A 115,343-nucleotide genomic window follows, 5' to 3' on the forward strand; every position below is an offset into this window, starting at 1 on the left:
ATGCGACCCTGGGCTTTCCATTCGCGCAAAGTCGGCAGATGGGTTTGCCAGTCCAGCAGATTGTGGATCTGCATCAGATCGATGCAGTCGGTGCGCAGCAGCCTGAAGGATTGCTCCATCTGTGCGATGCCTTCCTCGCGACCACGCGTCCACACCTTGGTCGCCAGAAACGCTGGCGAACGCGGCTCGTGAATCGACAACAATTCACCGAGACTTTCTTCGGCTCGACCGTACATCGGTGAGCTGTCGACCACTTTGCCGCCCTTTTTGAACAACTCGTCGAGCACATCCGACAGCTGTTTGTAGGCCGGTTCGCCCGGAGCGACGTCGAAGCCGCGATAGGTGCCGAGGCCCACCAAGGGCAATGCCTCGGCGCTGGAAGGAATGGCGCGGGTCTGCATGGTCTGGCCTCCTGAGATGCCCGGCGACGTGGCAATGGCCAACGCCCGATTAAAGGTAAACAGCGCCGAAGCCCCGGCCGCCAGCGTCAGTAATCTGCGACGCGAGTAACCCTCAGTGTGGTCCATGCTGGCTCCTCTGCTGCGCGGTTCTGTTGCTCGGTGTGTGCCGCGGCCACCGCAGGAAATCGCTGAACTACACTGCGACGACGCACCTTCGCGTCTCGTTAAAGTTAGCCGAATGTCCCGAAAGCTGATGTCACTCGTCGCATTGATCGTCATCGTGTATCTGCTGCTGTGCGCGGCACTGTTCGTATTTCAGCGCTCGTTGATCTACTTTCCGCAGCCGGGCACGGTCAATGCCGCCGATACGCTCGTGAAAATGCCGGATGCCGATATCCGCGTGAGCACCCGCGAGCACTCCGGGCCAAAGGCGTTGATTTACTTCGGTGGCAATGCCGAGGACGTGTCGCGAAATCTGCCGGGGTTTGCCGAGGCGTTTCCCGATTACGCGTTGTATCTGATGAATTACCGAGGGTTTGGCGGCAGCGGTGGCTCGCCGTCGGAAGAAGCGATTGCCGAAGATGCGCTGGCGCTGTTCGATCAGGTGTACGCCAGCCATCCGCAAATCACCGTGATCGGCCGCAGTTTGGGTTCCGGGGTCGCGGTGCGGCTGGCCAGTCAACGGCCGGCGACGCAGTTGATTCTGGTGACGCCGTTCAACAGCCTGGTGGAAATCGCCACACGGCAATATCCATGGGTGCCGGTGCAGTGGCTGCTCAAGGATCGTTTCGAATCGGGTAAATACGCAGCGCATATCAGCGTGCCGACGTTATTGCTGGCGGCGAGTGATGATCAGGTGGTGCCACGGGCCAGTAGCCAGCGCTTGCTGGGGAATTTCGGTAAAGGCGTGGCGACGCTCAGGGTGGTGCCGGATTCGGGGCATAACTCGATTTCCGAGCGTCGGGAGTATTTGCAGTGGATGGGGGATGTGTTGAATCGCTGATTAGAGTTTTACAGATATTTTTGTTGTGCATTCACTGGCCTCATCGCGGGCAAGCCCGCTCCCACAGGGATTTGTGTTGAACATAGCAATTGCACACAACACCGAACCTGTGGGAGCGGGCTTGCCCGCGATGAGGCCGGCAAATCCGGTATCAACATTGCTGAAGAAACGGCCCTTCGTCGCCCCGCCACAAAAGCCGCCCACCACCCCTGAACCAAGTCCAAAAAGCCCAGTCCTACTCGCGCCGCTTGCTGCGGTTAACCTAATTTTAGCGCTGTCCTCCAGAGCTGTCCGCCCCATGCGCCACACCGTTCGTTCGCCTCGTTTGGTTTCGCTGTGCCTGCTGATTCTTTCGCCGCTGTTCGCCGAGACCGCCCATGCCGGCGCCGAGCGGCAACTGGTGGCCGCCATCAACGACTACCGCGCGCATCCGCAGCGTTGTGATCGGCGCCCCGCGCAACGCCTGTCACCGCTGGCCTTGAAGTCCAATCTGGCCCTGCCGATCGGCTATGGCTACGGCGGCGGAATGCGCGAGGCATTGAAGTCTTCCGGGTACTCCGCAGTGACGGTACGCAGCATCCGGATCGTTGGTGCGCAGGATGCCGACGAGGCTTTCGAACAGTTGCAAGGCCGTTATTGCGGTGCGTTGCTGGATGCGCAGTACGCCGATATCGGCATCAGCCGCGCGCGTAACGAATGGCAAGTGGTGTTGGCCCAACCGGTGCTCGACAGCCGCGTCGGCGATAACCGCAGTGTCGGCAAGGCCTTGCTGGCCGAGGTCAACGCCGCCCGTGCGCGACCACGGATGTGCGGGCGTCAGCGCTTCGCTGCGGCGCGGGCATTGAGCTGGAACCCGGCCCTCGGCGCTGCCGCTCAAGGGCACAGTAAGGCCATGGCTTACGGCAACTACTTCGCGCACCAGGACCCGGACGGCGACCTGCCGGCGGATCGCGCCCGTGCGGCGGGCTATCGGGGGCGGCAGATCGGCGAGAATATTGCTGCCGGGCAGAGTTCGCCGGGCAAGGCAATGGCCGGTTGGCTGGCGAGCCCGGGGCATTGCGCCAATCTGATGAACCCGATGTTCACCCAGGTTGGCGCGGGGTTTGCCAGTGAGGCGCGCAGTGATGAAGGGGTTTATTGGACGATGGTGTTTGGGGCGCCTTGACCAATAGTCTTTTGGATTAAGTGACAGGGCCGGCCCCATCGCGGGCAAGCCCGGCTCCCACAGTGTTTTGTGTGGAATTCAACATATGTGAATGACATCAAACCTGTGGGAGCTGGCTTGCCAGCGATAGGGCCAGGACAGACAACATCTACATCACTTCGGCCGCCGCACCGCCCGCACGCAACTGCTATCCCCGCCACCGCAATAAAACCGATCCCCAGCATCCGCCTCCAGCCCTGAAACGCCCATGCCATCCGGCATCTTCAGGCTTTCCAGCACCTCGCCGTTCGCCGCATCGATGCGCCGCAGCTCACTCTCATCCGCCTCCCAGGTGCCATGCCACAGCGCTCCATCGACCCACGTCACACCGGTGACAAAGCGGTTCGACTCCAGCGTGCGCAGAATCTTGCCGGTCTGCGGATCAATCTGATAAATCTTCCGGGCACGATACTGCCCGACCCACAACGAACCTTCAGCCCAGGCCATGCCGGAATCGCCACCCTCACCCGGCGCCGGAATTGTGTGAAGTATCTGCCCGGTGGCCGGATCGATTTTGTGGATGCGCCGATCCGCGATTTGAAACAGATGCTTGCCATCGAATGCGGTGCCACCGTCAGCATTGACCTTGATCGTGCGCACGGTTTCACCGCTGGCCGGGTCGAGCGCATTGAGCTGGCCGTCACTGGCGAACCAGACTTGTTGACCATCGAACGTCACACCGTGGATACCGCTGATGCCTTCAAACGGGCCGTACTCGCGAAGGACTTCTGCGTTTAGCTGTTTCATGCTGGCTTCCTCGTTGGTTGGTGAGTCCAGCCTAACCATTGCCCAGCGACGCCGGGAGTAACAAGATCGTCGCGAAACCCGGAACCGGTGGCGTCATCCAGCGTCGCGCACGGCCCAGACCGAACGCCTGCACTTTGCCCTCTGACGCCAAGGCCTCCAGCGCACGCTGCACCTGCCGTTGACTGCTGTCCAGCGCCAGCGCAAGCGCCGAACTCGACCAAGCTTCGCCATCAGCGAGCAAGGCCAACAACGGCGCGTGTTTATCCTCGACCGGCAAGGTCAACAGCGCCACATCCGCAGCGCCCAGAGCAAACCCTCGGGTTGTTGCAGTAATGCTGGCGAACGGTGCCAGCACCGAGCGCAGTCGCCCGATCTCGACCCGCAGCCGTGCGCGATGGGATTCATCACTGAGTTTTAAACGGAAGGCCTTGGCAATCAGCTCCTCCCTCGACACATCACCCGGCCAGGCTTCGGCGAGGCTCCGCGCAAGATTGAACAGCAGCGGGCGCGTGGCCAGTGACAGGGTCATTCCGGCGCCGCGCACGCTGTAGCGACAGGCATCAATCACCAGTGCCTGGGAGGCAAACAGGCTTTCCACTTCATCGAGTCTCACCGTGCGCGACTGCCCCGCGATCGTTAAACGTGCGGCTGGCGAATCCAGCATCTGCATGGCGTGTTCGACCTCCGCCGTCAGGCTGGCAATCCCGGCTTGCTGCGCCACGCGTGCCGCGCGAAGCAACGCCGCCCTTGCGCTGTGCGCCTGAACCCGGCGCAACGCGATCCCCGCCGCAATCAGTTGATGCGCGGTATGCAAGGCCGGAGGCAGCGGTGCGGGGTCGAGTTCGTCGAGCAGTCGCTGTGCCTCATCCAGCTCACCGATCAATAGCAATCGGCGGATCTGCAGATAGCGCGCATGGGCGGCGTTCAACCGGTCACCGTGATCCAGCAGAAACTGGCGCGCTTCTTCCAAAGACTTCACCGGCCAGCCCAAGTCACGCGTAGCCAGAGCGACTTCCGCCTCGGCCACCACACAACGGGCGCGAGACAGCGGTTCATTGGCACCAAAGGCTTTGACTGCCCGTTGTAACAGCGTCTTGGCCCGTGGCAGGTCGCCGAGCTGGGCCATGGCGATCCCGCGCAGCGCCAGCGCCTGCGGGTCTTCACGTCGGGCGACGAAGTTCAATGCGCTCAACGGATCGCCGGCAGCCAGCGCCCGGCCTGCGGCGGTGATCAACGAATCCATGCTGAATTCATCTGGGTGGTACTCCCGGAGCACAAGCGTGAAAACGGGTTTAACCTTGGCGTTTAGTCGCGTTTAATTCTCTTGATAGCACATTAGTATTGCTGCACCATCGGCGAAGCTTTTCCACGGAAGGAGTCAGGCATGCTGGACGCAAACGCTATCCACATTACCGTCGCGCTCGAAGGCGTTTCCACCGACCTGCAAGTATTGAGCTTCGTCGGTCGCGAAGCGCTCAATCAGCCCTTCCGTTTCGACCTCGAACTGGTCAGCACCCGCCCCGACCTGAAACTCGAAGAGTTGCTGCACAAGCCCGGTGTTTTGACCTTTGGCGCCACCGGCGAAGGCAAAATCCATGGTCTGGTATATCGCATCGAGCAAGGCGATTCCGGCAAGACCCTGACCCGCTACAGCATCAGTCTGGTGCCGCAACTGGCCTATCTGCGGCATAACCATGATCAGCAGATCTTCCAACAGTTAAGTGTCCCGAAGATCATCGCGCGAGTGCTCGAAGATCGCGGGATTCTCGCAGACGCCTACAAATTCCAGCTTGGCGCCGAGTATCCGCAACGCGATTACTGCGTGCAGTACGACGAGTCCGACCTGCATTTCATCCAGCGTCTGTGCGAGGAGGAAGGCATTCACTTCCACTTCCAGCACAGCAGCAGCGGCCACACACTGGTGTTTGGCGATGACCAGACGGTGTTTCGCAAACTCAAGCCTGTGATCTACCAGCAAGACTCGGGGATGGCTGCGGACAAACCGGTGATCAAGCGTTTCAATCTGCGCCTGGAAACCCGTACGTCCCGTACCAGTCGCCGCGATTACGACTTCGAAAAATCGCGCATCCTGCCCGAGGGCGCTGCGAAAAGTGCATTCGCCCCGGATCTGGAGGATTACGACTATCCGGGCCTGTTTACCACCCGCGAACGTGGCAAGCAGCTGTCGACCCGCGCCCTCGAACGCCATCGCAGCGACTACAAACTGGTTGAAGGCAAAGGTGACGAACCGACCCTCACCAGCGGCCACTTCATGACCCTGGCCGAGCATCCACGCGCAGAATGGAATGAAATGTGGTTGCTGCTGGAAGTCCTCCACGAAGGCAAACAGCCGCAAGTGCTCGGTGAAAACGTCACCAGCGACGTCACCGATAACAAAAGCGATTTCCACCAGGGCTACCGCAACAGTTTTCTCGCGACCCCGTGGGACGCGCACTTCCGCCCTGCCCTCGAACACCCGAAACCGAAAGTCCTCGGCAGCCAGACCGCCATCGTCACTGGCCCGCCCGGTGAAGAAATCCACTGCGACCAGTACGGCCGGATCAAGGTGCAATTCCACTGGGACCGCGACGGTCAGTCCAACGACCAGACCACCTGCTGGATGCGCGTCGCCAGCGGCTGGGCCGGCGCAGCCTACGGTGGCATTGCCATCCCGCGCGTAGGCATGGAAGTCTTGGTGACTTTCCTTGAGGGCGATCCCGATCAACCGCTGGTGACTGGCTGCCTGTACCACAAGGAAAACGTCGTCCCCTACGACCTGCCGGCAAACAAAACCCGCAGCACCTTCAAGACCCTCAGTTCCCCGGGCGGCAAGGGCTACAACGAATTCCGCATCGAAGACAAAAAGGGTGTGGAGCAGATCTATGTCCATGCCCAGCGCGACTGGGACGAGAACATCGAGCACGACCAGAAAATCCGCGTCGGCAACGAACGGCATGACACCGTCGAAGCCAACACGCTGAGTGAATTCAAGGTTGAGGAGCATCGGCTGACGTATCTCGACCGAAAAACCGAAGCGCGGGCGGATGATCACTTGAGCGTTGGCGTGACTCGACATCTGAAGGTCGGCACCGCGCAGTTTGTTGAAGCCGGGACGGAGATCCACTACTACGCCGGAAACAAGGTAATGATCGAGGGCGGCATGGAATTGACGGCCAAGGCTGGCGGCAGTTTTGTGAAAGTGGATGCGGGTGGCGTGACCATCAGCGGCGCTGAGGTGAAAACCAATTCCGGTGGCGCGGCGGGAACCGGAACCGGCATCGCTATCAAGTTGCCGACGCCGTTGACTCCGGCCGACACCGATGCTGCCGGGAAAACCCTCGGCACAGCGGTGGCCAATGCGCCCATGCCGACAGCGACTCCCACAGCAAAAGCAGCGGCCACGCAGTCCGCTCCGACCGCTGCTGAGACCCGGTTGATCCAGCAAAACATGCAGGCACAAACCTTGGTAGCGGCGGCGAAAAGTGGCGTGCCTTTCTGCGAGATCTGTAACAAATGACCCAATTTCGCCCCAGCCAGAACGAATGGCTAACCACCGAGTTTTGGCCACAAGGCTTCAATAACGCCGCTCCAAAGGTCTATGCCTTGCTCGATGGCGCCCGCGATCCAGGCATTGAACGGCTGGTTCGCAACAGTGGTGCCGAATTCACCTGTCTGTATGCCGGCGAACTCTCACCCGACCTGTCGGCCGCAGCGCCTTATCTGCTGCATCTCGATCCGCAACAGCCCTACACCTGGCAACTGCTCGAACAGAGTTGGGGGCAAAGTTGGGGATGTTTCGCCGTCGCTCCTGCGCAAGTTGCGCTGGAGGAATTACGTAGCCACTTCCGCACGTTGCTGCGGGTGACTGACCCGGATGGCAACCTGTTGGTTTTTCGCTTCTACGACCCGCGAGTGCTGCGTGTCTATCTGCCGACGTGCACCCCGCAGGAACGCGCCGCGATATTCGGCCCGACCATTAAGCTGATTGCTGAAACCGGCACCGGGCATTCATTGATTGTCTACGCGGCAGACCCCGCTGGTGGGCCGAGTGCGAGAGTAAGTGGTTGGCCTTCGGCAGAGGAACTTGCCTGAGGCCTGTTCAATCAAGCAAACCGCAATTTTTCAGCAATGCCTGCAACCCCTTTGGCACCAGCGGCGATTGCTCGCTGAAACTTGAGCTGTCATGCCAGCGCACGGTGAAAGGCGCGCCATTGCTTTCGTGTCCTAGCATCTGTGAGCGCTGGTAAACACTCGAATCAACAAATCGAGCGTCGTACACCTGGACGATTTCGTGCCCCGGTTTACCGTTATAGATAAACAGGCTTTCAAGCGTACCGAGTAACTGCAAGTCCGTTATCGCCAGGCCCAACTCTTCCTGCACTTCCCGTACAACGGCTTCGGCACTGGTCTCACCAAATTCGATGCCGCCACCAATGGGACGGAAGAAAGTTTGCTGATTGATCAGGTCGGGAAACTCGTTAACCAGAATCTTGCCTTTGTGATGAAAGACACAAAGTGCGAGCGCGCGGATACGTTGTTCGGCCATGGTTGAAGTCCATTTACAGATGAAAGGCGCGGCATTAGATCATGGATTGCCTGCGCCTCAGAGCTTCAACTTCAAGTCTTGAAATGCCTCCTTAAACCGGAGAAATCGTTGCCAGAATGCCCAGCAAAATGGTCAATACCAGAAAGCCACCGAGGAAATAACCCATCTTCGCCATACAAGTCTCCAGAAGCGTTTGCGGTACACCGGACGCTTCGGAATGAAGACTCGTCGCAGATGCCCGAAAGGCAGGCGCATTCTGAGCCGATGGCTGCTGCCGTTACAGACGCAGATGAGATCAAAAAATACGGATCAGATGGGAACTGTGTCGTTTTGCGTACGCCTCGCCTTGTATATCCGCCTATTCAGAACGACGCAGGATGATTCCACAATCGGCCGATTGATCTACAGTCAGTGCCGACCGTTGAAGAACAACAAAAATCCAGGAGTGGACCAATGTCCGAGCTCAATCTGCACCCGAATGCCGCCGAGTCCCTGAACCGCTGGCACGACATGATCCGCACCGGCAACCTCAAAGCCCTGCCCGACTTGCTCGACCCTCAAGCGGTATTCCGCTCGCCGATGGCGCACACGCCTTACCCGGGCGCGCCGGTGGTATCGATGATCCTCAACACCGTGTTCGACGTATTTCAGGATTTTGAATATCACCGTGAACTGGCGACGGCGGATGGCCTGAACGTCATTCTCGAGTTCAGCGCCAAAGTCGGTGAGAAACAGCTGAAAGGCATCGACATGATCCGCTTCAACGAACAGGGAAAGATCGTCGAATTCGAAGTCATGGTCCGCCCGTTGAGCGGCCTGCAAGCCCTCGGCGAAGAAATGGGCCGCCGCCTGGGCGCCTACCTCGCCACCGCCAAAGCCTGACACCACACCAAACATGTAGATACTCTGTTCACGGTCAAGCTTTTGCGAGGTGTTTGTCGCTAAAAAGCTTGGCCGTATCAAAATCTTCACCCGCTTGCATGCAGGCCCACAGTCCGGTCAGGTACTTGCGCATGACCGCGACGATGGCCTGCATCTTTCTTTTTCCTCGCCCGATCAGCGCCTCGTAAAACGCCTTCACGTTACTGTCGCAACGTATGGCGCTCAGTGCAGGCATGTACATCGCCGAGCGTAGGTAGGCGTTTCCTCCCTTACTTATCCGTCCAGGTTTATCGATGCTGGTACCTGATTGCGTCAGTCGAACATCGAGTCCCGCATGTCGGCTGACTTGTGCGGACTTAAGCGTCACAGGCAAGGTCGTCAATTCCGCCAGTGCCGAAAATACTGAAATTTCGCCCATGCCCGGCGCGGCGATCATGTGTCCGAACTGAGCGCTTAGTGTCGGGCAGTTGTCGATCAGCGCCCGACCTGCGAGCCTGAAACGCTCAATTCGTTTGTCAAACGCGGCGATCGCTTCTTCTTCGTCTTCAATCAACATTGTGAGCGTTGTTTGAGTAGCCTTCAGCGCATGCAACTCGTTCTTGGCGCGGGTGCGGTGACACGTCAAACGATTGATATGCCTTCCGATAGCCCGCAACTCCAACTGTATGGCAGTGGGTGGCGTCCACAATCTTGGGCTCATGCGTTCGCCGTATTCGGCCAGTAACTGGGCATCGATTGCATCGGTTTTACTGTTTTTAAGCATCAGTTTGGCAAAGTTATGAAAGCTCTTGGGGTTGATCACCGAAACGGGCAAACCCGCAGCAGCGAGCTCCATGGCCAAATCCAGGTAATAGATGCCGGTGGCTTCCATCACCACGGATAAAGGCTTGAGCTGGAGCAACTTGTTGACCGCTGCCTTGCGCCCGGCGGGCGTTTGGTCGATGTTGCATGCACCTGCAAAACGACCGTCGTTGCGCCAGCCCATGGCCGTTGTGCGAGATCCCACATCCAAACCGACATGCATGCTCATGCTTTCAACTCCGAGTGAACTGGGTTAAAAATGCTTCCTGGTTCCCCTGACCTCGAACTTCATGCCACTGCAACCTTGTAATGCGAAGTCCGACTTGTCGGCTTCTCGATACTCTTCGTGGTGGGCAATGAGGCGGGGGGACCTCTCTACAGACAAGGTCAGGAGCAAGTCCTGCCTTCAGGAGCGATCGGTCTCCCCCAGAAACACATCTTCGTATGTCCGCACCAGCGAGCTTAGACTCACTCGACTGGTGTGGGAGCAACATACAAGGAGCTGCGGCACGCTGCGATCTTTTGACTTTGTTTTTCAAAAGCCAGATCAAAAGATCCCAGCGTGCCGCAGCTCCTACAGGATTTCCGCTCGTAAAAAAGCCCACTGACCGTTGCCGATTCAGTGGGCTTTTGTGTGTCAGGCTTCTACTTAGAGAGCCATATCACGTGCAGCATTGTCCTTCGGTGCTTTAGCTTTATCAGCGGCAGCATCGACTGCCGGAGCAGCAACCTGACCGATCACCGGAGGTGTCGGCAGTTCGAGGATATTGGCCCTTATTACAATAAAAAATCAAAACAAAAAAAACGATATAAAAAACTGTCATATATGACAGGTGTAAAAATCAATCACCACGCCTAGCATTGGATTAAGACCAGGAAATCATACAATCAGTTTGTTTTCTGACTGACAACTATTTTCGAAACCCGAGGGTTAACGAAATGGCAACTGAAGAGAAAAAATCTGCAGAAGAGTTAGAATTAGAAAGCGTTTTAGGCCCACTGTTAAGCGACGACGGCGGGGGATTTATTTCTCCGACAAATCAAGACGCTATTTGGGATTATTTAAATTCAAGAAGACCTGCACCTGCACCTGTACCTGTACCTGCACCTGCACCTGTACCTGCATCTGCATCTGCATCCATACCACCATCAACAGCGCCGCAAATACACTACAGCAACTGCATATGTGAGCCCTGCAAAAAGAACAGAGGAAACGCGACTGGAAAAGACGCCCTATATAACCAATACCACATTACTGCACCTATATACCCACCATAACTACAACCCATACACAACAATTACACTCAGAGGGCGACGTAACATTAGCCAATCAATGATTCTTTTGAAAATAAAAACTGTCTTCCATACAACCACAAAAAAGCCCACTGACCGTTGCCAGTTCAGTGGGCTTTCTGATTAGGCTTCTACTTACAGAGCCATATCACGTGCAGCATTTTCCTTCGGTGCTTTAGCTTTATCAGCGGCAGCATCGACTGCCGGAGCAGCAACCTGACCGATCACCGGAGGTGTCGGCAGTTCGAGGATATTGGCCCTTATTACAGTAAAAAATCAAAACAAAAAAAACGATATAAAAAACTGTCATATATGACAGGTGTAAAAATCAATCACCGCGCCTAGCATTGGATTAAGACCAGGAAATCATACAATCAGTTTGTTTTCTGACTGACAACTATTTTCGAAACCCGAGGGTTAACAAAATGGCAACTGAAGAGAAAAAATCTGCAGCAGAGTTAAAAGCAATCGACGACACGCCACGTAATATTCAGGTGATTTGGGATGCAATAGATATTGAAAATGGCCAAGAACCTCCTTCGAAAAGCCCCGTACCCGTATCCCTACCCGTACCTGCACCTGCACCTGCACCTGCACCTGCACCCATACCACCATCAACAGCGCCGCAAATACACTACAGCAACTGCATATGTGAGCCCTGCAAAAAGAACAGAGGAAACGCGACTGGAAAAGACGCCCTATATAACCAATACCACATTACTGCACCTATATACCCACCATAACTACAACCCATACACAACAATTACACTCAGAGGGCGACGTAACATTAGCCAATCAATGATTCTTTTGAAAATGAAAACTGTCTTCCATACAACCACAAAAAAGCCCACTGACCGTTGCCGGTTCAGTGGGCTTTCTGATTAGGCTACTACTTACAGAGCCATATCACGTGCAGCATTGTCCTTCGGTGCTTTAGCTTTATCAGCGGCAGCATCGACTGCCGGAGCAGCAACCTGACCGATCACCGGAGGTGTCGGCAGTTCGAGGATATTGGCGGTGTAGGCCCACTCTGCAGCCACTTTGGCTGGATCGCTGTTCAGCTGAGTGCCGTAGCTTGGAACGATCTGGTGCAGTTTGGATTGCCATTCTGGCGTGGCGACTTTGTCTTTGAAGACTTTCTGCAGCACGGTCAGCATGATCGGTGCAGCGGTCGACGCGCCTGGCGATGCGCCCAGCAGGCCGGCGATGGAGCCGTCTTGTGCAGCAACGATTTCGGTGCCCAGTTTCAGCACGCCGCCAGCGGCTTCATCACGCTTGATGATTTGCACGCGTTGGCCGGCTTGCCACAGGCGCCAGTCTTCAGCTTTGGCGTTCGGGAAGTATTCCTTCAGCGCGTTCAGGCGATCTTCATCCGACAGCATCAGTTGACCGGCAAGGTACTCGACCAGCGGGTATTCCTTGATGCCGACCTTGGTCATAGGCCAGATGTTGTGGGTGGTGGTGCTGGTCAGCAGGTCCAGGTACGAGCCTTCTTTCAGGAACTTGGTGCTGAAGGTCGCGAATGGGCCAAACAGAATGACGCGCTTGCCGTCCAGAACACGGGTGTCCAGGTGCGGAACGGACATCGGTGGTGCGCCAACCGAAGCTTTACCGTAAGCCTTGGCCAGGTGCTGCTCGGCGATGGCCGGGTTATCGGTCACCAGGAACGAGCCGCCTACCGGGAAGCCAGCGTATTCCTTGGCTTCTGGAATGCCCGACTTCTGCAGCAGGTGCAGAGCGCCGCCGCCAGCGCCGATGAACACGAACTTGGCGTCGGTTTCGGTTTTGGTGCCGTCTTTCAGGTTTTTGTAGCTGACACGCCAAGTGCCGTCGGCATTCTTGGTGATGTCTTGCACTTCGCTCGACAGTTTCAAGTCGAAGTTAGGCTTGGTCTGCAGGTAACCGGCGAACTGGCGGGTGATCTCGCCGAAGTTCATGTCGGTGCCCAACGGGCTCCAGGTGGCCGCGATTTTCTGGTTCGGGTCACGCCCTTCCATCATCAGCGGAACCCACTTCTTGATCACAGCCGGGTCTTCGGAGTACTGCATGCCGGCGAACAGCGGGCTCGCTTGCAGGGCTTCGTAGCGCTTTTTCAGGAACTTGATGTTGTCATCACCCCACACAAAGCTCATGTGCGGCGTGGTGTTGATGAACGAGCGAGGGTTCTTCAGAACGCCTTGCTGAACTTGCCATGCCCAGAACTGACGGGAGACCTGGAACGCTTCGTTGATCTCGACGGCTTTCGGGATCGACACTTTGCCGTTCTCGTCTTCCGGGGTGTAGTTCAGCTCGGCGAGTGCGGAGTGACCGGTACCGGCGTTGTTCCAGCCGTTGGAGCTTTCGAGGGCGACGCCATCGAGGCGCTCGACCATTTCCATCGACCAGCTCGGTTCCAGCTCATTGATCCACACACCCAGGGTGGCGCTCATGATGCCGCCGCCGATCAGCAGTACATCAACTTTCTTTGCTTCTGCAGCATTGGCGCAAGACATCCCCATCGCCAAAGCCAGCCCCAACAAGGCCGTGTTCACTTTCTTAAACATCCGTTGCACCTATGATAAAACGCCTTCCGCCCGCCGCTGTTATCTGCATGCGATCCGCTTTGATGACGCTCAGGCTGGCGTCGCGGATTCCGGCACACTTCAATTTTGACGGGTGGGCACACAAGGCCGACGTACCGCATCGACCTCAGTTAATGTCCCTTCTGAACTGACTTTTTATCATTATTGGCTTCAGCTACTTGAGCGACAGGGATTCCGTCAGCCCGCCCGAGGGCCAGCAAACCGAATTAGGTCAAACCAAGTTGGCGCGCAGAATATCACGTCAGGCAAACCAGCGCGTCCGTTCGCGACCTGTTAGTTCCGCTTTGGTTCACGACAGGCTTTCTTCATCGGAACTGAACCTGTTAAGTTGTACGACGACTGACAAATTATGCAGTCGACTCGATAACCTACAACAACAAGGAACACCCATGAAAAACGCCAAATTGCTGATCGGATTTCTCTGCGCCTTCAGCGGCTACGTTGCTGCCGCCCCTGCCCCGGCGGAACAGGACGTGGCGCAAGCGGTCGACCATTTGACCCAGGCCATGCTGCACAAGAACATCACCGAGCTGAACGCTCTGACTGCCGATAACCTGACTTACGGGCATTCGAACGGGAAGATTCAGGACAAGCAGGCTTTCATTTCGGATATCGAAACCGGCAAGAGTGCGTTCAAGACGCTGGAGATGCAGAACCAGACCATCACCTTGTCTGGCGATACCGCGCTGGTGCGTCACCATTTTTCCGCGCAGGCGTTGAAGGGAACCGAAGTGGTGCCGACCGAGATCGAGAACTTTCAGGTCTGGCAGAAGCAGCATGGGCAATGGCTGTTGGTGGGGCGTCAGGCGTACAAGTTTTGATGTCTGACTAATCCTGGATTTGTGTTGCTTGCACTGGCCCCTTCGCTGGCAGGCCAGCTCCCACAGGTTTTTGTGTTGGAACACCATTTGTGTTCCAACATTAATCCCTGTGAGAAGGGCTGACTTTGATGCCTGGCTGATCCTGAATGTGGGCCAAGGCAAAAAAATGTGCCCTACTCGATACCTGTGGGAGCGGGCTTGCCCGCGAAGAGGCCCGTCCCGACACCAACAAACCCATCGTAAGGGAACTCCCGGGACACGGCACCGCTCTCACATTATGTGGTACTTCCTTTTCGCTTTACGCTGCTGGAGGAACTCCGTCATGCGCCGTTTAGTACTCGTTTCGTCTCTTTTGTTGTGCCTGCCCTTCGGTTCGGCTTTTGCCCGCGTAGATGCGGGGGATGTCGCCACCTCGGCAGGTGTTTCCGCGTCGCTGTATTCGACTTTCAAGGATCACAAAATGGTGATTCCGGCCCGTGACGACCTGACTGCATTCGTCGCCAGCGGCGGAGCCATTCGTGGCGTGTATCTGGAATCGGTGCTGCAACAGGTTCGTCAGGACAATCCCGGCCTCAACGCCAGCGATGAAGACCTGGCCAACGCGATTCTCGCGCACTACGAAGGTCAGGCTCAGTAACTGATGGGAACGAAGCTGCCGATGGATGGCAACTGAGCGGCCATGGGCAAAACCGTCGAACGGCCTCTATGATGGAGGCCATGACGACGACTGCGCCGCTTCGCTCCCCCTGCCCTCCCGGTGCCTGCATTTGCGGGCGCGATCCGTTGCTGGAAACGCCCGGCGCGGATCTGCGCATTCTGCGTCTGACCCGCGAAGAAGAAAAACACCTGCTCGCACGCCTGGAAAAACTCAAAGACCTTGCTGATCTTGAGCATTTGCAAAAGCGTATGTACGAACAGCTGGGCGTCCGGGTCGACGTTGCACCGGGGTTCAACGAAGTGCGCACCATGCTCGGCATCGAAATTCACATTGACGATCTGCCAGGCCTTTGCCGCAAGACCCGCCAGGCCATCCCTGCGGCCATCCGCCGTGGCTTGAAGAACCATCCCGAAATCGCTTACGAACTCCTCAACTCCCACGACTTGCTGCACGGCACTTGATCATTTTTTCATGCCCAGGCGCTTGCGCATGGCGGCAGTGATGGTCTGGCGAGTCTTCTTCAGATCGGCCCACGGCTCATCGCCGACTTCCGCCAGTCGCTCATGGACGTTGTGCACAGTCCATTGATTGCCGCCCTTGATCTCTGCAACCTCTTCTCTAAACAGTGGCACTGAAACTGGCAACCCTTCGCGAGTGCGCGCTGCATATGCACAGATTGTGGTGGCGCCCAAACCGTTGCGCAGATAGTCGATGAAGATCCGCCCGACACGGTTCTTCGGCCCGGACACCGCGGAAAAACGCTCCGGCAACAGCTTGGCCATGTGACTGACGATGGCGTGACTGAAATCCTTCACTTCATCCCAACCGTGCTTGCGGGTCAGCGGCACGACAAGGTGAATGCCCTTGCCGCCACTGGTCTTAAGGAATGCCTTGAGGCCGAGTTCATCGAGCACTGTCAGGGTCAGCGCAGTGGCTTCGACCATGCTTTTCCACGGCAGCGCCGGATCAGGGTCGAGGTCGAGAACGAAGCGGTCAGGCTTGTCCAGATCCACCGTCGTCGCGTTCCAGGTGTGCAGTTCGACAGTGCTCATCTGCACCGCGCCAATCAATGCCTCGGCGTTGTTTATGAGCATCACTGGTTGGCCGGTGAGTTCTTTATCCAGCGTGGTGATGCCTGGAATCGCCAGGCGCTCGGCGTTCTTCTGAAAGAACAGTTCGCCGGCAATTCCGTCCGGTGCCCGTACCAGCGCCACCGGGCGATCCTTGAGCTGCGGCAAAATCCACTCGGCAACGCTGGCGTAGTATTCGGCCAGTTGCATTTTGGTGGTGCCGCTGACCGCATCGATGACTCGATCCGGGTGGGTGATGCGCACCTTGCCATGGGCCAGATCGAGTTGCGACGGTGCCGTTTCGGTTTTTTTCTCCGGAGCTTTTTTCGATGTGGTTTTTTTGGCTGGCGTCTTCACGGTTTTGGCTCGCTCTTCAGTGATGTCCTTGGCCGGTTTGTCGTCGCGCAAACCATGAAACACCGCGTGGCGCACCGAGCCGTCCTTGGTCATTTCAGCAAATGCCACCTCCGCCAGCAGGCTCGGTTTGAGCCAGTGCACGCCTTTGGCTTCAAAACCGCTCGGCGGATTGACCACCGCCGCTTTCTTCACTTGCAGCGGTTTCAATTGCGCAAGGATGCTTTTCAGCGTTGCCTCGTTGAACCCGGTGCCGACCTTGCCGGCGTAGTGCAACTCACCGCTGTCGCGATCATGCAAACCCAGCAGCAACGCACCGAAACCACTGCGCGAACCCTTTGGGTCGGTGTAGCCGACAATCACGAATTCCTGACGGTGTTTGCACTTGAGCTTGATCCAGTCACTGCTGCGCCGCGACACGTAAGGCGAGCCGATGCGCTTGCCGATCAGCCCTTCCATCTGCATCTGACAGGCGCTGTTGAGTAACGCATCCGGCGTTTCATCGAACGCGTCGGAGAAGCGCAGCAACGGATGTTCTTGCGCGTGCATGACCGTGGACAAAGCCGCGCGGCGTTCCTGCACCGGCACTTCGCGCAGATCGACGCCGTTGAGATATGGCAGGTCGAAAACGTAGTAAACGATGTTGCTGCTTTTTCCCGAATCGAACGCGTTTTGCAGCGCCTGAAAATCCGGTACCCCTTGATCGTTGGCGACCACCATTTCCCCGTCGAGCCAACCGGACTCCAATCCCAGCGCTGCAAGCGCCTCGGCCTGATTCGGCAATTTGTGGGTCCAGTCGTGGCCGTTGCGAGTAAAGAGCTGGACTTGGTCATGATCGATACGCGCCATGATCCGGTAGCCGTCGAACTTGATCTCGTAGCTCCACTGGCCCTCGGGTGCGCTGTCGACCAGCGTTGCCAGTTGCGGTTTGAGCTGCGCCGGCAGTTTGGCCTTGCGTGCGCCGGTCAATGTGCCGGAGGCTTGTTTGCGTGGCTTCGCTGGAGCCTTTTTAACCGGTTTGGCCTGCTCGGCAGCGAGCCTGGGTTTGTCGACGATGGTGCGTTCACTGAGCACGCTGTCCGGCTCGGCGACCAACACATCGTAATCGTCCTGGGGCCGTGCCGAGTTGTCCTGATGCTTGATCAGGAACCACTGCTGCTTTTTCCCCGGCATGTGGGTGCGCACCAGATTCCACACGCCGCCGAGTTTCTCGCCCTGAAGCTCGAATTTGAGTTTGCCACTGGCATAAGCCTTGGCCGGATCTTCCAGCGGAATCCACACGCCACGATCCCAGACGATCACATCACCGGCACCGTAATGCCCTTCGGGGATGCTGCCCTCGAAAGTTGCGTAATCCAGCGGATGGTCTTCGACGTGGATCGCCAGGCGCTTGACTTTCGGGTCGAGCGACGGCCCCTTCGGCACCGCCCAACTCTTGAGCGCCCCGTCGAGCTCAAGCCGAAAGTCGTAATGCAGGTGCGAAGCGTCGTGCTTCTGGATGCAGAACTGCAACGCATGATCCTTGGCGGTTTTACGCCCCGAGCGCTTGTTGGCCGAAGGCTCGGACGTCGCCGAAAAATCGCGCATGCGGTTGTAGTCGTCGAGATTCCTGTTCATGACGCCCCCGGTGCATATTGGCTCTGTTATGCAGAAGAGCTTTGCGCGGGGGGGAAAATTCAATCGATGTAAAAAAGCCCCGGACGGATGGAGCGTCCAGGGCTTATACGCGTTAGGAGTTCAGCCTGCTTATGAGGTTTGTCCTTTGGCCTGTTGCTCCAGATGCACCTGCAATTGCGGGTCAATCCTTAACGCCGCCGCCAGCTCATCCAGATAATTACGCTCGGCGGCTCCCTGATCGTTCACCAGCATCACACTGGCCAGATACATCTCGGCAGCCACTGCCGGATCGTTGTTCGAGGCGCCCGCCACTTCAGTTGCGTTCAGCGGCTTGGCGACTTCGGCATCCAGCCATTGCTGCAACTGCGGATCATCGGTGTGTTTGCCGATTTCGGCACTGATCATCTGCTTTTCATTGTCGTCGATCTGGCCGTCTGCCTTGGCCGCTCCAATCAGCGCACGCAGCACCGCGTGGCTGTGTTCTTCGATGTCGGGACCGGCCAGCAAATTCGCGGTTTGCGGAATCTGCTGAGGTGCCGCGCTGGCCTGGCTGCGCTGCCAGGCCTGGTACGCCTGATAGGCCATCATGCCCAACGAGGCGAGCGCTGCGTAATTGGTACCGCCGCCGGAACGGCTCTGCGTGCTGCCGCCAAGTGCGCCACCCAGTCCACCACCGCCTCCGCCCAACAATCCACCGAGCAAACCGCCCAACCCGCCGAGGCCACCACCCGCCCCGCCACTCGTAGCGCCAGTCGAACCGCCACCGCCCAGCAGACCGCCGAGCAAACCTCCCAATCCACCCAATCCGCCACCGGCCGAGGCACCACTTTGCTGTCCTCCCGAAACCTGGCTACGAAGCAGTTGTTCGAGCAAATCGCTGGTGTTCATGATGTTGTCCTCAGGCATAGGCAATAACTGCGTCAAACAACGATAGACCGCCGCAACCATCACGCCAGCACCGTCCGGCTGAAGCCCAGCATTATCGGCGGATTTCGCCGAAGTATTTTTCCTGCGGCAGGCTAAGATTCAAGGATGGTGAACCTTATCCCGGCGAAACCGGTCGATAGCTGCACCCCGACCCGGTTTGCCGACGCCCTTACTGCCTCAGGGCTGTCTCAGGGTAACAACCGGCTGGCTTCATTTTCTGGAGAATGCCCCCGTGATATCGACCGTACACATCGCCAGACTCAAAGCATGGGGCGCCCATGGTTTTACCGCGACCGGCGTGGTCACCGCGTTCCTCGCCACCCTTGCGCTGCTGGAAAACCAGCCGACCCATTGTCTGATGTGGCTGGGCGTGGCGCTGATCGTCGACGGCCTCGACGGTGCACTTGCGCGCAAGGTCAATGTGCAATCGGTGCTGCCGAGTTTCGACGGCTCGATCCTCGATCTGGTGATCGATTACCTGACTTATGTATTCATCCCGGCGCTGTTCATCTATCGCTACATTCCGCTGCCGGACTACACGCTGCTGCTGACGGTGTCACTGATTCTGGTGTCCTCGCTGTTCTGCTTCTGCAACGTCAACATGAAGAGCAAGGACAACTACTTTGTCGGTTTCCCTGCTGCGTGGAACGTGGTCGCGCTGTGCCTGTACATCATCGGGCCGGGACCGTGGATCACCTTTCTGACCGTGATCGGCCTGGCGCTGCTAACGGTGACGCAGATGAAATTCCTGCATCCATTCCGCGTACGCCGGTTCATGCCGATCAACATCGCGGTGACGGCGATCTGGTTGCTGTGCAGCCTGTCGCTGGTACTCAATCACCCGGTGATCAATCCTCTGGTGATGGGGCTTTGGCTGCTGATGTCGGCGTACTTCCTCGGCATCTGCATCTGGCGCACGGCGCTGGAGTGGTTTGATAAATCGCCATCGAAATAACCCTCCAGGCCACACACGAAACCTTGTGGGAGCTGGCTTGCCAGCGATAGCGATCTTTCTGTATAAAAGATGTCGACAGACACTCCGCCATCGCTGGCAAGCCAGCTCCCACAGAGATCTCCACTGATTTGAAGTCCAGTGGAGGTCAGCGCTTGGTAATCACCACCTCCAGATACTCACTCGGCACCACCAGCGAGCCCTCGCCTGCACGATTCATCTTGTTCAACAGTTCCGCCAGATCGCTCTCCAGCGCCAGCCCGCTTTCCGGCGGCAATGCCGCGAAAGCTTTGTGCACCGGTCCGTACCAGTGACGGAAGATGTCGATGAAGTGTGCCGCCGAGCGGTAGCGAAAGTTGAAGGTACGGCGAGTGACTTGCAGCAGAAAATCGCGCTCATCGAAGTGCGTGTGCAACCAGGCTTCCGTGCCCCAGTTCGAGGGTGGCTGGGCAGTGGCGGGAGGCGGCAGATGTCGGCCGAGGATCTTGAACATCTGGCCGACAAATCCTTCAGGCGTCCAGTTAGCCAAACCAATGCGTCCACCACGCCGACAGACCCGCGCCAGCTCGGCCGCCGCCTGCGCCTGATCCGGGGCGAACATCACACCGAAAGTCGAAAGCACCGCGTCGAAACTGTCGTCGTCAAACGGCAGGGCCTCGGCATCGGCGACATGGAACGTCACGTCCAGATGCTCGGCCCGCGCCCGATCCTGCCCGCGCTCCAACAACGCCGCGACATAGTCGGTGGACGTCACCAGACAGCCACGTCGCGCCGCCGCCAGCGTCGCATTGCCGTTGCCGGCGGCGACGTCCAGCACCGCTTCATCGCAGCGCAGATCGCAGCCTTCGGCGAGGTTTTCGCCGACGATTTGCAGCGTGGTGCCGATCACCGCATAGTCGCCGCTAGCCCAGGCGACTTTCTGGCGTTCTTTGAGGGCCGTCAGATCAATCGGGGTACTCATGGCTTCGAGCTCCGCTTCATATCGGTAACAGGTCGACAGCGCCCTGCTCGCCCACTATCGCGCCGAGCCTGACCGGCGTCTTTGCCGATCGTCCGGCAGGCACGCAAAACCGTGTGTTGGCCGATGAGTGGCGGGAATTTGTAAAGCCGCCGCAACACCCTCGGGATTGCCAGTCGCCCGGGAATGATTTTTCATGTCGGCCACGCCTTCCGAACGGACTCTCCCAATGACTTTGCACCTCGACTGGCTCGCGCAGCACATGCAGCACAGCGACACTTACGCCGAATGGATTCATCGGCAGTTTCACTACGAATACGCGCACCAGCCACTGACCGAGTGGCAAGCGGAATTCGCCCAAGGCCAAAGCAACGGCAATTGGCCCTGCCTGATCGCTCTGGACGACGGACGCCTGCTCGGCGGGGCGGCGCTGGCCCGCGAGGATCTGGCGCATCGACCCGATCTCGGCCCATGGCTGGCCTGTGTATTTGTCAGCCCCGAGGCTCGTGGCCAGGGTCTGGCGGAGCGGTTGATCGACGGGGTTTGCCAACAAGCGAAAAGCCGTGGTCTGGCGCACCTGTATCTGCACACGCAGAACAAACAGGACTACTACGCCAAACGCGGCTGGAGGGTCGTGGAGCGCTTTCACGCCTGGGACAACGAACACACGCTGATGGTGCGTGACTTGTGAGGCATCGATTTCAAAGCACTGCTCAGCGGGTGCAAAGGCATAAGAAACCATCTCTTCATACCTGTCATATCTGACAGTATCGAACACCCTCGTAGCTTCGTAGACTGATGGGCCCCCAGAGGTGCAATGCCTGGGATCAGCAAGACCTCTGGATCGTGATCCAGTACAGGAGCAGCATCATGGACGAACTCAAACTCAACCAATTCATGGACAAACTCGTCAACGACATGGGTGGCGCAGCGATGCTCGCCAACGTGATCGTCGGCGAAGAACTCGGGCTGTACCGGGCGATGGCCGACAGCCAACTGATCAGCCCCGAAAGCCTCGCCGAAAAAACCACCTGCAACCCGCGACTGGTACGTGAATGGCTCAGCGCTCATGCGGCGTCCGGCTACATGGAACATTCAGAGGGCCAGTTCCGTCTGCCGGAAGAACAGGCTTTAGCATTGGCCATCGAGGACTCACCGGTTTACGTCGCGGGCGGCCTAGGGGTGGTGGCGTCTTTTTTCCATGACAAGGACAAACTGGTCAAAGCCATGCGCGGCAATGGTGCCCTGCCCTGGGGCGATCATCATCCGTGCATGTTCAGCGGCACCGAACGGTTCTTCCGGCCCGGCTACAAGGGGCATTTGATTGCCGAATGGCTGCCGGCCCTCGACGGTGTGGTGGCCAAACTTGAATCCGGAGCCAAAGTCGCTGACATCGGATGTGGCCACGGTGCGTCGACGGTGATCATGGCTCAGGCTTTTCCCAACTCGCGGTTTGTCGGATTCGATTACCACGCACCGTCAATCACCGTCGCCAACCAACGTGCTGAAGAAGGAAAAGTCAGCAACCGCGTGCGGTTCTTCCAGGGCACGGCGAAAAGCTATCCCGGCGATGATTATGACCTGATCTGCTATTTCGACTGTCTGCACGATATGGGCGATCCGGTCGGTGCGGCCCGCCATGCGTTCGAGTCGCTGAAGGATGACGGGACGGTGTTGCTGGTCGAGCCGTTTGCCAATGATTCACTCGACGACAACATCACACCGGTCGGACGGTTGTTTTACGCGGCCTCGACGTTTATCTGCACGCCGAATTCGCTATCCCAGGAAGTCGGCCTTGGACTGGGTGCTCAGGCGGGCGAGGCGCGGCTGCGCAAGGTTTTCACTGATGCAGGTTTTAGCCAGTTTCGGCGGGCGACGCAGACACCGTTCAACCTGATTCTGGAGGCACGCAAGTAACCACTGATGTGTGAAAGCCATTGGGTGAAAAAGTTTTTTGTGGCGAGGGAGCTTGCTCCCGCTGGGGCGCGAAGCGACCCTTCTTGATAATCAAGCATGGGACTGCTGCGCAGTCCAGCGGGAGCAAGCTCCCTCGCCACAGAGGTAGTGCTAATCTGCGAAGCATCCATGTCCTCTTCGGAGCACTGCCATGCTCGACAGCGCGATCCACCACCACCTCGACATGCTGTTGCAAGCGATGGCCAATGACGATTTTCTGGTGCTGACCGGCGCCGGCATCAGCACGCCCTCCGGCATTCCTGATTACCGCGACAGCGAAGGCGTGCGCCGTGGCCGGCAGCCGATGATGTATCAGGAGTTCCTCGCCGCTCCCGAATCTCGCCGCCGCTATTGGGCACGGGCCATGCTCGGTTGGCCACGGGTGCGCCAGGCACGGCCGAATGCGGCGCATGAGGCATTGGCGAGTCTGCAAAGTCACGGGCGGATCAGCGGCTTGATCACGCAGAACGTCGACACGCTGCACGATCAGGCCGGTAGTCAGGATGTGATCGAATTGCATGGCAGTCTGCATCGGGTGTTGTGCCTGGATTGCGGTCAGCGCAGCGAGCGGGATGCGATTCAGCGGTTGATGGAGTCGCAGAATCCGTATCTGGCCGGAGTCGATGCGGTGCAGGCGCCGGATGGCGACACGCTGCTTGATCCGGCATTCGAAGCTCGGTTTCAAACGCCGCGCTGCCCGCATTGCGATGGCGAGCGGATGAAACCGGACGTGGTATTTTTCGGTGAAAACGTGGCTCAGCCCACAGCGGCGCGAGCCATGGCCGCGGCCGAGAATGCCGGCGGGTTACTGGTGGTCGGATCATCGTTGATGGCGTACTCGGCGTTTCGTTTGTGCCGGGTGATTGCGGATCGGGGCAAGCCATTGATGGCGATCAACCTGGGCAAGACCCGGGCGGATGATTTACTGAGCCTGAAAATCGAAGCCTCCTGCGAACACTTGTTGCCCCTACTGACCCAACACCTCACCCCCTGACCACACAAACCCCTTTAGGAGCTGCCGCAGGCTGCGATCTTTTGACCTTCAGCATTCAGTGTCCGGCCTTGAGGATGTCGAACAACGCCTGCGCCGCTGCCGACAGTTCATTGCCGGGATCGGTCAACACGCCAATCGCCCGCTCTACTACCGGTTCATGCAACGTCAGACAGCGTGCGCCTAACTCGCGCATCTGCTCCGCACACAACGCCGGTACCGCGCTGACCCCGAGCCCATTGGCGACCATGCGCCCGACCGTCGCCAGTTGATGGCTCTCGAACTCCACCGGCAACTGCATACCCCGCGCCTGTAAATGTTCCTCCAGCATCACCCGCACCGTGGACGGTCGCTGCAAGGTGATGAACGGCTCCTGCAACAAATCCTGCCAGTCGATATCGCTACGATTGGCCAGCGGCGAATCCTGCGGCACCACCGCCACAAAGCGATCCATATACAACGGGGTAAACGTCAGCGAGGTGTTCTGCATTGGCTCGAACGCTACGCCCAGTTCGACCTGGCGATCACGGACCATTTCCAGCACTTGCTCGTTGATCACGTCGTTGACCGTGACGCTGACGTTCGGATAACGCGCCCGAAACGTCTTGAGGATCGGCGGCAGCAAGTTGCCGGCGAACGACGGCATCGCCGCCAGCGTCACGCGGCCACGTTGCAGGCTGAAGCGTTGACGCATTTCGTCTTCGGCGTTGTCCCAGTCGGCAATCAGACGGCGGGCCAGTGGCAGCAGCGATTCGCCTTCGGGAGTCAGTGCCACGTTGCGCGTATTACGACTGAACAGGCGCCCGCCCAAACCCTCTTCCAGCGCCTTGATGGTCAGACTGAGCGCCGATTGCGACAGGTGCAGACGCTCGCAAGCCACGGCAAAACTCAGGCTCTGGGCCACGGCGAGAAAAGCGCGGATCTGTTTAATAGTCATGATCGCTACACTTGTTAAGGTAGGAGCTGCGGCACGCTGCGATCTTTTGATCTTGTTTTTAAAAATCGAAAGTCAAAAGATCGCAGCGTGCCGCAGCTCCTACAGGATTGTGGTGATTGTTGAGTTTTATCTATCAATCAACCTTAAAAATCAACTTAACAAATATATTCAGCAGCGAGACACTCAAACCATTCGGCTAGCCAGCCGCCCGCAAATAATAAAAGAGGTGCATATGGCAGGTTTCGACAAGCGCGTGAGTTCTTACGAGGAAGCCCTGGCCGGGCTTGAAGACGGCATGACCGTGATTGCCGGCGGCTTCGGTCTGTGTGGCATCCCGGAGAACCTGATCGCCGAGATCAAGCGCAAAGGCACCCGTGACCTCACCGTGGTTTCCAACAACTGCGGCGTCGACGGTTTCGGCCTCGGCGTGCTGCTGACCGACCGCCAGATCAGCAAAGTGGTCGCCTCCTACGTCGGCGAAAACAAGTTGTTCGAAGAGCAACTGCTCAAGGGCGAAATCGAAGTCATCCTGACCCCGCAAGGCACCCTCGCCGAGAAAATGCGCGCAGGCGGCGCAGGCATTCCTGCATTCTTTACCGCCACCGGCGTCGGCACTCCAGTTGCCGACGGCAAGGAAGTGCGCGAATTCAACGGTCGTAAATACCTGATGGAAGAGTCCATCACCGGCGACTTCGCCATCGTCAAAGGCTGGAAAGCCGACCACTTCGGTAATGTCATCTACCGTCACACCGCCCAGAACTTCAACCCGCTGGCCGCCACCGCCGGCAAGATCACCGTGGTCGAAGTCGAAGAAATCGTCGAACCCGGCGAGCTCGACCCGGCACATATCCACACCCCGGGTATCTACGTCGACCGGGTCATTTGCGGCACGTTCGAAAAGCGCATCGAACAGCGCACCATCCGCAAATAACTGAAGCTGACGGAGAATAAAAACATGGCACTTTCCCGCGAACAAATGGCTCAGCGCGTCGCCCGCGAAATGCAGGACGGCTACTACGTGAACCTCGGCATCGGCATTCCGACCCTGGTCGCCAACTACATTCCCGAAGGCATGGAAGTCATGCTGCAATCGGAAAACGGCCTGCTCGGCATGGGTCCTTTTCCTACCGAAGAAACCATCGATGCCGACATGATCAACGCCGGCAAACAAACCGTGACCGCACGTATCGGCGCGTCGATTTTCTCCTCGGCTGAATCCTTTGCGATGATCCGTGGCGGCCATGTCGACCTGACCGTGCTGGGTGCCTTTGAAGTGGACGTCGAGGGCAACATCGCCTCGTGGATGATTCCCGGCAAACTGGTCAAGGGCATGGGCGGTGCGATGGATCTGGTGGCTGGCGCCGACAACATCATCGTGATCATGACCCACGCGTCCAAGGACGGTGAGTCGAAACTGCTATCCAAATGCAGCCTGCCGCTGACCGGCGCCGGGTGCATCAAGCGCGTGCTGACCGACCTCGCCTATCTGGAAATCGAAAATGGCGCTTTTGTCCTCAAGGAACGCGCACCTGGCGTCAGCGTCGAGGAAATCGTCGCCAAAACCGCTGGTAAACTGATCGTCCCGGATCACGTACCGGAAATGCAGTTCGCTGCCCAGTGAGGAATTCGAAAATGCAAGACGTCGTAATTGTTGCCGCCACGCGTACCGCGATCGGCAGTTTTCAGGGCTCCCTGGCCAGCGTGTCCGCCGTGGATCTGGGAGCGGCGGTGATCCGCCAGTTGCTGGAACAGACCGGTCTGGACGGTGCGCAGGTTGATGAAGTGATCATGGGCCAAGTCCTCACGGCAGGTGCCGGTCAGAACCCGGCGCGTCAGGCGGCGATCAAGGCCGGTCTGCCGTTCTCCGTGCCGGCCCTGACTCTGAACAAAGTTTGTGGTTCGGGTCTGAAGGCTCTGCATCTGGGCGCGCAAGCGATCCGTTGCGGCGACGCCGAGGTGATCATTGCCGGCGGTCAGGAAAACATGAGCCTGTCCAACTATGTGATGCCGGGCGCCCGCACTGGTCTGCGCATGGGTCACGCGCAAATCGTCGACACCATGATCAGCGATGGTTTGTGGGATGCGTTCAACGATTACCACATGGGTATCACTGCGGAAAATCTGGTCGAGAAATACGAGATTACCCGCGAGCAGCAAGACGCCTTCGCCGCCGCTTCACAACAGAAAGCTGCGGCTGCAATTGAAGCCGGACGTTTTGTCGATGAGATCACGCCGATCCTGATCCCGCAGCGCAAAGGCGATCCGGTGGCGTTCAAGGTCGACGAGCAACCGCGTGGCGATACCACCGCTGCATCGCTGGGCAAACTGCGTCCAGCGTTCAAAAAGGACGGTAGCGTTACAGCTGGCAACGCTTCTTCGCTGAACGACGGCGCTGCGGCTGTAATCCTGATGAGCGCGGAAAAGGCCAAATCGCTGGGGCTGCCAGTGCTGGCGACCATCGCCGCTTACGCCAACGCAGGCGTTGATCCGGCGATCATGGGCATCGGCCCGGTATCGGCGACCCGTCGCTGCCTGGACAAGGCGGGCTGGGCAATCGAGCAACTGGATCTGATCGAAGCCAACGAAGCCTTCGCCGCGCAATCGCTGGCCGTGGCCAAGGATCTGCAATGGGATCTGGACAAGGTCAACGTCAACGGCGGCGCGATCGCCCTCGGTCACCCTATCGGTGCGTCAGGCTGCCGGGTGCTGGTGACGTTGCTGCACGAAATGATCAAGCGTGATGCGAAAAAAGGTCTGGCGACCTTGTGCATCGGTGGCGGTCAGGGTGTGGCACTGGCGCTGCAACGCGCTTAAGCAAAGAGTTCAACAGGAAGCGGTAGATCCACGACATCCACTGCTTGCTGGCAACAAAAACCCGGTGCGACTTGCGTTGCACCGGGTTTCTTTTTTACCCGTTGAAAAATCTGATTTGAATGCTCCGGCCCCATCGCGAGCAGGCTCACTCCTACATTGGGATTTGTGAACCCGATCAACTGTAGGAGTGAGCCTGCTCGCGATGAGGCCCGCCCAAACGACACAAAACTTAGCCCACAAGTTGCAAGATCAACCAGCTATTGGCCCCACTGATCACCACAAACAACCCCCACGCCAAAACCCGGGTCGGCAGTCGATTCACAAACGGCCCCATCAACTGTTTGTCGTTGGTCATTCGAATCAACGGATACAGGGCAAACGGCAATTGCAGGCTCAGCACCACCTGACTCATCACCAGCAACTTGCCCACCGCGTTGTCGCCCATCAGCCACACGCCGATGAACGCCGGAATCAGCGCCAGCCCTCGGGTAATCAACCGGCGCTGCCAGCAGGGAATCCGCAGGTTCAGATAACCCTCCATGATCACTTGCCCGGCGATGGTCCCGGTGAAGGTCGAACTCTGCCCCGACGCCAGTAATGCCACGCCGAACAACACACTGGCCAGCGCACCGCCGACCAGAGGATCAAGCAAGTGATAGGCGTCCTGAATGTCCACCACATCGGTATGCCCGGATTGGTGAAACGCTGCCGCAGCCAGAATCAGAATCGCCGCGTTGACCAGTAACGCCAGCGCCAGCGAGCCAATGGTGTCGATGCGTGCCAGTTTCACCGCGTCCTGTTTACTGGCCAGGTCCTTGCCGATCATCCGCGTCTGCACGATGGACGTGTGCAGGTACAGATTGTGCGGCATCACCGTGGCCCCAAGGATGCCGATGGCCAGATACAGCGGCGCCGCATCACTGATCGCCGACAGCGACGGTTTGAAACCGGCGAAGACGTCCGGCCAGTAGGGTTTGATCAGCACCAGTTCGACAAAGAAACACACGCCGATGGTCGCCACCAGTACCAGCATGATCGCCTCAAGTCGGCGGAAACCACGGTTCTGCAGGGCCAGCACCAACAGCGTATCGAATGCCGTCAGCGCAATGCCGAAGGTCAGCGAGCAACCGAGCAGCAAGTGAAACGCCAGAGCGCAGCCGAGGACTTCCGCGAGGTCGGTGGCGATGATCGAGATTTCCGCGAGTATCCATTGCAGGCGTGCGACCGGGGTGCTGTAGCGCTCGCGAGACAATTGCGCCAGATCGCGCCCGGTGGCGATGCCCAGCCGCGAGCACAGACACTGCACGACCATGCCCGCCAGACTCGCCAGCAACACGACAAACAGCAGGCTGTAACCAAAACGCGAACCGGCCTCGATGGCAGTCGCCCAGTTGCCCGGGTCCATGTAACCGATCGACACCAGCAAACCGGGTCCGGCGAAACGCAGCATGCGCTTGAAGAACGAGGCACGGGGATCGACTTCGACGCTGCCAGCGACTTCCGGCGGGCAGAACGGTGCGGTGGCGATTTTGGGCAAACTGAATTTCACGCAAACATCCAGAAACAATTCGGAAAGACGCAGCTTAGACGTTTCGCCCGGTGCGGAGTAGACCCCTGCAAACAGATCACGATCTAGTGTAGGAGCTGCGGAACGCTGCGATCTTTTGATTTGAATTTTTACAAGCCAGATCAAAAGATCGCAGCGTTCCGCAGCTCCTACAGGGGTATGTGATCTTCTGTATTCAGGGTTTCACGCCGAGTAATTGTTGGCGCAACTCTGGATTGCGAGTTCGCGGATCAAGCCAGATATCGAAAAACGCCCGGGCAAACTGGGGATCATCGATTTCATGCTGCAATTGCTGGCCAACAAAAAACCGTGCGCCCTGCCCCGGCAGATACACGCCGGTGATGCGCGTGCCGGCCTGCACATCGACGAACGATTGCTGCATCTGCGTCTGCCACCCGGCCAGTTGCGCCGGGCTGATGGACGCGCCGGACATGCGTTTGATTTCATCGATGCTGGCCTTGACCAGATCATCACGGGAAACATTGCGCCGATAGATAAGCTCCAGCGCGAAAGGCTGCCCGTCCACCAACGGTCGCGCAGCACTCCACATCCGGGCGTTGTACACATCGAAGCCGAACACGCTGAAATCACCCGTGCCGATAATCTGCGCACCGGGCACCGCGTCCTGCCAGTTGGCCCATGTCGGCGTCAGCAACAAGGCCCACAAGCCAATCCCGCAGCACCCACGTACCACATTTGGTGTTCTGCTCATCGCGACATCGACTCCGGTAAACCCTGATAGTCAGAGCATAGCCGGGGATATGACCCGGCACTTTGTATACAAAACTTGTAGATCAATGCAGCAATCCACTATGACCAATGCTACCTTGACCGCCCCTCACCCCGACGGAGATACCCCGCGTGCTGATCCTCAAACTGCTGCTGATTCCCGGGTTTCTGCTGCTGATTTCGCTGGCAGGCAAACGCTGGGGGCCGAGCGTGGCCGGGTGGTTGTCGGGATTACCGGTAGTGGTCGGGCCGATTCTGTTTTTCCTCGCGATTGAACAGGGGCCGCAGTTCGCTGCGCAATCGGCTGTTGCGGCGCTGTCGGCGATGTTCGCGATGATTGCGTTCTGCGTGACCTACGCGCGGGTCGCACAACGAGCGAATTGGCCATGGGCGCTGACTATTTCGCTGGCGGTGTGGGCATCGCTGGCGCTGATCTTGTCGCTGATTCCGCCATCGCTGGGCTTTTCCCTCGCCGCAGCCGCCACCGCCCTGCTCGCCGCGCCGTATCTGTTTCCCAGCGTGCAACCGGTGCTCAACAGCCCGGCGCCGAAATCCGACAAACTGATCTGGCGGATGATCGCCGGCGCGGCGTTGACGCTGGTGGTGACCATGCTCGCCAGCACCGTTGGCGAACGCTGGAGCGGTTTGCTCGCGGTGTTCCCGGTGCTCGGCAGCGTGATGGCGGTATTTTCCCAACAGACTCGCGGCCCGGCTTTTACCGCTGCACTGTTGCGCGCGACGGCGACCGGGATGTATTCGTTTTCGGCGTTTTGTCTGGTCTCGGCGCTGACACTGCCAACTCTGGGTCTGAGCGGATTTGCGCTCGGCGTGGCAGTGTCCGTGGCGATGCTTGGCGTCACCCGCAAGTTGCTGGCCAAACCGGCTGCGGCAGAACGCCCACAAACTCAGGGCTGAGGTAGGCTCCCTCCCTACAAAAATCCAGCCATGTTCAGACGAGTCGCGCTGGAGTGCCGAGGCACTGCGTGGGATGATCGCCCGCCTAGCGCGACCATCCACCGGAGATTCGAATGTCATTGCTCAGCAAGAAAGCTGTCGTCCTGTTGCTGGCGGCGGTTGCCGGCCTCGGCGCCATCAACGTTCAGGCTGCCAAGGCCAAGGAAAAAGTCAGCAGCGAGAAAGTCTCGATGCTCGACGGCAAGTTCACCTTTGTCCTGCCCAAAGGCTTCACCGCCAATCCGCTGCCGGCCAGTCCGACCGGTGCCACCGGCACGCTGTACAGCAACGAAGACACCAAGACCGTGGTCATCGCCGCGCAAAACACCATTCCCCAAGGCAACAACGTCAAGGACAACGACGGTGAATTCCTTGATGGCAGCGTGTCGAGTTTCATCGAAGACCAGCGCAAGGCGCTGCCGGACTTCAACAAACTCAGCGAAAAAAGCCTGACGCAGAAAGGCTCGGGCCTCGGTCTGCGCCAGGTCGACAGCACCGCCACTCAGGGCGGTGGTCAGACGCTCAACACCACGCTGCTGGCCGGCTCCGGCACGCACATGGCGCTGGTGCAGGTGATTTCCCGGGCCAGCGACAAGGCTGGTCACGATGCGTTGATTAAAGCCATCCTCAAGGAAAAGTGATCCTCAGGGATTGAGTTGCTGCAACCAGCCGTTCAAATCCCGCAGTTCGGCCGCGCTGATGCTGTGGCCGACGCCGGGATAGGCATGAAACTGCGGTTTGTATGAGAGCTTTTTCAACAGCTCGTCGGCCGCAGTGCCATCCTTGTAAGGCACGCGGTCATCAGCAGTGCCGTGGCCGATGAAGATGCTCACCGGCAGCGGTTGTTGCTGTGATTTGAGTTCTGCTTTGAGCACCGGCAACACCCGCCCGCTCAACGCGGCGAAACCACCGACCACCACGGGCTCTCGCAGTCCGACCTCGTAAGTCATCATCGCGCCCTGGCTGAAACCGATCAGGTACACCTTGCTCGGCTCGGCGTGATATTTCTTCGCCGCCTGCGCGATAAAGTCCCGCAGCTTCTGGCCACTGTCTTTCAGATCATCGGTCTCGCCGTTGTAGGCACCTTCGCCTTTTTTGCGAAACCACTGGTAACGTCCTTCGCCCAACGCCAACGGTGCCTGCACCGAAAGGTAGTTGTACTGCGCCGGCAACTGAAATTTCATACCGATCAGATCGGCTTCGTTACTGCCGTAGCCATGCAGGAAAATCACCAGCGGATGCGCCTCGGCATCCGGGTGAACCTGTGCGAGGTACTTGAGCGGCAGATCGGTTTGCAGATTGGTTTGAGCATGGACGGCGGTGGACGCCAAGAGGGTCAACAGAGCAAACACCTTCAACATAAAGCCTTCCTTCACTGGGTGCAGGGTTCGGTAGTGAGCCTAACAGCCTATGACAAAGATCCAAATATTGTGGCGCTGCGAATGCCGCCATCGCTGGCAAGCCATCTCCCACAGGATTTATGTCGAAGCAAATCCATGTGGGAGCTGGCTTGCCAGCGATGAGGCCGGCAAATCCTGCGAAGTTTTGTCAGTCGTTGATCAGCTTGCCCACCCGGATCGGCTCCCGCCCGGCGACCTTCGCCTGCCAGATACCCGGCTGGGTGTAGCGCCCACGGTCGATGGCGAACAGCACACCGCTGGTGCCCGCGCGCACAGTACTAACCCGGTCATTCAGCGGGTCGACCACTTCAAACAGTGCATCACCGCGCTCGACCCACTCACCGGCATTGCGCAGAAAACTCACCACGCCATGGTGTGGCGCGAACAGATACTCGGTGCCTTCAAACGGCATGCCTTCACAGCACTCCTCTGGCGCCGCTGGCCATTCACCGCTGATGAAACCCTGCTCGGCGAGGAAACCCAGAATCGCCTCGCAATTGGCCTGAGCCTGCTCGACCTTGGTATCGCCCATGCTGCCCAGTTCCAGAGTCGTTGCCAGGTTGGCTGGCGGAATCGCTGCACTCGGGAATGCCCGGGCCAGACGCAGCCATGGCGAGGAACAGGATTCGTCAAACGAGCTGCCGCCAGAGTCTTCACACAGCAACGCAACGCCTGCCTGTAAACGGGCGGCCAGCGATTGCCAGCGCGACCAGTGTTGCGGCAATGCGTAAATGTGAATTGCCGCGTCGAAATCGCAGTGCAGGTCGAGGGTGATGTCGGCATCGCAGGCATGCCGCAGCAGTAGCCGGTGCAGCGCTTGCAGTTGCGAGGCCGGCGCTGGCAGATCATCGAGCACCTGGCCCATGGTCTGGCGGATCAACGCGATGTTGGCTTCGGCATCAGCGCCCAGACGCTCGCCGATCAACGCTGCTACTGGCGCACTGAGTTCGACGAATGAACGGTTGAAATTCTGCCCACTGCCCAGTTCGAAACGGCCCATGTGGCTGCCTTGCAGATGCTGGTCGAGCCCGATCGGGTTGGCCACCGGCACCAGCTCGATCACCCCTTGCAAACGGCCTTGCTGCTCCAGTTCGGCGAGGCGTTTTTTCAGTTCCCACGCGGTGCGCATGCCCGGTAGTTCATCGGCGTGCAGGCTGGCCTGGATATAAACCTTGCGCGGACCGGCGCCGTAACGGAACACGCTGAGCGAGCGTTCGCTGCCCAGATGACTCCAGGGCAGAAGATGATCAATGCGTTGCATGGGAAGACTCCTGAATGATGGATCACTGAGATCCCCTGTAGGAGTGAGCCTGCTCGCGATAGCGTTGTATCAGTCAACTAAAACGTTGAATGTTCAACAGCTATCGCGAGCAGGCTCACTCCTACAAGGTTCTCATCACAATTAGGGCACAAAAAAAGTGGCCTCCGCATCAGCGGGGCCACTTTTTTCTACGGCGTATTAATGGCCGTACACATCAAAGTCGAAGTACTTGTCCTGGACTTTTTTGTACTCGCCATTGGCGCGGATTTCGGTGATGGCTTTGTTGAATTTCTCAGCCAGCTCGGTATCGCCCTTGCGCACAGCGATGCCAGCACCGCCGCCGAAGTACTTGGCGTCTTCGTAGGTCGGGCCGACGAACTCGAAACCTTTACCGGCGTCGGTTTTCAGGAAACCGTCGCTCAGGTTGACCGAGTCGGCCAGCATGGCGTCGAGACGACCGGAAGTCATGTCGAGGTTGGCTTCCTGTTGCGAGCCGTAACGCACCAACTGGATACCGGCCGGAACCAGAACTTCGGTGGCGAAACGGTCGTGGGTACTGGCACGCAGCACGCCGACTTTCTTGCCTTTGAGTTCGACCAGCGGGTCTTTGACACCCGAGCCTTCCTTCATCACGAAGCGCGCTGGGGTGTGGTAGTACTTGATGGTGAAATCGACGTTTTTCTTGCGGTCATCAGTGATGGTCATCGACGACAGGATCGCGTCGATCTTCTTCACTTTGAGTGCCGGGATCAGGCCATCGAATTCCTGCTCGACCCAGGTACATTTGACTTGCATCTGTGCACAGAGCGCATCGCCGATGTCCACGTCAAACCCGGTGAGTTTGCCGTCAGGGGTTTTCATCGAGAATGGCGGGTACCCGGCTTCGATCCCGATACGGATCGGCTTGGCGTCTTCGGCCACAGCGGTCAGGGACAACATCGACAGTGCCAGGGCACCAAACATCACTAGCTTCTTCATTTATTACTCCTGTGTGCGGAGGCTTTTATTGGCAGCTTTCGATTCAGCGTTCGGTCATGGCTTTTTGAAAGCAAATACCGAAGTGGCCGGCAGTCTATGGCGGCTCGCACAGGGTAAATTATTCAGAAGCGACAAATACTTACAGAAAAGTGGCGCACGTATTGACCGTGATCAACGCGTGCGCCACGACGGTGCAAGGGCTGTAGGACAAGTCATCAAACAGCACACAAATCCTCTTTAAAAGACCAGGTCAGCAGGCGCAGTTGACGGGGGTCAGGCTGGTTTGGGGGTTGTTCAGCGCAAAGCCTTCATCCAGCCAACCGGTCACGCCGCCGATCATCTCTTTGACTGGATAACCCAGCGCCGCCAGTTTCACCGCAGCCTTGTTTGCACCGTTGCAGTGGGGCCCGGCGCAATAAACCACGAACAATGTGGTTTTCGCATACTCCGCCAGCCCTGCCGCAGTCATCAGTCGCCCCGGAATATTGATCGCACCCGGCACATGTCCGCGCTCGAATGCCAACGGACCGCGCACATCGACCAGCACAAAATCGACCATCCCGGACTCTTGGCTGCTGAAGACGTCGGAACAATCGGTTTCGAAGGTCAGACGATTACTGAAATGCATCAGGGCAATGGCTGAGGGGGCGGCAGGAATTTCGCGAACCAGACTGGTCATTGGGTATTACTCCTACATCTGAAGGGGTGTGAACAGACTTTATCGGGCGAACGGTTAGCGCTAAAGTGGCGCACAAGACACTCACCGGGAATTTTCCGCCAAATGCCTGATTCACCTGGATTGGTCGTGATCCTGGCCTACGACGGCCTCTGCACTTTCGAGTTCGGCATCGCCGTGGAGATCTTCGGCCTCGCCCGGCCAGAGTTCGATTTCCCCTGGTACGAGCACCGCATCGCGGCGGTCGATCAAGGCCCAATGCGCGCCATGGGCGGGATTCAGGTGCTGGCCGACGGCGGTCTGGAACTGTTGGCAGCAGCGCGCACTATCATCATTCCCGGTTGGCGCGACCGTCAGGCCGAGGTGCCGCAGGCGTTGCTCGTTGCACTGCGCGCCGCTCACGACCGAGGCGCGAGGCTGTTATCGATTTGTTCAGGGGTGTTTGTGCTGGCGGCCAGTGGCCTGCTCGACGGCCACGGCGCGACTACGCACTGGCGCTACGCTTCGGAACTGGCCGAACGCTTCCCGGCGATTGCGGTTGATCCGGATGTGCTTTACGTCGATTCCGGCCAGTTGATTACTTCGGCCGGCAGCGCTGCCGGCATCGACGCCTGCCTGCATCTGGTGGCGCGGGACTTCGGTACCCAAGTCGCCAATGCGGTGGCACGCCGACTGGTGATGTCGCCGCAGCGCACTGGCGGTCAGGCGCAGTTCATTCCGACACCGGTCAGCCCGACACCGCGCAGCGATCTGTCACGGGTGATGCAATGGGCTCGCGAACGTTTGCATGAACCACTGGAAGTACGCGATCTGGCTAGCGAAGCCGCGATGAGCGAGCGGACGTTCTTGCGGCGTTTCACCGAGGCCAGCGGCCAATCGCCCAAGGCATGGCTGCAGCAACAACGTCTGGCCCGGGCTCGTGAGCTGCTGGAAAGCACTCACCAGAACACCGAGCAGATTGCCCAGCGTTGCGGCTATCGCTCGGTGGAAAGTTTTCGCGTGGCGTTTCGCAGTGTGGTGGGGTTGCCGCCGTCGGTGTATCGCGAGCGGTTTGGACGTGGGGTCAGGGCGATTTCCTGAGGTGTCTGGCAGGACGCCTTCGCGGGCAAGCCCGCTCCCACAGGGATTAATGTGGTTCACAAATTCCGCAATCACCACCGAACCCTGTGGGAGCCGGGCTTGCCCGCGATGAGGCCCGCCCAGACACCCACGATCTAAGGCTTGCGCAGCAGATAAGTATCCATAATCCACCCATGTTCCTGCCGCGCAGCCTTGCGCACCCGCTCGATCTCGTCCGCCACATCCTTGAGCTTGCCGCTGATCAAAATCTCATCCGCCGTGCCCAGATAGGCACCCCAGTAGATCTGAGTTTCCTGATCGGCCACCCGGTGGTAGGAATCTTCCGCATCAAGCATCACCACCAGACTGTCGGCATCACTCACCTGCCCCGCCGCCAATCGCCGGCCGGTGGTGATTTCAATCGAGCGGCCAATGGTATTCAACGGCACCTTGTGCTGCGCCGCCAACGCCTGAACGCTGGTAATGCCGGGGATCACCTCGAACTCGAAGGCGCAGCGACCGGACGCGAGAATCTCCTGAAGAATACGCACCGTGCTGTCGTACAACGCCGGGTCGCCCCACACCAGAAAACCGCCGCACTGGCCGTCAGCCAATTCGTCATTGATCAGCCGTTCGAAGGTGTGTTGCTTGGCGCGGTTCAGATCATCGACGCTGGCGGTGTAGTCCACATCGCCGCGCTCGCGCTCCGGGCTGTGGGCTTCGGCGAAGCGATACGCAGGATCGGTGATGTAGCGCTCGCAGATGTCGCGGCGCAGATCGATCAGTTTGTCTTTGCTCTGACCTTTGTCCATCAGAAAGAACACATCAACCAGGTTCAGGGCCTTCACCGCCTGCATTGTGATGTAGTCCGGATTGCCGGCGCCGATGCCGATCACCATGAGTTTCTTCATCAGCAAGCTCCTTCCACGTCGATACCGGGCAAGCGTAGTCGCCAGATACCGTTGAACCGCAAATCCAGTGCTGACAGCGGTTCGACATCGATAGCGTTCGGTGCGGCCCCCTGCGTTACCTGTATCAATGCTGCACGGATCACGAAGGGATGAGTGATTGCCACGACATGCCCCGGTATTCCTTGCAGGCTGAGCAGCCAGGCCTGTACTCGCTCGCCCAATTGCGCCATCGACTCACCGCCATGGGGAGCCGCGTGCGGATCGCTGATCCAGGCCTGTAATGCGTCGGGTTCGGACAATTGCAGATCCTTGATCGACTGACCGTGCCAGCGGCCCCAATCGCAATCGCGCAACGCTTGATCGACTTGCGGCTGAGCCCCGAACCATTGCGCGGTCTGCTGGGTGCGCAATTCAGGGCCACATACCAGACGCGATGCGGAACTGAATCGTGCAGCCAGCATGTCAGACGCGAACTGCAAATTTTCAACAGGCTCGCTCGTAGGAAAACTCGCCAATTTCTGTGCGACGGTTCGAGCATGACAAATCAGGGTCAAACGGGTGGCTTGCACAGGCATTTCACTCGATCAGAGGCCAATAAACTCGGTGGCTAGAAGCCAGTTCGATGGCAATTGTGCCGCAAACCGGGCGGTTGAGGGCAGTTCGTTGCAGGATAAGCAAGCTGCCCAATAGCTGAAGAACGGCAATATCTGACACGCTTATGGGCAAAGGACTACAAGCCCGACGGGCAAGTGTGTAGCCCTTGTTACACACGCCTTTCGCACTATTTTGAAACTCGATTGCGGAGTTTAAAAATTCACTAGACATGTAGTGTCAGTTACATAAATACTGTTTTAACGGATTATGAAACGAATTCAACACCCCCCCCATCCAGCAGGAGCCCGGATGCCCCCTCTTAGAGACCTGATCACCGCCCCCGACCTGGACCTGACGCCATCGGAGCGCAAAGTTGTTCGCGCCCTGCTTGATCAGTATCCACGCAATGGCCTGGGTCCGATGTCGCGTCTTGCCGAGCATGCTGGTGTCAGTGATCCGACCATCGTGCGTCTGGTGAAAAAGCTTGGTTTTGGCGGTTACGCCGAATTTCAGGATGCGCTGCTCAGTGACATGGACCATCGCCTGCGCTCGCCGAGCACCTTGCTGCAACCGCGCTCGCACCTGAACAAGGATGACGCCTGGAGCCATTACCTGGCCGACAGTCATCGCCGGCTGCTGGAAACCCAGGCCCTGACCCAACCCGAAGACGTGCGGATTCTGGTGGACTGGCTACTCGATGTGCGACATCAGGTTTATTGCTTCGGCGGTCGGTTCAGCAGCCTGATGGCCAACTATCTGCTCAATCATTTGCGCCTGCTGCGCCCCGGCTGCTTTGCACTGGAAGACAACGCGCAACTGCCGGATCGGCTGTTCGACCTGCAGCGTCAGGACGTGGTTTTGCTGTTCGACTATCGCCGCTATCAGACCCAGGCCCTGCGCGTTGCCAGCGCCGCCAAGAAAAACAACGCACGGGTGGTGCTGTTCACTGACATCTATGCCTCGCCGCTGCGCGAAATGGCCGACCTGATCATCAGCGCCCCGGTGGAGTCGGCCTCTCCGTTCGACACCATGGTCCCGGCGCTGGCTCAGGTCGAAGCGCTGATTGGCTGCATGTCCCTGCGCAGCCCGGATCTGGCCGATCGCCTGGAAGGCATCGACGCCCTGCGCAACGATTTTTCGACTCACCTGCTGGAGGATAAATAAGGATGTTCAGCCTTCCCCACCGCTCGCCACGGGACTTGCCGTTTGTCACCGATCACACCGCGCTGTTGCTGGTGGACATGCAGCGCGCCTGGTTAGAGCCGCAGTTCGACCCGCACCTCAGCGGCCCGGATGCCGAGTATTTCCTGACCCGCGCCCACATGCAGGTGGTGCCCAATCAACGCCGGTTGCTCAGTGCTTTTCGCGAAGCGCGGCAGAACGTGCTGCACACGATTATTGAAAGCCTGACGGCTGATGGTCGCGACCGCTCGCTGGACCACAAGCTTTCGGACATGCACCTGCCCAAGGGCAGCGAACAGGCGCGGATCATTGAAGACCTGACGCCGGTAGAAAACGAAATCGTTCTGCCGAAGACATCCTCCGGGGTCTTCAACTCGACCAACATCGACTATGTACTGCGCAACCTGCAAACGCGGCACCTGATCATCGCCGGCATCGTCACCGATCAATGCGTCGACATGGCCGTACGTGACGCCGCCGACCGGGGTTATCTGGTCACGTTGGTGGAAGACGCTTGCGCCACTTACAGCGTTGAACGGCATCACGCCTGCCTGAACGCGATCAAGGGTTACTGCTGGATCACCGACACTCAGACCGTGCTTGGCCGATTGCAGGAGATGCGGCCATGAGCGAACGCCTGACGCCCCTGCCGATGACCACCATCGTCACCACTGATCTGATCGGCATTACCCGTGGCCGCTCGTTTCCGACCGATGAGCTGGAGCATTATCTGGCCGCCGGTTGTGGCTGGGTGCCGGCAAACAGTGCGCTTACGCCACAAGACGTCATCGCCTCGACCAACCCGTGGGGCGCCTATGGTGATTTACGCCTGATCCCCGATCTCGCGAGTCGCGTGACCGTCAGTAATGGCCCGGATGCCGAAGCACCGGCGCTGGACTTCATTCACGGCGACATCCGCGAGACCGATGGTCGAGCATGGGGCGCTTGCCCGCGTACGTTGTTGAGCGATGAAGTCGAGCGTTATCGCGATGAGCTGGGCTTGCAGGTCAACGCCGCGTTCGAACACGAATTCAACCTGCACGCCGGGTTTGCCGAGCACTTGGCATTTTCGCTGGAAGCCCAGCGTCAGGGCGCAAGTTTTGGTGGCTGGCTGCTCAGCGCCCTGCGCGCTGGCGGCGTCGAGCCGGAGATGTTCCTGCCGGAATACGGCAAACACCAATACGAAATCACCTGCCGCCCGACACTGGGCGTGGCAGCGGCGGATCGTGCGGTAAACGTGCGTGAGATCACCCGTGAAATTGCCCGCCAGATGGGACTCGACCTGAGTTTCGCGCCGAAAACTGCAGCGGATGCGGTGTGCAACGGCGTGCACCTGCATGTCAGCCTGCTGGATCTGGCTGGTCAACCGATGCTGTATGACGCCGGCACCAGCAATGGCCTGTCGAGCCTCGGCCAGCATTGGGCGGCGGGCGTCCTGCATTATTTGCCAGCGTTGTGTGCGTTCACCGCGCCGACGCCGGTTTCGTACGAACGCTTGCAGCCGCATCACTGGAGCGCGTCCTACGCCTGCCTAGGGCAACAAAACCGTGAGGCAGCGCTGCGCATCTGCCCGACGGTGACCCTGGGCGGCAAGTCCGTGGCCGCACAGTACAACCTGGAATTCCGCGCCATGGATGCCACCGCCTCGCCGCACCTGGCGATGGCCGCGCTGTTGATCGCCGGACGACTGGGGATCGAACAGCGTCTGGCGCTGAATGCAATTACCGATGAAATTCCCGATTCACTCAACAACGAGCAACGCAAGGACCGGGGCATCGTTGCCCTGCCCGCCTCGCTGGCCCAGGCACTGGATTGCCTGCGCCGCAGCGCTGCGCTGAATGAAGCGCTGCCGAGTGCGTTGCTCGACACTTACTACGCCCTTAAAACCGAGGAACTGGCGCTGACGGAACAGCTCTCGCCCGCCGACCTTTGTGAGCACTATGCACGCCTGTACTGAATCCGCCGAGCTTGGGTTGTACACCCGACCGGTCTACAACTTGAGCCGGGCAGACTCGACGCACCCAGTGATTCTGGTGTGCGAGCACGCCAGCCGTTACATCCCCGAAGCCCTGAATAATCTGGGCCTCGATGATGCCGCCGCCCGCGAGCATATTGCCTGGGACATCGGTGCGTTGGAGCTGGCTGAACAGTTGTCCGTGAAACTTGGCGCAACATTGTTGAGTGCCAACTACTCGCGCCTGCTGATCGACCTCAATCGCCCTCGGCATGCCCCTGACAGCATTCCGCCGCAGAGCGAGATTTATCAGGTGCCAGGCAATCGCGAGCTGGACGAAGCCACTCGCGAATACCGTCGCCAAAGTTTGTTCAAACCGTTTCACACTCGCTTGCAGATGCTCATCGATGAGCGAATTGCCCAAGGCCTGCCGGTGCGTGTGGTGGGGATTCACAGTTTCACCCCGGTGTATTACGGCCAGCCGCGCACCCTGGAAATTGGCGTGTTATTCGGCCAGTCCAAAGATTATGCTCAACGCCTGCTCGACGGTCTCGGCGAGCATTCGCTGAACGCAGCAGGAAACCAGCCATACAAGATTGACCCACTGGGCGACATGACCGTGCCGGTGCATGGCGATGCCCGGGGTCTGGAGTCGGTACTGATCGAGGTGCGCAATGATCTGCTGCGCAGCCCCGACGCGGTATCGCGCTGGGCCGAGCGTCTCGCGCCGCTGCTTTAACCACTGCTCTGAAAAATGCTTTGACGATTGCTGACGCTGTAAACGATGGACCGACATAACAACTAAAACGATGGACAGGCTGACAAGGAGTTGCGCTTCATGGAAATTGAAGAGTTCGGCTACAAGCAAGAGTTGAAACGTAGCCTCACGCTCACCGATCTGGTGGTGTACGGGATGATCTTCATGATCCCCATCGCACCGTTCGGCGTGTATGGCTACGTCAATGCCGAGGCACCGGGAATGGTGCCGCTGGCGTACATTATCGGCATGGTGGCGATGTTGTTCACCGCGTTGAGCTACGGCAGCATGGCCAAGGCTTTTCCGATAGCAGGTTCGGTGTATTCCTACGCGCAGCGGGGCTTGAATCAACACGTTGGTTTCATCGCCGGCTGGCTGATGTTGCTCGACTACCTGCTGATTCCACCGCTGCTCTACGTCTATGCGGCGATGGCGCTCAACCACTTGTACCCGGACATTCCGAAAGTCGGATTCATCCTGGCGTTTTTGGTCAGCGCAACCTTCGTCAACCTGCGCGGCATCACCTTCACCGCACGGATGAACATCGTCTTCCTGCTGGCGCAACTGGTGGTGCTGGGGATCTTCCTGTTCTACGCCTGGACTGCCCTGCACAACGGCGGCGGTAACGGCGAACTGACCCTGGCGCCGCTGTATCACCCGGAAACTTTCAACTTCGCTCTGCTGATGCAAGCGGTGTCGATTGCGGTGTTGTCGTTCCTCGGCTTCGATGCGATTTCGACCCTTGCCGAAGAGATCAAGGGCGACCCGGGCCGCAGCGTCGGCAAAGCGGCGCTGATCACCCTGGTGGTGATGGGCGTGATTTTTGTCGTGCAGACCTGGATCGCTACCGATCTGGCGGCAGGCCTGGGCTTTAAGTCGGCGGATACCGCGTTCTATGAAATTGCCGAAATCGCTGGCGGCAGCTGGCTGGCAACGCTGACCGCAGTCGCTACTGCACTGGCCTGGGGCGTGGCTGTAGCGATCACCTCGCAAGCCGCTGTTTCGCGCCTGCTGTTCGGCATGGCCCGTGACGGCAAGCTACCGAAAGTACTGGCCAAGGTGCACCCGAAACACAACACGCCTTACCTGAGCATTTATCTGGTAGCCGTGCTGTCGCTGGTGATCTGCTACCTGTTCATCGACTCGGTCGACACCCTGACTTCGCTGGTCAACTTCGGCGCGCTCAGCGGTTTCATGCTGCTGCACCTGACAGTCATCAACTACTACTGGCGTCGGCAGAAGTCCGGCCAGGTGATCCGTCACCTGATCTGCCCGGTGATCGGCTTCATCATCGTCGCGGCCATCATGTACAACATGGGCGTCGATGCACAGAAACTCGGCCTGATCTGGATAGCGCTGGGCCTGGTGTACCTGTTCTTCCTGAACAAGCTCGGCGCCAGTACCGCGCTGCCTGACCCGAGCAATGGCTGACAAGAAAAAGGGCGGCGTCTGACAACAAATCAGGCGACCGCCGCTTTAAAGCGTGGAACCAGACAGTGATAGTCAGGTTCGGCGGATTCGCCGAACCCTTTGATACAGGAGTGCATCCATGCTGGTCTTACGCCCAGTCGAGCTAACCGACCTGCCTCAGTTGCAGCAACTGGCCCGCGACAGCCTGGTGGGAGTGACATCCCTGCCGGACGACAGCGAGCACCTGCGCGCAAAAATTGCCGCCTCCTGTGAATCATTCGCCAACCCGGCGCAGGCCCAGGGTCCGGAGAATTACTTCTTCGTGCTCGAAGACACCGAGCAACAGCAACTGCTCGGCTGCTCGGAAATCCTCGCCACCGCCGGCTACAAAGAACCGTTCTACAGCTTGCGCAACCGGCACTTCACCAGTGCCTCGCGCGAGCTGAACATCGAACACGGCGTGCCGGCGCTGTCGTTGTGTCATGACCTCAGCGGCCACACGCTGTTGCGCGGGTTTCACATCGACGCCGCACTGACACGAACCCCGTTTGCCGAATTGCTCTCACGGGCGCGCCTGCTGTTCATCGCCGCCCACGCGCAGCGTTTTTCCGATGCGGTGATCACCGAAATCGTCGGTTACAGCGACGACAACGGCCACTCCCCCTTCTGGGAGGCGCTGGGCAAGCACTTCTTCGACCTGCCCTATGCTGAAGCCGAGCGCCTGTGCGGTCTGCAAAGCCGCACGTTTCTGGCTGAACTGATGCCGCAATACCCGATTTACGTACCGATGCTGCCTCAGTCAGCTCAAGACTGTATTGGCCGCATCCACCCGGACGGCCAGGAAGCGTTCGATATCCTCGAACGTGAAGGCTTTGAAACCAACAGCTACATCGACCTGTTCGACGCAGGCCCGACCTTGTATGCACGCACCGCCAATATCCGCTCGATTGCCCAGAGCCAGATGGCGGTCGCTCAGCAGCGCACGTTGATCGATGCCCGAGGCCGCTATTTGTTGAGCAATGACGAATTGCAGGGTTTCCGCGCGATCATCGCCGAACTCGATTACCAACCCGGACAACCGCTGACCCTCACCCCGTCCATGTGCGTGGCGCTGAACGTGACTGCGGGCAGCCCGATTCGGCTGATTGCTCTGTGAACCGTGCCGAAGGAGTTACCCGATGATCGTTCGTCCGGTCAAAGTCAGCGATCTGTCAGCGTTGATCAATCTTGTACAACAGGCCGGCCCCGGGTTCACCACCCTGCCGGCCAACGAAGATCGCCTCGCCCATCGGGTGCGCTGGGCGCAACGGGCCTTTTCCGAACAGATCGAACGCGCCGACGCCGACTACCTGTTTGTGCTCGAAGACGATGACCTGCGTGTGGTGGGTGTCAGCGCCATGTCCGGGGCCGTCGGGCTGCGTGAGCCGTGGTACAACTATCGGGTCGGACTGACCGTCAGTTCGGCGCCGGATCTCGGCATTTCACGGCAAATTCCGACGCTTTTTCTGAATAATGAACTCACCGGACAATCCGAGCTTTGCTCATTGTTCCTGCACCCGGATCAACGACATGGCAGCAATGGCCGACTGCTGTCGCTCGGGCGCTTGCTGTTCGTCGCCGAGTTCCCGCAACTGTTCGGCGACCGGATGATCGCCGAATTGCGTGGCAGTGCCGACGAGCAAGGCTGTTCACCGTTCTGGGACAGTCTGGGCCGGCACTTCTTCAAGATGGATTTCAGCCACGCCGATCACTTGTCCGGACTGGGCAACAAGTCTTTCATCGCCGAACTGATGCCGCGCCAACCGCTGTATACCTGCATGCTGACCGAACAGGCGCAAGCGGTGATCGGGCAACCGCACCCCAATACCGAGCCGGCGCTGAAAATCCTCCGCGACGAGGGCTTTGTACATAAGGGCTATATCGATATCTTCGACGGAGGTCCGGTGATCGAAGCGTCGATTCCGAACATCCGCACTGTACGTGACAGCCTGGCGCTGACCCTGAGCCTCGGCACCCCGGACGATCAGGCGCCGCTTTGGCTGATCCATAACCGTCGTCTGGAAAACTGCCGCATCACCGTGGCGCCGGCCCGCCGGGTAGGCAACAGCCTGGTGGTCGACCGCCTGACCGCCAAGCGCTTGCAACTGCAACCGGGCAATTCGGTGCGGGCGGTGTTGTTGCCCAATCAGCAACAGCATGCCGTGGCGGCCTAAACCGCCGCTCTCTCGCCACAGGGAGGATTCCAGCCTCCTCCAGTTGGCACCGTCAGAAAATTCGTCATGATCCTTGACCCATTCGCGTGATAGCCTTTTCATTCTTCGGCGTTGACACATTTGCTCAAGCCTTTCCATTCCTTTGTATTGGTGGAACTCGTATGACCAGGCTTTCCCATCAAGATTTGCGCCGTAACTTCCGTCAACTGCTGGCATCCGACACCTGCTACCACACGGCCTCGGTGTTCGACCCGATGTCCGCGCGCATCGCCGCTGACCTGGGTTTTGAAGTAGGGATTCTCGGTGGCTCGGTAGCCTCGTTGCAGGTACTCGGCGCACCCGACTTTGCCTTGATCACCCTTAGCGAATTCGCCGAGCAGGCTACGCGCATTGGCCGCGTCGCCCAGTTGCCGTTCATTGCCGATGCCGACCACGGCTACGGCAACGCGCTCAATGTGATGCGCACCATCGTCGAACTGGAGCGCGCCGGTGTCGCCGCGCTGACCATCGAAGATACGCTGCTGCCGGCACAATTTGGTCGTAAGTCCACGGACTTGATCACCGTCGCTGAAGGCGTCGGCAAGATCCGCGCAGCACTCGAAGCCCGGGTCGATACGGAAATGGCGATCATCGCCCGTACCAACGCCGGCATCCTGCCCGTGCAGGAAATCATCAGCCGCACCAAGCAATATCAACAGGCCGGTGCCGATGGCATCTGCATGGTCGGGGTACAAGACTTCAACCACCTCGAACAGATCGCCGAACACCTGACTGTGCCGCTGATGCTGGTCACCTACGGCAACCCGGCACTGCGCGACGACAAGCGTCTGGCAGAACTCGGCGTGCGCGTGACCATCGATGGCCACGGCGCCTACTTTGCCGCGATCAAGGCGACGTACGACAGCCTGCGCGAGCAGCGGCAGATCTTCACTCAGGCATCGGACCTGAGCGCGACCGAACTGACGCACACCTATACCCAGCCTGAGGAATACATTCTCTGGGCGAAGGAATATATGAGTGTGAAGGAATAGTTTTTCTAAAACTTTAATTCCTCTGGCAATTTTCTAAACGGCCGGCAGACGCAATGTCACCGGCCGAACTGCCAAGAACACCGGGCCGAATCGCAATCGACCGCAGCCACATAACACACATAAAAACACAAACACCAACATCTAATAACAACTTCAGAGTTGTTATTAAACATCGACTCTCTATAATCCAAAACCATTAAACACCCACCAAATTTTAAACATAACAACAAAGCGACCCACATGATAAACACCCTACTCGACCACAACTTGACGCCTGCACAGCTAATCACCCGCATCAAGACAATGAATATGGGGCGCGAAGTAAAAAAACTGGCAGATGAGCTACTCAAACAAACAACAGACACTTTGAACTCATCTCAAAGCGCTGTAATCATGAGAGCAACAAACACCCACACAGGAACACTAACGCTACATCACAACGAAGTTGGAAACATCAGCCTCAAGGCGCCCGACAACGCACAGCCAGCAGAGCTGCTCTATTCGGTACCCGGCAACAGTGTTTTGTTTGCAATCAACGCAGAGTCGTTTTCCATTCAACTGTACACACTCGAAGATGAGTATCTGACGTGCGCAGAGCGAGTCATCGTCGATGCTGATAATCCTCTGTTCATCGACGGCACAAAGGCCCTGTTCGACAGCAATCCGCATGGAAACGGACACCCGGCATTTATTGGCAGCATCAATCTGCCAGACAGAAGCGCCGACATTGGAGTATTCGACCGCAATTCATTGCGAAAAATCGCTTGGTTCCCTCATGACGATAGCGCCGCACGCTACCTGGTGAGTCTTGAGTTACTTGAATCCGCACAAGACCCCGGGGTTTGCAAAGTGGCTGAAGAGTTGATTTATCATTATCACCCCGCTGTCGCCTGGAAAGCCTTTCAAGTGCTCAGGAGAGTGGATCTACAAGCTGCAATGAATTGCATACCGCTGTTGAGAAATCTGCAAAGCAATCGCCTGAATTATTTGCTCGACCAGTGTGAGGCGGCATGAAACTGCAGACCTTTATTGAGCGCATGACGTCCTACGACTTGCAGCGTGACAAATCAAAGATCACCGAAGATTTGCGGCAACTGGCTAAAAATCGAACTTTATTGAGCGAGCACCTTTACACCACCATTCAACAGGACGGTTTCAGCACTAAAAACACACTCTACGGTGCTTATGCCTTTGTCCTGCACTCGAATGATTTGTTTACCGTGCGCTTGGGTTTCTGGTCGCCGGTCACATCACAGGATGAGCGCGAGACTTTCATATATGACCTGAGTCACAGTCATGATTTTGAACTCTATTGCGTGGGATACAGCGGTGACGGCTACACCACCGTCTCGCGACAAATACTGGATCAAAATCCACTGCAAGCAGGAACAAAGCCTGAACTCGGCGAAGAACGAGTACTTAAACTTATTCCAGGTGAGGTGCTACACATGCTTCCACTACGAGAAGTACACAAACAGCTCCCACCTGAAACCATGTCCGCCTCGCTGAGTTTGCTTATTCACCCTCGGCAGGAGACCAAAACCGAAGAAGCCTGGTGCTTCGACGACAACCTGGTGCCGACTTATCCCGGCATCGCCCGACAGGAGACAGCGCTCTTTGAAAGCCTGCTGTCCCGGCTAAAACATGGACAGCATTCGCTGTCCATTCAATCAGAAAGGAAATCTGTATGAACAAGCAATCCGATAACTGGAACCAAACTCCGCTGCTTCACGCTGGTATCAACGTCATCAACACCCCCGTGAAGACGAGTTCGGCGGCTCCATGCCATGGCTTCATGCCGCGTTACAACGTGGGTAATATTCACGAAATCAAACAATTCTGGAACGTGCCACAACAAGGCTGAGTTGTTCACAACCAGAGCATCACAGGCGGCGGACTGCAAAGGTCTGCCGCCTTCAGACGTTGTAATTACTTGCCTGACAACTCCATGATCATCCGCGACAGCAGATAAATTCGTGGGGCGACGCTCTCAACCTCCGCGTATTCCTCCGGCGTATGAATATTACCGCCGACAATCCCGAAGCCATCTAGCGTCGGCGTTCCCACCCCGGCCGACAAACTCGCATCCGCCGCCCCACCACTGCCCTCTTCGGTCAACTTGCGGCCGATTTCGCCGTAGATCCCCTGCGCCATCGCCATCAATCGATCCGACTCAGCCGTTTGCGGCATCGGCGGAAGACCGCGTTGCAAGGTGGTTTTCACTTCTGTGTCAGGAATCAGCTTGTCCTGCGATACCCGCGCCAGATCCTTTTCGATCCGGTCGAACTCTTCCGGCACTGCTGCCCGCACATCAGCCTTGGCCGTTGCCTGATCCGGGATCACGTTGGTGCGATCACCGGCCTTGAGCACGGTGAAATTGATCGTGGTTTTCTTTTCTTCATCACCGAGTTTGCCCAACTGCAGAATCTGGTGCGCGACTTCCATTGCCGCGTTGCGCCCCAGTTCCGGGGCGACCCCGGCATGGGCCGCTTTGCCTTTGACTTCGACCAGCGCCGTGGCACTGCCCTTGCGCCACACCACCAAACCATCAGCCGGACGACCCGGTTCGAGATTGAGGGTCACGTCGTGGAGTTTCGCGGTTTTCTTGATCAGGTCGGTGGCGACATCCGAGCCGGTTTCTTCGCTGGCATCCAGCAGGAAGGTGATTTGTGCGTAGTCCTTGAAGTCGAGGTTCTTCAGGACATTCAGCGCATAGATGCCGGCGACGATGCCGCCCTTGTCGTCCATCACGCCCGGCCCGTAGGCACGGCCATCCTTGATATGAAATGGTCGTTCAGCAGCGGAGCCTTCCTTGAACACCGTGTCCATGTGCGCCATCAGCAGGATTTTTGCCTTGCCGGTGCCTTTAAAAGTCGCCAGCACATGGTTGGATTTTTCCGGGGTGTTGGGTACCAGCTCGATGGTCGCGCCAAGTTTTTTCAGTTCGTCGATGGCGATGTCACTGACTTGTTTGAGCCCCGGTTCATAACCGGAACCAGAGTCGATATTGACCAATCGTTCCAGCAGCTTCAGGGCTTCGGGTTTGTACTGCTCGGCATCGGCGAGCACTTGTTTGTGCGGTTCGGCGAAGGCGCTGGAGGCGGAGAAAGCGAGGGTCAGGCCGAGGCTGGCGGCGAGCAGAGTACGCGGGAGATGGAACGTCATGAATCGATCCTTGTTTCGTGTCGGGGGACTGAAACCGTACCCGACTTCGACGCAAGGCTCTATGCCGGATGCGACACAAACCTAATCAACAACACAAACCCTTGTAGGAGTGAGCCTGCTCGCGATAGCGGTGTGTCAGTCACCAAAAATGGTGGCAGACAGATGGCTATCGCGAGCAGGCTCACTCCTACAGGGGAGATTTTGTGCGCGCTCAGACCGAGTCGAGCAGCTCGTGATGCGGGCGATCGCTGTTGCAGATCACCCGGTTACGCCCACCGGTCTTGGCTTCGTAAAGTGCCTGATCGGCATCATTGAGCCAGCGGGTCGCATCGCTATGGGCCGGATCGTATGCCGCCAGGCCAATGCTCAGACTGACCGTCAGCGCCGGGCTCTGCTCATAACCCAGAGTGGAAAACCGTTCGCGCAGCGACTCCATCGCCTGCGCCGCATTGAACAGCGGCAAATCCGGGAGGATCACGCAGAACTCGTCACCGCCATAACGCCCCGCCACATCGGCAGCCCGCAGGTTCTGTTTGAGCATTTTGCTCAACTGACGCAGCACGATATCGCCAGCGACGTGGCCGTAGGTGTCGTTGATCGCTTTGAAATGGTCGATGTCGATCAGCGCAATCGCGGCACCCTGCTGCTGGAGTCTGCAGCGTTGGAAGGCGACATCCAGCTGATCTTTCCAGGCGCCGTGGTTGAGCAGACCGGTGAGGCTGTCGGTGCGACTCAGCGCCAGCAATTCACGCTTCTGTCGCCCGAGGGTGTAAGCCTGACGAAAGCAGATCCAGCCCAGTGCCAGCGGATACAGCATCAACAGCGGCAGGCAGGCATACAGTTGCGCCGGCGATGTTTGCATGACCAGCGCGGGCGCAAATACCACCAGACCGACGCCGACCCCTAGGAGCTGCACCGCCAGCCCCGCCGCGAGAAAGCGCAAACCGCCGATGGCGACGTTGTTCATCGCCATCATCGAAATGGTCGTGGCACTGGGCAGCGGATTGAAATGCATGGCGGCGACCCAGAAGCCGCCCATGAAAGCATCGACCAGCAGATTTCGATATTCGGCGTGATAGGGCACTCGCGCACGGCGTGCCCATTGATAACCCAGATGCGGCCAGACCAGACCGTTGAACAGCATCAAACCCCAGACCCACGGCGCCGGATCGAGCGGGTACATGGCCACACTGACGCACACCAGCCCCAGGACCAACCCGAGGGCTCGCGACGTATAAAGCCTCCTTGCCAATGAAAGTCCTTTTCCCCCCGTGTTTCCCATAAGGGCCTCGAACACTCAACGGAACCCGCGCACAGTGTCAGACGGATGTGATGGGAGTCTATCAGGGCGCCGTTAAATAGCCATCACCGGCCAGCAGCGTGAATACCGCGCCATCGCAGCCGCGCACAGTGCGAATTTTTAGCTATACATGAAAGGAGGAAAACGGAATAACGACTATAAGAAGGAGGCCCATGCAGACCTACCAGGTGTTGATCATCGGCAGCGGTTTTGGTGGCCAGTGCGCGGCGGTCAACTTGCTCAAGGCCGGTATCAATGACTTTCGCTTGCTGGAGCGACGGGATTTCTTCGGTGGCACCTGGTGCCAGAACACCTATCCCGGCGCGGCGGTTGACGTCCCCTCGCCACTCTATTCGCTGTCATTCGCGCCCTACCCGTGGTCGCAGATGTTTGCCGAACAGGCGCAACTCCATCAATACACCGAATACGTGATCGACAAGTTTGGCCTGCGCGAGCGCGTCGAACTGCAAGCCAATGTCGAGCGTGTCGAGTGGGATGACGCGCAAAAGCACTGGGTCGTGCACACGGGCGCCAAGGGCATCTTTCACGCGCAGTTCCTGATCAACGCCACCGGGCCATTAAGCCAACCGGTAATCCCGCAATTCCCCGGACAGGAACGCTTTCAAGGCAAGACTTTTCACACAAACAATTGGGATCACAGCTACGACTACCGCGGTAAACGCGTGGCCATCGTCGGCAGCGGCGCGAGTGCGGCGCAGGTGATTCCGGCCATTGCGCCGCATGTCGAACAACTGCATGTGTTCCAGCGCACAGCGCATTGGGTGCTGCCCCGCGCCGATCGCACCTTCGGCCGTTTTCAACGCTGGCTGCTGGGTTTGAAACCCGCCTATAAGTTGCTGCGCTGGCTGATCTACTGGCAATTCGAAACCCGGGTGATCGCCTTCAAATACTCAAAACCAGCGATTCATCTGGTGCAGCAACAAGCCCTGCGCTTTCTCAAGCGCCAGGTGCCGGACCCGGTGTTGCGCGAAAAACTGACCCCGGATTTCACCATCGGCTGCAAACGCATCCTGCTTTCCAGCACTTATTACCCGGCGCTGACCCGCGCCAACGTGACCTTGCACACTCGCGAACAAGGCATCGCCGCGCTCGACGAAACCGGCATCGTCACCACGGACGGTCAGCACATCGATGCAGACCTAATCGTCTGGTCGACCGGCTACGACGCTACCGACGGGGTGATTTCCTATCCGGTCAGCGGCAAGCACGCCGTGCAGCTCAAGGACGTCTGGGCGCAATACCCGCGCGCCTATCTGGGCACCAGTCTGCCGGACTTTCCCAACCTGTTTATCGTCACCGGCCCCAACACCGGGATCGGCCATACTTCGGCGCTGTTCATCATCGAATCGCAGATGAACTACATCCTCGACTGCATCCGCACCCTGCACGCCAAAGGCCTGCGCAGCATCGAAGTGCGGCCCGAAGCGGAACGTACCTACACTGAAATGATCCACCGGGAGATGGAGCGCACGGTCTGGAAGTCCGGCGGCTGCCACAGTTGGTATCAGAGCAAGAGCGGTCATGTGATCGCGATGTTTCCGGGGTTCAGTTTCAGCTATTACCGGTTGACCCGGGCGCTGAAACCGGCCGACCACATTCTGTCCTGAACACGTAAAAGGAAGACGTCGATGCTTGTGCTGTTTGTCGCCCTCGCGGTTTTCGTGGCTTGGAGCTGGTTGAGTTATCCGGCGGTCGGTCATTGGCTGTATGACCTGAGCATGGCTATCGAGGCCAAGTTGTATCGCCTGCACAAAATCGAGGTGCCAATCGCTGAAATGAGCGTCTCGACCTGGCAGGGCGGCCCCTACGAAGCCGCCAGCGCGATCCTGATGCTGCACGGCTACAGCGCCGAAAAAAATATCTGGCTACGCTGCGCCCGGCACTTTGTCGGCCAATACCGGGTGATCATCCCCGACCTCGCTGGCCACGGTGAAACCGGCTTCAAGGCCGGCGGCGGTTACGACATCCCGTTGCAGGCCAAGCGCATGATCCAGTTGCTCGACGTCTGCGGCGTAGAGAAAGTGCATGTGATCGGCAACTCGATGGGCGGCTACATCGCCGCGTGGCTGGCGGCGACTTATCCAGACCGGATCGCCTCGGTGGCGTTGATCGACCCGGCCGGTGTCACCGCGCCGGAGATGAGCGACATGGAACGTCATCTGGCCCGTGGGCATAACCCGTTCCTGATCAATTCGCGGGAAGAATTCCGCAACTTCTACGCGATGACCATGGCTTCGCCGCCGTGGGTGCCGGGACTGGTGCTGGACGCCATCGCCCAGCGCTATGAACAGCAGCGTGACGAGCTGGAAGAGATCTTCCGCGACTTCCGCGCCAGTCCGCCGATGGAGCCAAAACTGGCCGACATCAAATGCCCGGCGCTGCTGCTGTGGGGACGCAAGGATCGGCTGATCGATGTCAGCAGCGTGCCGGTGTGGAGCAAGGGCATCGCCAATCTGCGCGTGGAAGTGTGGGACAACGTCGGGCACATGCCGATGGTTGAACAACCGGGAAGTACCGCTCGGCTGTACCGGGAGTTCTTGGGAAGTCAGCGATGAATGGCAGCGCAACTACTGTGGCGAGGGAGCTTGCTCCCGCTGGGGTGCGAAGCGCCCCCAAACCAGAACATGCAATTTGTCTGAGCCAATGCAGGGTGAGCATTGGGTCTGCTGCGCAGACCAGCGGGAGCAAGCTCCCTCGCCACAGGAAATCCGGGGAGTTTCGATCATCAGCGGGTTGTGTCGGATGAACATCCTCTACGACGAACGCCTCGACGGGCCCTTACCCGAAGTCAACAAAGCCGAATTGCTCAAAACCTTGCAGCAGGCAATACCCGACCTCGACATCCTCTGGCGCGAAGAAGAACTCAAACCCTACGAATGCGACGGTCTCTCGGCCTACCGCACCACACCGATGCTGGTCGCCCTGCCCCGGCGGCTGGATCAAGTGCAAGCGCTGCTGAAACTGTGTCACGCACAACGTGTCCCGGTGGTCGCACGCGGCGCCGGCACTGGACTTTCCGGCGGCGCACTGCCACTGGAAAAAGGCCTGCTGCTGGTGATGGCGCGGTTTAACCAGATCCTGCACATCGACCCCGCCGCGCGCACCGCACGGGTTCAACCCGGCGTGCGCAATCTGGCGATTTCCCAGGCTGCCGCGCCGTTCGGTTTGTATTACGCGCCGGACCCGTCCTCGCAGATCGCCTGTTCGATTGGCGGCAACGTCGCGGAAAACGCCGGTGGCGTTCATTGCCTGAAGTACGGCCTGACCGTGCACAACCTGCTGAAACTGGAAGTCCTGACCATCGAGGGCGAACGCCTGACGCTGGGCAGCGAAGCCCTCGATTCGCCGGGTTTCGACCTGTTGGCGCTGTTCACCGGTTCCGAGGGTTTGCTCGGAATCATCACCGAAGTCACGGTCAAACTGCTGCCCAAGCCGCAAGTGGCGAAAGTGCTGCTGGCCAGTTTTGACTCGGTGGAAAAGGCTGGCCGGGCGGTAGCAGAAATTATCGCGGCAGGGATCATTCCCGGTGGCCTGGAGATGATGGATAACCTGGCGATTCGCGCCGCCGAAGACTTCATTCACGCTGGCTACCCGGTGGATGCCGAAGCGATCCTGCTGTGCGAACTGGATGGCGTCGAAGCCGACGTCCACGACGATTGCCAACGGGTCCGCGAAGTCATGTCCAAGGCTGGCGCCAGCGAAGTCCGTCAAGCTCGCGACGAGGCCGAACGCGTGCGGTTCTGGGCCGGGCGCAAAAATGCGTTCCCGGCCATTGGCCGTTTATCGCCGGATTATTACTGCATGGACGGCACCATCCCCCGTCGCGAATTGCCCGGCGTGCTGCAAGGCATCGCCCGCCTCGGCGCGGAATGCGGTTTGCGCGTGGCCAACGTGTTTCATGCCGGTGACGGCAACATGCACCCGCTGATTCTGTTCGACGCCAACGTCCCCGGCGAACTGGAGCGCGCCGAAGCGCTGGGCGGCAAGATTCTCGAACTGTGCGTGAAAGTCGGCGGCAGCATCACCGGAGAGCACGGTGTAGGCCGGGAAAAAATCAATCAGATGTGCGCGCAATTCAACAACCAGGAGCTGACTTTGTTTCACGCGGTCAAAGCCGCTTTCGATCCGCTAGGTCTGCTCAACCCCGGCAAGAACATCCCGACGCTGCAGCGTTGCGCCGAGTTCGGAGCGATGCACATTCATGCCGGACAACTGCCGTTTCCCGAGCTGGAGCGTTTCTGATGGCTGACTTCGATGCCGCCGATGCGCTTCTCGATCAGGTCAATCAAGCACGCGCCAATGGCACACCGCTGCGAGTTCAGGGCGGCAACAGCAAGGCCTTTCTCGGTCGCGAAGTGGCCGGCGAAGTGCTCGATACGCGTGTCCATCGCGGCTTCGTCAGTTATGACCCGACCGAACTGGTGGTCAGCGTACGCGCCGGCACACCATTGTCCGAGCTGCTCGCGACACTGGATGACGCCGGGCAAATGCTGCCGTGCGAACCGCCCTCATTCGGCGAGGGCGCCACGGTCGGCGGGATGATCGCCAGCGGATTGTCGGGACCTCGCCGGCCATGGTCAGGCTCGGTTCGCGACTTTGTCCTCGGCACACGCGTCATCACCGGCCACGGCCAGCATTTGCGCTTCGGCGGTGAAGTGATGAAAAACGTCGCGGGCTACGATCTCTCGCGGCTGCTGGCCGGCAGTTTTGGCTGCCTCGGCGTGCTCACCGAAGTCTCGTTGAAAGTGCTGCCCAAACCCCGGCAGTGCTTGAGCATTCGCCTCGATATCGATTGCCCGCGAGCGCTGACCAAACTTGCCGAGTGGGGCCAGCAACCGCTGCCGATCAGCGCCGCGTGTCACGATGGCAACAGTCTGTATCTGCGTCTTGAGGGTGGCGAAGGTTCAGTGACTGCCGCGCATCAACGACTCGGCGGTGAACCGCTGGACTCGACGTTCTGGCGCGATCTGAATGAACACCGTCTGAGTTTTTTCGACGAGGGCCTGCCGCTGTGGCGCCTGTCGTTGCCCAACAACCTCGGGCCAGTGGAACTGCCAGGCGAGCAATTGATCGACTGGGCCGGAGCGCAACGCTGGCTGAAATCCGATGCTGAGCACATTCAGATTTTCGCTCAGGAACTCGGTGGGCACGCCACCTGTTTTACCCACGGCGCCAGCGATCAGCCGTTCCAGCCATTGGCCCCGACGCTGATGCGTTATCACCGGCAACTGAAAGCGCAGTTCGATCCGCAGCGACTGTTCAACCCCGGCCGGATGTACCCGGAGCTCTAGGCATGCAAACCACCCTCAGCGAACAATCCCGACGCCTGCCCCGCGCTGCCGAGGCAGAAAAGATCCTGCGCAGTTGCGTGCACTGCGGTTTCTGCAACGCCACGTGCCCGACCTATCAACTGCTCGGCGATGAACTCGACGGCCCACGCGGGCGGATCTATCTGATCAAGCAAGTGCTCGAAGGCGCACCGGCCACCGCGCAGACTCAACTGCATCTGGATCGCTGCCTGTCGTGTCGCAACTGCGAAACCACCTGCCCCTCCGGCGTCGATTATCACAACCTGCTGGACATCGGCCGGGCAGTGGTCGATGCGGCGGTGCCACGCCCTGCATCCCAGCGTTTGCTGCGTGAAGGGTTGCGTGCATTGGCGCCGAATCCTGCACTGTTCAAAGGCTTGCTGCGGGTCGGTACGACGTTTCGCCCGCTGCTGCCACGGATGCTTGAAAGCAAACTGCCGCAGCATTTGCCGACATCGAGCCTGCGCCCTGTGCCACGCCATGCGCGACGGGTTCTGTTGCTAGAAGGCTGCGTGCAACCGGGGCTTTCACCGAATACCAATGATGCGACAGCGCGAGTCCTGGACCGATTGGGCATCAGCGTCACAGCAGTGACCGAGGCCGGTTGCTGCGGCGCGCTGGACTATCACCTCGACGCCCAGGAAAAAGGCCTCAACCGTGCCCGACAGAACATCGACGCATGGTGGCCGCATCTACAAAACGGCGCCGAAGCCATCGTGCAGACCGCCAGCGGCTGCGGCGCGTTCATCAAGGATTACGGGCATTTGCTGCAGCATGATTCGCGCTATGCGGACAAGGCGCGGCGGGTCAGCGAACTGACGCTGGATCTGGTGCAGATTCTTGCGCAAGAACCTTTGGAGCAAGTGTGCGCAGCGACTGAGCGACGAATCGCCGTGCATTGCCCGTGCACCCTGCAACACGCATTGAAACTCGGTGGCGCGGTGGAAGCAGTGCTTTCTCGACTGGGTTTCAATCTGACGGCGGTACCGGACGGGCATTTATGTTGCGGCTCGGCGGGCACCTATTCACTGACCCAGCCGACGCTCGCCCGACAGCTGCGCAACAACCGCCTCATTGCCCTGGAAAGCGGTCGACCGGAGCTGATCGTCACTTCCAACGTCGGTTGCCAAAGCCACCTCGCCAGCGCCGGACGCACGCCGGTCAAACACTGGATCGAACTGGTGGATCAGTCGTTGGCAGAATGAAGTCCGTAGGATTCTTCGTTTGCCGACGTCAGCGAAGGCTGCGATCTTTTCCTCCATCCTCTATATGACCGTGGCAGGAATTTTTTCATGACCGAGCAGCGTTTCGTCAGCCCCGACCTGATCCGCCAACGCTTTTCCAAAGCGATGTCCGACATGTACCGCGAAGAAGTGCCGCTGTACGGCGCGCTGATGGAACTGGTGGAACAGACCAATCGCGACGTGCTCGCGCGTGAACCGGACATCGCCCGGCGACTCGACAGCACTGGCGAAATCCAGCGCCTGGACATGGAACGGCACGGCGCCATTCGCGTTGGCACCGCGCAGGAACTGGCCACCCTCGCCCGCCTGTTTGCGGTGATGGGCATGCAACCGGTGGGTTATTACGACCTGACCCCGGCGGGCGTGCCGGTGCATTCGACGGCGTTTCGCGCCGTGCATGAAACGGCGCTGCAAGTCAGCCCGTTCCGGGTGTTTACCTCATTGTTGCGCCTGGAATTGATCGAAGATCCCGAACTGCGGGCATTCGCGCAGTCAGTGCTTGATCAGCGGTCGATCTTCACCCCGGCGGCCTTGCGCTTGATCTCGCAAGCGGAAACGGTGGGCGGACTCGACGAGGTTGAGGCCGCAGAGTTTGTCTTGCAGGCACTGGAAACCTTTCGCTGGCACCACAGCGCTACCGTCACCGCAGCGCAATACCAGACGCTCAGCGCCCAGCACCGTTTGATCGCCGATGTGGTGGCATTCAAAGGCCCACACATCAACCACCTGACCCCGCGTACGCTGGACATCGACATCGTGCAGGCGCAAATGCCGGCGCATGGCATCACCCCCAAAGCCGTGGTCGAAGGCCCGCCGCGCCGGCAATGCCCGATCCTGCTGCGCCAGACCAGTTTCAAAGCACTCGACGAACCGATTGCGTTTACCGACCAGAGCGACAGCCGAGGCAGCCACAGCGCGCGTTTCGGCGAGATCGAACAACGTGGCGCGGCGCTGACACCCAAGGGCCGTCAGTTGTATGACCGCTTGCTGAACGCCGCCCGCGATGAACTCGGCGAGTTCCCCAACGAAGCCAATGCCGCCCGTTACAACGCGCTGATGAGCCGGCACTTTGGCGAATTCCCTGACAGTGTCGAAGGCATGCGTGAACAGGATCTGGCGTACTTTCGCTATGTCGTCACGGAAAAAGGCCACGCAGCGCCAGGCAATGCTGGGGCGTCACTGCAGGAATGCCTGCGCGAGGGGCATGTGAAAGCCGAGCCATTGGTGTACGAAGATTTCCTGCCGGTGAGTGCGGCGGGGATTTTTCAGTCGAACCTCGGGGATGCGGCGCAGACCCACTATGGCGAACACTCGAATCGGCAGGCATTCGAGCAGGCGCTGGGGCGTCCGACGATTGATGAGTTGGGGTTGTATGCCGAGACGCAGCAGCGTTCGATTGATGAGTGTCTGGTACTGCTTTCGCATCGGTAGAGTTTTTGCTTTTCCAGTGAGTGATGGCATCAGGCCTTACTGCGCAAGAAGTTGCGCACTTGTTTCGCGAAAAACCTCATCAAAACCGCTACAGGCCATGATCGGCGTGGCCTGTAGCCAAGTGCGCAAGAAGTTGCGCAGTACTGCGCAACTTCTTGCGCACTTCAGACCGGATTTTCTCGGTATTTTCGTCCCGTGAGCCGAACGAAATTGCTAACTCTTTGTTTCATATGGAGGCCCGTTCTGTTGGCACATTCCTTGATAACGATTCAGGTACCCACCGGGCGATTTCGCCTCCCGGGCACCCTAAATCAGTCAGCAAGGAGAGCACCCTCATGGCAACACCAGCGTACATGTCCGTCACCGGCGAAAAACAAGGCCTGATCACTGCCGGCGCGTTCACCGCCGACTCCGTTGGCAACACCTACCAGGAGGGTCATGAAGACCAGGTCATGGTTCAGGCATTCCAGCACGACGTGATCATCCCGCGTGACCCGCAATCCGGTCAGCCAACCGGCCAGCGCGTTCACAAGCCGGTCATCATCACCAAGGTCTACGACAAGGCTTCGCCTCTGCTGCAAGCTGCTCTGACTTCGGGCGAGCGCATGAGCGAAATCGTTATCCAGTGGTATCGCACTTCTGCTCAAGGTACCCAAGAGCACTACTACACCACCAAACTGGAAGACGCGATCATCGTCGCCATCAACAACAAAATGCACAACTGCCAGGACCCGGGCAACTCGCACTTCACTCACCTGGAAGAAGTGCAGTTCACCTACCGCAAAATCACCTGGACCCACGAAGTATCCGGCACTTCGGGTTCCGATGACTGGCGTCTTCCAGTCGCTTGATTGCGGCTGATCGTTACAAGCATCGGCCAGCTCTGCTGGTCGATGTTGTTTCCGCAATTCCGGATATTTGTGACAGCACGAGGAACAACGGATGTTCGCGCCGGCCAATGAAACCCACTTTGCCCTGACCATTGAAGGTCTTTCCGCTGACTTTCAGGTTTTCACCCTGACCGGTCGGGAAGCCATCAGCCAGCCTTTTGTATTCGAGGTAGAGCTGGTCAGTGAGCAGCCGTCGCTGGACCTCGAAACCCTGCTGCACAAACCAGCCTTCCTGCAACTGTCGCCCGACGGCAGCGGCATTCATGGCCAGATCTATCGCGCCGCGCAAGGCGATTCCGGTAAACGCCTGACGCGTTATTCGGTGACCCTACGCCCGCAACTGGCGTATCTGGCGCACCGCTTCAACCAGCGTATTTTTCAGAACCTCACGGTGCCGAAAATCATCGGCATGGTTCTCGAAGAACACGGCATCCAGAGCAACGCCTACCAATTCAAGACCGGTTCGATCTATCCCGAGCGCGTTTATTGCGTGCAATACGATGAATCGGACCTGCATTTCATCCAGCGCCTGTGCGAGGAAGAAGGTATCCACTACCACTTCCAGCACAGCGCTACTGGCCACCTGCTGCTATTCGGCGATGACCAGACCGTCTTCCCGAAACTCGCTCCCGTGGCCTATCAACAAGACTCCGGCATGGTCGCCAGCGACCCGGTGATCAAGCGCTTCGACCTGCGCCTGGAAACCCGCACCAGCCGCACCACCCGCCGCGATTACGACTTCGAAAAACCGCGGATCACCCTCGAAAGCGAAAACCGTGGCGATGCCCTGCCCGACCTTGAGGATTACGATTATCCGGGTCGTTTCGTCGACCGCGAGCGCGGCAAACACCTGGCCAAACGCGCCCTCGAACGTCACCGCAGCGACTTCCAGCTTGCCGAAGGTAAAAGCGATCAGCCGTTGCTGGTTAGCGGCCATTTTCTCGCCCTGACCCAACACCCGAAAGCCAAGTGGAACGACCTTTGGCTGCTGACCGAAGTGCTGCACGAAGGCAAACAACCGCAAGTGCTCGAAGAGTCGGTGACCAGCGACACCACCGCGCTGAAAGACGATTTCCATCAGGGCTACCGCAACCGCTTTCAGGCGACCCCGTGGGACGTGCCGAACCGCCCACCACTGCGCCACCCGAAATCCCGCATCCTCGGCAGCCAGAGCGCCGTGGTCACCGGTCCGAAAGGCGAAGAGATCCACTGCGATCAGTACGGCCGCGTCAAAGTCCAGTTCCACTGGGACCGCGAAGGCCAGGCCGACGACAAAACCAGCTGCTGGCTACGCGTTTCCAGTGCCTGGGCCGGCGCGCAGTACGGCGGCATCGCCATCCCGCGCATCGGCATGGAAGTGCTGGTGACCTTCCTTGAAGGCGATCCCGACCAACCGCTGATCAGCGGCTGCCTGTACCACAAGGAAAACACCGTTCCGTACGCGCTGCCGGCGAACAAAACGCGCACCACGTTCAAGACCCTCAGCTCGATGGGTGGTGGCGGTTTCAACGAACTGCGCATTGAAGACAAAAAGGGTCAGGAACAAATCTTCCTGCACGCCCAGCGGGATTGGGACGAGAACATCGAGCACGACCAGAAAATTCGCATCGGCAACGAGCGTCACGATCTGGTCGAGCAAAACAGCTACACGGAATTCAAGGCCGAAGAACACCACACCGTCTACGCCGACCGCAAAGTCGAGGCCCGCGCCAACGATCACCTGACCGTTGGCGTCAACCAGCACATCAAAATCGGCACCGGCCAGTTCATCGATGCAGGCCAGGAAATCCACCTGAGCAGCGGCATGAAAGTGGTGATGGAAGCCGGCGCCGAACTGACTCTGGTGGGTGGCGGCAGCTTCATCAAGATCGATGCCGGCGGCGTGACCATGAGCGGGCCGGCGATCAAGATGAACTCCGGCGGAGGCCCGGGCAGCGGCACCGCAGCCGCCCCGTTGCTACCCGGCAAACTGCAACAGGCCGACGCCGACAAGGCCGGCGCGGTGCTCACGCCCGCCCAGATCAACACCCTGAAACGCAACGCGCCGTTCTGTGAGGAATGCGAGAAGTGCAAGGCAGGTGCCTGTGCGATCTGATCTGTTGAGTCCGCAAGCGTGGTTGGCCGAACGCCCTTTGCAAACAGGCGAACGTCTCTATCTGGTCATCAGCGCAGCAAGTGATGCCGAGCCGCTGAAACCGTTCTACCAGCAAGATAACGCAGCACAACTGCTGCCGATCTGGGGCGGAACACCGTATGCCGACTGGCAGCCGGTCATGCCCTACCTTGCCGAGATCAAACCTCAGATCGGATTTCTGCAATGGGTTGCCGAAACCGATGCACAGGACTGGGGCTGGCTGGCGGTGTCCCGATCCGAGCCGAACGAAGTGTTCGAGCATCTGCGCAGCCTGACGCAGGTGAAAATGCCGGACGGGACGGAGGTGTTTTTCCGCTTCTGGGATGGGCGGCATATCTATCCGATCCTTGAAGGGCTGGGCGCCACGGCTGGGGAAATCCTGCCTGTGTTTGAGCGATATCTTATCAATGGCCAAACGCTGGAGGTTGGGCCTAGGGTCGTGCCGAAGGCGAAGGATTGGCCGTGGTGGGAAATCCCCCAGAAGCTGTTGGACGAACTCGCCAAAAAAGACCAAACAACCGTTATCGAAAACCTACTGCAGTGGCTGGAAGAAGACTGTCCAGAACTCTATTTCGAATTTCCCGAAGCCAACTTGCGCAGAAAGGTTGAGCGCTTCGTACGTCAAAACGCCAATACCGAAGATATGGCAGAGCGCCTTGCCGCCCAGCTGACAAAGGAAGTCACGTCATGAATACCCCGATTGGTACCTTGGTTCTGCGCGTGCTGGACGCCAAAACGCCTGACGTGAGCCTGATACTCAAAGACTTCAAAAACTGTCTGAGCGATTACAAGGACTGGGCCGACGGTTTCTGGACTGGCTGGGCGCTGGATGTCGATCAGACTTTCAAGGTCGGCAACGAAGTCAGCGTGACCAAACGCAAGACTAAAACCGGTGCCGTCGAGACCTATGCGACTTGCCCTCTAGTAGGTGACTTCACGCTGATTCACATGTTCGAATCGGCGCGCTTCGTGCCCATCGGTAACACCCCGGTGAAGCTGGAGCCGGTCACCAAAGGGACGTTCTACGACGACGTCACCGGTCCGGTCATCGAAACGATGATTGGCCCGAGCGGCATTAAAGTGATCGACGGCTGCAAGAAAGGCCAGACCTACCGGATCACCTTTTTCCCCAACGTTTCTCAAAGCGACGTCAAGGCACTGTATGACTCCTACCAAGGGCTGATCGGCAAACTCGACGGTTGGCTGCAAAGCGAATGGTCGAGCAAGTTCCAGCCGCAATGGGTCAGTTACTCGGCGGCGGATCGTGCCGGGCGTTCGGTCATCTTGCTCAAGCGCGCCCTCGACGGTTTCGAAGCGGCGCTGCTGCGGCTATGGGACGACATCAAAAGCCTGTTCGATCTGCTGGCGAATCCAAAGAAAAACTACGAAAAACTCAGCAAGTTTCTTTCGGATATCGAGATCGACAAACTCTATGCCGCCTCCAAGGAGTCGATCGCTTCGGGGTTGTTGATTCTCAGCGACGAGCCGCTGATGTTCATCTACGTCTCGGCGATTGTGGCGTGGGTCGGCATGCTGCCACCGCAGGTGGTTGTCGATGTCATGACGGCCATCGCGTCCGAGTTCCTGATCAACGTGGTCGTGGGTATCTGCCTTACGGGCGGTGCCGGGATCGCGGTCAGGGCGGGCACGAAAGTCCTGTCGACGGTCAAGTCCGGTGAGGCGATCAAGTACCTTGACGACCTGGCCTCCACCCTCATGACCCTGAGCGGCAAGCACAGTCTGCCCGCGCACGCAGAAATATCGAAACCGGTGATCGCCAGCGCGAAAAACGTCCCGATGAAAGCGACTAAAACAGCAGCGATAAAAATCGATGAAGCTGTTGCAGAAGCGCCAAAACCTAAGGTGGTCAAACCTGACTCACGCAGCCAAGTGCCTCAGCAACCTGCGAAGAGTCAGTTGCCAAAAACTGCGGACACGCCAAAACAAGAGGTCAAGGACGCCTCTTCGTTTCCTCGGAGCAAGAAGCACAATCAAGGCAAGCTTGAGCCCACGGAAAAAGTCGACAACGCACCCGCGCAGTCAAAGAACCCCGACGACAAGAGCGCCAGTTGCGCGAAAAAAACCTGCACCAACGGCTGCCCGGTGTCGATGGTCACTGGCGAAGAGTTGTTGACGATCACCGATGGCGAGCTGGCCGGGGTGTTGCCGTTCAGCTGGACTCGCCTCTACCGCACCAGCGCCGCCGAAATCGACTGTGGTCTCGGTTACGGCTGGAGCCACGCACTCGCCCAGCGAGTGGAAATCAATGGCGAAGAAGTCGTCTGGACTGACCACGAAAACCGGGTTACCACCTTTCCATTACCCAGTGTGCAGCGCCCGGCCATCACCAATAGCCTCTCGGAAGCGGCGATCTTTCTGGGTGATGATCCATCCGAACTGATCCTGACGCAGGCTGGTGAACGCAAGCAGTTCTACCACTTCCGATATGACCGTAAAGGCGCGACGCTGATCGCCATCAGCGACAACTACGACAATCGTCTGCACATCAATCGCGATATTCATGGCCGGATCAAACGCGTGGACAACGGCGCTGGCCGCGCCCTTCTCGTGCGTTACGACCGTAAACACATCGTCGCCATCGACTATCAACAGTTCATCCCGGCAGACAACCTCGAAGACGCCTGGAGCACCATCCAGACGCTGGTCAGCTACGAATACGACGCGCAGAAACGCCTGATCAAAGCGACTAACGCGGCAGGCGAAGCGGAGCGTTACGCCTACAACGAGCAGAACGTCATTCTCGAACGGCAACTGGCCGGTGGCGCGAGTTTCTATTGGGAGTGGGAAAAGGAAGGCAAGTCCGCACGCTGCATCCACCACTGGGCCAGCTTCTCGCAGATGGATGCGCACTACGCGTGGGATGACCAAGGCAGTGTCACTGTCACCAACGCTGATGGCAGCGAAGAAATCTACACCCACGATGACAAGGCTCGACTGGTCGCCAAAGTCGATCCGGATGGCGCAGAACATCTAAAAGCCTACGACGACAACGGCCGATTGGTCGCCGAAAAAGACCCGATGGGCGCGGTGACGGAATACCAGTACAACGAAGCTGGCCGATTGGTCGCCGTGTTGCCACCGGAGGATGAACCGACCACTTACGAATACCGCCACGGCTACGTCCGCGTGGTGAACCGTGGCCAGGCCAAATGGATTTACTGGCGCAACGATCAGGGCGATATCACCGAGCAAGTCGACCCGGACGGCAACTCGACCTTCTACAATTACGACCGTCAGGGCCGTCTGCTGGAAATCAGCCACCCCGACGGCAGCCGCCATCAACTGAGCTGGAACAACCTCGGCCAATTGCTGGAGGAACGCCTGCCCGACGGCGGTCAGCGCAAATACCGCTACGACGCACTCGGTCGGCAAATCACCCGCCAGGCCGAAACTGGCGCCATCACTCAGTACCAGTGGGATGCGGCCAATCGTCTGGCAGAGATCACCCTGCCCGGCGGCGCCACTCGCGCATTTACTTATAATCCGTACGGCCGCGTCACTGCCGAGCGCGACGAACTCGGACGCATCACGCGATACGAGTACGCCGACAACCTGCACCTGGTCAGCCGTCGTATCAACCCCGACGGCAGTCAACTGCGCTATCGCTACGACAATGCACGCCTGTTACTCACCGAGATCGAAAACGAACGTGGCGAGCATTACCACCTCGACTATTACTCCAACGGTCTGATCCAACAGGAAACCGGCTTCGATGGCCGGCGCACCGCGTACGAATACGACCTCAACGGCAAGTTGCTGAAGAAAACCGAATTCGGCGACGATGCCAGCGAACTGATCACCGAATACCAGCGCGACGCCGCTGGCCGCTTGCTGGTGAAAACCCTGCCCGATGGCGAGGAAGTTCACTTCAGCTACGACGCCCTCGGCCGACTGGTCAATGTCGACGACGGCCACTGGCCGCTCGCTTACGAGTACGACCTGCAAGATCGCCTCGTTACCGAACACCAGGGCTGGGGCACCACGCGTTACGAATACGACAACGTCGGCCAACTCATGCACTGCCGCCTCCCGGACGGCAGCACGCTCGACTATCGCCATCAACCCGGTGGCCAACTCAGCAGCATCGACCTCAACGGTTCGCGCCTGACCAGCCACCAGTTCAGCGCCGGCCGCGAACAACAGCGCCAGCAAGGCCTGCTGCTCAGCCAATACCAGTACGACGAACAAGGTCGGCTGCAAGCGCACAGCGTCGGTCAACGCGAGAAAAATCTGTTCCAGCGTCGCTACAACTACGACGCCAACGGCAACCTCGCTGGCATCGATGACAGCCGCAAAGGCAATCGCAGCTATCACTACGACCCACTCGATCGCCTGATCAGCGTGCGCGGCGCAACACCAGAGAGCTTCGCCCACGACCCCGCTGGCAACCTGCTCGAACAAGGCAACGCTCCAGCCGCCAACCTTGCCAACGTCAAAGGCAACCGTTTGTTGATGCAGGGCGACCGGCATTACGACTACGACGCCTACGGCAACCAGATCCGCGAAAGCCGGGGTACCGGGCAGAAACTGGTCACAGAGTACCGCTACGACTGCCAGCATCGCCTGATTGGCGCCAGCCTGCCGGGTGGCAGCACCGCAAGCTACAAATATGACGCCTTCGGTCGGCGCATCGAAAAAACCGTCGACGGCCAGACCACAGAATTCCTCTGGCAAGGCGAACGCCTGATCGCCGAAAGCGCAGACAACCGCTATCGCACCTACATCTACGAACCCGGCACCTTCCGCCCGCTGGCCATGCTCGACGGCGAAGGCCCACTGAAAGCGACACCGTTCTACTACCAACTCGACCACCTCGGCACCCCGCAGGAACTCACCGACTACAGCGGCGACATCATGTGGTCCGCCAAATACCGGGCCTACGGCAACCTTGCAGCGCTGGACGTCGCCGAGATCGACAACCCGTTGCGCTTTCAGGGCCAGTATTTCGATGCCGAGACAGGGTTACATTACAACCGGCACCGCTACTACAATCCGGGTACCGGACGGTTCTTGACCCCGGACCCGATCAAGCTTGCGGGTGGGTTGAATAACTACCAGTACGTGCCTAACCCTACGGGGTGGGTTGATCCGTTGGGGTTGGCTTGCGTACCGGGTGAATGTCCTGATGACAGACGAACCGAACTTAATCAGAAATATGGACGTACTGGAGAGATCAACCAAGACATCAACATCCGAGGTAGAAAAGCTACAGCTACGGAATTTTATAGGGGGCAAGGCTTTGAGGAAACGAGCATTCCTGGACACTTGAACGGTATAGACTTTAATCAATCAGTTAACATCGAAACCTTGAACCGTGGAAAGACCGTTTATCAATATCAATCACCCGGAGCCCCCCAAGGTAATTATTATTCACTCAATCCCGGGACTACTCCATCAGAACTAGGAATAGGATCTCTCGGCGACAACCGAGCTGCTGGAACTGTTGAGCTAAAATTGCAAGGGATTTACCGTACAATGGAAAAAACACCCGTTTTGAAGTCAACTGCAAAATCAATAGATGATACATGGTCAGTTAAAGGAACAACACAACCTTCATCAGGGGGGGGCACTCAAGTTTTCAGTGCCTCGAAGGGAAGCTTTGAAAAACAATAACTGGCGATTAGCCAAGAGATAAAAATGAACCAATCAGACTTGTACACACTAGCAAAGACCCACGGATTTACCGTAATTACCTTCTCGGACCATCCAGAGTTTTTTTCCTCATGGTCAGTTAACTTGAAAAAAGACGAGCAAAAATTCATGATAGAAAACGAAGGAAGAGATGGGTGGATGATTTTTTACAAAGAAACAGAACCAAACAAATTCAAAGAACTAGACAAAGTAATTTCTCACACCTTTAGCGATAATGAAAAAATAAAACAATGCGATACTTGGCTGAACAGCATCTAACTGGGCAACTAAAATAGCATAATAGAAACAAAAAAAATGGGACAGATTTATTTCCCTAGTTCAGCACCGGTCACGAACAACAACGCCAACCAGGTCTGCTACTCAGCCAATACCAGTACGACGAACAAGGTCGGCTGCAAGCGCACAGCGTCGGTCAACGCGAGAAAAATCTGTTCCAGCGTCGCTACAACTACGATGCCAATGGCAACCTCGCCGGTGTCGACGACAGCCGTAAAGGTAACCGCAGCTATCACTACGACCCGCTAGATCGCCTGATCAGTGTGCGTGGCGCGACACCTGAAGCCTTCGTCCATGACCCGGCGGGCAACCTTCTTGGTCAAAACAACGAAGGCGTGGCCAACCTGGCCAACGTCAAAGGCAACCGACTGCTGATGCAGGGCGACCGCCATTACGACTACGACGCCTATGGCAACCTGCTCCGCGAACGACGTGGCGCCGGCCAGAAACTCGTCACCGAATACCGTTACGACTGTCAACACCGATTGATCGGTGTCAGCCTGCCAAGTGGCAGCACCGCGTCATACAAGTACGACGCCTTCGGCCGCCGCATCGAAAAAACCGTCGACGGCCAGACCACAGAATTCCTCTGGCAAGGCGAACGCCTGATCGCCGAAAGCGCAGACAACCGCTATCGCACCTACATCTACGAACCCGGCACCTTCCGCCCGCTGGCCATGCTCGACGGCGAAGGCCCGCGCAGAGCTACGCCGTTTTATTACCAGTTGGATCACCTCGGCACACCGCAGGAACTGACCGACTACAGTGGCGAGATCATGTGGTCCGCCAAATACCGAGCGTATGGCAACCTGGCAGCGCTGGATGTCAGCGAAATTGATAACCCGCTGCGATTCCAGGGCCAGTATTTCGATGCCGAGACAGGGTTACATTACAACCGGCACCGCTACTACAATCCAGGCACTGGACGGTTTTTGACACCGGATCCGATCAAGCTTGCGGGTGGGTTGAATAGCTACCAGTACGTGCCTAACCCTACGGGGTGGGTGGATCCGTTGGGACTGGCAAGTAAAGAATGTGATGGACCAGAGTCACCAGACAACTCTGCCCACAACGCAGCAAAATACGCTGCGATGAAACGTGACCTTAGAACGACTGAGGCCGCTAACCCTCTAGTTGAAAGCTTACGAGCTAATGGTGAACTCCCTCCAAACTACCTCACTAAAGCTCAGGCCACGCAAAGTGGGTGGAAAAAGGGTAAAGCACTGAACAATAGTGTTTCTGGTGGTCAGTTGGGCGGAGATGTTTTCTATAACGATACCAACGTACTTCCAGCAGCCCCAGGACGTACCTGGTACGAAGCTGACGTCGGCCTCAACAACACAATGTCTCGGAGCAACCAGCCCGGAACCAGGTTACTCTACTCAGATGATGGACTGCTTTACATCACCAGCGATCATTACGACACTGTTAGCCCTATTGGAAAGTGGAAGTGAATAAAAATGATAATTGAACTTGATGGATTGTCCATTTTATCCGAGCAGGATTTTCATAAGCGCATCGCATCTGCCTTTTCCGTTACTCAATACTACGGAAACAACCTTAATGCTCTTTGGGATCTGCTCAGCACCGACGTCGAACGCCCGATTGATTTAGTTTGGAAAAACTCAGAGCATTCAGAAAAAAACATGGGAGACTCTTATAAAAAAATCCTGAAAATTCTTGATCGAGTAAAAAATCAAGACGAGGATTTTGGACTCAACGAAAAATTCAATTACCAATTAGAATAAAAATAGATCATTAACTTTAACAACCCTAAAGGGGACAGATTTATTTTTACCATGAAAATAAATCTGTCCCCTTTTACTACTCCAATTACTACTCTAACGGCCTGATCCAACGGGAAACCGGCTTCGATGGCCGGCGCACCGCGTACGAATACGACCTGCAAGACCGCCTCGTCACCGAACACCAGGGCTGGGGCACTCATGCACTGCCGCCTCCCGGACGGCAGCACGCTCGACTATCGCCATCAACCCGGTGGCCAGCTCAGCAGCATCGACCTCAACGGTTCGCGTCTGACCAGCCACCAGTTCAGCACCGGTCGTGAACAACAGCGCCAGCAAGGCCTGCTGCTCAGCCAATACCAGTACGACGAACAAGGTCGGCTGCAAGCGCACAGCGTTGGTCAACGCGAGAAAAATCTGTTCCAGCGTCGCTACAACTACGACGCCAATGGCAACCTCGCCGGCATCGATGACAGCCGCAAAGGCAATCGCAGCTATCACTACGACCCACTCGATCGGCTGATCAGCGTGCGCGGCGCAACACCAGAGAGCTTCGCCCACGACCCCGCTGGCAACCTGCTCGGTCAAGGCAACGCCCCAGCCGCCAACCTTGCCAACGTCAAAGGCAACCGTTTGTTGATGCAGGGCGACCGGCATTACGACTACGACGCCTACGGCAACCAGATCCGCGAAAGCCGTGGCACCGGACAGAAACTGGTCACAGAGTACCGCTACGACTGCCAACATCGCCTGATCGGCGCCAGCCTGCCGGGTGGCAGCACCGCCAGCTACAAATACGACGCCTTCGGTCGGCGCATAGAAAAAACCGTCGACGGCCAGACCACAGAATTCCTCTGGCAAGGCGAACGCCTGATCGCCGAAAGCGCAGACAACCGCTATCGCACCTACATCTACGAGCCCGGCACCTTCCGCCCGCTGGCCATGCTCGACGGCGAAGGCCCGTTGAAAGCGACACCGTTCTACTACCAACTCGACCACCTCGGCACACCGCAGGAACTCACCGACTACAGCGGCGAGATCATGTGGTCCGCCAAATACCGGGCCTACGGCAACCTTGCAGCGCTGGACGTCGCAGAAATCGACAACCCACTGCGCTTTCAGGGTCAGTATTTCGATGCCGAGACAGGGTTACATTACAACCGACACCGCTACTACAATCCGGGTACCGGACGGTTTTTGACCCCGGACCCGATCAAGCTTGCGGGTGGGTTGAATAACTACCAGTACGTGCCTAATCCTACGGGGTGGGTTGATCCGTTGGGGTTGGAAACCTGTCCAGGAGGGACAGGCTGCGAAGTTCCTGCGTCGTTAGAGGAACCTGCTGCAAAAGCCAAAGTCGATACAGGGGAACCCGAAGCGCCATCATCGACAGGGTATGGTCCCAACGACCCGGCTGTAAGAATTGAAGGTGACTGGTCCACGAATGATCTAAAACAAGCATTACTTGGCCACCCACCAAAAGGTCTTGGGAGCCCTGATGTTCATCATGCTGATCAAATGCCTGGTTCAGCTATTCACGAAATCTTGCCCGCAGAGCATCGTGGAAACAAAGCACTTCACCCCAATAAATTCAATCAAGGAGTAACTCCTGAGATGAGGGACCAGGACCGAAAACTTCACTGGTGGTATCGTGCTAGAGAACAAGGCGCAGATAAAAAACTACCCGACTGGATTTACGACAAACAAGGTCCTAAACAATGAACATCATTGATTTCGAAAAGATTGTTGAAGAAAAAAAATCAGCTAATCCAGTTTGGTTTGGCTTAGACCCAGCACCGCTTGCAAGCGAAGACGACATAACATCCGCTCAAAAAGAACTAAAAGTTATTCTTCCCATTGAATACAGTCAATTCGTGACACGATACGGAGGAGGATATTTCGCATTCGGTATTGTGTACCCCCTAGACAGCAGTAGCGACTTTAGCCTTTTGAATATAAATAAAAGAGAACTAAGACTACGGGGGAATTATATTTTATTTTCAGAAAATGGCAGCGGTGATTATTATGGATTCAAAATCACAGAAGGCCAATGTTCATCCGAGGTGTATTTTTTCGACCATGAAAACGGTGAGTGGAAACCAACCAAACACGAAAATCTGTTTAGCTTTCTCAGTGAAATCGCACTTTCTAATTAGACAAAGGGAATTTATTTTCTGAAAACCAAAAAAACAACCGTTGGCGACATAGTGCTCATACCTCTCACCAAGGGTTTCAAACCAGCGAAGGTTTTGTTTGTAGGTAAAAACCATGAATAAACATGTAGTCACTCTTTCAAATGGTTGGACTGCCACATTCGAAAATAATGGTGAGTTCCGCATGGGGGCGGAAGGCTGGGGTTTACTTTTACAAGGCCCCGACAGCAAAACAATCCGATATTTTACAGATCAGATTATATTGGTAAATGATGACGACGGAACTCGCGCCAATGCCTGTATCCATCTATCAACCGACGGTAACTACGGTTATTTTTGCACAGCGGTTGATAGCTGCTGGGTGATTGATTTTAAATGCGCCATGATCGCTCCCCATCGAGTAAGCATCCATCACTACCATGAAGTCTACGACGAGAGTATCGCACTTTACGAGCAACCAGCATTCAAACGTGTGCGCCAGTATATCAGTGTTATAGGAAAACACATTTATCTAACGTTCCCTTTTACCAAAGATGAGGATTTTCCTAAAGTATGGAATGAGTATGTATCGATACGTAGACGTCAACTGGACGAACTCTATTTTAGAAATTGATCGGGAGAAGCATCCAACCATGTGCTCCAGGACCAGGCTAATTGGCAACATAAGTCTTGTTGGGTATACCTCTATTCGATCACCTCCTCCCCAACTTCATACTTAACCACCACCCGATTCCGATAAAGCCTCTCCCGCCTAACCAATTACCCAACCTGCCCCTTCTCCCTCACCTCCCGCCAAATCTCATTCTCCCGATACACCCGCCCCTGCTCCCATACAAACCGATGCTCCAACTGAAATACGTGATACCGAAAATCCCGCACCCGCTCACACAACAACTCCCCTTCCAGCTGCGTTTCCCCCACATTCAACTTCAGCTGAAAACTCCGGTCCGTCGGGTTATGCAGCACCAGATCAATATAGTTGTAGAAAATCGCCGCACCGGACCCAAACGGCAGCACGCGTCCCTCATCAGGAAACGGGTCGAAGCTGTGGTTGGAGCGTTCGACTACCACCAGCGGCGAGTGAATGGCCATCCAGTGAATCAGGTTGCTCAGTTGGCAAATGCCGCCGCCGACGCCACGTCTGGCTTCGCCGAAGGACAGTTCCATGCCTTCGACATAGCTGCGTTTGCGTGTTGGCCGGCCGACCAGGCGGCAGAAGGAGAAGTATTCCCCGGGGTCTATGATGACACCGTCGATGGCGGCGACCGCGAGTTTGAGGTTGATGACTTTGTTGTGTTGCAGGGCGAGGTCGGAGTCGCCGAGTTTGCGGATCAGTTTCGAGGTGTGTTTGAGGTAGCGGAACGGCAGCCGGCTGGCGGCGTCCCTGATTTGCAAAATGGCGCGCGTTTTAGCCTGTAACCAGCGGCAATGCGCGCCCGTTCCTGCCGCGCCACCTCGGTTGCACCTGGACACAATCTACCCGCTCAGATACCTGAAAATTAAGCTTGAACTAAGGTTGCCTCGCTACCCTCCGCAGACAGAAACACCCGTCGCCCTTTAATCTGCGGATGAGCCTTCAAAACATGAGAGAGTTTGATTTACCAGCCAAACGACAAGCTGAATTCAGTCTTGTATTGGTAAATTACAAAACCCCGGACATTACCAGGATGTGCCTGGAGCTGTTGCGCCAGCATGTGAAGGATCACCGCATTCCGGTTTGGGTTGTCGACAATGACTCGGCGGATGAAAGCACCCATTACTTGCGTTCCCTCGACTGGATCAATCTGATCGAACGTCCCGCCCCGAGCAAAGAAGCCGGTCATATTGCCCACGGAAAAGCGCTGGATCTGGCTTTGGAAAAGGTTGAAACCGATTATCTGTTTCTGTTGCACACCGACACTTTTGTCTACGACAAGAACATCTTCGAGTTGATGATGCGTGAATGCACGAAGAGTCCGGATATTGCGGCGGTCGGTTGTGTCGAGCAACTTGATCGTGGTCTTTTTCGCGATACATGGCGATTGAGTTCGCGCTTCTGCAAACACTATTTCCGCCGCGCTAAAAAAATCGTCGGACTGGCCGGCAAAGAGCCGAAACCGTACCGCGAAACTCACCTCAAGAGCTTCTGTACTCTGTGGAATGCCCGGTTGATTAAAGCCAAGGGCATGCACTTCTGCATGGACGAGCGGGTTCCCGGCTACACCTTGCAGGACCGCATGCTTGGCCTCGGTTTCGCAGTTAAGTTCTTGTCGCACCGGACGATTTTCCGCTATCTGGATCATATCCAGTCAGGCACGGTGGCCGCTGCCGGCAGCTATGGAACACATCACCGACGCACGAAGATGTATCAGGAAACGCTCAAGCGCATTCAGGCGCAGCAAGGCATCGGCTAGGCAGGCAATAATTAATAGGCGAGTTAAATCTGCGCAATAAAAAAGGCGACCATTTGGTCGCCATTTTTTGTATACAAAACTTGTGAATCCTCCCAACGGAGGTGTTCGCCCAGTGTAATGGCCTGGCAATCCATGCACCGGTAAAGAGCCCTGACACTGGGCGAACGGGAAGGATTTTAATAGAAGTTGGCGGTTATGTCCTCATACGGAAACATAAAAATTATGTACGAATGAGTTAATAGATATTTATCGAAGAATTCTTTCGCCAAACTTTCAAAATCAACAGAACGACCTCTTAGTATGATTGTTCTCATACATCAAGCTGTACAAGAACAATCATTCTGTAGAGTTAATACTCAGCTCTCATGCTGACTGGTCACTTTTAATACATCGGTGTAAGTGACCACTACGCTCTGACCAATTTTAAGATCTTTCAGTTTGGCCTGAATTTCCGGCTTCTTGACGTCGAGGGTCTTCGAAACGCCAGCCGGGTTTTCCAGGGTCACCTGGTTTTTCGCCAAATCAATTTTGGTGATTTTCAGTTGCACCTGAACCTGACGGAAAGCTTCGCCGCCCGGGTTTTCGCTGCCTGGAGCGTTGCGCAATTCGCCAGTGCGCTCGGTGGAGCCTGGCAGACCTTTATCCACATCGGTGTCGAGGTAAGCGGCGACGGAATGTTGCACTTCGACGTTGACCTGGTCGCCGACTTTCAGGTTTTGCAGGTTTTTCGCTTTGTCGCTGAGCTGGACGTGTACCTGACGGCCTTCGGCGCCTTCGAGCACGACCTGGTGTTTGGCGGCATCGACAGCCAGTACTTTGGTGGTGACCTGGTCCGCTTCGATGGCGGCGGACAGCGGGATATCAGCGGCAAACGCAGCGAGGCTGGTGGCGGACAGAACGGTAGCGAGGGTGATGGCCTGAGCCAGTGCGTGGAGCTTCATAAGTACTTTCCCTGTGATGAAAATGGCAGCACTCATCGCCAAAGCGTCTTCGGCGATGAATGTGCCACTGAGCATAGACGCTGTTCAGGGCTTGGCTTTGGTTTCTTGCGCGGCAGTGTCCTGGGCGGTGGATTCACCACTGGCGGTGCCTTTGCCGCTGTCCTTGCGTTGTTTGGGATCGGTAGGCCGCAACGCGTCGTTGTCGCGCTCGGTCTCTCCCGGTGGCCGTGGCTCGTCAGGATGTTCGTTGGTGGAGACTGGCTTCATGGCGATGCTCCTCAGGCTTCAGGGTCGTCGAGTTCGCGGGTGACGTTCACAGCGGGCGAATCCTTGTGCAGATCAGCGGCCTTGGCGCGCAGGATCTGCCATTGCTCAAGGTCGATGGCGCCCAGCCCCAGCAAATCGTCGGCGATGCGTTGCAGGTCCAGGTAATGCGAGTCGGGGGATTGCTGCCAGTAGGTCTCGTCATCGAACAGGCGTTGCCAGGAGGCAAGGTCGGGCGGTTGCAGGTCGTCGCTCATGGAGAAATCCTCGACAAGGTTCCTTGGTAGAGGATGACTACGGCAGCAGAGTTCCAACACGATTCCTGCAGGCTCAGTAGCCAGTCATTTCCAGATAACCCTGCCCGCCTTGGCTGCCGCTGATGCGCACCGGGCCTTCCCAGTAGGGAATGCGCAGGTTCATCCAGGCATTCGGGTTCAGCGCTGCAAGACTGATATCGAGGTGTTTGTCGGGAATGCTGATCGACCAGCGCACCGGCATCTTGCGCCCGGCGACCGTGGTTTCATCCTGCGGCACGAGTTTGATCTGTTCGGCGTGCAGCGTTTCGGTCTGGCCGTCGGCGTTGATCCATGTGCCTGTCAGGTACGGCGCACCGTCCTTCTGGCGCATGCGATAGAGCATCAGATGCGCGCCGCTGTCCAGATGCAGGGAGAACCAGTCCCAGCCAGTCTGGTTGGCCGTCAGCGGCTGGCTGCTCCATTCGCGGTCGAGCCAGGCCGGGCCGCTGACGGTGTAGGTCTGACCGTCGATCTGCAAGGTGCCGCTGGCCTGAAAAAACGGCTGACTGTAGTAATACGAGGCCTGGCCCTGCTCGGATTTCTGGCTGAAACCTTTGTCACCCTGCAACACCAGTGGGCGGCTAGAAGTCAGGTGCAGTTGATAGCTGAAGGATTTGTCCGTGGCACTCAGTTGCAGATCGGTCAGCGGGTCGCTGGCCTGACTGCTGAATAGCCAGTCATCGATCCACGCGTCGAACGGCGCCAGCCGCACACCGGCCTGACCGACGCCGCCCCGGGCATAACGCTCGGCAGCGTGATGGACGCTGGCCGAAGTCACTGCCGCATGGCCAAGCCAGATGGTCTGATTGCCCCAGCCCGCTTGCTCCGGCACCGCTTTGAGGGCGCTGCGAAACAGTGTCCATTGCACACCGAAATCGTTGCCCTGTTGATCCTTGAGATTGGCGGTGACGTACCACCATTCGATGCGGAAACCATCGTGCGCGCCGTGATCCTCCGGAAAGCTGAACACCCGCCCCGGCACCACCGGCGTGAACGATTGCGCCTGATTGCCCAGACCGGCGAAACCCTTCTGCTGCGGCGCAGACTGATCGCAAGCGCTGAGCAAGATCACCAGCAGCACCACAACGAGGTTAATCCTCATGGGCAAACGTCCTCAGCAGATCCGCCGGTTGCGTGCGGTACAGCGAATACAGCGGCCACGCCGATGCGAGTAACGTCGCCAACAGCGACAGGCCCAGCAGTTGCAACACCTGCCACGGAAACACCCGCAATGGCAGACGCCAGCCGAACGCCTGCACATTGATCACCGTGTCCAGACACCACGCCAGCGCGATCCCCAGCGGCAACGCCAACACCAAGGTCAGCACCGCCAACAACCAGGTCTGGCCGAGGTTGAGCAACATCAACTGACGTCGCGTCACCCCCAATGCCCACAGCGGTGCGAGTTGACCGAGACGGCTCTGACTCTGGGTCAGCAGACTGATGAACAACGCCACACCGGCCACGCCAAGCGTCAGGCTGTTCAGCGCTGCCGTCGCGGCAAACGTGCGCTCGAACACCTGAACCGACCAGCCCTTGAGCCGCGCCTGATCGACGATGCGGCTGTCATCGAGCTGAAAACGTGCCTGCAATGCGCTCAACAACGGCGGGATATTCTGCGGATCGATGCGCAGGTTAAAACGGTTCGGGGTCAGTTGCGGCCAGACGCGCAGCAGATGATTGCTGTTGACCAGCACATGGCCCTTGGGATTGCCGTAATCGGCGTAGATACCGGCGATGCGCGGCGTCCACGGGCCGCTCGGCGTGGGGATTGTCAGGTGATCGCCGGCCTGCACCTTCAGGCGTCGGGCGAGTTGTTCGCTGAGCATCACCGCGTCATCCGCTGCCAGATGCGCCCACGGATCGCCGCCACTCGCATCGAGCAGCGGCCAGTGCTGGCGATAGTACGAATGATCGATCACCCCGAACACATCCGCCGGCCAGCCTTGCAACGTCACCGCTACCTGCCAGTTGGGCAGCACCGCCGTCACGTTCGGCTGTTGTTTGAGCCAGCTGTACATTTCGCGGGCCTGTGCCGGATTACTCGGATTGAGGTAAAGCTCGGCACTCAGACGCTGTTCGAGCCAGTCATTGAAGGTCTGGCGAAAACCGGCAGTCATGCTCCCCGCACCGATGTTGGCGGCCAGCGCCAGCAACAGCGCCATCAGGGCCAGGCTCAACGCGGGCAGTTGCTGGCGGCAGTCCGCCAGAAACCATTGGCCAAGCACCGAGCGGCTGCGCCCGAGCAATTGATTCAGCACCGCGCTGAGCAGCACCGGCAGGGCCAATGCGGCGCCGAGCAACAACCCGGCCATCAACACAAAACCGCTAGCCAGACTGTCGCCGAACACCCACGCCGCCAAGGCAATCACCGCCAACGCAGCGGCCAGCCAACCCTGACGTCGCAGCCAGTGCGCAAACTGCTGATGCCAGGCCTGTGGATCAGCCACTGCGAGTAACGGCAAACGCGCCGCCCGCAACAGACTGGTGGTGCCAGCCAGCAAAGCGCCAAACAAGCTCAAGCCGATGCCGCTGAACCACCACCACGGACTCAAACGCAGCTGCCCTGCCACTTCCGCGCCATACAAACCGCGCAGACTGGCGGCGACATCCGGCAGTAACACACTCGCCAGCCAGTAACCGCTGAGCACACCAAACAGTCCGCCAACCAACGCCAGCGCGCCGAGTTCGACGATCAGACAAGCGATCAACATTCGCGCGCTGACACCGCAGGCGCGTAGCGTTCGCAGCAGGCCACGGCGTTGCTCGAGCGCCAGGCCAATCGCCGCGTGGACGATGAACAGCCCGACCACGAACGAAAGAAATCCGAGGGCATCCAGATTGAGATGAAAGCTCTCGGTCAGCCGCGCCAGATTGTTTTCTTCGGCACTACTCTTGAGCTGCAACTGGCCTCTGAGCGCGTCCGGCAATTCGCGGTGAAAGTCCCTGGGCAGCAACAGCCGCGAGAGTTGCCCAGGCTGTTCAAGCAGGGTTTGCGCGACACCGATGTCCACCAGCAACACGCCCGGCGCCATGTCCTTTTGCGCCACCAGCGGCGGCAAGGTCTGGCCATTCGCGGCCAGCGGCGTGGCGCCTTGTTGCAGGTGCAGCGCTTGCAGGGTCTCGGGGAAAATCCACGTGCTGCCCGGTGGCGAGAAGAATTCAACCACGCGCTCGATTGGCAATGTTTGCCCGGCCACGGCAGAGTCGGCGGGCAATGACACCGGTTCTATGCCCATCAGTTGCAAGCGCTGGTTTTCGTTCCCCTTGAGAATCAATCGACCTTGCAACACCGGCGAAACCGGCCAGCCCTGACGGCGCAGATCAATGAACCACTGCTGCGTGAATGTCGCGCCGCTCGGTGTTCCAAGACTCGCCTGCGGTTCGCCGCCGATCAGTTGACTGGCCCGGGCGTAGCTGTCACGCGCCTGACTGTTAAGAGCCTCGACCCCGGTCAGCAGGCTCGTGGCCAGCCACAACCCGGTCAGCACGCTGAAAAACTGCACCGGATGGCGCCGCCAATGGCTGAACAGCGCGATCAGGGTCTGCCAGAAAACGATCACGTCAACCGCCCGCTCGACAACACCACCCGCTCTGCAAGTCGTGCGGCGACTCGCGGACTGTGCGTCACCATCAGCAACGTCGTCGGGGTGTCGTCGAGCAGTTCCAGCAACAGGCGCAGCACTTCATCGCTGGTGGCTTCATCGAGGCTGCCGGTGGGTTCGTCGGCCAACAGTAATTTCGGTTGCGAGGCCAGCGCCCGGCCCAGCGCAACCCGTTGTTGCTGGCCGCCTGAAAGTTGCTCGGGATAACGATTGAGCAATTCGCTCAGTCCCAGACGCTGCACCAGATGCCGCAGCCAGCGCGCATCATGCCGACCCGCCAGCCGTGCCTGAAACGCCAGATTGTCTTCGACGCGCAGGCTGCCGATCAGATTGAACTGCTGAAACACCAGACCGATTTCCGTGCGCCGCCAGTTCGCCAGTTGCCCTTCGTTCATCTGCTCCAGCCGATGCTCGCCACTGTGAATGCTGCCGCGATCGACCTTGTCCAGCCCGGCGATCAGGTGCAGCAACGTGCTTTTGCCACTGCCCGACTCGCCCATCAGCGCCAGACTGCTACCGGGGGCCAGCGTCAGATCGACGCCTTGCAGCACCGGCAACGGGCCTTGGGGAGTGGCGTAGCTTTTGAAGACGCTGCGAACCTCAAGCATGGGCAAACCTGATCAATGAACGTGAGCCAAGGATAGCGGCCCTGAATGAATTTTGTCCGTTGACGATCATCGCCCGATCCGAACGCCGCCCTACCCTCCGAGACTGGTCCCACCCATAACGATAAAAACCGGAGACACCATGCCCCGTTTCATTTTGAGCCCTCGCGGTCTGCTGGCCTGCCTGATCACTGCATGTCTGAGTCAGGCGGTAATCGCCGCCGACGCACCGGTCGCCCCCAGCGCGCAAACTGCCGCCAATAACAGCGCGGTATTGAAGCAACTGCCGTTCACCGACCGCACCGATTTCGAGTCCGTCAGCAAAGGCCTGATCGCGCCGTTCAAGGGTCAGATAAAGGACGCCGCCGGCAACGTCATCTGGGACGTGCAGGCCTACGATTTCCTCGCCAAGGATCAGGCCCCGGAATCGGTCAACCCGAGCCTGTGGCGTCTCGCCCAGCTCAGCGCGCATGCCGGTCTGTTCGAAGTCAGCCCGAAGCTGTATCAAGTGCGCGGCCTCGATCTGGCGAACATGACCATCATCGAAGGCGACGACGGGCTGATCATCATCGACCCGCTGACCATGGCCGAAACCGCCAAGGCTGCGCTGGATCTGTACTACCAGAATCGCCCGCACAAACCGGTAGTGGCGGTGATTTACAGCCACACCCACGTCGACCATTTCGGCGGGGTGCGCGGGGTGATCGACGAAGCCGACGTCAAGGCCGGCAAGGTCAAGGTGTTCGCGCCGGCAGGCTTCATGGAACACGTGATGAGCGAGAACGTGTTCGCCGGCAACGCCATGAGCCGCCGTGCGCAGTACCAGTTCGGCAGCCTGTTGCCACGCGGCGAGAAAGGCCAGATCGATGCCGGTCTGGGCAAGAGCACGCCGACTGGCGGCACCATCACGCTGATCCCGCCGACCGACCTGATCAGCAAGGAACTGGAGACCCGCACTATCGCCGGTGTGCAAGTGGAGTTTCAACTGACGCCGGGCACCGAAGCGCCGGCTGAAATGAATATGTACCTGCCCGAATTGAAAGCCCTGTGCATGGCGGAAAACGCCACACAGATGATGCACAACGTGCTCACACCGCGTGGCGCGCAAGTGCGTGACGCCAAGGCCTGGTCGCAATATCTGGACGACAGCCTGGCGCGCTACGGCAACAAGGTTGATGTGTTGTTCGCTCAGCACAACTGGCCGACCTGGGGTGGCGAGCGCATCCGCACCTTCCTTGCCGATCAGCGCGACATGTACGCCTTCCTCAATGACCGCACCCTGCACCTGCTGAACCAGGGCCTGACGCCTCTGGAAATCGCCGATGCAATGAAAAAATTGCCCGGTGACCTCGACCAGAAGTGGTACACCCGTGGCTACTACGGTTCGTTGAGTTTCAACAGCCGCGCGGTGTATCAACGCTACATGGGTTTCTATGACGGCAACCCGGCCAACCTCAATCCGTTGCCACCGGTAGACAGCGCCAAACGCACGGTCGAAGCCATGGGCGGCGGCGCGGCGGTGCTGGAGAAAATGCGCGCCGCGATGGCCAGCGGCGACTATCGCTGGGCGGCGCAACTGGGCAACAACCTGCTGTTCGCCGAGCCGGACAACGCCGATGCGCACAAGGCCCAGGCCGAGACGCTGGAGCAGTTGGGTTATCAGAGCGAAAACGCCACCTGGCGCAACATGTACCTGACCGGCGCCATGGAACTGCGCAACGGCGTGCCTGCGCATGCCGGCACTTCGGTGTCGATCGACATGGTGCGGGCGATGAGCCCGGAGATGTTCTTTGATTATCTGGCGGTGCGTCTGGACAGTGACAAGGCTGTCGGCCACGACCTGACACTGAACTGGACGTTCGACGATCAGAACAAGGACTTCAACCTGACCTTGCGCAACGGCGTGCTGACCCATCGGGCCGGTCTCAATCCAGCGGCGGATGCGGGCGTGAGTCTGAGCAAGGACACGCTGGAGAAGATCAGCCTCAAGCAACTGGATTTCCCGACAGCGATGCAGAAGGGTTTGATCAAGATTCAGGGAAATGGCAAGAAACTTGGGGAGTTGATGGGCAGCCTCGATACGTTTGGGCCGCAGTTCAATATCGTCACCCCTTGAAGATCAAAAAACCCTCACCCGAACTTTCTCATGCAGGTAGAGAGGGCTGGTGAGGGGCTTTTCCCATTCCCAAACAAAAACCCGCACAAGGCGGGTTTTGTCTGTAACGAGTGCAGCTATCAGTCAGCCAGACGCCAGGTCGTGCCGCCCTTGCCGTCTTCCAGCACCACGCCCATGGCGGTGAGCTGGTCGCGGATGCGGTCGGATTCGGCCCAGTCCTTGCCGGCCCGAGCCGCCAGACGCGCAGCGATCAGCGCGTCAACTTCGGCTGCATCGACACGCCCTTCGGCGCCGGCTTGCAGGAAGTCATCGGCTTCGAGCTGCAACACACCCAGCACGCTCGCCAGTTCTTTCAGGCGCGCCGCCAGACCTGCCGCCGCATCGAGATCGCTCTCGCGCAGACGGTTGATCTCACGGACCATCTCGAACAGCACCGCGCAGGCTTCCGGCGTGCCGAAGTCGTCGTTCATCACTGTGGTGAAGCGCTCGACGAACGCTTCGCCGCCAGCCGGTGCAACGCTCGGCAGACCTTTCAACGCGTGGTAGAAACGCTCGAGTGCACCTTTGGCGTCCTTGAGGTTGTCTTCCGAGTAGTTGATCGCGCTGCGGTAGTGGCTCGACACCAGCAGGTAACGCACGACTTCCGGATGGTACTTTTCCAGCACGTCGCGAATGGTGAAGAAGTTGTTCAAGGACTTGGACATCTTCTCGCCATTGATGCGAATCATGCCGCAATGCATCCACGCGTTGGCGTAGGTCTTGCCGGTGGCCGCTTCGCTTTGGGCGATTTCGTTTTCGTGGTGCGGGAACTCGAGGTCGCTGCCGCCGCCATGAATGTCGAACGTCTCGCCGAGGCAGCAGGTGGACATCACCGAGCACTCGATGTGCCAGCCCGGACGCCCGGCGCCCCATGGCGATTCCCAGCTTGGCTCGCCCGGCTTGGTGGCTTTCCACAGCACGAAGTCGAGCGGGTCCTGCTTGGCTTCGTCGACTTCGATCCGCGCACCGATGCGCAGGTCTTCAATCTTCTTGCGCGACAGCTTGCCGTAACCCATGAACTTGGCGACGCGGTAGTACACGTCGCCATTGCCCGGGGCGTAGGCGTAACCCTTGTCGATCAGCGTCTGGATCATGCTCAGCATGCCCGGAATGTGATCGGTGGCACGTGGCTCCATGTCCGGTTTCTTGATGTTCAGGCGCGCTTCATCTTCGTGCATCGCGGTGATCATGCGCTCGGTCAGCGCGTCGTACGGCTCGCCGTTTTCGCGGGCACGATTGATGATCTTGTCTTCGATGTCGGTGATGTTGCGCACGTAGGTCAGGTTATAACCGCTGAACCGCAACCAGCGGGTCACCAGGTCGAACGCGACCATGCTGCGGCCGTGGCCAATGTGGCAGTAGTCGTACACGGTCATCCCGCAGACGTACATGCGCACATTGTTGCCATCAAGCGGCTTGAAGACTTCTTTGCTCTTGGTGAGCGTGTTGTAGATCGTAAGCACGTTGGTTTCCTTGACGCTAAATCACTGGCCCCACGAATCACGCAGGGTCACGGTACGGTTGAATACCGGCTGACCTGGCTTCGAGTCCTTGATATCCGCAACGAAGTAGCCTTCGCGCTCGAACTGGAAACGGTCTTCCGGCTGTGCATTGCCAAGCGATGGCTCAGCACGACAACCGGTCAGCACTTGCAGTGAGTCAGGGTTGATGTTGTCGAGGAAACTCGCGCTGTCTTCAGCCTTCTCAGGGTTGGCCGAACGGAACAGGCGATCGTACAGACGCACTTCGCACTCGACGCTGGCAGCGGCCGGCACCCAGTGGATCACGCCTTTGACCTTGCGGCCTTCAGGGTTCTTGCCGAGGGTTTCCGGGTCATACGAGCAACGCAGTTCGACGATGTTGCCATCGGCGTCCTTGATCGCTTCGTCGGCACGGATCACGTAGCTGCCGCGCAGACGCACCTCACCGGTCGGCTCCAGGCGCTTGTAGCCCTTTGGCGGCTCTTCCATGAAGTCGTCACGGTCGATGTAGATTTCCCGGGCGAATGGCAGAGCGCGCACGCCGAGGTCTTCTTTCGGGTGACGTGGCAGTTCGAGGTTCTCGACCTGACCTTCCGGGTAGTTGGTGATCACGACTTTCAGCGGACGCAGCACGCACATGGCACGCGGGGCGCTGTGGTCGAGGTCGTCACGGATGCTGAATTCGAGCATGCCGAAGTCAACCACGCCGTCGGAACGGTTGGTGCCGATCATGTCGCAGAAGTTGCGGATCGATTTCGGCGTGTAGCCACGGCGGCGGAAACCCGACAGCGTGGACATGCGCGGATCGTCCCAACCATTGACGTGTTTTTCGTCAACCAGTTGCTTGAGCTTGCGCTTGCTGGTGATGGTGTAGTTGAGGTTCAAACGGCTGAACTCGTACTGACGCGGATGCGCCGGCACTGGCAGTGCGTCGAGGAACCACTCGTACAGCGGACGATGGCTTTCGAATTCCAGGGTGCAGATCGAGTGAGTGATGCCTTCGATGGCATCCGACTGACCGTGGGTGAAGTCGTAGTTCGGGTAGATGCACCACTTGTCGCCGGTCTGGTGGTGATGCGCATGACGGATGCGATACATGATCGGGTCGCGCAGGTTCATGTTCGGCGAGGCCATGTCGATCTTCGCGCGCAGGACGCGAGCGCCGTCCGCGAACTCACCGGCACGCATGCGGGCGAACCAGTCGAGGTTCTCTTCAACCGAACGGTCGCGGAACGGGCTGTTCTTGCCCGGCTCGGTCAGGCTGCCACGGTATTCCTTGGCCTGCTCGGGGGTCAGATCGTCAACGTAGGCCTTGCCGGCCTTGATCAACTCGACCGCCCAGTCGTGCAACTGGTCGAAATACTGCGAGGCGTAGCGCACTTCGCCGGACCATTCGAAGCCCAGCCATTTGACGTCGCTTTCGATCGCGTCGATGTATTCCTGGTCTTCCTTGGCCGGGTTAGTGTCGTCGAAACGCAGGTGCGTGACACCGCCGAACTCCTGGGCCAGGCCGAAGTTCACGCAGATCGACTTGGCGTGGCCGATGTGCAGGTAGCCGTTTGGCTCAGGCGGGAAACGGGTAACGATCTGGGTGTGCTTGCCCGAGTCCAGGTCTGCCTGGATGATCGGCCGCAGGAAGTTGACCGGCACGGCGGGGCCGGACTTGGCATTCGAGGTAGGGTCGACAGTGGGCTTGCTCATAGGATCCTTGACTTACATGTGCGCGGCCGCAGAGGGGGCCAGACAAAACAAAGCCGCTATCATAGCCGATGCTGTCAAGGGGCTGACAGAGCAGGCCCTATAAAGGAACGCATTTAATCGCCGGGATTTGAAAAACAGCCTCGAAATTCGCGCCTGTCACGCTAAACTGCGCACCTTGGCCGAAGCAGGCTGAACCGGTTGCGGGACTTAATGTCCCAAAACCACGAATTCTTTATAAAATGCTTCATTGAAAAAGAGCACCGATCATGACTCAAGTCAAACTGACCACCAACCATGGCGACATCGTCATCGAACTGAACGCTGAAAAGGCGCCGATCACCGTCGCCAACTTCATCGAGTACGTTAAAGCCGGTCACTACGAAAACACCGTTTTCCACCGTGTTATCGGTAACTTCATGATCCAGGGCGGCGGTTTCGAGCCAGGCATGAAGGAAAAGAAAGACAAGCGTCCAAGCATTCAAAACGAAGCTGACAACGGCCTGCCAAACGAGAAATACTCCCTCGCCATGGCTCGCACCATGGAGCCACATTCGGCTTCCGCGCAGTTCTTCATCAACGTCGCTGACAACAGCTTCCTGAACCACAGCGGCAAGAACACCCAGGGTTGGGGCTACGCGGTATTCGGTAAAGTGACTGCCGGTACTGACGTTGTCGACAAGATCAAAGGTGTTTCGACCACTTCCAAGGCCGGCCACCAGGACGTACCAGCAGAAGACGTGATCATCGAGAAAGCCGAGATCATCGAAGCGTGATATTGCTGATTTCAGACTTGCATCTGGAAGAGGAGCGCCCGGACATCACCCGGGCGTTTCTGGATTTGCTCGCCGGACGCGCCCGCTCGGCGAGTGCGTTGTACATTCTGGGCGACTTTTTCGAGGCGTGGATTGGCGACGATGCCATGACCCCGTTCCAGCGTTCCATCTGCCAGGCCTTGCGCGAACTCAGCGACAGCGGCACGGCAATTTTTCTGATGCACGGCAATCGTGACTTCCTGCTCGGCAAGGCTTTCTGCAAAGAAGCCGGCTGCACGCTGCTGAAGGACCCGAGTGTCGTGCAGTTTTACGGCGAGCCGGTGCTGCTGATGCACGGCGACAGTCTGTGTACCCGTGATATCGGTTACATGAAATTGCGCCGCTACCTGCGTAACCCGATCACCCTGTTCATCCTGCGTAACCTGCCCTTGAGCACCCGCCATAAACTGGCGCGCAAACTGCGCAGTGAAAGCCGTGCGCAGACGCGGATGAAGGCCAATGACATTGTCGATGTCACGCCTGAGGATATTCCACGGATCATGCAGGAATACGGGGTGAAAACCCTGATTCACGGGCATACCCATCGTCCGGCGATCCACAAGCTGCAGCTCGGCGAGCAGGCGGCAAAGCGGATTGTGCTGGGGGATTGGGATCGTCAGGGCTGGGCGTTGCAGGTGGATGAGAACGGGTTTGCGTTGGCACCGTTCGACTTCGCCCCGCCGCCCGCACTACCCGCCCCTGGGATCTAGAGATCACAGACTGTCCCTGTGGGAGCGGGCTTGCCCGCGATGAGGCCATCACATTCAACATCTTTGTTGACTGATACTCCGCCATCGCGGGCAAGCCCGCTCCCACAGGTTACATGCAGCCTTAATGCCCGGACGCTGCAGGCCCCGCCTTCGCCGCAAACGGCGGTTTCGCCAGCCACACAATCAGAATCAACCCCATGAATCCCCACCCAAGCAGCGTGAAGTAATCCACGGTGGAGAGCATGTACGCCTGACTGGTAAGCACATGATCCAGTTGCGCATACGCCGTGTTGCCCGCCCCGCCCATCTGATTCAACGCCTCACGGGTCGCTGGCTCATAGGTGCTGAGGCTTTCGCTCATGTAGGCATGGTGCTGATCGGCCCGACGAATCCAGATCCACGTGGTCAGCGAAGCCGCGAAGCTACCACCGAGTGTCCGCAGGAAAGTCGCAAGGCCCGCGCCGTCGGCAATCTGGCTCGGCGGCAAGTCCGACATCAGGATGCTCAGAGTCGGCATGAAGAACAGCGCCACACCGATACCCATGAACAGCTGCACCAAAGCGATGTGCTGGAAGTCGACTTCGCTGGTGAACTTGGCGCGCATGAAGCAGCTCAGGCCAATCGCCAGGAACGCCAGACCCGCCAGCAGACGCAGGTCGAACTTGTGCGCGTACTTGCCGACAAACGGCGACAGCACCACCGGCAGAATCCCGATAGGTGCAACCGCCAGACCGGCCCAGGTCGCGGTGTAACCCATTTGCGTCTGCAACCACTGCGGCAGGATCAGGTTGATGCCGAAGAACCCGGCGTAACCCAACACCAGCACAATCGTGCCGATACGGAAGTTACGGTGCGCAAACAGGCGCAGATTCACCACCGGATGCTTGTCGGTCATTTCCCAGATGATGAATACCGCCAGCGCTACCACGGAAATTGCTGCGCCGATGATGATGAAGTTCGATTCGAACCAGTCGAGGTCATTGCCCTTGTCGAGGATCACCTGCAATGCGCCGACACCGATGATCAGCGAGATCAGCCCGACGTAGTCCATTGGTTGACGGCTGGTGACCACCGGCCGTTTGGCCAGTTGCGAGCGCACGACCATCACCGCAAAAATCCCGATCGGTACGTTGATGAAGAAGATCCACGGCCAACTGTAACTGTCAGTGATCCAGCCGCCGAGAATCGGCCCGGCAATCGGTGCGACCACCGTGACCATCGCCAGCAAGGCCAAAGCCATGCCGCGCCTGGCGGGGGGATAAACCGCGATCAGCAGGGTTTGCGTCATCGGGTACAGCGGCCCGGCCACCAGACCTTGCAGCACGCGGAAGCCGATCAGTTCCGGCATCGACGTCGAAATACCGCAGAGGAACGAGGCCAGTACAAACAGAATCGTCGCCCAGAGAAACAGCTTCACCTCACCGAAACGGCGGCTGAGCCAACCGGTCAGCGGCAGTGCGATGGCGTTACTCACGGCGAACGAGGTAATGACCCAGGTGCCCTGCTCCGAACTCACCCCGAGGTTGCCGGAGATGGTCGGCAACGCCACGTTGGCGATGGTGGTGTCGAGCACTTGCATGAACGTCGCCAGCGACAGGCCGATGGTGCTGAGCAACAGGCTGGGCGGCGTGAAAGAGGCGTTATTGCTCATCGCGAATCCTTTGGGACCTGGTTGGCGCTGCGTCTGTTACAGACACAGCGCCCATGTGGAAAAGAACCTGTGTGTGAGGAGAATTACTGTGGTGAGGGGATTTATCCCCGTTGGACTGCGCAGCAGGCCCATCTTTTCTGGATCAAAAGAGGGGCCGCTTCGCGACCCAACGGGGATGAATCCCCTCGCCACAAATAAATCCCCTTAAATGTTCGTTCCCGCAGGGTGGGTATCAGCGTTGCGCGGTTTTGCTGGCCGCAGCGCTGTTGTCGTGGATCAGTTGCGCGATCATCGCGTCGGCTTCGGCCAGTTGCTGGTCGTAGACGTTGGTGCTGAACGAGGCCTTTTGTGGCGGTTGCTGCGCCAGTACCGGGCCGCTCTGGTCGTGCAGATTGACCTCGACGTTGGTCGACAGACCGACGCGCAGCGGGTGCTTGGCCAGTTCTTCGGCGTTGATGTGAATCCGCACCGGAACACGCTGCACGATCTTGATCCAGTTACCGGTGGCGTTCTGCGCTGGCAACAGGGCAAACGCACTGCCGGTACCGGCGCCGAGGCTGTCGACAGTGCCGCTGTATTTCACGTCGCTGCCATAGATGTCCGACTCGATGTCTACCGGCTGACCGATGCGCATGTCACGCAGTTGGGTTTCCTTGAAGTTGGCGTCGATCCACAACTGGTCCAATGGGATCACCGCCATCAGCGCGGTGCCCGGCTGCACACGTTGACCGAGTTGCACGGTGCGCTTGGCGACGTAACCGGTGACCGGCGCGATCAAGGTGCTGCGAGCATTGGTCAGGTAGGCCTGACGCAGGTCCGCAGCAGCGGACATCACGTCCGGGTGCGACGAAACCACGGTGTCATCGACCAGCGCGCTGGTGGTTTTCAGTTGCTGCTGGGCATTGGCCAGGGCGTTCTGCGCCGAGGTCAGGTCATCACGAGCGTGGGACAGTTCTTCCTGGGAAATCGCGCCGCCAGCGGCGAGGTTTTTCCGGCGGTTGAAGTTGTCCTGGGCTTTTTGCACGTTGGCTTGCTGCGCGTTGACCTGGGCTTTCATGCCATCAACGTTGCTGTACAAACCGCGAACCTGACGCACGGTGCGCGCCAGTTTCGCCTGAGCACTTTGCAGACCGACTTCGGCGTCGTTCGGGTCGAAGTTGATCAGTACCTGACCTTCATGCACCAGGTCGCCGTCATCGGCGCCGATGCTGACCACGGTGCCGGTGACCAACGGGGTGATTTCAACCACGTTGCCGTTGACGTAGGCGTCGTCGGTGCTTTCGTTCCAGCGTCCGACGAATTCGTGATACGCCCAGACGCCGGCACCGGCGAGGATCACCAGAATCGCCAGCACCGTCAGCATGACCTTGCGCTTGCGTGGGTTGCCGGTGTCTGGCGTGTTGTCTTGAGCTTGAGTGTTTTCGGCAGTGGCCATGACAAATACCTTGAATTAGTTGTGCGGCGTGGCTGGGTTGGCGTTGGCTGCGGTCAGGGTTTCGCCCTGAAAGCCGCCGCCCAGCGCTTGCATCAGTTGAATCGACAGATCGATCTGCTCGGCATTCAGGTTCGCCAACTGACGTTGGGCCTGAAGCAATTGCTGCTCGATGCTGAGCACGTCCAGGTAGTTGCCGATGCCGGAACCGTAACGCTGGACCACGGTGTTGTAAGAATCCTGCGCAATGTCGGTCGCGTGTTGCTGGGCGCCGATCTGCCGACCGATGTCGCGCAACTGGTTGATCGTGTCGCTGACATCGCCCAGTGCTTTCACCAGACTTTTGTTGTACTGCGCCACTGCCAGGTCGTAATCGGCGTCACGCGAATCGAGGTTGGCGCGCAGGCGCCCGCCGTCGAAAATCGGCACCGAGATGGTCGGCGCGATACTAAAGAAGCGACTGGCGGAACCGAACATTGCGTCACCCAACAAGGATTCGGCACCGGCCGCAGCCGTAAGGTTCAGGTTGGGATAGAACTGGGTTTTCGCCGCAGCAATGTCTTTGCTCGCGGCCTCCACGCGCCAACGGGCAGCGACCAGATCCGGGCGACGACCAAGCAATTCCGCCGGCAACACCGAAGGCACAGCGACAGCGCTGGCCTGCAAGACTTTCGGCCGGGCGATTTCATTGCCGCGATCCGGGCCTTTGCCGAGCAGCACGGCCAATGCGATTTTGGCGCTGTTCAGACGTTTTTCCGCATCGATCAGACTCGCTTCGGAACTGGCTTCCAGACTTTGTGTTTGCTGGAACTGGTACTGGCTGTCGATCCCGGAACTCAGGCGACGCTGGCTCAGGTCGAGCATTTGCTTGGTGCGTTTGAGGTCGTCGTTGGCTAGGTCGTAGACGATGTGCGCCTGACCGAGATCGCTATAGGCCCGGGCCACATCAGCGGCGAGGGTCAACTGCGCAGCCTGACGGTCGACTTCGGCGGCACGCGCCTGACCGAGTGCAGCTTCCCAGGCGTCACGCTGACCGCCCCAGAGATCGAAGTTGTAATTGAAGCTGGCGCTGACATTGCGCACGGTGGCGTAGGCATCGCCCTGCCCCAGCGGGTCCTGATCCTTGGCCAGACGCGAACGACTGACGCCGGCGCTGGCATCCAGAGTCGGGAAGCGTGCGGCATCGGCGGCCGACGCGGCAGCAAAGGCCTGATGCGCACGGGCTTCGGCAATCTGCATGTCCGGGCTGTCGTGCAACGCTTCGCGGATCAGACCGTCGAGTTGCGGGTCACCAAGACTGGTCCACCAGTCGCTTTTCGGCCATGCGGCGGGCGACAGCGTTACGCCGTTAAGGGACTGGCCAGCCTTGAGGCTTTTCGCATCAAGACTGGCTCCTTTGGTATCGAGGCCACTGTAACTGGCGCAGCCGGCGAGGATCATCGCCGACAGCAGCAGCGTCAGGCTGCTGCGCAAGGTTTTAGCGCTCATTGTGTTCACCTAACCGCTGGAGGGTGATCGGGTCACCGGCCGCCAGCAAAATTTTCTTGAGGATGTATTCCAGGGTCTTCAACTCGTCCGTGGTGACGGCGCCGGCCAGTTCATTCATCGCGTCGGCGCCGATGTGCGGCAGGCGATCAGCCAGTTGCTGGCCTTGCTCGGTCAGGGTCAATTGCACCTGACGGCGATCACCTTCGCTGCGTTGGCGAGCGAGGAAGCCTTTCTGTTCCAGACGATCGAGCATGCGCGTCATCGAACCGCTGTCCAGCGACAGATGCCGGCAGAGTTCGGCCGGGGTATCGACGCCGTACTGAGCCATGATGATCAACACTTTGAACTGCGCGGCGGTGATGCCGTGCGGGTCCATGTGGGTGTCGATGATCCGGTCCTTGAGCAGCGCAGCACGGCCAAGCAACAGGCCGAGATGGCAATGTTTGAATTCGTCCGGGGTGAAATGCTTCATTTGCTCACCTAATAACTGCCTAGGCAGTGAATGTATGTCGAGATGTTACTGCCTAGGCAGCGAATGTCAACGGAATAGTTAGGAAGCTTGGTAATTAGTTGACCAATGGAGTTGGTTTTTGTGGCGCACACACGGACGCCTTCGCTGGCAAGCCAGCTCCCACAGGGTCCGCGTCGTACTCAGAATTCATGTACACCGCAGAAATATGTGGGAGCTGGCTTACCAGCGATTGGAGCGACTGGATGTAAAGCCAGTCAGGATTTTTCGGAAGGATGGGCTGACTGTTGTGGCTGGATGGGATGTATCTCACGCCCACGCAACGCATCTGCCGCATAACCGCAGGCGCGTTTGATCACCGCGTAAATGCTGTGCCAGCCCGGCGGCACCGGTTCAATCGCTGCATGCAACGCCAACGCGTAGTCGAGCACCAGCCCCGGCGTCCAGGCCATCGCCTCCGCGCGTTTGCGCACTTGGGCCGCGACCCAGAATTCGGGACTGATGATGACCCGGACAAAATCCAGCATGCTCGAATGACCTCGATTCATCGCGCCTTCAAGGGCCGCTTCGAGGCTGTGGGCGACCGCACTGGAACAATTGCGGCTGGTCAGGTTGTAAGTGCTGTTGCGCCGATAATCCGCCCAGAACGCATACAGTCGCCGAGCGTCGTAGTGGGTAAAACTGACCTGAACCACTGACGGGCACCAGTCGGCAACCTCGCTCGCATAGTCAGGCAAAAACCTGCCAGCAACATCGTTGTTCGGCGTCGCCCGCAGCAGCCGCACGAAATCCCCCGCCGACCGATCAATGTCGTCCTGCGGGTAGTGGCTGATGTAAATGTCCGGGCCGCATTCCAGCGCGGCGTGGCCGGCGGAGACCACGCCGTTGATGTCGACCGCCGCGATATAGCGATTGAGCAGCCGGTTACGCACCAAGGTGTCGTCAACGGTGCCGCTGGGTGTCCAGACATGAATCACCAGCGCGGCGCTGGATGCAGGCGCACTGACCGAGGGAGGCGTTACCGGCAACGGCCCGTTTCTGTAGAGCATTCCCTGACGCAACAAAGCGCAACCCGAGAGAAAAATGCTCATGCCAATGCAGAACGGCACCGTTCCCTTATAAAGCGTCGGGTACGGTTCGAGGATGAACAGACCAAAGCCGATTTCGAACAAACCCGTCAGCAGAGACACCTGCCAACCGACGAAGCGCACCACCACCGCAGCGGCCAGACGAAAGCCGCCATCAACGATAAAAGCCCCGCCAAACAGCACCGCCAGAATCAGGCCGGCGGCGTGTTGCCGGTCGACGATCAGCAGCCCAAGCACCAGAAAAACCATCCCTCGTACTTTGCGCAGGGCCTCAGCGGTACCGGTCTGCGGTGCGGGCACCAGCAGCAGGATCAGTGCTTCGAGCAGCAACAGGTAGCCGAACACATGCAGCGGAAAATACAGCACGCCGTCCAGCGCATCGATGAAGATGGCCACCCCGGCCGCACCCCAGACGACACCGGTCAGGGCCAGCGTCGACCAGCGCTTGCGGACAAAATCGCTACCCAGCAAAACCATACTCAAACGGACCATAGGCGCCCCTGTTCCCTTCGGCCAGCCGCAAACCGCAGCTTTCGAGCTGCGGTAAGTCTAATACATGCAGGCAATGCCGCTGGCGGCTCCAACAGGGAATGGGATCATCCTGTTGGAGCCGCCGAAGGGCTGCGATCTTTTGATCTTCAGCGGGCTAGAAATCGCGCTTATAGAAGATGTCCAGCGAACTGGCCACACCGCTGGCGGCTTCCAGATAGACCTTCTTGCTCAGCTTGTAGCGCAAGGCAATAGTGTTGGCCGGTTCGAACACACCGACGCCATAACGCAGGCTGAGTTTCTCCGAGATATTGCCGCTGGCCACCACGCTGGTGGTGTTGCCGCTGCCTTGGGTGTCGAGCTGGAAATCCTGAATCCCCAGATCCTTGGCCAGACCGCTGGTCACCCCGGAGCTGCCCATCAGGCCCAGTCCGAGCGCGGCTTGCGCCAGCATGTTGTTGTCTTCACCGTTGGTGCTCAACGGACGACCCAGCACCAGATACGACAGCGCCTGCTCCTGACTCATCGCCGGCTCGGAGAAGATCTGCGTGGTCGGCTGTTCGGCGCTGCCGCTGAGGCGAATCCCGGCGATCACGTCGTCAGTCTGGCGGATCGCTTCGATGTCCAGATACGGCTGATCGACCGGCCCGGCGAACAACAGACGCGCACGACGCACCGTCAGGCGCTGGCCATACGCACGGTATTTGCCGTCGTTGAGCCACAGCTCACCGCGCGTATCCATGTTGTCGCCGATGTGCACCTGACCTTGTAGGTTGGCGGTGAGACCGAAACCGGCGAAGCTCAGTTTGTCCTGGCCAACGATCACGTCGATATCCATTTTCATCGCCAGCGGTGGTTTGCCCTCTTCGGTCTGTGCGCCGACGATGATCGTGTCATCGGAGACTTTCACCGTCGATGGCGGCAATTCACGCACAGTGATTTCACCTTTGGGCACCAACACCTTGCCAGCAATTTTCAACTCGTCGCCAGCCATGGAAATTTTCAGATCCGGCGCGACTTCGAGCTTGGCATAGGGTTCGACGGTGACCGGCAACTGTGTGCCTTTGAGCGCCAGATCGACCATCAGCGCCTGCCCCCAGGCGACATTGCCGCTCAGACTGCCCTGCCCGGTCTTGCCGCTTTTCCAGCCGCCATCCAGCCGCACGGCTTCACCGGCGATCACTGCTTGCAACTGCAGATCCTTGAGTTCCATCGGCAGTTCGGCGCCGGACACTTCGCCGTCGCTGAGTTGCACGGTGCCGTTGACCAGCGGCGCCAACAGCCCACCGGAAATCGTGCCGCTACCGTTCAAGCGTCCGGTGAGTTTCTCGACCATTGGCACAAACGGCCGCGCCACCGACAAATCCAGACCGCTGAGGCGGAACGAGCCGTTCACCGGTTTGTTTTTCGGCAGCGGATTGAGCTGCGCCTGCACCATCAATTCACCGAGTTTGCCGCCGACGAAGTTGAGGTCGGTGTCGATGCGCTTGGGCGTGAGTTTGCTGGTGAGCTTGAGGGTCTGGTACGGGAAGTCCAGCCACTGGTCTTTTTCCTTCATGCGCAATGTGCCGCCGCTGGCGTCGATGCTGATCTGACCGTTGGGGCCGCTGGCCGGCAAGTCCAGTTGCAGATCGGCGTTGAGCTTGCCCTGCCAGGCGAAATCCTTGGGCAGCCATTGCGCCAGGCTTTCAATCGGGAATTGCTTGAGGTGATAGCGCAGCTTCGGATCGGGCATCAGCCGCTGATCTTCACCGCACAGGCTGGCACTGCCGGACATCCAGCAATGCGCGCCGAAATTGATTTTGCCGTCGGCCAGACGTTCGAGTTTGGCTGGATTTTGCAGCTTCCAGTCCTGACCACCGGCCTGAATATCACCACTGGCCAGACGACCGCGCCAGTTGCCCTTGTCCAGATTGCCGTCGAGCCCGAGTGCCAGTTTCAGCTTCGGCCCAAGCAGGTCGAGGCTGAGTTTCTGGCTCTTGATATCGCCCTGGCCGCTGACGGTCAGGTTACCCAAAGACGTATCGCCAGCCTGAATCGCGCTGCCCTTGAGGTCGATCTTCGCCCGTTGCGCGCTGTCGAGGGTGGCGTCGAGGTTGAGGCTTTGCAGACGATTGTCCTGAAACGCCAGTTGCGAACCTTGCAGACCGAGTTTGCCCTGCGGCGCCTTCAGCGTGCCGGCGACGTCGATCTGGCCATTGATCTGCCCACGCAGTTGCGGCCAGAGTTGCGCCAGACGCGGCAGTTTGATATCGATCTGCCCGGCGAGTTTCTGTTGCAGGCTGCCCTTGCCGTTGATGCTGTTGTCGCCGAGGCGGATTTGCAGGGCGTTGAGGTTCCACTGTTCGCCCGCGCCGTCGGCCTTGGCTTGCAGCACGGCCGGTTGCCCGCGCAGTTTGCCTTTGAGGTCGAGGTCGGCGCTGAGGCTCAGGCGCTCGTTCTTCATCTCGCCTTTGCTTTTCAATGGCCCGGCCAGGGTGCCCGGCAGTTCCGCGACCCAGTACGCCGGATTGAACGCCGACAGATCGAGCGCGGTATCCCAGGCGATGCCGTCGGCGAACTGCACGTTGACGTGCCCTTCGGCCTTGCCCTGCCCGGCTTCGAGTTTGAATTGCGGCAGAAAGATCTGTTTCAGGTTGCCGCTGAACGGACTGCTCAGACTGAACGCACCTGCCGGGCCATCGAGAGCGGCGGCGAAATTGCCGAGGTATTGACCGTCGGTGTAGGAGACTTCGCCATTAAAGGTACGCAACGCGACTTGCGGCTCGTCGATTTCCGGATAGAGCCGATGCCACGGAAAGTCCTGCCAGTTGATATTGGCTTGAGCGGTCAGGCCTTTGCTCCAGTCCACGTTGCCGGTGAGCTTGAGGCTTTGTTTGTCGCTGGCGTTCAGGTCGAGCCCGGCGATCTGCGCGCCCTTGGCGTCAACCTTGCCCTTGAGCAGCAACGCCACCGGGCCTTTCTCCGCAGGCAGCGTGGCGTTGCCGAGCAATTGGTAACCGTTTTTCAGGTCACCCTCGCCGGTCAGCAGCAGTTGATTGAGCTGCAGAGTGTCCGGCAGGTCAGCGCTCGGCTTGAAGCTGTCGCTGGTGATGCGCACTTTGGCCGGCAGGTTTTCTACCAGCGGTTGTAACTCGCCGCTCAGTTGACCCTCGAGGTAGCCACGACTGTCGGCGTGCAGGTTGAGGGTTTTCAGCAGATCGCCATCGATTTTCAGCGCCAGCGTCCACGGGCCAGTGCCCGGAGACGGCAGGCCGAGTTGCCCTTCAACCTTCAGCGGCCAGTTGCCGGTCGGTTGCAGCAACCCGGAAAGGCTCAGGCTCAAGTCATCACGCTGCAATTGCGCGGAGTCGATCTGCAAACCGTTGGCCGTCCAGTGCGCCGCCAGTTTCAGGCCTTTGAGCTGTTCGCTGCCGTCGAGCAGCAGGCTGCCGATCTGCACGTCGCCGAGTTCGATGGCCACCGGCAATTGCAGGTCCGGCAAGCTGATCGGACCGCTGTCGGTGGTTTCGGCACTGGGCGCAAATTGCAGGATGACCTGATCGGTCTTGAGCTGATCGATGCACAGCGTCATGCGCGTCAGGCACAGCGGCGACCATTCGAAGATCGGCTTGTTCAGCTCGACGCGATTGCCGCCCTGTTCCCACAACAGATGATCGGCGCTCCATTGCCCGCCGAGCCGACCCTGGAAATTTTCCACGCTCAATCCCGGCACCAGCCCCAGCGCCCATCGGCTGCCGGCCTGCGTTCCGAGCAGTGCCGCGATGGCCAGCACGATCAGCAACACCAGCGAAAAAAGCGCCAGCAAGGTAATTTTCAAACCACGTTTCACAGCTCAGGCCCCATGGAAAAATGCAGCCGGATGCCGCCATCGTCATCAAGCGCGTGGGCCAGGTCGAGGCGGATCGGCCCCACCGGCGAGACCCAGCGCACGCCGATACCGACCCCGGTCTTGAGGTTCGGCAGTTCGAGTTTGTTGAAAGAGTTGCCCTGATCGACGAAGGTCGCGATGCGCCATTTCTCGGCAATCGAATATTGATACTCGACGCTACCAGCGACCATGTAACGTCCGCCGATGCGGTCGCCCTCGGAGTTTTCCGGGGACAGGCTCTGGTAGTCGTAACCGCGCACGCTCTGGTCGCCACCGGCAAAGAAGCGCAGCGATGGCGGGATCGAGTTGTAGCCGTTGGTGGCGCTGCCACCGACCTGCACCCGGCCGAGGAAACGGTGGTTATCGAACACCGTGGTCAGACCTTTGATCAGTGCCGTGCCGTACAGCAGATTGTTGTCCGAGCCCAAACCCTCTTTGGCGACCTTGCTTTCGAAGGTCAGGCGATAGCCGTTGTGCGGATCGATGCGGTTGTCGCTTTTCAGGTAGGAATAGCTCACGCCGGGCATCAGCAAGGTACTGAGTCCGGAGTCATCGCCGAGCTGGTATTCCTCGCGCTGCCACTTCAGCGAGATCACCCGTTGCCAGCCGCTGGGCAACTTGCTGTGCCATTCCGGGCCGACAGTCAGCAGCTTGCTCAGGGTGTCGGAGCCGTCGATGTCTTCGTATTGGTAACCGGCCGCCCAACGCAGTTTGTCGGTCAGCGGCGGGTCGAGCGGGATGTCATAGAACACCCCGACGTTTTGCCGTGGCGCCGAGAGTTCCGCTTCCCAGCCATAACTGTCGCCCTGCGGGTTGACCCAATGCCGGGTCCAGTTGGCCTTGATGCGCGGGCCGACGTCGGTGGAGTAACCGAGGCCCAACCCCATGGTGCGCGGCTTGCGTGTGTCGAGTTTGACCGCGACCGGAATCACCCCGTCCTTCGAGGCGGTAGGCGCGGCGTCGACGCGAACACCTTCGAAATAGCCGCTCGATTGCAGATCGCGGTTGAGTTCGGCGATCAGTTCGGAGTCATACGGCCCGCCGGCCTTGAACGGCACCATGCGTTGCAGCAGGTCTTCGTCGAACGGTGTGTCGCCTTCGAAACTGACTTTGCCCAGCGCATAACGCGGGCCGCTTTCGTAGATCAATTCAATGTCGGCAATCCCGGCCCGGGGATCGACCAATAGTTTCTGGCTGGTGAAGTGGCCGCTGAAAAAACCGAAGCGCGAAGCCTGATTCTGAATAATTCTTTTGGCGTCTTCATAACGCCCATGATTGAGCACCGCGCCGGATTTCAACGCGTCGGTTTGTGGTACTCGAAAGGATTTGAGGGAGGCGGCAGGCCCGTCGACACGGATCGTGACGTTACGCAGCCGAATCGGCTCGCCGGGATCGATTTTCAACACCAGACGCGGATTTTCGCCGCCCTTGACGTCACTTTCGATCTGCGGCTGATAGTAGCCCAAGGCCTGCGCGGCTTTGCGCGCCTGCTCCTCGGCACCGCGACTGAAGCGCTGCAAGGCTTCTTCGTCACGGTCGCCTAGGCTGCCGATATAGCCCTCTATATTGGCTTTAAGCTCATCGTTGGACGGTTTGATCCGTACGTCCAATTCACTTTGCGCCAACGCCGCGCAGCTGGTTAACAGCACAAGCACGCCGCTGGTAAATCTTCCTGGAAACTTCATAGGCGCGGATGCTATCACGAGCTTGGGAGGGTGATAGAACCAGACTTTTCCCAAAAAGTTCGATGGTTATGCCATTGCAGTTTGTAACACCTGCGGATTGGCGTGAAAAAATACGTGCTCGCGCACTGGCCCGACAGCGACTTCGCCAATCTCTTCATAACCCTGACGTTTATAGAATTCCAGGTAGCGTGGGTTGCCTGTGTCGAGCACCACGCCTTGCGAAGTTTCATCCACCGCGCACCAGTTATGCACCGCCGTCAGCAATTGCTCGCCGAAGTGTTTGCCCTGGAACTGCGGGTGAATGCCCAGCAGCGGCAACATGTGTACTGAATCGCTGGGGACGCAGGCCGCCACCGCATCGTGATATTCCAGATAGCGTCGGGTGCAGCGGAAACCGGTGCTCAGCACCATGCGCAGGCGCCATGCCCAACTTTCGGTGATGCCCAAACGGCGCTGCGGCGGCGCGATCAGGGCGATGCCGATCAAGCGGTCGTTGACCAGCAGGCCGATGGCCGGCAGATCCTGCAGAAAATGCTGTTTGACCAGTTCGCGCACTGTCGCCCGCACTCGCTGTTCATACCCGGGCCGCTCGGCTTCGAACAGGTAAGCGAAGGTCGGCTCGTGGCGATAAGCCTGATACAGCAGCGAGCGCGCTTCACGCGAGTAACCGCGATCGAGCATGTGGATGTCGGCGATGGCGGTCTGGGTTTCAGGCATGACAGTGATTCTCCCCGGGGCGCGGCTCGTGTGGCTGCGCTCTTGTTGGTACGAACCTTTTGGCGTTGGCACAGTTCCCCTCAGGTATAGACCAACTGAAGATCTTCATCGACTCGACTGGCGCTAATCGCTGGCAAGCCAGCTCCCACAGGTTTTTGCAGTGATCACAGATTTCAGTCAAGACACAAACATTGTGGGAGCTGGCTTGCCAGCGATGGGGCCAGTAAAAGCACCCCACATCTGACAGAACAAAATGAATCTGCTTACCCCACACTGGCCCCCATCCCACATGTCAGCTAGCATCGCCCTTTTGCCAGGACTGCCGACCATGAAGATCGTTTCCTTCAACATCAACGGACTGCGCGCCCGTCCGCATCAGCTGGCAGCGCTGATCGAAAAACACCAGCCGGACGTGATTGGCCTGCAGGAAACCAAGGTCCACGATGACCAGTTCCCGCTGGAAGAAGTGCGCGCGCTGGGCTACCACGTGTATTACCACGGCCAGAAAGGCCATTACGGCGTGGCCATGCTCTCGCGCCAAGAGCCGATTGAGATCCATAAAGGCTTCGCCAGCGATGAAGAAGACGCTCAGCGTCGCTTTATCTGGGGCACGTTCGCCGACGCCAATGGCGTGCCGGTGACCATCATGAACGGCTACTTCCCGCAGGGCGAAAGCCGCGACCACCCGACCAAATTCCCGGCCAAACAGCGTTTCTACAACGATCTGCAAACGCTGCTGGAAACCCAGTTCAACAACGAACAGCCAGTCGTGGTGATGGGCGACGTGAACATCTCGCCGGAAGACTGCGACATCGGCATCGGCCCGGACAACATGAAACGTTGGCTGAAGACCGGCAAGTGCAGTTTCCTCCCGGAAGAGCGCGAGTGGATGGCCCGCCTGAAGAACTGGGGCCTGACCGACAGCTATCGCCATCTGAACCCGGACGTGACCGACATGTTCAGCTGGTTCGACTATCGCAGCCGTGGTTTCGAGGACAATCCCAAGCGTGGCCTGCGCATCGACGTGATTCTGGCGTCCCGTGGTTTGCTGCCACGAGTGAAAGCTGCGGGCGTGGACTATGAATTGCGTGGCATGGAAAAACCTTCGGACCATGCGCCGATCTGGCTTGAGTTGAGCTGATTTCAGACTCACCTCAATTCCAATGTGGGAGCGAGCTTGCTCGCGAAGGCGTATTGTCAGTCAATAACCATGGCGACTGACTCACCGCCTTCGCGAGCAAGCTCGCTCCCACATTTGCCTTCTGTCATTTTTCAGAAACATTTACGACTTAATCTCCCCGGCAATCCCCTTGGCTGTAAACGGTGCCGGCATGATCCTGCGTGTTCTGTTCGTATTTTTGTGCGGCGCATGGCTGTCGGTTGCGGCCTCCGCCCTGCCCGTTCCTGAAAGCGACCCGGCCTTGCGCATTCAGGGTTCGAACACCATTGGCGCGGATCTCGGCCCGGCGCTGGTCGAAGGTTTCCTGCTGGATCAGGGCCTGCTGAAAATCCACCGGGAAAACCCCGACACCGCCAACGAACAACGGATCGTCGGGCAAACCAGCGATGGCAAGCGGGTGATGGTGGAAGTCGCCGCCCACGGTTCCAGCACTGGATTCACCGCGCTGAAAAACACCAGTGCCGATCTCGCCGCCTCCTCGCGCCCGATCAAGGACAGCGAACTGGCGAGCCTGCAATTTCTCGGTGATCTGAAAAGCCCCGCCGCCGAGCAAGTCATCGCCATCGATGGTCTGGCGATCATCCTTCACCCCGACAATCCATTGCAGCAACTGAACACCGAGCAACTGGCGCGGATCTTCAGCGGCGAGGTGAAAACCTGGGAAGAACTCGGCGGGCGTGGCGGCGCGATTCATTTATATGCGCGGGATGATCAGTCCGGCACCTATGACACCTTCAAGGAACTGGTCCTCAGCGGTCGTGGGAAAAGTCTGAGCAGCACCGCGAAAAGGTTCGAATCCAGTGAGCAATTGTCGGATGCCGTCAGCAGCGATCCGCAAGCTATAGGGTTTATTGGTTTGCCCTACGTGCGCCAGGCCAAAGCCGTGGCGATTGCCGATGGGCAATCCCAGGCGATGTTGCCGCTTAACAGCCTGATTGCGACGGAGGACTATCCGCTGTCGCGGCGGCTGTTCTTTTACCTACCGCCCGCCAGCGAAAACCCTTGGGCCAAGGCTTTGGTCGAGTTTGCGCAAAGTCCCAAGGGCCAGGCGATTGTCGCGGCCAACGGCTTTATCGCGCAGACCGTACACGCTATCGCAGTCACGCCGAATGTGCTGATGCCGGAGGGTTATCAATCCCTCAGCCGGCATGCCCAGCGTCTGACAGTGAACTTCCGTTTTGAAGAAGGCAGCGCCAGTCTGGATAACAAGGCTCGCCAGGATCTGGCCCGGGTGCTCGACTATATAAAGCGCAACGACAAGACTGAACGCGCGGTGACGCTGGTGGGGTTTGGTGATGCCAAGGACGATCCGGCGCGGGCGGATTTGCTGTCGAAGTTGCGGGCAATGGCGGTACGGCGGGAGTTGGTGAAGAGCGGCGTGGTGTTGCGCGAAGTGCGCGGCTTCGGCGCGCAGATGCCGGTGGCGGCGAACAGCGCGGATGAGGGGCGGATCAAAAATCGGCGGGTTGAGGTTTGGGTTAATTGAACCTGTCGTTGATGCGTTGAATGTACCAAAGCCATCGCGGGCAAGCCCGCTCCCACAGGGATCTCCAGTGAACACAAATCATGTGTACACCAGAGAGACCTGTGGGAGCCGGGCTTGCCCGCGATGAACGATAACGCGGTTCTGGCTCAGCGCTCGCTACGCAGCATTTCCTTCGGCACGTATTTGCCGATCTCGAACTTGCCGATTGCTGCGCGGTGTACTTCGTCCGGGCCGTCGGCCAGGCGCAGGGTGCGTTGCATGGCGTACATATAGGCCAGCGGGAAATCGTTGGAAACCCCGGCGCCACCATGCATCTGGATCGCCCGATCGATCACCCGCAATGCCACGTTCGGCGCGACGACTTTGATCTGCGCAATCTCGCTTTTCGCGATTTTGTTGCCGACGGTGTCCATCATGTACGCCGCTTTCAAAGTCAGCAGACGCGCCATGTCGATTTCCATCCGCGAGTCGGCGATCTTGTCGATGTTACCGCCCAGTCGCGCCAGCGGTTTGCCGAACGCGGTGCGGCTCACCGAGCGTTTGCACATCAATTCCAGTGCACGCTCGGCCATGCCAACCGAGCGCATGCAATGGTGAATCCGGCCTGGGCCGAGACGACCTTGAGCGATTTCAAAACCGCGTCCTTCACCCAACAAGACGTTTTCGTACGGCACCCGCACGTTATCGAACAGCACTTCAGCGTGACCGTGCGGCGCGTCGTCGTAGCCGAACACCGGCAGTGGACGGACGATTTTCACGCCCGGGGTGTCCACCGGCACGAGGATCATCGAGTGCTGGGCGTGACGCGGTGCGTCGGGATTGCTCAGGCCCATGAAGATCAGGATCTTGCAGCGCGGATCGCAAGCACCGGAGGTCCACCATTTTTTGCCGTTGATCACCCACTCGTCGCCATCACGCACGGCGCGGGCAGCCATGTTGGTGGCATCGGATGAGGCCACGTCGGGTTCGGTCATGGCGAATGCCGAGCGGATTTCGCCGCGCAGCAACGGTTTAAGCCAGCGCTGTTTCTGCTCTTCGTTGGCGTAGCGCACCAGCACTTCCATGTTGCCGGTGTCCGGCGCCGAGCAGTTGAACGGCTCCGGCCCGAGCAGCGAGCGGCCCATGATTTCCGCCAGCGGCGCGTATTCAAGGTTAGTCAGGCCGGCACCGAGTTCCGACTCAGGCAGAAACAAGTTCCACAGCCCTTCGGCCTTGGCCTTGAGTTTGAGCTCTTCCATGATCGCGGTCGGCTGCCAGCGGTCGCCTTCGGCAACCTGACGCTCGAACACGGCTTCGGCGGGATAAACGTAGGTGTCCATGAACGCGGTCACGCGCTCACGCAGTTCCTGAACCTTGGGCGAATAAGCGAAATCCATGAGCATCTACCTTCTTTTTGGAGAGGTTGTTTAGGTCATGCAATCGATGCTAGAACAGCGTTGATAATTTACCTAGCCTATTCTCGGCGTGTATTAACATTCATCACCGATATATGATTGGTTGATTTTCCTGGCCAGCCCGCCCACATAACAAGAGAAGCCGCGTAATGAATCTGAGCAAGGTCGACCTCAACCTTTTCATCGTCTTCGACGCGATCTACACCGAAGCCAACCTGACCCGCGCCGGGCAGATCGTCGGCATCACTCAGCCGGCAGTCTCCAACGCACTGGCGCGTCTGCGCGAGACTTTCAACGATCCGTTGTTCGTGCGCACCGCCCAGGGCATGGTGCCGACGCCGATGGCGCAGAACATCATCGGCCCGGTGCGTAACGCGCTGTCGCTGCTGCGAGTCTCGGTGCAGGAAAGCCGGATTTTCAACCCGTCGCAAGCGGTCAAGACTTACCGCATCAGCATGACCGACCTTACGGAAGCAGTAATCCTGCCGCCACTGTTCCAGCGCCTGCGCCGCCTGGCGCCCGCGGTGATCATTGAGAGCTTCCTGTCGAAACGTCGGGAAACCACCAAGGAACTGGCGGCCGGACGCCTCGACTTTGCCGTGGATGCGCCGCTCAACACCGACCCGCAGGTGCGTCATGTCAAGTTGATGGAAGACCGTTACGTGTGTGCGATGCGCAAGGGCCATCCGTTGGCAGGCAAGGAGAAATTCACCCTCGACGATTACCTGTCGCTGACGCACATTCATATTTCCAGCCGCCGCAGCGGTCTCGGGCATGTCGACCTGGCGCTGGGGAAAATGGGCATCCAGCGCAAGATCGCCCTGCGTTCCCAACACTATTTGATGGCATCACAAGTGTTGCAGCAGACCGACATGGTGATGACCGTGCCGGAGCGCTTCGCCCGTCGCCATGATCTGCACGCGTTTGTTTTGCCGGTCAACGATGTGCCGCCAGTGGAAACTCACCTCTACTGGCATGAAAGCACCGATCAGGACCCGGCCAACCGCTGGATGCGCGAGCAAATGATCGAGTTGTGCCAGCAAGTGACGGCGCATGAGAAGAAGCTCGACAAGCTGCAGGCGCCCGCCACTTGACGTAAACGTCAACCTGCCATTAGCTTAGCGCCAAGACATTATTTCGAGCGCTTTCATGAGTAGCCAGACTTACAGCATTTCCGACCTCGCCCGCGAGCTGGACATCACCACCCGGGCGATTCGCTTTTATGAAGAGCAAGGCCTGCTCAGCCCTGAGCGCCGAGGCCAGGAACGCATCTATTCGCCCCGTGACAAGGTCAGCCTGAAGCTGATCCTGCGCGGCAAGCGCATTGGTTTCTCACTGGCCGAGTGCCGCGAATTGATCGAGCTGTACGACCCGTCCAGCGGTAACACCAAACAACTGAACAGCATGTTGGCGAAAATCACTGAGCGCCGGGAACAGCTTGAGCAGCAGTTGCTGGACATCGAGCAGATGAAGCTTGAGCTTGATACCGCTGAAGAGCGCTGTGTGCAGGCGCTGGAGCAGACGCTGAAAAACCAGCAGGTAACACAGTAATCAGCCACAACTCATAACCTGTGGGAGCGGGCTTGCCCGCGATAGCGTCAGGCCTGTCGATATCAATGTTGGATGTTACGGCCTCATCGCGGGCAAGCCCGCTCCCACAGGGCTCTCCACGAATTCAAAAGAGCAGGTCAACGCCATGTCCCTCCCCTCCAAAGTACGCCTGATCGAAGTCGGCCCACGCGATGGCCTGCAAAACGAAGCCCAACCCATCAGCGTCGCCGATAAGGTGCAACTGGTGGACGCGTTGAGCGCCGCCGGTCTGAGCTATATAGAAGTCGGCAGTTTCGTCTCGCCAAAGTGGGTACCGCAAATGGCCGGTTCCGCAGACGTCTTCGCGCAAATCCAGCATAAACCCGGCGTGACGTACGGCGCACTGGCGCCGAACCTGCGCGGGTTTGAAGACGCTCTGGCGGCCGGCGTCAAAGAGGTTGCGGTGTTCGCCGCCGCGTCCGAAGCGTTCTCGCAGCGCAACATCAATTGCTCGATCAGCGAAAGCCTGGCGCGGTTTGCGCCGATCATGGAATCGGCGAAACAGCACGGCGTTACCGTGCGCGGTTACGTGTCCTGCGTGCTCGGTTGCCCTTATGAAGGCGAAGTCGCGCCGGAGCAAGTCGCAATGGTGGCTCGCGAGCTGCATGCGATGGGCTGCTACGAAGTGTCCCTCGGTGACACCATCGGCACTGGCACCGCAGGCGCAACGCGGCGCTTGTTCGAGGTGGTTTCGGCGCAAGTACCGCGGAACAAACTCGCCGGACACTTCCACGACACCTACGGTCAGGCGATGGCGAACATCTACGCCAGTCTGCTCGAAGGCATCTCGGTGTTCGACAGCTCTATTGCCGGCCTCGGCGGCTGCCCGTACGCCAAAGGCGCGAGCGGTAACGTTGCGACCGAAGACGTGGTGTACCTGCTCAACGGTTTGGGCATCGAAACCGGTCTTGACCTGGACGCCTTGATCGCTGCGGGTCAGCAAATCAGTGCGGTGTTGGGTCGTGCAAGTGGTTCGCGTGTGGCCAAGGCTCGTAGCGCGCAGTGAGGGGGATGGTGTTACCGGTGTGTCCAAAACGTGGGCGTATACGAGTAACACGGAAACAAATTGTCTGGTTTTGTCTGAGGGACAAATCCTACAAAAACACTATGCCATTGATTTTAAAGGATTTTTAAAAGTTGGCACGGCTTCTGCTATCTCTATGGCATAACAAGAATAAAAAGCAGCAAACCAATAAAAATAAGACGTACCGACTCTGACATAACAAAAACAACACGGCAGAGACGCAGCTAACAGATTTTTTTGGAGAAGGTGGCTTTTCAGGGTGCTCTCAGGAGTGACCCGCAACCGGGCAGAGAATAATAAAACTACCTTCAGGTAGCTCCCGAATCGGTTGGATCGCTTGGCGAAAAAGGCATCAGCGCTCAAAAAAATACGTTTGCTCTTGATCCCGCATGGGGATCGCCAAAAACAGCGGTAAAGGGTAACGGTTGCCAAAAACAACAACAGACCGCCCCTCAATAATAAAAAAGAGCACGCGACGACAAAATTAAAGGGGAGCCTCGGCTCCCCTTTGTGCATCCTGCGATTTGTGTTTTCACCACCATTACCACCTGTGGGAGCCAGCCTGCTGGCGATAGCGGGGGTTCAGACAAATCCGGGTTGCTGACACTTCGCCATCGCCAGCAGGCTGGCTCCCACAGGGGATTTCTCAGGCCTGCTTTTCCCGCAGTTCCTCGATACTGATCTCTCGCATCTTGAATTTCTGGATCTTGCCCGTCACCGTCATCGGAAACTCTTCGACGAATTTGAAGTGCCGTGGCGTCTTGAAGTGCGCGATGCGCTCCTCGCACCAGGTTTGCAATTCCAGCTCCGAGGCACTGTGGCCGGGGTGAAATTTGATCCAGGCGACGATCTCCTCACCGTAACGCGAGCAGGGAATGCCGATCACCTGCACATCCGCCACGGCCGGATGGGTGAAGAAAAACTCCTCCAGCTCACGCGGATAAACGTTCTCGCCGCCGCGAATGATCATGTCCTTGTTACGCCCGGCGATGCACACGTAACCCTCGTCGTTCATGCTCGCCAGATCACCGGTGTGCATCCAGCCTGCCTGATCGAGCGCCTCGGCGGTGGCCTGCGGGTTATTCCAGTAACCGAGCATCACGCTGTAACCGCGAGTACACAGTTCACCGATGGTGCCGCGCGGCACCAGGTTGCCGGCCTCGTCGATGATTTTGCTTTCCAGTTGCGGCTGGGTGCGGCCGACGGTGGTCACGCGCAATTCCAGTTCGTCGTTCGGGCCGGTCTGCAGTGATACCGGACTGGTTTCGGTCATGCCGTAGGCGATCTGCACTTCGCTCATGTGCATGTCCTTGATGACCCGGCGCATGACTTCAATCGGGCAAGTTGCACCGGCCATGATTCCGGTGCGCAGGGTCGACAGATCGAACTCGGCGCGCTGCGGCTGATCGAGCATGGCGATAAACATGGTTGGCACACCGTAGAGGCCGGTGGCCTTCTCTTCGGCGACGGTTTGCAGGGTCAGCAGCGGATCGAATGCGTCGTTGGGGTAAATCATGGTGCTGCCGTGGGTGATGCAGCCGAGATTGCCCATGACCATGCCGAAGCAGTGATACAGCGGCACCGGAATCACCAGACGATCCAGCGGCGTCAGGCCGATACTTTCGCCGACCATGTAACCGTTATTGAGGATGTTGTAGTGACTGAGGGTCGCGCCCTTGGGGAAACCGGTGGTGCCGGAGGTGTACTGAATATTCACCGGTTGATCGAAGTGCAGGCTGTCGCTGCGCTCATTCAATTGTGCTGGCGAGATACTGGGCGCCAGATCCGCCAGTTGCGCCCACGGAAGGAGGCCTGATGGCGGCTGTGCGTCGAGGCTGATCACTCCGCGCAACTCCGGCAGGCGCTCGCTGCGCAACTCACCGATGGATTGCTCCTCCAGTTCTGGCGCCAGGCCCTGCAACATGCCGTGGTAGTTCGAGGACTTGAACGCTCCGGCGCAGACCAGCCACTGACAACCGGATTGTTTGAGCACGTATTCCAGTTCGGAACTGCGGTAGGCCGGGTTGATGTTGACCAGGATCACGCCGATTTTCGCGGTGGCAAATTGAGTGATGCACCACTGCGCGCAGTTAGGCGCCCAGATGCCGAGCCGATCACCGGCCTGCAAACCCAGCGCCAGCAAGGCTCTGGCATGCAGATCCACCGCGTCGGCCAGTTGTCGCCAGGTGTAACGCAACTGCTGATGGCGCACCACCAGCGCTTCGCCGTCGGGATACTGCTCGACGGTCTGATCGAACTTCTGCCCGATGGTCATCGCCAGCAAGGCTTTGTCCTGTGAACCACGGGTGTAGCTACGTTGCGGGCTTGCACTGGGTTGATCCATGACGACCCCTATTGTCTTTATTTATGGGTTGCCGACGTTCCTGTAGCAGTGAGCCTGCTCGCGATTTCGATGTGCCAGCCTATATTTCATCGACTGAAACTACGCCATCGCGAGCAGGCTCACGCCTACAGAAAACGGTCCGCTTTCTATCTTGAACTGGCCATACTCTCGCCCAAGTTGACGTTAACGTAAAGGGTGATTGACAGCCATTCGTCACAGGCTTACGTTAACGTAAAGGTGAGAGCTGAATGACCGCCCTCCCCACCCTACAAAAAAGCCAAAAGGTGACCCATGAGCTACCCATCCCTGAACTTTGCCCTCGGTGAAACCATCGACATGCTGCGCGATCAGGTCCAGTCCTTCGTCGCCGATCAAATCGCACCACGTGCGGCGCAAATCGACAGCGACAACCTGTTCCCCGCCGATATGTGGCGCAAGTTCGGTGACATGGGCCTGCTCGGCATTACCGTGCCGGAAGAGTACGGCGGCGCGGGTCTGGGTTACCTGGCGCACGTGGTGTCGATGGAAGAAATCAGCCGTGGCTCGGCCTCGGTGGCGCTGTCCTACGGCGCGCATTCCAACCTCTGCGTGAATCAGATCAACCGCAACGGCAACCACGAACAAAAAACCAAATACCTGCCGAAGCTGATCAGCGGCGAGCATGTCGGCGCACTGGCCATGAGCGAACCGAATGCCGGCTCCGACGTAGTGTCGATGAAACTGCGCGCCGACAAACGCGGCGATCACTTCGTCCTCAACGGCAGCAAGACCTGGATCACCAACGGCCCCGACGCCAACACTTATGTGATCTACGCCAAGACTGATCTGGAAAAAGGCGCGCACGGCATCACCGCATTCATCGTCGAGCGCGACTGGAAAGGCTTCAGCCGCAGCAGCAAATTCGACAAGCTCGGCATGCGCGGCTCCAACACTTGCGAGCTGTTTTTCGATGACGTCGAGGTGCCGGAAGAAAACATCCTCGGCGTACTCAACGGCGGCGTGAAAGTGCTGATGAGCGGCCTCGATTACGAGCGCGTCGTGTTGTCCGGCGGCCCGACCGGGATCATGCAGTCGTGCATGGACCTGATCGTGCCGTACATCCACGACCGCAAGCAGTTCGGCCAGAGCATCGGCGAATTCCAGCTGATTCAGGGCAAAGTCGCCGACATGTATACCCACCTTAATGCCAGCCGCGCCTATCTGTATGCGGTCGCCCAAGCCTGCGAGCGTGGCGAAACCACCCGTAAAGACGCTGCCGGGGTCATCCTCTACACCGCCGAACGCGCCACACAAATGGCCCTCGACGCGATCCAGATTCTTGGCGGCAACGGCTACATCAACGAATTCCCGGCGGGCCGTCTGTTGCGCGACGCCAAGCTGTACGAAATCGGCGCCGGCACCAGTGAGATTCGTCGCATGCTGATCGGTCGCGAACTGTTCAACGAAACCCGCTAAACGGAGCTGCCCATGGCTATCTTGCATACCCAGCTCAACCCTCGTTCGGCGGAGTTCGCGGCCAACAGCGCGGCAATGCTCAAACAGGTCGACGCCCTGCACACCCTGCTAGCCCAAGTGGCGCAAGGTGGCGGCGCGAAAGCCCAGGAACGCCACACCTCGCGAGGCAAACTGCTGCCGCGTGAGCGCATCAATCGTTTGCTCGATCCGGGTTCACCGTTTCTGGAAATCAGCCAGTTGGCCGCGCACGCCGTTTATGGCGAAGAGGTGCCGGCCGCCGGAGTGATTGCCGGGATCGGTCGGGTTGAAGGCGTCGAGTGCATGATCGTCGCCAACGATGCGACGGTGAAAGGTGGCTCGTATTACCCGCTGACCGTGAAGAAACACCTGCGCGCGCAAACCATCGCCCAGCAAAATCGCCTGCCGTGCATCTATCTGGTGGACTCGGGCGGCGCCAACCTGCCGCGTCAGGATGAAGTGTTCCCGGACCGTGAGCACTTCGGACGGATCTTCTTCAACCAGGCCAACATGAGCGCCATGGGCATCCCGCAGATCGCCGTGGTGATGGGCTCATGCACCGCCGGCGGCGCGTATGTGCCGGCGATGGCTGACGAAGCGATCATGGTGCGCAATCAGGCGACGATCTTCCTCGCCGGACCACCGCTGGTGAAGGCAGCGACCGGTGAAGTGGTCAGCGCCGAAGACCTTGGCGGGGCCGATGTGCACTGCAAGATTTCCGGGGTCGCCGACCACTACGCAGAGAGTGACGAACACGCGCTCGCCCTCGCTCGCCGCAGCGTTGCCAACCTCAACTGGCGCAAACTTGGCGAAGTGCAACAACGTGCGCCGATTGCTCCGCTGTACAGCAGCGACGAGTTGTACGGCGTGGTGTCGGCGGATGCCAAGCAGCCATTCGATGTGCGCGAGGTGATTGCGCGGCTGGTCGACGGTTCGGTGTTTGATGAGTTCAAAGCGCTGTTCGGCACTACGCTGGTGTGTGGCTTTGCGCACTTGCATGGCTACCCGATTGCGATTCTGGCGAACAACGGCATCCTGTTCGCCGAAGCCGCGCAGAAAGGTGCGCACTTCATCGAACTGGCCTGCCAGCGCGGCATTCCGTTGTTGTTTTTGCAGAACATCACCGGGTTCATGGTCGGTCAGAAATACGAGGCAGGCGGCATCGCCAAGCACGGCGCGAAGCTGGTGACTGCCGTCGCCTGCGCCAAGGTGCCAAAATTCACCGTGATCATCGGCGGCAGCTTCGGCGCCGGCAACTACGGCATGTGCGGTCGTGCTTACGATCCGCGTTTTCTGTGGATGTGGCCGAACGCGCGGATTGGCGTGATGGGCGCTGAACAAGCGGCTGGCGTACTGGTGCAGGTCAAGCGCGAACAGGCGGAGCGTAGCGGTCAGCCTTTCAGCGATGCCCAAGAAGCCGAGATCAAGCAACCGATCCTCGACCAGTACGAAGAGCAGGGTCATCCCTATTATTCCAGCGCGCGACTGTGGGACGACGGCGTCATCGATCCGGCGCAAACCCGCGATGTGCTGGCCCTGGCCTTGTCCGCGTCGTTGAACGCGCCAATCGAACCGAGCCGCTTCGGCGTGTTCCGGATGTGATCGGGAGAATCTCATGAGCGATTTCAATACCCTTCAACTGCACAACGATCCCCGGGGTTTCGCCACCCTGTGGCTGAACCGCGAAGAAAAGAACAACGCGTTCAACGCCGAGATGATCCGCGAGTTGATCCTCGCGCTGGACAAGGTCGCCAGCGATGCGAGCCTGCGCTTTCTGCTGTTACGTGGGCGCGGCAAGCACTTCAGCGCCGGCGCCGATCTGGCGTGGATGCAGCAATCAGCCGAACTCGATTACCACACCAACCTCGACGACGCCCGTGAACTGGCGGAGTTGATGTACAACCTCGCCAAACTGAAAATCCCCACCCTGGCCGTGGTGCAAGGCGCGGCATTCGGCGGTGCGTTGGGACTGATCAGTTGCTGCGACATGGCCATCGGCGCCGATGACGCGCAGTTCTGCCTGTCGGAAGTGCGCATCGGCCTGGCGCCAGCGGTGATCAGCCCGTTCGTGGTGCAAGCCATCGGCGAACGAGCGGCCCGACGTTACGCGCTGACCGCCGAACGTTTTGGCGGCCAGCGCGCGCGGGAAATCGGCCTGTTGTCCGACAGCTACCCAGCCTCTGAGCTGGAACAGAAAACCGAGCAATGGATCGACAATCTGCTGCTCAACAGCCCCGCCGCCATGCGCGTCAGCAAAGACTTGCTGCGCGAAGTCGGCAACGGTGCGCTGACCCCTGCCCTGCGCCGCTATACCGAAAACGCCATCGCGCGCATCCGCGTCAGCCCTGAAGGCCAGGAAGGCTTACGTGCCTTTCTGCAAAAACGTCCGCCGAACTGGCAAGCCGCAACTACCACCAAGGAGTCGCGTTGATGAGCGCACCTGTTCTCACCACCCTGCTGGTGGCCAACCGTGGCGAAATTGCTTGCCGGGTCATGCGCACCGCCAAGGCTCTGGGCTTGACCACCGTCGCGGTGCACAGCGCCACCGACCGCGATGCGCGGCACAGCCGTGAGGCGGATATCCGCGTTGATCTGGGCGGCAGCAAAGCGGCTGACAGCTATCTGCAAATCGACAAATTGATCGCAGCGGCCAAGGCCAGCGGCGCTCAGGCGATTCATCCGGGTTATGGCTTTCTCTCGGAGAACGCCGGATTCGCACGCGCCATTGAAGCGGCGGGACTGATTTTCCTCGGCCCACCGGCTTCGGCCATCGACGCGATGGGCAGCAAATCCGCCGCCAAGGCGTTGATGGAAACTGCTGGTGTGCCGCTGGTGCCGGGGTATCACGGTGAAGCGCAGGACGTCGAAACCTTCCGCGCCGCCTGCGAGCGGATCGGCTATCCGGTGCTGCTCAAAGCCACTGCCGGTGGCGGCGGTAAAGGCATGAAAGTGGTCGAGGACGTCAGCCAGTTGGCCGAAGCACTGGCTTCGGCCCAGCGTGAAGCGCAGTCGTCGTTCGGCGACTCGCGGATGCTGGTCGAGAAATATCTGCTCAAGCCACGCCATGTGGAAATCCAGGTGTTCGCCGATCAACACGGCAATTGCCTGTATCTGAACGAACGCGATTGTTCGATTCAGCGTCGCCATCAGAAAGTTGTCGAAGAAGCACCGGCACCGGGGCTGAGCCCGGAGCTGCGTCGGGCAATGGGCGAAGCGGCGGTGCGTTCAGCGCAGGCCATCGGTTATGTCGGCGCCGGCACCGTGGAGTTCCTGCTGGACGCTCGCGGCGAATTCTTCTTCATGGAAATGAACACCCGCCTGCAAGTCGAGCACCCCGTGACCGAGGCGATCACCGGCCTTGATCTGGTGGCCTGGCAAATCCGTGTTGCTCGTGGCGAGGCGCTACCGATCACTCAGGAGCAAGTGCCGCTGAATGGGCACGCGATTGAAGTGCGGCTGTACGCGGAAGATCCGGCCAATGATTTTCTACCGGCCACCGGGCGTCTGGAGTTGTATCGAGAATCGGCCGAAGGGCCTGGGCGCCGGGTCGATAGCGGGGTTGAGGAAGGCGACGAGATTTCGCCGTTCTACGACCCGATGCTCGGCAAGCTGATTGCCTGGGGCGAAGATCGTGAGCAGGCGCGCCTGCGTTTACTGAGCATGCTCGATGAGTTTGCGATTGGCGGGCTGAAGACCAACATCAACTTTCTGCGGCGGATCATCGGTCATCCGGCATTCGCGGCGGCAGAGCTGGATACCGGGTTTATTCCGCGTTATCACGAGCAACTGTTGCCGGCTGCGGGTGAGCTGAGCGATGAGTTCTGGAACACCGCGGCGCAGGCGTTTGCGCAAAGTCTGCCGGGGACGGTGCGTGCGGATGATCCGGCGTCGCCATGGGCGATCAACAGTGGTTTGCGTGCCGGGTTGCCGAGGGAAATCACTCTGCACTTGAGCTGCGAGGGACAGGATCGGGCACTGACACTGGGTGCTGGTGGCGATGCGAAACTGCTGGGTGAGCAATTGCTGACCGAGCACGACGGCCTGCGTCGTCAGCAACGGGCAATTCGTGTCGGTGATTCGCTGTATCTGCAATGGGATGGCGAGTTGCGACGCGTCCAGACCTACGATCCGATCAGCGCCGTCGAGGCCAGTAACAGCCATCAGGGCGGCCTGACTGCACCAATGAACGGCAGCATCGTGCGAGTGTTGGTGGAAGCCGGCCAAGCGGTGGAGGCCGGCGCGCAACTGGTAGTGCTCGAAGCCATGAAGATGGAGCACAGCATCCGTGCGCCGCATGCCGGAGTGATCAAAGCGCTGTATTGCCAGGAAGGCGAAATGGTTGGCGAAGGCAGCGCATTGGTCGAGTTGGAAGAAGTTTAAAAAACAGGATCGATCCTACATCTGGCGAGGATCGATCCGACTAAAACCTGGCCGTTGCCTGAACCACTACACCGATAATTCGACACTCATCGGTAAACAGGGCTTTCGGCCAGGTCGGATTGAGCGGCATCAGGTAACGCTGGCCGCCCTCTTCGTCCAGTTTGCGAAAGATTGCCTCTTCGCTGTCCGGCCATTGCGCGATCACCAACTTGCCGGGGACTGCTTCCATTGCCGGGTCCACCAGGATCAGCATGCCTTCCGGGATGCTTTGGCCGCTGGGCGCCGTCATTGAGTTACCCGTTACCGTCAGCCAGAACGCTGGACCGCCAGCGTGATAATCCGTCAGTTCGAAACGCTGCTTGCCTTGTGTTGGCAGGTAGGACGGCGTGTCGCTTTCATGCAGCTCACACGGCGAACGCCAGTCGCTGACCGGGTAGCGGAAGTAAGGGTTGTACTTCTGTGCCAACGGCATTTCATTGTCAGGGGTTAATTGGGGTTCCCGGATCACCAGCGCCACCTCAAGGAACTCCATACCCAGCGCTTGCAGCACGCTGTTCATTTCCTTGATGCCGGGCTCACGACGTTTGTTCAGCCAATGGCCGATACCGCCCTGGGACATGCCGACGCGCTCTCCGAGCTCTACTTGAGTGATTTTGAGCTCACTCATTTTGGCCTTGACCAACTCAATCCATTTATCCATGTGCGGCACCTTACGTGGACGGCCACGGCCAACAAAACACAAATTGTAGTATTTAAATTCTGGTCACAACTACGTTAGGTATTAGGCTGGGGACATGGATTTCAATCAAACACGGAGTGTCCCCCTCACCATGAACATCCCCAGCAATGACTTGCTCGATCAGCAAATCGATACCACCTTCACCTCACCACAAGGCTGTGCTGCCGCACAACGGGCACTGGATTACTACTTGAAACCAGCTGTTTCAGAACCCGACATCGAGCCGCACTTTTTCGACGTCAATCGCAATATCAAAAGTGAAGAGGCGCTGGTGCATGCGTCAGATCTGTTGCGCTGTGCGGCGGCCACGGCATTCAAAGCCGCAGAGAACCTGCAAGGCGCGAGTCGC

Annotated in this window: 99 protein-coding genes and 3 pseudogenes (2 of these 102 only partly in view); 62 read left to right on the plus strand and 40 right to left on the minus strand. The window is 58.6% G+C overall.

Translation table 11 applies throughout. The features are described from left to right. A protein-coding gene (locus ACTWLJ_RS24635) for an aldo/keto reductase (RefSeq protein WP_445178832.1) crosses the window boundary here: on the minus strand, positions 1–527 show its 5' portion. Its footprint begins 418 nt before the window's first position; the window shows 527 of its 945 coding nt (coding positions 1–527); the start codon lies at positions 525–527; its stop codon lies beyond the left edge, outside the window. Between the two features lie 112 nt (positions 528–639). On the opposite strand from ACTWLJ_RS24635, the gene ACTWLJ_RS24640 reads away from it, so the two are divergent. Together ACTWLJ_RS24640 and ACTWLJ_RS24645 are read left to right on the plus strand one after the other, a co-directional pair. Then, the gene (locus tag ACTWLJ_RS24640; protein ID WP_445178833.1) at positions 640–1,404 is read left to right on the plus strand and encodes an alpha/beta hydrolase; all 765 of its coding nucleotides are present in this window, start codon (positions 640–642) and stop codon (positions 1,402–1,404) included. 298 nt (positions 1,405–1,702) lie between these two features. Beyond that, the gene (locus ACTWLJ_RS24645; RefSeq protein ID WP_445178834.1) at positions 1,703–2,569 is read left to right on the plus strand and encodes a CAP domain-containing protein; all 867 of its coding nucleotides are present in this window, start codon (positions 1,703–1,705) and stop codon (positions 2,567–2,569) included. A gap of 153 nt (positions 2,570–2,722) precedes the next feature. Here the strand turns inward: ACTWLJ_RS24645 and ACTWLJ_RS24650 are convergent, their stop codons facing one another. Together ACTWLJ_RS24650 and ACTWLJ_RS24655 are read right to left on the minus strand one after the other, a co-directional pair. Next, positions 2,723–3,355 (minus strand): Vgb family protein, encoded by a 633-nt coding sequence (locus ACTWLJ_RS24650; RefSeq protein WP_445178835.1) that lies wholly within the window; start codon positions 3,353–3,355, stop codon positions 2,723–2,725. A gap of 31 nt (positions 3,356–3,386) precedes the next feature. After that, a complete protein-coding gene (locus tag ACTWLJ_RS24655) occupies positions 3,387–4,598 on the minus strand; it encodes a helix-turn-helix domain-containing protein (protein ID WP_445178836.1) in 1,212 nt (403 codons plus the stop codon). Between the two features lie 141 nt (positions 4,599–4,739). Here ACTWLJ_RS24655 and ACTWLJ_RS24660 point away from each other — a divergent pair, with 141 nt between their 5' ends. Then, on the plus strand, positions 4,740–6,872 hold the full coding sequence (locus tag ACTWLJ_RS24660; protein WP_445178837.1) for a type VI secretion system Vgr family protein: 2,133 nt from the start codon (positions 4,740–4,742) through the stop codon (positions 6,870–6,872). After that, positions 6,869–7,447 (plus strand): DUF4123 domain-containing protein, encoded by a 579-nt coding sequence (locus ACTWLJ_RS24665; RefSeq protein ID WP_445178838.1) that lies wholly within the window; start codon positions 6,869–6,871, stop codon positions 7,445–7,447. Before ACTWLJ_RS24660 ends, ACTWLJ_RS24665 begins: the two co-directional genes overlap by 4 nt. Positions 7,448–7,454: 7 nt before the next feature. Here the strand turns inward: ACTWLJ_RS24665 and ACTWLJ_RS24670 are convergent, their stop codons facing one another. Continuing rightward, positions 7,455–7,901: an NUDIX hydrolase gene (locus ACTWLJ_RS24670; protein ID WP_445178839.1), complete on the minus strand. Its 447-nt coding sequence runs from the start codon at positions 7,899–7,901 to the stop codon at positions 7,455–7,457. Positions 7,902–8,354: 453 nt separating this feature from the next. Between ACTWLJ_RS24670 and ACTWLJ_RS24675 the strand changes: the two genes are divergently transcribed. Continuing rightward, complete coding sequence (locus tag ACTWLJ_RS24675; RefSeq protein ID WP_445178840.1) at positions 8,355–8,783, plus strand: nuclear transport factor 2 family protein; 429 nt, start codon at positions 8,355–8,357, stop codon at positions 8,781–8,783. A gap of 34 nt (positions 8,784–8,817) precedes the next feature. On the opposite strand, the gene ACTWLJ_RS24680 is transcribed toward ACTWLJ_RS24675, so the two are convergent. Continuing rightward, entirely contained in the window at positions 8,818–9,813 is a 996-nt protein-coding gene (locus tag ACTWLJ_RS24680) for an IS110 family transposase (RefSeq protein ID WP_445178422.1), read from the minus strand. A 710-nt stretch (positions 9,814–10,523) separates the two neighbouring features. Here ACTWLJ_RS24680 and ACTWLJ_RS24685 point away from each other — a divergent pair. Continuing rightward, on the plus strand, positions 10,524–10,862 hold the full coding sequence (locus tag ACTWLJ_RS24685) for a hypothetical protein (protein WP_445178841.1): 339 nt from the start codon (positions 10,524–10,526) through the stop codon (positions 10,860–10,862). 908 nt (positions 10,863–11,770) lie between these two features. Here the strand turns inward: ACTWLJ_RS24685 and mqo are convergent. After that, a complete protein-coding gene (gene mqo / locus ACTWLJ_RS24690) occupies positions 11,771–13,375 on the minus strand; it encodes a malate dehydrogenase (quinone) (RefSeq protein ID WP_445181411.1) in 1,605 nt (534 codons plus the stop codon). Between mqo and ACTWLJ_RS24695 the strand changes: the two genes are divergently transcribed. The 4 genes from ACTWLJ_RS24695 to ACTWLJ_RS24710 all read left to right on the plus strand — a co-directional run bounded on the left by ACTWLJ_RS24695 (position 13,305) and on the right by ACTWLJ_RS24710 (position 15,399). Then, positions 13,305–13,529 carry a hypothetical protein gene (locus ACTWLJ_RS24695; RefSeq protein ID WP_445181448.1) on the plus strand — a complete coding sequence of 75 codons (225 nt, stop codon included), beginning with the start codon at positions 13,305–13,307 and terminating at the stop codon, positions 13,527–13,529. The genes mqo and ACTWLJ_RS24695 overlap by 71 nt on opposite strands. Positions 13,530–13,848: 319 nt before the next feature. Beyond that, complete coding sequence (locus ACTWLJ_RS24700; RefSeq protein WP_401210042.1) at positions 13,849–14,280, plus strand: nuclear transport factor 2 family protein; 432 nt, start codon at positions 13,849–13,851, stop codon at positions 14,278–14,280. Positions 14,281–14,602: 322 nt separating this feature from the next. After that, complete coding sequence (locus ACTWLJ_RS24705; RefSeq protein ID WP_401210039.1) at positions 14,603–14,917, plus strand: DUF2388 domain-containing protein; 315 nt, start codon at positions 14,603–14,605, stop codon at positions 14,915–14,917. 80 nt (positions 14,918–14,997) lie between these two features. Next, entirely contained in the window at positions 14,998–15,399 is a 402-nt protein-coding gene (locus ACTWLJ_RS24710; RefSeq protein ID WP_445178842.1) for a hypothetical protein, read from the plus strand. Here ACTWLJ_RS24710 and ligD read toward each other — a convergent pair whose 3' ends face one another. After that, the gene (gene ligD / locus ACTWLJ_RS24715; RefSeq protein WP_445178843.1) at positions 15,400–17,979 is read right to left on the minus strand and encodes a DNA ligase D; all 2,580 of its coding nucleotides are present in this window, start codon (positions 17,977–17,979) and stop codon (positions 15,400–15,402) included. A 129-nt stretch (positions 17,980–18,108) separates the two neighbouring features. Continuing rightward, positions 18,109–18,867, minus strand: a complete 759-nt coding sequence (locus ACTWLJ_RS24720) for a tellurite resistance TerB family protein (protein WP_445178844.1) — start codon at positions 18,865–18,867, stop codon at positions 18,109–18,111. A 271-nt stretch (positions 18,868–19,138) separates the two neighbouring features. On the opposite strand from ACTWLJ_RS24720, the gene pcsA reads away from it, so the two are divergent. Then, positions 19,139–19,861 carry a phosphatidylcholine synthase gene (gene pcsA / locus ACTWLJ_RS24725; protein ID WP_401210025.1) on the plus strand — a complete coding sequence of 241 codons (723 nt, stop codon included), beginning with the start codon at positions 19,139–19,141 and terminating at the stop codon, positions 19,859–19,861. Between the two features lie 145 nt (positions 19,862–20,006). Here pcsA and ACTWLJ_RS24730 read toward each other — a convergent pair whose 3' ends face one another. Beyond that, on the minus strand, positions 20,007–20,819 hold the full coding sequence (locus ACTWLJ_RS24730) for a class I SAM-dependent methyltransferase (RefSeq protein ID WP_445178845.1): 813 nt from the start codon (positions 20,817–20,819) through the stop codon (positions 20,007–20,009). Between the two features lie 226 nt (positions 20,820–21,045). On the opposite strand from ACTWLJ_RS24730, the gene ACTWLJ_RS24735 reads away from it, so the two are divergent. From ACTWLJ_RS24735 to ACTWLJ_RS24745, 3 genes are all read left to right on the plus strand, one after another. Continuing rightward, complete coding sequence (locus ACTWLJ_RS24735) at positions 21,046–21,507, plus strand: GNAT family N-acetyltransferase (RefSeq protein ID WP_445178846.1); 462 nt, start codon at positions 21,046–21,048, stop codon at positions 21,505–21,507. 179 nt (positions 21,508–21,686) lie between these two features. Continuing rightward, a complete protein-coding gene (locus ACTWLJ_RS24740; RefSeq protein WP_445178847.1) occupies positions 21,687–22,733 on the plus strand; it encodes a class I SAM-dependent methyltransferase in 1,047 nt (348 codons plus the stop codon). 190 nt (positions 22,734–22,923) lie between these two features. Then, a complete protein-coding gene (locus ACTWLJ_RS24745; protein ID WP_445178848.1) occupies positions 22,924–23,766 on the plus strand; it encodes an NAD-dependent protein deacetylase in 843 nt (280 codons plus the stop codon). 55 nt (positions 23,767–23,821) lie between these two features. Here ACTWLJ_RS24745 and ACTWLJ_RS24750 read toward each other — a convergent pair whose 3' ends face one another. Next, positions 23,822–24,700 (minus strand): LysR substrate-binding domain-containing protein, encoded by an 879-nt coding sequence (locus ACTWLJ_RS24750; RefSeq protein WP_445178849.1) that lies wholly within the window; start codon positions 24,698–24,700, stop codon positions 23,822–23,824. 232 nt (positions 24,701–24,932) lie between these two features. On the opposite strand from ACTWLJ_RS24750, the gene ACTWLJ_RS24755 reads away from it, so the two are divergent. The 3 genes from ACTWLJ_RS24755 to ACTWLJ_RS24765 are packed head-to-tail and all read left to right on the plus strand — an operon-like array spanning position 24,933 to position 27,514. Then, positions 24,933–25,631 carry a CoA transferase subunit A gene (locus ACTWLJ_RS24755; protein WP_047300578.1) on the plus strand — a complete coding sequence of 233 codons (699 nt, stop codon included), beginning with the start codon at positions 24,933–24,935 and terminating at the stop codon, positions 25,629–25,631. Between the two features lie 24 nt (positions 25,632–25,655). Beyond that, positions 25,656–26,321 (plus strand): CoA transferase subunit B, encoded by a 666-nt coding sequence (locus ACTWLJ_RS24760; RefSeq protein ID WP_100845790.1) that lies wholly within the window; start codon positions 25,656–25,658, stop codon positions 26,319–26,321. Between the two features lie 11 nt (positions 26,322–26,332). Then, on the plus strand, positions 26,333–27,514 hold the full coding sequence (locus tag ACTWLJ_RS24765; protein WP_445178850.1) for an acetyl-CoA C-acetyltransferase: 1,182 nt from the start codon (positions 26,333–26,335) through the stop codon (positions 27,512–27,514). A 229-nt stretch (positions 27,515–27,743) separates the two neighbouring features. Here ACTWLJ_RS24765 and ACTWLJ_RS24770 read toward each other — a convergent pair whose 3' ends face one another. Then, positions 27,744–29,063 carry an Nramp family divalent metal transporter gene (locus ACTWLJ_RS24770; RefSeq protein WP_445178851.1) on the minus strand — a complete coding sequence of 440 codons (1,320 nt, stop codon included), beginning with the start codon at positions 29,061–29,063 and terminating at the stop codon, positions 27,744–27,746. A gap of 193 nt (positions 29,064–29,256) precedes the next feature. After that, a complete protein-coding gene (locus tag ACTWLJ_RS24775) occupies positions 29,257–29,793 on the minus strand; it encodes a chalcone isomerase family protein (protein WP_445178852.1) in 537 nt (178 codons plus the stop codon). A gap of 149 nt (positions 29,794–29,942) precedes the next feature. On the opposite strand from ACTWLJ_RS24775, the gene ACTWLJ_RS24780 reads away from it, so the two are divergent. Further along, positions 29,943–30,725: a hypothetical protein gene (locus ACTWLJ_RS24780; protein ID WP_445178853.1), complete on the plus strand. Its 783-nt coding sequence runs from the start codon at positions 29,943–29,945 to the stop codon at positions 30,723–30,725. A 113-nt stretch (positions 30,726–30,838) separates the two neighbouring features. Continuing rightward, positions 30,839–31,405, plus strand: a complete 567-nt coding sequence (locus tag ACTWLJ_RS24785; protein ID WP_445178854.1) for a hypothetical protein — start codon at positions 30,839–30,841, stop codon at positions 31,403–31,405. 3 nt (positions 31,406–31,408) lie between these two features. On the opposite strand, the gene ACTWLJ_RS24790 is transcribed toward ACTWLJ_RS24785, so the two are convergent. From ACTWLJ_RS24790 to ACTWLJ_RS24800, 3 genes are all read right to left on the minus strand, one after another. After that, complete coding sequence (locus ACTWLJ_RS24790) at positions 31,409–32,125, minus strand: alpha/beta hydrolase (protein ID WP_445178855.1); 717 nt, start codon at positions 32,123–32,125, stop codon at positions 31,409–31,411. A 187-nt stretch (positions 32,126–32,312) separates the two neighbouring features. Continuing rightward, the gene (locus ACTWLJ_RS24795) at positions 32,313–33,425 is read right to left on the minus strand and encodes a succinylglutamate desuccinylase/aspartoacylase family protein (protein ID WP_445178856.1); all 1,113 of its coding nucleotides are present in this window, start codon (positions 33,423–33,425) and stop codon (positions 32,313–32,315) included. 198 nt (positions 33,426–33,623) lie between these two features. Continuing rightward, the gene (locus ACTWLJ_RS24800; protein ID WP_445178857.1) at positions 33,624–34,403 is read right to left on the minus strand and encodes an ABC transporter substrate-binding protein; all 780 of its coding nucleotides are present in this window, start codon (positions 34,401–34,403) and stop codon (positions 33,624–33,626) included. Positions 34,404–34,431: 28 nt separating this feature from the next. Between ACTWLJ_RS24800 and ACTWLJ_RS24805 the strand changes: the two genes are divergently transcribed. After that, a complete protein-coding gene (locus ACTWLJ_RS24805) occupies positions 34,432–34,644 on the plus strand; it encodes a hypothetical protein (RefSeq protein ID WP_445178858.1) in 213 nt (70 codons plus the stop codon). Positions 34,645–34,653: 9 nt separating this feature from the next. Here the strand turns inward: ACTWLJ_RS24805 and ACTWLJ_RS24810 are convergent, their stop codons facing one another. Continuing rightward, entirely contained in the window at positions 34,654–35,082 is a 429-nt protein-coding gene (locus tag ACTWLJ_RS24810) for a rhodanese-like domain-containing protein (RefSeq protein WP_445178859.1), read from the minus strand. Between the two features lie 102 nt (positions 35,083–35,184). Between ACTWLJ_RS24810 and ftrA the strand changes: the two genes are divergently transcribed. After that, positions 35,185–36,159, plus strand: coding sequence for a transcriptional regulator FtrA (gene ftrA / locus ACTWLJ_RS24815; RefSeq protein ID WP_445178860.1), 975 nt, complete (start codon positions 35,185–35,187; stop codon positions 36,157–36,159). A 134-nt stretch (positions 36,160–36,293) separates the two neighbouring features. Here the strand turns inward: ftrA and cobF are convergent, their stop codons facing one another. Then, positions 36,294–37,049: a precorrin-6A synthase (deacetylating) gene (gene cobF, locus ACTWLJ_RS24820; RefSeq protein ID WP_445178861.1), complete on the minus strand. Its 756-nt coding sequence runs from the start codon at positions 37,047–37,049 to the stop codon at positions 36,294–36,296. Then, positions 37,049–37,618 carry a histidine phosphatase family protein gene (locus tag ACTWLJ_RS24825; protein ID WP_445181412.1) on the minus strand — a complete coding sequence of 190 codons (570 nt, stop codon included), beginning with the start codon at positions 37,616–37,618 and terminating at the stop codon, positions 37,049–37,051. The genes cobF and ACTWLJ_RS24825 overlap by 1 nt, the downstream gene beginning before the upstream one ends. Positions 37,619–37,952: 334 nt before the next feature. On the opposite strand from ACTWLJ_RS24825, the gene ACTWLJ_RS24830 reads away from it, so the two are divergent. The 11 genes from ACTWLJ_RS24830 to ACTWLJ_RS24880 all read left to right on the plus strand — a co-directional run bounded on the left by ACTWLJ_RS24830 (position 37,953) and on the right by ACTWLJ_RS24880 (position 48,054). Beyond that, a complete protein-coding gene (locus ACTWLJ_RS24830) occupies positions 37,953–38,807 on the plus strand; it encodes a MurR/RpiR family transcriptional regulator (RefSeq protein WP_445178862.1) in 855 nt (284 codons plus the stop codon). A gap of 2 nt (positions 38,808–38,809) precedes the next feature. Next, complete coding sequence (locus ACTWLJ_RS24835) at positions 38,810–39,454, plus strand: isochorismatase family cysteine hydrolase (protein WP_445178863.1); 645 nt, start codon at positions 38,810–38,812, stop codon at positions 39,452–39,454. Then, entirely contained in the window at positions 39,451–40,782 is a 1,332-nt protein-coding gene (locus ACTWLJ_RS24840; RefSeq protein WP_445178864.1) for a glutamine synthetase, read from the plus strand. The genes ACTWLJ_RS24835 and ACTWLJ_RS24840 overlap by 4 nt, the downstream gene beginning before the upstream one ends. Further along, positions 40,766–41,518 (plus strand): N-formylglutamate amidohydrolase, encoded by a 753-nt coding sequence (locus ACTWLJ_RS24845; RefSeq protein ID WP_445178865.1) that lies wholly within the window; start codon positions 40,766–40,768, stop codon positions 41,516–41,518. The genes ACTWLJ_RS24840 and ACTWLJ_RS24845 overlap by 17 nt, the downstream gene beginning before the upstream one ends. Positions 41,519–41,617: 99 nt before the next feature. Beyond that, complete coding sequence (locus ACTWLJ_RS24850) at positions 41,618–42,967, plus strand: APC family permease (protein WP_445178866.1); 1,350 nt, start codon at positions 41,618–41,620, stop codon at positions 42,965–42,967. Positions 42,968–43,085: 118 nt separating this feature from the next. Beyond that, positions 43,086–44,102, plus strand: a complete 1,017-nt coding sequence (locus ACTWLJ_RS24855; protein WP_445178867.1) for an arginine N-succinyltransferase — start codon at positions 43,086–43,088, stop codon at positions 44,100–44,102. Positions 44,103–44,124: 22 nt separating this feature from the next. Further along, a complete protein-coding gene (gene astA, locus ACTWLJ_RS24860) occupies positions 44,125–45,159 on the plus strand; it encodes an arginine N-succinyltransferase (RefSeq protein ID WP_445178868.1) in 1,035 nt (344 codons plus the stop codon). Between the two features lie 161 nt (positions 45,160–45,320). Further along, positions 45,321–46,190, plus strand: a complete 870-nt coding sequence (locus ACTWLJ_RS24865; protein WP_401209951.1) for an isocitrate lyase/PEP mutase family protein — start codon at positions 45,321–45,323, stop codon at positions 46,188–46,190. 240 nt (positions 46,191–46,430) lie between these two features. Beyond that, positions 46,431–47,204, plus strand: a complete 774-nt coding sequence (locus ACTWLJ_RS24870; RefSeq protein ID WP_445178869.1) for a hypothetical protein — start codon at positions 46,431–46,433, stop codon at positions 47,202–47,204. Beyond that, positions 47,201–47,881 carry a transposase gene (locus ACTWLJ_RS24875; protein WP_445178870.1) on the plus strand — a complete coding sequence of 227 codons (681 nt, stop codon included), beginning with the start codon at positions 47,201–47,203 and terminating at the stop codon, positions 47,879–47,881. The genes ACTWLJ_RS24870 and ACTWLJ_RS24875 overlap by 4 nt, the downstream gene beginning before the upstream one ends. Continuing rightward, complete coding sequence (locus ACTWLJ_RS24880; protein WP_445178871.1) at positions 47,878–48,054, plus strand: hypothetical protein; 177 nt, start codon at positions 47,878–47,880, stop codon at positions 48,052–48,054. The genes ACTWLJ_RS24875 and ACTWLJ_RS24880 overlap by 4 nt, the downstream gene beginning before the upstream one ends. A 65-nt stretch (positions 48,055–48,119) precedes the next feature. Here ACTWLJ_RS24880 and ACTWLJ_RS24885 read toward each other — a convergent pair whose 3' ends face one another. Both ACTWLJ_RS24885 and ACTWLJ_RS24890 read right to left on the minus strand, forming a co-directional pair. After that, positions 48,120–49,355, minus strand: coding sequence for a M20/M25/M40 family metallo-hydrolase (locus ACTWLJ_RS24885; RefSeq protein ID WP_445178872.1), 1,236 nt, complete (start codon positions 49,353–49,355; stop codon positions 48,120–48,122). Between the two features lie 211 nt (positions 49,356–49,566). Further along, the gene (locus ACTWLJ_RS24890) at positions 49,567–50,637 is read right to left on the minus strand and encodes a diguanylate cyclase (protein WP_445178873.1); all 1,071 of its coding nucleotides are present in this window, start codon (positions 50,635–50,637) and stop codon (positions 49,567–49,569) included. Positions 50,638–50,828: 191 nt separating this feature from the next. Here ACTWLJ_RS24890 and ACTWLJ_RS24895 point away from each other — a divergent pair, with 191 nt between their 5' ends. The 16 genes and pseudogenes from ACTWLJ_RS24895 (at position 50,829) to ACTWLJ_RS24970 (ending at position 72,144) form a co-directional block, all read left to right on the plus strand. Next, positions 50,829–52,283 (plus strand): flavin-containing monooxygenase, encoded by a 1,455-nt coding sequence (locus ACTWLJ_RS24895; protein WP_445178874.1) that lies wholly within the window; start codon positions 50,829–50,831, stop codon positions 52,281–52,283. A 21-nt stretch (positions 52,284–52,304) separates the two neighbouring features. Further along, positions 52,305–53,231: an alpha/beta fold hydrolase gene (locus tag ACTWLJ_RS24900; RefSeq protein ID WP_445178875.1), complete on the plus strand. Its 927-nt coding sequence runs from the start codon at positions 52,305–52,307 to the stop codon at positions 53,229–53,231. Positions 53,232–53,418: 187 nt separating this feature from the next. Continuing rightward, entirely contained in the window at positions 53,419–54,918 is a 1,500-nt protein-coding gene (glcD, locus tag ACTWLJ_RS24905) for a glycolate oxidase subunit GlcD (RefSeq protein WP_445178876.1), read from the plus strand. Beyond that, a complete protein-coding gene (glcE, locus tag ACTWLJ_RS24910) occupies positions 54,918–55,967 on the plus strand; it encodes a glycolate oxidase subunit GlcE (protein WP_445178877.1) in 1,050 nt (349 codons plus the stop codon). Before glcD ends, glcE begins: the two co-directional genes overlap by 1 nt. Positions 55,968–55,969: 2 nt before the next feature. After that, positions 55,970–57,190, plus strand: coding sequence for a glycolate oxidase subunit GlcF (glcF, locus tag ACTWLJ_RS24915; protein WP_445178878.1), 1,221 nt, complete (start codon positions 55,970–55,972; stop codon positions 57,188–57,190). A gap of 87 nt (positions 57,191–57,277) precedes the next feature. Next, complete coding sequence (hglS, locus tag ACTWLJ_RS24920; RefSeq protein ID WP_445178879.1) at positions 57,278–58,660, plus strand: 2-oxoadipate dioxygenase/decarboxylase HglS; 1,383 nt, start codon at positions 57,278–57,280, stop codon at positions 58,658–58,660. A gap of 335 nt (positions 58,661–58,995) precedes the next feature. After that, positions 58,996–59,511 (plus strand): Hcp family type VI secretion system effector, encoded by a 516-nt coding sequence (locus ACTWLJ_RS24925; protein WP_445178880.1) that lies wholly within the window; start codon positions 58,996–58,998, stop codon positions 59,509–59,511. Positions 59,512–59,602: 91 nt separating this feature from the next. Then, positions 59,603–61,645 carry a type VI secretion system tip protein TssI/VgrG gene (gene tssI, locus ACTWLJ_RS24930; protein ID WP_445178881.1) on the plus strand — a complete coding sequence of 681 codons (2,043 nt, stop codon included), beginning with the start codon at positions 59,603–59,605 and terminating at the stop codon, positions 61,643–61,645. Beyond that, positions 61,635–62,375 (plus strand): DUF4123 domain-containing protein, encoded by a 741-nt coding sequence (locus ACTWLJ_RS24935; protein ID WP_445178882.1) that lies wholly within the window; start codon positions 61,635–61,637, stop codon positions 62,373–62,375. The genes tssI and ACTWLJ_RS24935 overlap by 11 nt, the downstream gene beginning before the upstream one ends. Further along, the gene (locus ACTWLJ_RS24940; RefSeq protein WP_445178883.1) at positions 62,372–67,318 is read left to right on the plus strand and encodes a polymorphic toxin type 46 domain-containing protein; all 4,947 of its coding nucleotides are present in this window, start codon (positions 62,372–62,374) and stop codon (positions 67,316–67,318) included. The genes ACTWLJ_RS24935 and ACTWLJ_RS24940 overlap by 4 nt, the downstream gene beginning before the upstream one ends. Positions 67,319–67,342: 24 nt before the next feature. Further along, on the plus strand, positions 67,343–67,615 hold the full coding sequence (locus ACTWLJ_RS24945) for a hypothetical protein (RefSeq protein ID WP_445178884.1): 273 nt from the start codon (positions 67,343–67,345) through the stop codon (positions 67,613–67,615). A gap of 59 nt (positions 67,616–67,674) precedes the next feature. Continuing rightward, a pseudogene (locus ACTWLJ_RS24950) lies at positions 67,675–69,087 on the plus strand (RHS repeat-associated core domain-containing protein); the annotation flags it as partial. A gap of 6 nt (positions 69,088–69,093) precedes the next feature. Then, complete coding sequence (locus ACTWLJ_RS24955) at positions 69,094–69,381, plus strand: barstar family protein (RefSeq protein WP_445178885.1); 288 nt, start codon at positions 69,094–69,096, stop codon at positions 69,379–69,381. Positions 69,382–69,434: 53 nt separating this feature from the next. Continuing rightward, positions 69,435–70,719, plus strand: a pseudogene (locus ACTWLJ_RS24960) (RHS repeat domain-containing protein); the annotation flags it as partial. Positions 70,720–71,096: 377 nt separating this feature from the next. After that, positions 71,097–71,534 (plus strand): SMI1/KNR4 family protein, encoded by a 438-nt coding sequence (locus ACTWLJ_RS24965; RefSeq protein WP_445178886.1) that lies wholly within the window; start codon positions 71,097–71,099, stop codon positions 71,532–71,534. A 112-nt stretch (positions 71,535–71,646) separates the two neighbouring features. Further along, positions 71,647–72,144, plus strand: a complete 498-nt coding sequence (locus ACTWLJ_RS24970; protein ID WP_445178887.1) for a hypothetical protein — start codon at positions 71,647–71,649, stop codon at positions 72,142–72,144. A gap of 71 nt (positions 72,145–72,215) precedes the next feature. Here ACTWLJ_RS24970 and ACTWLJ_RS24975 read toward each other — a convergent pair. Then, positions 72,216–72,917 (minus strand): annotated as a pseudogene (locus ACTWLJ_RS24975) (VanW family protein); the annotation flags it as partial. Positions 72,918–73,114: 197 nt separating this feature from the next. Here ACTWLJ_RS24975 and ACTWLJ_RS24980 point away from each other — a divergent pair. Beyond that, on the plus strand, positions 73,115–73,924 hold the full coding sequence (locus tag ACTWLJ_RS24980) for a glycosyltransferase (RefSeq protein ID WP_445178888.1): 810 nt from the start codon (positions 73,115–73,117) through the stop codon (positions 73,922–73,924). 356 nt (positions 73,925–74,280) lie between these two features. On the opposite strand, the gene ACTWLJ_RS24985 is transcribed toward ACTWLJ_RS24980, so the two are convergent. The 6 genes from ACTWLJ_RS24985 to ACTWLJ_RS25010 form a co-directional block, all read right to left on the minus strand. Further along, complete coding sequence (locus tag ACTWLJ_RS24985) at positions 74,281–74,865, minus strand: hypothetical protein (RefSeq protein WP_401211540.1); 585 nt, start codon at positions 74,863–74,865, stop codon at positions 74,281–74,283. Between the two features lie 84 nt (positions 74,866–74,949). After that, positions 74,950–75,132 carry a hypothetical protein gene (locus ACTWLJ_RS24990; protein WP_445178889.1) on the minus strand — a complete coding sequence of 61 codons (183 nt, stop codon included), beginning with the start codon at positions 75,130–75,132 and terminating at the stop codon, positions 74,950–74,952. 11 nt (positions 75,133–75,143) lie between these two features. Further along, positions 75,144–75,386: a hypothetical protein gene (locus ACTWLJ_RS24995; RefSeq protein WP_445178890.1), complete on the minus strand. Its 243-nt coding sequence runs from the start codon at positions 75,384–75,386 to the stop codon at positions 75,144–75,146. Positions 75,387–75,459: 73 nt separating this feature from the next. Beyond that, complete coding sequence (locus tag ACTWLJ_RS25000) at positions 75,460–76,527, minus strand: lipocalin-like domain-containing protein (protein ID WP_445178891.1); 1,068 nt, start codon at positions 76,525–76,527, stop codon at positions 75,460–75,462. After that, positions 76,517–78,988, minus strand: coding sequence for an ABC transporter permease (locus ACTWLJ_RS25005; RefSeq protein WP_445178892.1), 2,472 nt, complete (start codon positions 78,986–78,988; stop codon positions 76,517–76,519). Before ACTWLJ_RS25005 ends, ACTWLJ_RS25000 begins: the two co-directional genes overlap by 11 nt. Beyond that, a complete protein-coding gene (locus ACTWLJ_RS25010) occupies positions 78,985–79,638 on the minus strand; it encodes an ABC transporter ATP-binding protein (RefSeq protein WP_401211553.1) in 654 nt (217 codons plus the stop codon). Before ACTWLJ_RS25010 ends, ACTWLJ_RS25005 begins: the two co-directional genes overlap by 4 nt. Before the next feature lie 139 nt (positions 79,639–79,777). Here ACTWLJ_RS25010 and ACTWLJ_RS25015 point away from each other — a divergent pair, with 139 nt between their 5' ends. Further along, positions 79,778–81,751 (plus strand): alkyl/aryl-sulfatase, encoded by a 1,974-nt coding sequence (locus ACTWLJ_RS25015; RefSeq protein ID WP_445178893.1) that lies wholly within the window; start codon positions 79,778–79,780, stop codon positions 81,749–81,751. Between the two features lie 119 nt (positions 81,752–81,870). Here ACTWLJ_RS25015 and cysS read toward each other — a convergent pair whose 3' ends face one another. After that, positions 81,871–83,253 carry a cysteine--tRNA ligase gene (gene cysS / locus ACTWLJ_RS25020; RefSeq protein ID WP_445178894.1) on the minus strand — a complete coding sequence of 461 codons (1,383 nt, stop codon included), beginning with the start codon at positions 83,251–83,253 and terminating at the stop codon, positions 81,871–81,873. Between the two features lie 21 nt (positions 83,254–83,274). Then, positions 83,275–84,972, minus strand: coding sequence for a glutamine--tRNA ligase/YqeY domain fusion protein (locus tag ACTWLJ_RS25025; RefSeq protein ID WP_445178895.1), 1,698 nt, complete (start codon positions 84,970–84,972; stop codon positions 83,275–83,277). Positions 84,973–85,238: 266 nt separating this feature from the next. Here ACTWLJ_RS25025 and ACTWLJ_RS25030 point away from each other — a divergent pair, with 266 nt between their 5' ends. Then, complete coding sequence (locus tag ACTWLJ_RS25030) at positions 85,239–85,745, plus strand: peptidylprolyl isomerase (protein ID WP_445178896.1); 507 nt, start codon at positions 85,239–85,241, stop codon at positions 85,743–85,745. Further along, on the plus strand, positions 85,742–86,494 hold the full coding sequence (lpxH, locus tag ACTWLJ_RS25035) for a UDP-2,3-diacylglucosamine diphosphatase (RefSeq protein ID WP_445178897.1): 753 nt from the start codon (positions 85,742–85,744) through the stop codon (positions 86,492–86,494). The genes ACTWLJ_RS25030 and lpxH overlap by 4 nt, the downstream gene beginning before the upstream one ends. 121 nt (positions 86,495–86,615) lie before the next feature. On the opposite strand, the gene ACTWLJ_RS25040 is transcribed toward lpxH, so the two are convergent. From ACTWLJ_RS25040 to ACTWLJ_RS25075, 8 genes are all read right to left on the minus strand, one after another. Continuing rightward, complete coding sequence (locus ACTWLJ_RS25040) at positions 86,616–88,145, minus strand: DHA2 family efflux MFS transporter permease subunit (RefSeq protein WP_445178898.1); 1,530 nt, start codon at positions 88,143–88,145, stop codon at positions 86,616–86,618. 232 nt (positions 88,146–88,377) lie between these two features. Beyond that, the gene (locus ACTWLJ_RS25045; RefSeq protein ID WP_445178899.1) at positions 88,378–89,580 is read right to left on the minus strand and encodes an HlyD family secretion protein; all 1,203 of its coding nucleotides are present in this window, start codon (positions 89,578–89,580) and stop codon (positions 88,378–88,380) included. A 15-nt stretch (positions 89,581–89,595) separates the two neighbouring features. Further along, positions 89,596–91,065: an efflux transporter outer membrane subunit gene (locus ACTWLJ_RS25050; RefSeq protein ID WP_445178900.1), complete on the minus strand. Its 1,470-nt coding sequence runs from the start codon at positions 91,063–91,065 to the stop codon at positions 89,596–89,598. Next, entirely contained in the window at positions 91,055–91,537 is a 483-nt protein-coding gene (locus ACTWLJ_RS25055; protein ID WP_445178901.1) for a MarR family winged helix-turn-helix transcriptional regulator, read from the minus strand. Before ACTWLJ_RS25055 ends, ACTWLJ_RS25050 begins: the two co-directional genes overlap by 11 nt. Positions 91,538–91,791: 254 nt before the next feature. Then, complete coding sequence (locus ACTWLJ_RS25060; protein ID WP_445178902.1) at positions 91,792–93,114, minus strand: HdeD family acid-resistance protein; 1,323 nt, start codon at positions 93,112–93,114, stop codon at positions 91,792–91,794. 154 nt (positions 93,115–93,268) lie between these two features. After that, on the minus strand, positions 93,269–96,943 hold the full coding sequence (locus ACTWLJ_RS25065; RefSeq protein WP_445178903.1) for a translocation/assembly module TamB domain-containing protein: 3,675 nt from the start codon (positions 96,941–96,943) through the stop codon (positions 93,269–93,271). Next, positions 96,940–98,667: an autotransporter assembly complex protein TamA gene (locus tag ACTWLJ_RS25070; protein ID WP_445178904.1), complete on the minus strand. Its 1,728-nt coding sequence runs from the start codon at positions 98,665–98,667 to the stop codon at positions 96,940–96,942. Before ACTWLJ_RS25070 ends, ACTWLJ_RS25065 begins: the two co-directional genes overlap by 4 nt. Before the next feature lie 66 nt (positions 98,668–98,733). Beyond that, positions 98,734–99,384, minus strand: coding sequence for a GNAT family N-acetyltransferase (locus ACTWLJ_RS25075; protein WP_445178905.1), 651 nt, complete (start codon positions 99,382–99,384; stop codon positions 98,734–98,736). A gap of 328 nt (positions 99,385–99,712) precedes the next feature. On the opposite strand from ACTWLJ_RS25075, the gene xthA reads away from it, so the two are divergent. Together xthA and ACTWLJ_RS25085 are read left to right on the plus strand one after the other, a co-directional pair. Beyond that, on the plus strand, positions 99,713–100,525 hold the full coding sequence (xthA, locus tag ACTWLJ_RS25080) for an exodeoxyribonuclease III (protein WP_445178906.1): 813 nt from the start codon (positions 99,713–99,715) through the stop codon (positions 100,523–100,525). Between the two features lie 190 nt (positions 100,526–100,715). Next, positions 100,716–102,050: a substrate-binding domain-containing protein gene (locus tag ACTWLJ_RS25085; RefSeq protein ID WP_445178907.1), complete on the plus strand. Its 1,335-nt coding sequence runs from the start codon at positions 100,716–100,718 to the stop codon at positions 102,048–102,050. A gap of 146 nt (positions 102,051–102,196) precedes the next feature. Here ACTWLJ_RS25085 and ACTWLJ_RS25090 read toward each other — a convergent pair whose 3' ends face one another. Next, positions 102,197–103,426 (minus strand): acyl-CoA dehydrogenase, encoded by a 1,230-nt coding sequence (locus ACTWLJ_RS25090; RefSeq protein ID WP_445178908.1) that lies wholly within the window; start codon positions 103,424–103,426, stop codon positions 102,197–102,199. 167 nt (positions 103,427–103,593) lie between these two features. Between ACTWLJ_RS25090 and ACTWLJ_RS25095 the strand changes: the two genes are divergently transcribed. The 3 genes from ACTWLJ_RS25095 (at position 103,594) to ACTWLJ_RS25105 (ending at position 106,040) form a co-directional block, all read left to right on the plus strand. After that, positions 103,594–104,538 (plus strand): LysR family transcriptional regulator, encoded by a 945-nt coding sequence (locus tag ACTWLJ_RS25095; protein WP_401215636.1) that lies wholly within the window; start codon positions 103,594–103,596, stop codon positions 104,536–104,538. Positions 104,539–104,593: 55 nt separating this feature from the next. Then, a complete protein-coding gene (locus ACTWLJ_RS25100; RefSeq protein WP_445178909.1) occupies positions 104,594–104,995 on the plus strand; it encodes a MerR family transcriptional regulator in 402 nt (133 codons plus the stop codon). Between the two features lie 145 nt (positions 104,996–105,140). Further along, a complete protein-coding gene (locus ACTWLJ_RS25105) occupies positions 105,141–106,040 on the plus strand; it encodes a hydroxymethylglutaryl-CoA lyase (RefSeq protein ID WP_445178910.1) in 900 nt (299 codons plus the stop codon). Positions 106,041–106,704: 664 nt separating this feature from the next. On the opposite strand, the gene ACTWLJ_RS25110 is transcribed toward ACTWLJ_RS25105, so the two are convergent. After that, complete coding sequence (locus tag ACTWLJ_RS25110; protein WP_445178911.1) at positions 106,705–108,402, minus strand: AMP-binding protein; 1,698 nt, start codon at positions 108,400–108,402, stop codon at positions 106,705–106,707. A 291-nt stretch (positions 108,403–108,693) separates the two neighbouring features. Between ACTWLJ_RS25110 and ACTWLJ_RS25115 the strand changes: the two genes are divergently transcribed. The 4 genes from ACTWLJ_RS25115 to ACTWLJ_RS25130 are packed head-to-tail and all read left to right on the plus strand — an operon-like array spanning position 108,694 to position 114,255. Beyond that, entirely contained in the window at positions 108,694–109,857 is a 1,164-nt protein-coding gene (locus tag ACTWLJ_RS25115) for an isovaleryl-CoA dehydrogenase (protein WP_401215628.1), read from the plus strand. Between the two features lie 12 nt (positions 109,858–109,869). Beyond that, positions 109,870–111,477: a carboxyl transferase domain-containing protein gene (locus ACTWLJ_RS25120; RefSeq protein ID WP_445178912.1), complete on the plus strand. Its 1,608-nt coding sequence runs from the start codon at positions 109,870–109,872 to the stop codon at positions 111,475–111,477. Between the two features lie 13 nt (positions 111,478–111,490). Then, positions 111,491–112,306, plus strand: coding sequence for a gamma-carboxygeranoyl-CoA hydratase (locus ACTWLJ_RS25125; RefSeq protein WP_445178913.1), 816 nt, complete (start codon positions 111,491–111,493; stop codon positions 112,304–112,306). Next, on the plus strand, positions 112,306–114,255 hold the full coding sequence (locus ACTWLJ_RS25130) for an acetyl/propionyl/methylcrotonyl-CoA carboxylase subunit alpha (protein ID WP_445178914.1): 1,950 nt from the start codon (positions 112,306–112,308) through the stop codon (positions 114,253–114,255). The genes ACTWLJ_RS25125 and ACTWLJ_RS25130 overlap by 1 nt, the downstream gene beginning before the upstream one ends. A 40-nt stretch (positions 114,256–114,295) precedes the next feature. Here ACTWLJ_RS25130 and ACTWLJ_RS25135 read toward each other — a convergent pair whose 3' ends face one another. Beyond that, complete coding sequence (locus ACTWLJ_RS25135) at positions 114,296–114,955, minus strand: LexA family protein (protein WP_401215620.1); 660 nt, start codon at positions 114,953–114,955, stop codon at positions 114,296–114,298. Positions 114,956–115,085: 130 nt separating this feature from the next. Here ACTWLJ_RS25135 and ACTWLJ_RS25140 point away from each other — a divergent pair, with 130 nt between their 5' ends. Then, positions 115,086–115,343 carry the 5' portion of a DUF6124 family protein gene (locus tag ACTWLJ_RS25140; RefSeq protein ID WP_445178915.1) on the plus strand. The gene runs 81 nt beyond the window's last position, so only the first 258 of its 339 coding nucleotides appear in the window; its start codon is at positions 115,086–115,088; the stop codon falls past the right edge of the window.

This window comes from Pseudomonas sp. McL0111 (genome assembly GCF_052567255.1).

Excerpts from the sequence above, each read along its gene's own strand:
- ACTWLJ_RS24640 (WP_445178833.1), top strand. The coding sequence starts at position 640 with ATGTCCCGAAAGCTGATGTCACTCGTCGCATTGATCGTCATCGTGTAT.
- ACTWLJ_RS24645 (WP_445178834.1), top strand. The coding sequence starts at position 1,703 with ATGCGCCACACCGTTCGTTCGCCTCGTTTGGTTTCGCTGTGCCTGCTG.
- ACTWLJ_RS24650 (WP_445178835.1), bottom strand. The coding sequence starts at position 3,355 with ATGAAACAGCTAAACGCAGAAGTCCTTCGCGAGTACGGCCCGTTTGAA.
- ACTWLJ_RS24655 (WP_445178836.1), bottom strand. The coding sequence starts at position 4,598 with ATGGATTCGTTGATCACCGCCGCAGGCCGGGCGCTGGCTGCCGGCGAT.
- ACTWLJ_RS24660 (WP_445178837.1), top strand. The coding sequence starts at position 4,740 with ATGCTGGACGCAAACGCTATCCACATTACCGTCGCGCTCGAAGGCGTT.
- ACTWLJ_RS24665 (WP_445178838.1), top strand. The coding sequence starts at position 6,869 with ATGACCCAATTTCGCCCCAGCCAGAACGAATGGCTAACCACCGAGTTT.
- ACTWLJ_RS24670 (WP_445178839.1), bottom strand. The coding sequence starts at position 7,901 with ATGGCCGAACAACGTATCCGCGCGCTCGCACTTTGTGTCTTTCATCAC.
- ACTWLJ_RS24675 (WP_445178840.1), top strand. The coding sequence starts at position 8,355 with ATGTCCGAGCTCAATCTGCACCCGAATGCCGCCGAGTCCCTGAACCGC.
- ACTWLJ_RS24680 (WP_445178422.1), bottom strand. The coding sequence starts at position 9,813 with ATGAGCATGCATGTCGGTTTGGATGTGGGATCTCGCACAACGGCCATG.
- ACTWLJ_RS24685 (WP_445178841.1), top strand. The coding sequence starts at position 10,524 with ATGGCAACTGAAGAGAAAAAATCTGCAGAAGAGTTAGAATTAGAAAGC.
- ACTWLJ_RS24695 (WP_445181448.1), top strand. The coding sequence starts at position 13,305 with ATGATGCCGCCGCCGATCAGCAGTACATCAACTTTCTTTGCTTCTGCA.
- mqo (WP_445181411.1), bottom strand. The coding sequence starts at position 13,375 with ATGGGGATGTCTTGCGCCAATGCTGCAGAAGCAAAGAAAGTTGATGTA.
- ACTWLJ_RS24700 (WP_401210042.1), top strand. The coding sequence starts at position 13,849 with ATGAAAAACGCCAAATTGCTGATCGGATTTCTCTGCGCCTTCAGCGGC.
- ACTWLJ_RS24705 (WP_401210039.1), top strand. The coding sequence starts at position 14,603 with ATGCGCCGTTTAGTACTCGTTTCGTCTCTTTTGTTGTGCCTGCCCTTC.
- ACTWLJ_RS24710 (WP_445178842.1), top strand. The coding sequence starts at position 14,998 with ATGACGACGACTGCGCCGCTTCGCTCCCCCTGCCCTCCCGGTGCCTGC.
- ligD (WP_445178843.1), bottom strand. The coding sequence starts at position 17,979 with ATGAACAGGAATCTCGACGACTACAACCGCATGCGCGATTTTTCGGCG.
- ACTWLJ_RS24720 (WP_445178844.1), bottom strand. The coding sequence starts at position 18,867 with ATGAACACCAGCGATTTGCTCGAACAACTGCTTCGTAGCCAGGTTTCG.
- ACTWLJ_RS24730 (WP_445178845.1), bottom strand. The coding sequence starts at position 20,819 with ATGAGTACCCCGATTGATCTGACGGCCCTCAAAGAACGCCAGAAAGTC.
- ACTWLJ_RS24735 (WP_445178846.1), top strand. The coding sequence starts at position 21,046 with ATGACTTTGCACCTCGACTGGCTCGCGCAGCACATGCAGCACAGCGAC.
- ACTWLJ_RS24740 (WP_445178847.1), top strand. The coding sequence starts at position 21,687 with ATGGACGAACTCAAACTCAACCAATTCATGGACAAACTCGTCAACGAC.
- ACTWLJ_RS24745 (WP_445178848.1), top strand. The coding sequence starts at position 22,924 with ATGCTCGACAGCGCGATCCACCACCACCTCGACATGCTGTTGCAAGCG.
- ACTWLJ_RS24750 (WP_445178849.1), bottom strand. The coding sequence starts at position 24,700 with ATGACTATTAAACAGATCCGCGCTTTTCTCGCCGTGGCCCAGAGCCTG.
- ACTWLJ_RS24755 (WP_047300578.1), top strand. The coding sequence starts at position 24,933 with ATGGCAGGTTTCGACAAGCGCGTGAGTTCTTACGAGGAAGCCCTGGCC.
- ACTWLJ_RS24760 (WP_100845790.1), top strand. The coding sequence starts at position 25,656 with ATGGCACTTTCCCGCGAACAAATGGCTCAGCGCGTCGCCCGCGAAATG.
- ACTWLJ_RS24765 (WP_445178850.1), top strand. The coding sequence starts at position 26,333 with ATGCAAGACGTCGTAATTGTTGCCGCCACGCGTACCGCGATCGGCAGT.
- ACTWLJ_RS24775 (WP_445178852.1), bottom strand. The coding sequence starts at position 29,793 with ATGAGCAGAACACCAAATGTGGTACGTGGGTGCTGCGGGATTGGCTTG.
- ACTWLJ_RS24785 (WP_445178854.1), top strand. The coding sequence starts at position 30,839 with ATGTCATTGCTCAGCAAGAAAGCTGTCGTCCTGTTGCTGGCGGCGGTT.
- ACTWLJ_RS24790 (WP_445178855.1), bottom strand. The coding sequence starts at position 32,125 with ATGTTGAAGGTGTTTGCTCTGTTGACCCTCTTGGCGTCCACCGCCGTC.
- ACTWLJ_RS24795 (WP_445178856.1), bottom strand. The coding sequence starts at position 33,425 with ATGCAACGCATTGATCATCTTCTGCCCTGGAGTCATCTGGGCAGCGAA.
- ACTWLJ_RS24800 (WP_445178857.1), bottom strand. The coding sequence starts at position 34,403 with ATGAAGAAGCTAGTGATGTTTGGTGCCCTGGCACTGTCGATGTTGTCC.
- ACTWLJ_RS24810 (WP_445178859.1), bottom strand. The coding sequence starts at position 35,082 with ATGACCAGTCTGGTTCGCGAAATTCCTGCCGCCCCCTCAGCCATTGCC.
- ftrA (WP_445178860.1), top strand. The coding sequence starts at position 35,185 with ATGCCTGATTCACCTGGATTGGTCGTGATCCTGGCCTACGACGGCCTC.
- cobF (WP_445178861.1), bottom strand. The coding sequence starts at position 37,049 with ATGAAGAAACTCATGGTGATCGGCATCGGCGCCGGCAATCCGGACTAC.
- ACTWLJ_RS24830 (WP_445178862.1), top strand. The coding sequence starts at position 37,953 with ATGCCCCCTCTTAGAGACCTGATCACCGCCCCCGACCTGGACCTGACG.
- ACTWLJ_RS24835 (WP_445178863.1), top strand. The coding sequence starts at position 38,810 with ATGTTCAGCCTTCCCCACCGCTCGCCACGGGACTTGCCGTTTGTCACC.
- ACTWLJ_RS24840 (WP_445178864.1), top strand. The coding sequence starts at position 39,451 with ATGAGCGAACGCCTGACGCCCCTGCCGATGACCACCATCGTCACCACT.
- ACTWLJ_RS24845 (WP_445178865.1), top strand. The coding sequence starts at position 40,766 with ATGCACGCCTGTACTGAATCCGCCGAGCTTGGGTTGTACACCCGACCG.
- ACTWLJ_RS24850 (WP_445178866.1), top strand. The coding sequence starts at position 41,618 with ATGGAAATTGAAGAGTTCGGCTACAAGCAAGAGTTGAAACGTAGCCTC.
- ACTWLJ_RS24855 (WP_445178867.1), top strand. The coding sequence starts at position 43,086 with ATGCTGGTCTTACGCCCAGTCGAGCTAACCGACCTGCCTCAGTTGCAG.
- astA (WP_445178868.1), top strand. The coding sequence starts at position 44,125 with ATGATCGTTCGTCCGGTCAAAGTCAGCGATCTGTCAGCGTTGATCAAT.
- ACTWLJ_RS24865 (WP_401209951.1), top strand. The coding sequence starts at position 45,321 with ATGACCAGGCTTTCCCATCAAGATTTGCGCCGTAACTTCCGTCAACTG.
- ACTWLJ_RS24870 (WP_445178869.1), top strand. The coding sequence starts at position 46,431 with ATGATAAACACCCTACTCGACCACAACTTGACGCCTGCACAGCTAATC.
- ACTWLJ_RS24875 (WP_445178870.1), top strand. The coding sequence starts at position 47,201 with ATGAAACTGCAGACCTTTATTGAGCGCATGACGTCCTACGACTTGCAG.
- ACTWLJ_RS24880 (WP_445178871.1), top strand. The coding sequence starts at position 47,878 with ATGAACAAGCAATCCGATAACTGGAACCAAACTCCGCTGCTTCACGCT.
- ACTWLJ_RS24885 (WP_445178872.1), bottom strand. The coding sequence starts at position 49,355 with ATGACGTTCCATCTCCCGCGTACTCTGCTCGCCGCCAGCCTCGGCCTG.
- ACTWLJ_RS24890 (WP_445178873.1), bottom strand. The coding sequence starts at position 50,637 with ATGGGAAACACGGGGGGAAAAGGACTTTCATTGGCAAGGAGGCTTTAT.
- ACTWLJ_RS24895 (WP_445178874.1), top strand. The coding sequence starts at position 50,829 with ATGCAGACCTACCAGGTGTTGATCATCGGCAGCGGTTTTGGTGGCCAG.
- ACTWLJ_RS24900 (WP_445178875.1), top strand. The coding sequence starts at position 52,305 with ATGCTTGTGCTGTTTGTCGCCCTCGCGGTTTTCGTGGCTTGGAGCTGG.
- glcD (WP_445178876.1), top strand. The coding sequence starts at position 53,419 with ATGAACATCCTCTACGACGAACGCCTCGACGGGCCCTTACCCGAAGTC.
- glcE (WP_445178877.1), top strand. The coding sequence starts at position 54,918 with ATGGCTGACTTCGATGCCGCCGATGCGCTTCTCGATCAGGTCAATCAA.
- glcF (WP_445178878.1), top strand. The coding sequence starts at position 55,970 with ATGCAAACCACCCTCAGCGAACAATCCCGACGCCTGCCCCGCGCTGCC.
- hglS (WP_445178879.1), top strand. The coding sequence starts at position 57,278 with ATGACCGAGCAGCGTTTCGTCAGCCCCGACCTGATCCGCCAACGCTTT.
- ACTWLJ_RS24925 (WP_445178880.1), top strand. The coding sequence starts at position 58,996 with ATGGCAACACCAGCGTACATGTCCGTCACCGGCGAAAAACAAGGCCTG.
- tssI (WP_445178881.1), top strand. The coding sequence starts at position 59,603 with ATGTTCGCGCCGGCCAATGAAACCCACTTTGCCCTGACCATTGAAGGT.
- ACTWLJ_RS24940 (WP_445178883.1), top strand. The coding sequence starts at position 62,372 with ATGAATACCCCGATTGGTACCTTGGTTCTGCGCGTGCTGGACGCCAAA.
- ACTWLJ_RS24945 (WP_445178884.1), top strand. The coding sequence starts at position 67,343 with ATGAACCAATCAGACTTGTACACACTAGCAAAGACCCACGGATTTACC.
- ACTWLJ_RS24955 (WP_445178885.1), top strand. The coding sequence starts at position 69,094 with ATGATAATTGAACTTGATGGATTGTCCATTTTATCCGAGCAGGATTTT.
- ACTWLJ_RS24965 (WP_445178886.1), top strand. The coding sequence starts at position 71,097 with ATGAACATCATTGATTTCGAAAAGATTGTTGAAGAAAAAAAATCAGCT.
- ACTWLJ_RS24970 (WP_445178887.1), top strand. The coding sequence starts at position 71,647 with ATGAATAAACATGTAGTCACTCTTTCAAATGGTTGGACTGCCACATTC.
- ACTWLJ_RS24980 (WP_445178888.1), top strand. The coding sequence starts at position 73,115 with ATGAGAGAGTTTGATTTACCAGCCAAACGACAAGCTGAATTCAGTCTT.
- ACTWLJ_RS24985 (WP_401211540.1), bottom strand. The coding sequence starts at position 74,865 with ATGAAGCTCCACGCACTGGCTCAGGCCATCACCCTCGCTACCGTTCTG.
- ACTWLJ_RS24990 (WP_445178889.1), bottom strand. The coding sequence starts at position 75,132 with ATGAAGCCAGTCTCCACCAACGAACATCCTGACGAGCCACGGCCACCG.
- ACTWLJ_RS24995 (WP_445178890.1), bottom strand. The coding sequence starts at position 75,386 with ATGAGCGACGACCTGCAACCGCCCGACCTTGCCTCCTGGCAACGCCTG.
- ACTWLJ_RS25000 (WP_445178891.1), bottom strand. The coding sequence starts at position 76,527 with ATGAGGATTAACCTCGTTGTGGTGCTGCTGGTGATCTTGCTCAGCGCT.
- ACTWLJ_RS25010 (WP_401211553.1), bottom strand. The coding sequence starts at position 79,638 with ATGCTTGAGGTTCGCAGCGTCTTCAAAAGCTACGCCACTCCCCAAGGC.
- ACTWLJ_RS25015 (WP_445178893.1), top strand. The coding sequence starts at position 79,778 with ATGCCCCGTTTCATTTTGAGCCCTCGCGGTCTGCTGGCCTGCCTGATC.
- ACTWLJ_RS25025 (WP_445178895.1), bottom strand. The coding sequence starts at position 84,972 with ATGAGCAAGCCCACTGTCGACCCTACCTCGAATGCCAAGTCCGGCCCC.
- ACTWLJ_RS25030 (WP_445178896.1), top strand. The coding sequence starts at position 85,239 with ATGACTCAAGTCAAACTGACCACCAACCATGGCGACATCGTCATCGAA.
- ACTWLJ_RS25040 (WP_445178898.1), bottom strand. The coding sequence starts at position 88,145 with ATGAGCAATAACGCCTCTTTCACGCCGCCCAGCCTGTTGCTCAGCACC.
- ACTWLJ_RS25045 (WP_445178899.1), bottom strand. The coding sequence starts at position 89,580 with ATGGCCACTGCCGAAAACACTCAAGCTCAAGACAACACGCCAGACACC.
- ACTWLJ_RS25050 (WP_445178900.1), bottom strand. The coding sequence starts at position 91,065 with ATGAGCGCTAAAACCTTGCGCAGCAGCCTGACGCTGCTGCTGTCGGCG.
- ACTWLJ_RS25055 (WP_445178901.1), bottom strand. The coding sequence starts at position 91,537 with ATGAAGCATTTCACCCCGGACGAATTCAAACATTGCCATCTCGGCCTG.
- ACTWLJ_RS25060 (WP_445178902.1), bottom strand. The coding sequence starts at position 93,114 with ATGGTCCGTTTGAGTATGGTTTTGCTGGGTAGCGATTTTGTCCGCAAG.
- ACTWLJ_RS25070 (WP_445178904.1), bottom strand. The coding sequence starts at position 98,667 with ATGAAGTTTCCAGGAAGATTTACCAGCGGCGTGCTTGTGCTGTTAACC.
- ACTWLJ_RS25075 (WP_445178905.1), bottom strand. The coding sequence starts at position 99,384 with ATGCCTGAAACCCAGACCGCCATCGCCGACATCCACATGCTCGATCGC.
- xthA (WP_445178906.1), top strand. The coding sequence starts at position 99,713 with ATGAAGATCGTTTCCTTCAACATCAACGGACTGCGCGCCCGTCCGCAT.
- ACTWLJ_RS25085 (WP_445178907.1), top strand. The coding sequence starts at position 100,716 with ATGATCCTGCGTGTTCTGTTCGTATTTTTGTGCGGCGCATGGCTGTCG.
- ACTWLJ_RS25090 (WP_445178908.1), bottom strand. The coding sequence starts at position 103,426 with ATGGATTTCGCTTATTCGCCCAAGGTTCAGGAACTGCGTGAGCGCGTG.
- ACTWLJ_RS25095 (WP_401215636.1), top strand. The coding sequence starts at position 103,594 with ATGAATCTGAGCAAGGTCGACCTCAACCTTTTCATCGTCTTCGACGCG.
- ACTWLJ_RS25100 (WP_445178909.1), top strand. The coding sequence starts at position 104,594 with ATGAGTAGCCAGACTTACAGCATTTCCGACCTCGCCCGCGAGCTGGAC.
- ACTWLJ_RS25105 (WP_445178910.1), top strand. The coding sequence starts at position 105,141 with ATGTCCCTCCCCTCCAAAGTACGCCTGATCGAAGTCGGCCCACGCGAT.
- ACTWLJ_RS25110 (WP_445178911.1), bottom strand. The coding sequence starts at position 108,402 with ATGGATCAACCCAGTGCAAGCCCGCAACGTAGCTACACCCGTGGTTCA.
- ACTWLJ_RS25115 (WP_401215628.1), top strand. The coding sequence starts at position 108,694 with ATGAGCTACCCATCCCTGAACTTTGCCCTCGGTGAAACCATCGACATG.
- ACTWLJ_RS25120 (WP_445178912.1), top strand. The coding sequence starts at position 109,870 with ATGGCTATCTTGCATACCCAGCTCAACCCTCGTTCGGCGGAGTTCGCG.
- ACTWLJ_RS25125 (WP_445178913.1), top strand. The coding sequence starts at position 111,491 with ATGAGCGATTTCAATACCCTTCAACTGCACAACGATCCCCGGGGTTTC.
- ACTWLJ_RS25130 (WP_445178914.1), top strand. The coding sequence starts at position 112,306 with ATGAGCGCACCTGTTCTCACCACCCTGCTGGTGGCCAACCGTGGCGAA.
- ACTWLJ_RS25135 (WP_401215620.1), bottom strand. The coding sequence starts at position 114,955 with ATGGATAAATGGATTGAGTTGGTCAAGGCCAAAATGAGTGAGCTCAAA.